The organism is Pseudomonas sp. P5_152 (assembly GCF_033989915.1).
Classification (GTDB): domain Bacteria; phylum Pseudomonadota; class Gammaproteobacteria; order Pseudomonadales; family Pseudomonadaceae; genus Aquipseudomonas.
This window is the reverse complement of sequence record NZ_JASFAH010000002.1, coordinates 4601005-4715335: the sequence shown is the minus strand read 5'-3', so window position 1 is coordinate 4715335 and position 114331 is coordinate 4601005. Positions and strand designations below refer to the sequence as shown.

Annotated in this window: 101 protein-coding genes (1 of these 101 cut by a window edge); 48 read left to right on the top strand and 53 right to left on the bottom strand. The window is 62.2% G+C overall.

The window, feature by feature from the left end:
* From QMK50_RS21360 to QMK50_RS21340, 5 genes are all read right to left on the bottom strand, one after another.
* Window positions 1-224, bottom strand: partial view of a nitrate reductase cytochrome c-type subunit gene (locus QMK50_RS21360; protein ID WP_095170004.1) — the 5' end (the start) only. The gene continues 268 nt to the left of window position 1, outside the view; only the first 224 of its 492 coding nucleotides appear in the window; its start codon is at window positions 222-224; its stop codon lies off the left edge, out of view.
* An 11-nt stretch (window positions 225-235) separates the two neighbouring features.
* Complete coding sequence (napA, locus tag QMK50_RS21355; protein ID WP_320333895.1) at window positions 236-2740, bottom strand: nitrate reductase catalytic subunit NapA; 2505 nt, start codon at window positions 2738-2740, stop codon at window positions 236-238.
* On the bottom strand, window positions 2731-2997 hold the full coding sequence (locus QMK50_RS21350) for a chaperone NapD (RefSeq protein ID WP_159994364.1): 267 nt from the start codon (window positions 2995-2997) through the stop codon (window positions 2731-2733). The genes napA and QMK50_RS21350 overlap by 10 nt, the downstream gene beginning before the upstream one ends.
* A gap of 40 nt (window positions 2998-3037) precedes the next feature.
* Window positions 3038-3205, bottom strand: coding sequence for a periplasmic nitrate reductase, NapE protein (locus QMK50_RS21345; RefSeq protein ID WP_095170007.1), 168 nt, complete (start codon window positions 3203-3205; stop codon window positions 3038-3040).
* A 168-nt stretch (window positions 3206-3373) separates the two neighbouring features.
* The gene (locus tag QMK50_RS21340; RefSeq protein ID WP_095170008.1) at window positions 3374-4933 is read right to left on the bottom strand and encodes a sigma-54-dependent transcriptional regulator; all 1560 of its coding nucleotides are present in this window, start codon (window positions 4931-4933) and stop codon (window positions 3374-3376) included.
* Between the two features lie 278 nt (window positions 4934-5211).
* Here QMK50_RS21340 and phhA point away from each other — a divergent pair, with 278 nt between their 5' ends.
* From phhA to QMK50_RS21310, 6 genes are all read left to right on the top strand, one after another.
* Window positions 5212-6003, top strand: a complete 792-nt coding sequence (phhA, locus tag QMK50_RS21335; protein ID WP_095170009.1) for a phenylalanine 4-monooxygenase — start codon at window positions 5212-5214, stop codon at window positions 6001-6003.
* Between the two features lie 69 nt (window positions 6004-6072).
* Complete coding sequence (locus tag QMK50_RS21330; RefSeq protein ID WP_095080175.1) at window positions 6073-6429, top strand: 4a-hydroxytetrahydrobiopterin dehydratase; 357 nt, start codon at window positions 6073-6075, stop codon at window positions 6427-6429.
* A complete protein-coding gene (locus QMK50_RS21325; RefSeq protein WP_320333894.1) occupies window positions 6429-7622 on the top strand; it encodes an amino acid aminotransferase in 1194 nt (397 codons plus the stop codon). The genes QMK50_RS21330 and QMK50_RS21325 overlap by 1 nt, the downstream gene beginning before the upstream one ends.
* Before the next feature lie 193 nt (window positions 7623-7815).
* Window positions 7816-7947 carry a hypothetical protein gene (locus QMK50_RS21320; protein WP_256585517.1) on the top strand — a complete coding sequence of 44 codons (132 nt, stop codon included), beginning with the start codon at window positions 7816-7818 and terminating at the stop codon, window positions 7945-7947.
* A 73-nt stretch (window positions 7948-8020) separates the two neighbouring features.
* Window positions 8021-8203 carry a hypothetical protein gene (locus QMK50_RS21315; RefSeq protein WP_095170011.1) on the top strand — a complete coding sequence of 61 codons (183 nt, stop codon included), beginning with the start codon at window positions 8021-8023 and terminating at the stop codon, window positions 8201-8203.
* Between the two features lie 101 nt (window positions 8204-8304).
* Complete coding sequence (locus tag QMK50_RS21310; RefSeq protein ID WP_320333893.1) at window positions 8305-9495, top strand: MFS transporter; 1191 nt, start codon at window positions 8305-8307, stop codon at window positions 9493-9495.
* On the opposite strand, the gene arfB is transcribed toward QMK50_RS21310, so the two are convergent.
* The 7 genes from arfB to QMK50_RS21275 form a co-directional block, all read right to left on the bottom strand.
* Window positions 9492-9905 carry an alternative ribosome rescue aminoacyl-tRNA hydrolase ArfB gene (arfB, locus tag QMK50_RS21305; protein ID WP_095170013.1) on the bottom strand — a complete coding sequence of 138 codons (414 nt, stop codon included), beginning with the start codon at window positions 9903-9905 and terminating at the stop codon, window positions 9492-9494. The two genes, QMK50_RS21310 and arfB, sit on opposite strands and share 4 nt — an antisense overlap.
* Window positions 9906-10286: 381 nt before the next feature.
* Window positions 10287-11705: an amino acid permease gene (locus tag QMK50_RS21300; RefSeq protein ID WP_095170014.1), complete on the bottom strand. Its 1419-nt coding sequence runs from the start codon at window positions 11703-11705 to the stop codon at window positions 10287-10289.
* 765 nt (window positions 11706-12470) lie between these two features.
* Window positions 12471-13706, bottom strand: a complete 1236-nt coding sequence (gene rluB, locus QMK50_RS21295; protein ID WP_095170015.1) for a 23S rRNA pseudouridine(2605) synthase RluB — start codon at window positions 13704-13706, stop codon at window positions 12471-12473.
* A 168-nt stretch (window positions 13707-13874) separates the two neighbouring features.
* Window positions 13875-14840, bottom strand: coding sequence for an SMC-Scp complex subunit ScpB (scpB, locus tag QMK50_RS21290; RefSeq protein ID WP_320333892.1), 966 nt, complete (start codon window positions 14838-14840; stop codon window positions 13875-13877).
* Window positions 14841-14852: 12 nt separating this feature from the next.
* The gene (locus QMK50_RS21285) at window positions 14853-15611 is read right to left on the bottom strand and encodes a segregation and condensation protein A (protein WP_174244613.1); all 759 of its coding nucleotides are present in this window, start codon (window positions 15609-15611) and stop codon (window positions 14853-14855) included.
* Window positions 15612-15671: 60 nt separating this feature from the next.
* Window positions 15672-16301, bottom strand: a complete 630-nt coding sequence (locus QMK50_RS21280; protein ID WP_159994348.1) for an L-threonylcarbamoyladenylate synthase — start codon at window positions 16299-16301, stop codon at window positions 15672-15674.
* A gap of 13 nt (window positions 16302-16314) precedes the next feature.
* The gene (locus QMK50_RS21275) at window positions 16315-17178 is read right to left on the bottom strand and encodes a PHP domain-containing protein (protein WP_095170018.1); all 864 of its coding nucleotides are present in this window, start codon (window positions 17176-17178) and stop codon (window positions 16315-16317) included.
* 86 nt (window positions 17179-17264) lie between these two features.
* Here QMK50_RS21275 and QMK50_RS21270 point away from each other — a divergent pair, with 86 nt between their 5' ends.
* From QMK50_RS21270 to QMK50_RS21250, 5 genes are all read left to right on the top strand, one after another.
* Window positions 17265-17861 (top strand): septation protein A, encoded by a 597-nt coding sequence (locus tag QMK50_RS21270; protein ID WP_095170019.1) that lies wholly within the window; start codon window positions 17265-17267, stop codon window positions 17859-17861.
* A gap of 1 nt (window position 17862) precedes the next feature.
* Complete coding sequence (locus QMK50_RS21265; protein ID WP_320333891.1) at window positions 17863-18162, top strand: YciI family protein; 300 nt, start codon at window positions 17863-17865, stop codon at window positions 18160-18162.
* A gap of 225 nt (window positions 18163-18387) precedes the next feature.
* A complete protein-coding gene (locus QMK50_RS21260) occupies window positions 18388-19065 on the top strand; it encodes a response regulator transcription factor (protein ID WP_320333890.1) in 678 nt (225 codons plus the stop codon).
* Between the two features lie 141 nt (window positions 19066-19206).
* Window positions 19207-19650: an LTXXQ domain protein gene (locus QMK50_RS21255; protein ID WP_159994342.1), complete on the top strand. Its 444-nt coding sequence runs from the start codon at window positions 19207-19209 to the stop codon at window positions 19648-19650.
* A gap of 67 nt (window positions 19651-19717) precedes the next feature.
* Window positions 19718-21055, top strand: a complete 1338-nt coding sequence (locus QMK50_RS21250) for a HAMP domain-containing sensor histidine kinase (protein WP_320333889.1) — start codon at window positions 19718-19720, stop codon at window positions 21053-21055.
* 817 nt (window positions 21056-21872) lie between these two features.
* Here QMK50_RS21250 and QMK50_RS21245 read toward each other — a convergent pair.
* A complete protein-coding gene (locus tag QMK50_RS21245; RefSeq protein WP_095170974.1) occupies window positions 21873-22439 on the bottom strand; it encodes an NAD(P)H nitroreductase in 567 nt (188 codons plus the stop codon).
* Between the two features lie 119 nt (window positions 22440-22558).
* Here QMK50_RS21245 and QMK50_RS21240 point away from each other — a divergent pair, with 119 nt between their 5' ends.
* Window positions 22559-24013, top strand: coding sequence for a TrkH family potassium uptake protein (locus tag QMK50_RS21240; protein WP_159994336.1), 1455 nt, complete (start codon window positions 22559-22561; stop codon window positions 24011-24013).
* Here the strand turns inward: QMK50_RS21240 and QMK50_RS21235 are convergent.
* The gene (locus QMK50_RS21235) at window positions 23970-25031 is read right to left on the bottom strand and encodes an AraC family transcriptional regulator (RefSeq protein ID WP_095170971.1); all 1062 of its coding nucleotides are present in this window, start codon (window positions 25029-25031) and stop codon (window positions 23970-23972) included. The two genes, QMK50_RS21240 and QMK50_RS21235, sit on opposite strands and share 44 nt — an antisense overlap.
* A gap of 161 nt (window positions 25032-25192) precedes the next feature.
* Between QMK50_RS21235 and QMK50_RS21230 the strand changes: the two genes are divergently transcribed.
* Window positions 25193-25504 (top strand): DUF962 domain-containing protein, encoded by a 312-nt coding sequence (locus tag QMK50_RS21230; protein WP_159994334.1) that lies wholly within the window; start codon window positions 25193-25195, stop codon window positions 25502-25504.
* Window positions 25505-25602: 98 nt separating this feature from the next.
* Entirely contained in the window at window positions 25603-26178 is a 576-nt protein-coding gene (locus QMK50_RS21225; protein WP_159994332.1) for an HD domain-containing protein, read from the top strand.
* Window positions 26179-26450: 272 nt separating this feature from the next.
* On the opposite strand, the gene QMK50_RS21220 is transcribed toward QMK50_RS21225, so the two are convergent.
* Window positions 26451-27266: a UDP-2,3-diacylglucosamine diphosphatase gene (locus tag QMK50_RS21220; RefSeq protein ID WP_095170967.1), complete on the bottom strand. Its 816-nt coding sequence runs from the start codon at window positions 27264-27266 to the stop codon at window positions 26451-26453.
* 134 nt (window positions 27267-27400) lie between these two features.
* On the opposite strand from QMK50_RS21220, the gene QMK50_RS21215 reads away from it, so the two are divergent.
* Together QMK50_RS21215 and QMK50_RS21210 are read left to right on the top strand one after the other, a co-directional pair.
* Entirely contained in the window at window positions 27401-28159 is a 759-nt protein-coding gene (locus QMK50_RS21215; protein ID WP_320333888.1) for an AraC family transcriptional regulator, read from the top strand.
* 92 nt (window positions 28160-28251) lie between these two features.
* Window positions 28252-29145, top strand: coding sequence for a DMT family transporter (locus QMK50_RS21210; RefSeq protein WP_320333887.1), 894 nt, complete (start codon window positions 28252-28254; stop codon window positions 29143-29145).
* Window positions 29146-29154: 9 nt separating this feature from the next.
* Here the strand turns inward: QMK50_RS21210 and QMK50_RS21205 are convergent, their stop codons facing one another.
* Window positions 29155-29439: a SelT/SelW/SelH family protein gene (locus tag QMK50_RS21205; RefSeq protein WP_095170962.1), complete on the bottom strand. Its 285-nt coding sequence runs from the start codon at window positions 29437-29439 to the stop codon at window positions 29155-29157.
* 70 nt (window positions 29440-29509) lie between these two features.
* On the opposite strand from QMK50_RS21205, the gene QMK50_RS21200 reads away from it, so the two are divergent.
* On the top strand, window positions 29510-31699 hold the full coding sequence (locus QMK50_RS21200; RefSeq protein ID WP_095170960.1) for a patatin-like phospholipase family protein: 2190 nt from the start codon (window positions 29510-29512) through the stop codon (window positions 31697-31699).
* Window positions 31700-31721: 22 nt separating this feature from the next.
* On the opposite strand, the gene QMK50_RS21195 is transcribed toward QMK50_RS21200, so the two are convergent.
* Both QMK50_RS21195 and recQ read right to left on the bottom strand, forming a co-directional pair.
* Complete coding sequence (locus QMK50_RS21195; protein WP_320333886.1) at window positions 31722-32156, bottom strand: MarR family transcriptional regulator; 435 nt, start codon at window positions 32154-32156, stop codon at window positions 31722-31724.
* Window positions 32157-32274: 118 nt separating this feature from the next.
* On the bottom strand, window positions 32275-34401 hold the full coding sequence (gene recQ, locus QMK50_RS21190) for a DNA helicase RecQ (protein ID WP_320333885.1): 2127 nt from the start codon (window positions 34399-34401) through the stop codon (window positions 32275-32277).
* 301 nt (window positions 34402-34702) lie between these two features.
* On the opposite strand from recQ, the gene QMK50_RS21185 reads away from it, so the two are divergent.
* Genes QMK50_RS21185 through lapD form a run of 4 tightly spaced genes read left to right on the top strand, consistent with a single transcriptional unit; the run spans window position 34703 to window position 38429 of the window.
* Window positions 34703-35290 (top strand): YecA family protein, encoded by a 588-nt coding sequence (locus QMK50_RS21185; RefSeq protein WP_095170955.1) that lies wholly within the window; start codon window positions 34703-34705, stop codon window positions 35288-35290.
* Between the two features lie 40 nt (window positions 35291-35330).
* Entirely contained in the window at window positions 35331-35696 is a 366-nt protein-coding gene (locus QMK50_RS21180; RefSeq protein WP_162530221.1) for a YbaN family protein, read from the top strand.
* Window positions 35697-35754: 58 nt separating this feature from the next.
* Window positions 35755-36462, top strand: a complete 708-nt coding sequence (lapG, locus tag QMK50_RS21175; RefSeq protein WP_320333884.1) for a cysteine protease LapG — start codon at window positions 35755-35757, stop codon at window positions 36460-36462.
* A gap of 26 nt (window positions 36463-36488) precedes the next feature.
* Entirely contained in the window at window positions 36489-38429 is a 1941-nt protein-coding gene (lapD, locus tag QMK50_RS21170; RefSeq protein ID WP_320333883.1) for a cyclic di-GMP receptor LapD, read from the top strand.
* A 48-nt stretch (window positions 38430-38477) separates the two neighbouring features.
* On the opposite strand, the gene QMK50_RS21165 is transcribed toward lapD, so the two are convergent.
* The gene (locus tag QMK50_RS21165; protein ID WP_320333882.1) at window positions 38478-46316 is read right to left on the bottom strand and encodes a retention module-containing protein; all 7839 of its coding nucleotides are present in this window, start codon (window positions 46314-46316) and stop codon (window positions 38478-38480) included.
* 581 nt (window positions 46317-46897) lie between these two features.
* On the opposite strand from QMK50_RS21165, the gene QMK50_RS21160 reads away from it, so the two are divergent.
* The 3 genes from QMK50_RS21160 to QMK50_RS21150 are packed head-to-tail and all read left to right on the top strand — an operon-like array spanning window position 46898 to window position 51799.
* A complete protein-coding gene (locus QMK50_RS21160) occupies window positions 46898-48256 on the top strand; it encodes a TolC family outer membrane protein (protein ID WP_095170947.1) in 1359 nt (452 codons plus the stop codon).
* 18 nt (window positions 48257-48274) lie between these two features.
* Complete coding sequence (locus QMK50_RS21155; protein WP_320333881.1) at window positions 48275-50434, top strand: type I secretion system permease/ATPase; 2160 nt, start codon at window positions 48275-48277, stop codon at window positions 50432-50434.
* A 9-nt stretch (window positions 50435-50443) separates the two neighbouring features.
* A complete protein-coding gene (locus tag QMK50_RS21150; RefSeq protein WP_159994322.1) occupies window positions 50444-51799 on the top strand; it encodes an HlyD family type I secretion periplasmic adaptor subunit in 1356 nt (451 codons plus the stop codon).
* A gap of 143 nt (window positions 51800-51942) precedes the next feature.
* Here the strand turns inward: QMK50_RS21150 and QMK50_RS21145 are convergent, their stop codons facing one another.
* Window positions 51943-52539, bottom strand: a complete 597-nt coding sequence (locus QMK50_RS21145) for a tRNA-uridine aminocarboxypropyltransferase (protein ID WP_320333880.1) — start codon at window positions 52537-52539, stop codon at window positions 51943-51945.
* Window positions 52540-52544: 5 nt separating this feature from the next.
* Entirely contained in the window at window positions 52545-53438 is an 894-nt protein-coding gene (locus tag QMK50_RS21140) for a LysR family transcriptional regulator (RefSeq protein WP_095170940.1), read from the bottom strand.
* A 236-nt stretch (window positions 53439-53674) separates the two neighbouring features.
* Here QMK50_RS21140 and speB point away from each other — a divergent pair, with 236 nt between their 5' ends.
* Together speB and QMK50_RS21130 are read left to right on the top strand one after the other, a co-directional pair.
* The gene (speB, locus tag QMK50_RS21135; protein ID WP_159994318.1) at window positions 53675-54625 is read left to right on the top strand and encodes an agmatinase; all 951 of its coding nucleotides are present in this window, start codon (window positions 53675-53677) and stop codon (window positions 54623-54625) included.
* A gap of 293 nt (window positions 54626-54918) precedes the next feature.
* Window positions 54919-56298 carry a sodium:solute symporter gene (locus tag QMK50_RS21130; protein ID WP_095170936.1) on the top strand — a complete coding sequence of 460 codons (1380 nt, stop codon included), beginning with the start codon at window positions 54919-54921 and terminating at the stop codon, window positions 56296-56298.
* Window positions 56299-56508: 210 nt separating this feature from the next.
* Here the strand turns inward: QMK50_RS21130 and QMK50_RS21125 are convergent, their stop codons facing one another.
* From QMK50_RS21125 to QMK50_RS21115, 3 genes are all read right to left on the bottom strand, one after another.
* Entirely contained in the window at window positions 56509-56637 is a 129-nt protein-coding gene (locus QMK50_RS21125) for a PA1414 family protein (protein ID WP_256562504.1), read from the bottom strand.
* Window positions 56638-56776: 139 nt separating this feature from the next.
* On the bottom strand, window positions 56777-57709 hold the full coding sequence (locus tag QMK50_RS21120; protein WP_320333879.1) for a DMT family transporter: 933 nt from the start codon (window positions 57707-57709) through the stop codon (window positions 56777-56779).
* 201 nt (window positions 57710-57910) lie between these two features.
* Window positions 57911-58747: a S1 RNA-binding domain-containing protein gene (locus tag QMK50_RS21115; protein WP_095170932.1), complete on the bottom strand. Its 837-nt coding sequence runs from the start codon at window positions 58745-58747 to the stop codon at window positions 57911-57913.
* Between the two features lie 351 nt (window positions 58748-59098).
* Here QMK50_RS21115 and QMK50_RS21110 point away from each other — a divergent pair, with 351 nt between their 5' ends.
* The 3 genes from QMK50_RS21110 (at window position 59099) to QMK50_RS21100 (ending at window position 61019) form a co-directional block, all read left to right on the top strand.
* On the top strand, window positions 59099-59287 hold the full coding sequence (locus QMK50_RS21110) for a hypothetical protein (RefSeq protein ID WP_030131898.1): 189 nt from the start codon (window positions 59099-59101) through the stop codon (window positions 59285-59287).
* Between the two features lie 91 nt (window positions 59288-59378).
* Entirely contained in the window at window positions 59379-60095 is a 717-nt protein-coding gene (locus QMK50_RS21105; RefSeq protein ID WP_320333878.1) for a TorF family putative porin, read from the top strand.
* Between the two features lie 66 nt (window positions 60096-60161).
* Window positions 60162-61019 carry a DUF6279 family lipoprotein gene (locus tag QMK50_RS21100; RefSeq protein ID WP_095170928.1) on the top strand — a complete coding sequence of 286 codons (858 nt, stop codon included), beginning with the start codon at window positions 60162-60164 and terminating at the stop codon, window positions 61017-61019.
* Window positions 61020-61050: 31 nt separating this feature from the next.
* Here QMK50_RS21100 and QMK50_RS21095 read toward each other — a convergent pair whose 3' ends face one another.
* Entirely contained in the window at window positions 61051-61443 is a 393-nt protein-coding gene (locus tag QMK50_RS21095; RefSeq protein WP_095170926.1) for a transcriptional regulator, read from the bottom strand.
* 201 nt (window positions 61444-61644) lie between these two features.
* Here QMK50_RS21095 and QMK50_RS21090 point away from each other — a divergent pair, with 201 nt between their 5' ends.
* Window positions 61645-62376 (top strand): thioredoxin family protein, encoded by a 732-nt coding sequence (locus tag QMK50_RS21090; protein ID WP_320333877.1) that lies wholly within the window; start codon window positions 61645-61647, stop codon window positions 62374-62376.
* A gap of 71 nt (window positions 62377-62447) precedes the next feature.
* On the top strand, window positions 62448-62723 hold the full coding sequence (locus tag QMK50_RS21085) for a hypothetical protein (RefSeq protein ID WP_095170923.1): 276 nt from the start codon (window positions 62448-62450) through the stop codon (window positions 62721-62723).
* 193 nt (window positions 62724-62916) lie between these two features.
* Here the strand turns inward: QMK50_RS21085 and QMK50_RS21080 are convergent, their stop codons facing one another.
* Complete coding sequence (locus QMK50_RS21080) at window positions 62917-64263, bottom strand: DEAD/DEAH box helicase (RefSeq protein ID WP_095080400.1); 1347 nt, start codon at window positions 64261-64263, stop codon at window positions 62917-62919.
* 194 nt (window positions 64264-64457) lie between these two features.
* On the opposite strand from QMK50_RS21080, the gene QMK50_RS21075 reads away from it, so the two are divergent.
* Window positions 64458-65756, top strand: coding sequence for a mechanosensitive ion channel family protein (locus QMK50_RS21075; RefSeq protein ID WP_095170920.1), 1299 nt, complete (start codon window positions 64458-64460; stop codon window positions 65754-65756).
* A gap of 10 nt (window positions 65757-65766) precedes the next feature.
* On the opposite strand, the gene QMK50_RS21070 is transcribed toward QMK50_RS21075, so the two are convergent.
* The 3 genes from QMK50_RS21070 to QMK50_RS21060 all read right to left on the bottom strand — a co-directional run bounded on the left by QMK50_RS21070 (window position 65767) and on the right by QMK50_RS21060 (window position 67983).
* Complete coding sequence (locus tag QMK50_RS21070; protein WP_320333876.1) at window positions 65767-66639, bottom strand: carboxylate/amino acid/amine transporter; 873 nt, start codon at window positions 66637-66639, stop codon at window positions 65767-65769.
* Window positions 66640-66919: 280 nt separating this feature from the next.
* Entirely contained in the window at window positions 66920-67519 is a 600-nt protein-coding gene (locus QMK50_RS21065; RefSeq protein WP_095170916.1) for an FMN-dependent NADH-azoreductase, read from the bottom strand.
* Between the two features lie 149 nt (window positions 67520-67668).
* Entirely contained in the window at window positions 67669-67983 is a 315-nt protein-coding gene (locus QMK50_RS21060; RefSeq protein ID WP_095170914.1) for a 3-phosphoglycerate kinase, read from the bottom strand.
* 49 nt (window positions 67984-68032) lie between these two features.
* Here QMK50_RS21060 and QMK50_RS21055 point away from each other — a divergent pair, with 49 nt between their 5' ends.
* The 5 genes from QMK50_RS21055 (at window position 68033) to aqpZ (ending at window position 74079) form a co-directional block, all read left to right on the top strand.
* Window positions 68033-68956, top strand: coding sequence for a LysR family transcriptional regulator (locus QMK50_RS21055; protein WP_095170913.1), 924 nt, complete (start codon window positions 68033-68035; stop codon window positions 68954-68956).
* Between the two features lie 14 nt (window positions 68957-68970).
* Complete coding sequence (locus QMK50_RS21050) at window positions 68971-69774, top strand: alpha/beta fold hydrolase (RefSeq protein ID WP_095170911.1); 804 nt, start codon at window positions 68971-68973, stop codon at window positions 69772-69774.
* Window positions 69775-69777: 3 nt separating this feature from the next.
* Entirely contained in the window at window positions 69778-70341 is a 564-nt protein-coding gene (locus QMK50_RS21045; protein WP_095170909.1) for a peptidylprolyl isomerase, read from the top strand.
* A gap of 88 nt (window positions 70342-70429) precedes the next feature.
* Complete coding sequence (locus QMK50_RS21040; protein WP_095170907.1) at window positions 70430-72262, top strand: ABC transporter ATP-binding protein; 1833 nt, start codon at window positions 70430-70432, stop codon at window positions 72260-72262.
* A gap of 1118 nt (window positions 72263-73380) precedes the next feature.
* Window positions 73381-74079 (top strand): aquaporin Z, encoded by a 699-nt coding sequence (aqpZ, locus tag QMK50_RS21035; protein ID WP_095170905.1) that lies wholly within the window; start codon window positions 73381-73383, stop codon window positions 74077-74079.
* A gap of 20 nt (window positions 74080-74099) precedes the next feature.
* On the opposite strand, the gene QMK50_RS21030 is transcribed toward aqpZ, so the two are convergent.
* From QMK50_RS21030 to aceK, 5 genes are all read right to left on the bottom strand, one after another.
* A complete protein-coding gene (locus QMK50_RS21030) occupies window positions 74100-75224 on the bottom strand; it encodes a GNAT family N-acetyltransferase (protein WP_320333875.1) in 1125 nt (374 codons plus the stop codon).
* 146 nt (window positions 75225-75370) lie between these two features.
* Window positions 75371-76714: an OprO/OprP family phosphate-selective porin gene (locus QMK50_RS21025; protein WP_095170900.1), complete on the bottom strand. Its 1344-nt coding sequence runs from the start codon at window positions 76712-76714 to the stop codon at window positions 75371-75373.
* Between the two features lie 272 nt (window positions 76715-76986).
* The gene (locus QMK50_RS21020) at window positions 76987-78108 is read right to left on the bottom strand and encodes a beta-ketoacyl-ACP synthase III (RefSeq protein ID WP_159994302.1); all 1122 of its coding nucleotides are present in this window, start codon (window positions 78106-78108) and stop codon (window positions 76987-76989) included.
* A 295-nt stretch (window positions 78109-78403) separates the two neighbouring features.
* On the bottom strand, window positions 78404-82315 hold the full coding sequence (gene hrpA, locus QMK50_RS21015; RefSeq protein ID WP_320333874.1) for an ATP-dependent RNA helicase HrpA: 3912 nt from the start codon (window positions 82313-82315) through the stop codon (window positions 78404-78406).
* A gap of 192 nt (window positions 82316-82507) precedes the next feature.
* Window positions 82508-84229, bottom strand: coding sequence for a bifunctional isocitrate dehydrogenase kinase/phosphatase (gene aceK / locus QMK50_RS21010; RefSeq protein WP_320333873.1), 1722 nt, complete (start codon window positions 84227-84229; stop codon window positions 82508-82510).
* Window positions 84230-84359: 130 nt separating this feature from the next.
* On the opposite strand from aceK, the gene QMK50_RS21005 reads away from it, so the two are divergent.
* Window positions 84360-85256, top strand: coding sequence for a DMT family transporter (locus tag QMK50_RS21005; protein WP_095171690.1), 897 nt, complete (start codon window positions 84360-84362; stop codon window positions 85254-85256).
* Window positions 85257-85287: 31 nt separating this feature from the next.
* Here QMK50_RS21005 and QMK50_RS21000 read toward each other — a convergent pair whose 3' ends face one another.
* The 3 genes from QMK50_RS21000 to cysK all read right to left on the bottom strand — a co-directional run bounded on the left by QMK50_RS21000 (window position 85288) and on the right by cysK (window position 88733).
* The gene (locus QMK50_RS21000) at window positions 85288-86151 is read right to left on the bottom strand and encodes a DMT family transporter (protein ID WP_095171688.1); all 864 of its coding nucleotides are present in this window, start codon (window positions 86149-86151) and stop codon (window positions 85288-85290) included.
* Between the two features lie 394 nt (window positions 86152-86545).
* Window positions 86546-87484, bottom strand: coding sequence for an aspartyl/asparaginyl beta-hydroxylase domain-containing protein (locus tag QMK50_RS20995; protein WP_320333872.1), 939 nt, complete (start codon window positions 87482-87484; stop codon window positions 86546-86548).
* 274 nt (window positions 87485-87758) lie between these two features.
* Complete coding sequence (cysK, locus tag QMK50_RS20990) at window positions 87759-88733, bottom strand: cysteine synthase A (RefSeq protein WP_095171684.1); 975 nt, start codon at window positions 88731-88733, stop codon at window positions 87759-87761.
* A 126-nt stretch (window positions 88734-88859) separates the two neighbouring features.
* Here cysK and QMK50_RS20985 point away from each other — a divergent pair, with 126 nt between their 5' ends.
* The 3 genes from QMK50_RS20985 to QMK50_RS20975 all read left to right on the top strand — a co-directional run bounded on the left by QMK50_RS20985 (window position 88860) and on the right by QMK50_RS20975 (window position 92112).
* Complete coding sequence (locus QMK50_RS20985; RefSeq protein ID WP_320333871.1) at window positions 88860-89933, top strand: DUF748 domain-containing protein; 1074 nt, start codon at window positions 88860-88862, stop codon at window positions 89931-89933.
* A gap of 142 nt (window positions 89934-90075) precedes the next feature.
* Window positions 90076-90921 (top strand): MoxR family ATPase, encoded by an 846-nt coding sequence (locus tag QMK50_RS20980; protein WP_320333870.1) that lies wholly within the window; start codon window positions 90076-90078, stop codon window positions 90919-90921.
* A gap of 12 nt (window positions 90922-90933) precedes the next feature.
* Window positions 90934-92112, top strand: coding sequence for a VWA domain-containing protein (locus QMK50_RS20975; RefSeq protein WP_320333869.1), 1179 nt, complete (start codon window positions 90934-90936; stop codon window positions 92110-92112).
* Window positions 92113-92254: 142 nt separating this feature from the next.
* Here QMK50_RS20975 and QMK50_RS20970 read toward each other — a convergent pair whose 3' ends face one another.
* The 4 genes from QMK50_RS20970 to QMK50_RS20955 form a co-directional block, all read right to left on the bottom strand.
* On the bottom strand, window positions 92255-93172 hold the full coding sequence (locus QMK50_RS20970; RefSeq protein WP_320333868.1) for a biotin-dependent carboxyltransferase family protein: 918 nt from the start codon (window positions 93170-93172) through the stop codon (window positions 92255-92257).
* Window positions 93169-93873 (bottom strand): 5-oxoprolinase subunit PxpB, encoded by a 705-nt coding sequence (pxpB, locus tag QMK50_RS20965; RefSeq protein WP_320333867.1) that lies wholly within the window; start codon window positions 93871-93873, stop codon window positions 93169-93171. The genes QMK50_RS20970 and pxpB overlap by 4 nt, the downstream gene beginning before the upstream one ends.
* Window positions 93870-94622, bottom strand: a complete 753-nt coding sequence (locus tag QMK50_RS20960; protein WP_320333866.1) for a 5-oxoprolinase subunit PxpA — start codon at window positions 94620-94622, stop codon at window positions 93870-93872. Before QMK50_RS20960 ends, pxpB begins: the two co-directional genes overlap by 4 nt.
* Before the next feature lie 67 nt (window positions 94623-94689).
* A complete protein-coding gene (locus QMK50_RS20955) occupies window positions 94690-95982 on the bottom strand; it encodes an MFS transporter (RefSeq protein ID WP_095171674.1) in 1293 nt (430 codons plus the stop codon).
* A 142-nt stretch (window positions 95983-96124) separates the two neighbouring features.
* Here QMK50_RS20955 and QMK50_RS20950 point away from each other — a divergent pair, with 142 nt between their 5' ends.
* Window positions 96125-97042, top strand: a complete 918-nt coding sequence (locus QMK50_RS20950) for a LysR family transcriptional regulator (RefSeq protein ID WP_320333865.1) — start codon at window positions 96125-96127, stop codon at window positions 97040-97042.
* Between the two features lie 885 nt (window positions 97043-97927).
* On the opposite strand, the gene QMK50_RS20945 is transcribed toward QMK50_RS20950, so the two are convergent.
* From QMK50_RS20945 to QMK50_RS20935, 3 genes are read right to left on the bottom strand one after another with little or no spacing between them, the layout of a single operon-like run.
* Window positions 97928-98470 carry a DUF2937 family protein gene (locus tag QMK50_RS20945; RefSeq protein ID WP_095171671.1) on the bottom strand — a complete coding sequence of 181 codons (543 nt, stop codon included), beginning with the start codon at window positions 98468-98470 and terminating at the stop codon, window positions 97928-97930.
* A 12-nt stretch (window positions 98471-98482) separates the two neighbouring features.
* Entirely contained in the window at window positions 98483-99259 is a 777-nt protein-coding gene (locus tag QMK50_RS20940; RefSeq protein ID WP_095171669.1) for a class II glutamine amidotransferase, read from the bottom strand.
* Window positions 99260-99288: 29 nt separating this feature from the next.
* Entirely contained in the window at window positions 99289-99786 is a 498-nt protein-coding gene (locus QMK50_RS20935) for an MFS transporter (protein ID WP_095171667.1), read from the bottom strand.
* A gap of 100 nt (window positions 99787-99886) precedes the next feature.
* Between QMK50_RS20935 and QMK50_RS20930 the strand changes: the two genes are divergently transcribed.
* Window positions 99887-101941 carry a S9 family peptidase gene (locus tag QMK50_RS20930; RefSeq protein ID WP_320333864.1) on the top strand — a complete coding sequence of 685 codons (2055 nt, stop codon included), beginning with the start codon at window positions 99887-99889 and terminating at the stop codon, window positions 101939-101941.
* A 17-nt stretch (window positions 101942-101958) separates the two neighbouring features.
* Here the strand turns inward: QMK50_RS20930 and QMK50_RS20925 are convergent, their stop codons facing one another.
* A complete protein-coding gene (locus tag QMK50_RS20925; RefSeq protein WP_320333863.1) occupies window positions 101959-102249 on the bottom strand; it encodes a hypothetical protein in 291 nt (96 codons plus the stop codon).
* Window positions 102250-102342: 93 nt separating this feature from the next.
* Here QMK50_RS20925 and QMK50_RS20920 point away from each other — a divergent pair, with 93 nt between their 5' ends.
* The 4 genes from QMK50_RS20920 to QMK50_RS20905 all read left to right on the top strand — a co-directional run bounded on the left by QMK50_RS20920 (window position 102343) and on the right by QMK50_RS20905 (window position 104509).
* Window positions 102343-103029 carry a spermidine synthase gene (locus tag QMK50_RS20920; protein ID WP_095171697.1) on the top strand — a complete coding sequence of 229 codons (687 nt, stop codon included), beginning with the start codon at window positions 102343-102345 and terminating at the stop codon, window positions 103027-103029.
* A 48-nt stretch (window positions 103030-103077) separates the two neighbouring features.
* Window positions 103078-103449 (top strand): YajD family HNH nuclease, encoded by a 372-nt coding sequence (locus tag QMK50_RS20915; protein ID WP_095171662.1) that lies wholly within the window; start codon window positions 103078-103080, stop codon window positions 103447-103449.
* Between the two features lie 133 nt (window positions 103450-103582).
* Window positions 103583-104053 carry an RNA methyltransferase gene (locus QMK50_RS20910; RefSeq protein ID WP_095171660.1) on the top strand — a complete coding sequence of 157 codons (471 nt, stop codon included), beginning with the start codon at window positions 103583-103585 and terminating at the stop codon, window positions 104051-104053.
* A gap of 78 nt (window positions 104054-104131) precedes the next feature.
* On the top strand, window positions 104132-104509 hold the full coding sequence (locus QMK50_RS20905) for a DUF2892 domain-containing protein (protein ID WP_095171658.1): 378 nt from the start codon (window positions 104132-104134) through the stop codon (window positions 104507-104509).
* A 24-nt stretch (window positions 104510-104533) separates the two neighbouring features.
* Here QMK50_RS20905 and QMK50_RS20900 read toward each other — a convergent pair whose 3' ends face one another.
* Both QMK50_RS20900 and QMK50_RS20895 read right to left on the bottom strand, forming a co-directional pair.
* Window positions 104534-105757 carry a hypothetical protein gene (locus tag QMK50_RS20900; RefSeq protein ID WP_320333862.1) on the bottom strand — a complete coding sequence of 408 codons (1224 nt, stop codon included), beginning with the start codon at window positions 105755-105757 and terminating at the stop codon, window positions 104534-104536.
* 39 nt (window positions 105758-105796) lie between these two features.
* Window positions 105797-106246 carry a YcgN family cysteine cluster protein gene (locus QMK50_RS20895; RefSeq protein WP_095171655.1) on the bottom strand — a complete coding sequence of 150 codons (450 nt, stop codon included), beginning with the start codon at window positions 106244-106246 and terminating at the stop codon, window positions 105797-105799.
* A 282-nt stretch (window positions 106247-106528) separates the two neighbouring features.
* On the opposite strand from QMK50_RS20895, the gene QMK50_RS20890 reads away from it, so the two are divergent.
* Complete coding sequence (locus QMK50_RS20890) at window positions 106529-107122, top strand: nitroreductase family protein (protein WP_320333861.1); 594 nt, start codon at window positions 106529-106531, stop codon at window positions 107120-107122.
* Window positions 107123-107208: 86 nt separating this feature from the next.
* Here the strand turns inward: QMK50_RS20890 and QMK50_RS20885 are convergent, their stop codons facing one another.
* The 6 genes from QMK50_RS20885 to QMK50_RS20860 form a co-directional block, all read right to left on the bottom strand.
* A complete protein-coding gene (locus QMK50_RS20885) occupies window positions 107209-108141 on the bottom strand; it encodes a D-2-hydroxyacid dehydrogenase (protein WP_095171652.1) in 933 nt (310 codons plus the stop codon).
* 92 nt (window positions 108142-108233) lie between these two features.
* Window positions 108234-108527 carry a YcgL domain-containing protein gene (locus tag QMK50_RS20880; protein WP_095171651.1) on the bottom strand — a complete coding sequence of 98 codons (294 nt, stop codon included), beginning with the start codon at window positions 108525-108527 and terminating at the stop codon, window positions 108234-108236.
* Window positions 108524-109657, bottom strand: a complete 1134-nt coding sequence (gene rnd, locus QMK50_RS20875) for a ribonuclease D (RefSeq protein ID WP_320333860.1) — start codon at window positions 109655-109657, stop codon at window positions 108524-108526. The genes QMK50_RS20880 and rnd overlap by 4 nt, the downstream gene beginning before the upstream one ends.
* 117 nt (window positions 109658-109774) lie before the next feature.
* Window positions 109775-110434 carry a class I SAM-dependent methyltransferase gene (locus QMK50_RS20870; RefSeq protein WP_320333859.1) on the bottom strand — a complete coding sequence of 220 codons (660 nt, stop codon included), beginning with the start codon at window positions 110432-110434 and terminating at the stop codon, window positions 109775-109777.
* A gap of 70 nt (window positions 110435-110504) precedes the next feature.
* Window positions 110505-112154 carry a phosphoethanolamine--lipid A transferase gene (locus QMK50_RS20865; RefSeq protein ID WP_320333858.1) on the bottom strand — a complete coding sequence of 550 codons (1650 nt, stop codon included), beginning with the start codon at window positions 112152-112154 and terminating at the stop codon, window positions 110505-110507.
* 171 nt (window positions 112155-112325) lie between these two features.
* The gene (locus QMK50_RS20860) at window positions 112326-113708 is read right to left on the bottom strand and encodes a glutamine synthetase family protein (protein WP_095171643.1); all 1383 of its coding nucleotides are present in this window, start codon (window positions 113706-113708) and stop codon (window positions 112326-112328) included.
* Window positions 113709-114331 lie beyond the last annotated feature (623 nt).

The window sequence follows — 114331 nt, the reverse complement described above, 5'->3', positions numbered from 1 at the left end:
CTGTGGGGAATGGTCGGCGGCTGTTCGGGATAATTGCGCTCGCGCTTGAGGTCCTTGTTCTCCTCCTCGGCGATGGGCGGCGCCGGCAGTTCCTGAGTCAGGGTACCGCCGACACGCCTGCCATCGGGGGCGGGCGCATCCAGCGGATACCCAGGCTCTGCGGCAAAGGCCGCGGGCATGCCAAGCAGCAGTGCAAACAGCAAGGACAGCGTACGAGCATTCATCACAGCTCTCCTCAGGCAGTCTTGATCAGCTCGATCCTGACCGCGCACTTTTTATAGTCCGTTTGCTTCGAGATCGGGTCCGTCGCATCGAGGGTGACCTTGTTGATCAAGCGGTTGGCGTCGAAGAACGGCACGAACACCAGCCCCTGGGGCGGCTTGTTGCGCCCACGGGTTTCGATGCGCGCGCGCATTTCCCCGCGTCGGCTGATGACCTTGACCTCACTGCCGCGCCTGGCATTGAGCGCCTTGGCATCGGCCGGGTGCATGTACACCAGGGCATCGGGTACCGCCTTGTAGAGCTCTTCAACGCGCTGGGTCATGGTCCCGGTGTGCCAGTGCTCAAGCACCCGCCCGGTGCTCAGCCAGAACGGGAACTCCTGGTCAGGGGATTCCGCCGGCGGCTCGTAGGGCAGCGCGAAGATGATCGCTTTCTTGTCGGGGTAGCCATAGAACTGCACGCCACTGCCCTTCTCCACGTAGGGATCATGGCCTTCGCGAAAGCGCCAGCGGGTTTCCTTGCCGTCCACCACAGGCCAGCGCAGACCGCGTTCGGTGTGATACCGATCGAACGGCGCCAGGTCATGACCGTGGCCCCGGCCGAACTGGGCGTACTCTTCGAACAGGCCTTTTTGCAGGTAGAACCCAAAGTCCTTGGCTTCGTCGTTTTCAAAGCCCGGCTCCATCTGCTCGATCGGGAACTGATCGACGTTGCCATTCTTGAACAGCACCTCGTACAGGGTCTTGCCTTTGTACTGCGGAGCACTGTCGAGCAACTGCGCGGACCAGGCCTCATCGGTGGTGAAGCGCTTGGAGAATTCCACCAGTTGCCAGAGATCGGACTTGGCATCCCCCGGGGCGGATACCAGTTGATGCCAGAACTGGGTACGCCGCTCGGCATTGCCATAGGCCCCCTCCTTTTCCACCCACATGGCCGTGGGCAGGATCAGGTCGGCGGCTTGCGCGGACACCGTGGGGTATACGTCGGAAACGATCACGAAGTTCTGCGGGTTACGCCAGCCCGGCAAGACTTCCTGCATGATGTTGGGCCCGGCCTGCATGTTGTTGCTGGCCATGGTCCAGTACACGTTGACCACGCTGTCCTTGAGCATGCGGCTCTGCTGCACCGCATGGAAACCGACCTTGGGATTGATGGTTCCGGCCGGCAGTTTCCAGATCTTCTCGGCGGTGGCGCGGTGTGCCGGATTGGTGACCAGCATGTCCGCCGGCAGGCGGTGGGAAAAGGTCCCCACTTCCCGCGCGGTGCCACAGGCCGAAGGCTGGCCGGTCAGGGAGAACGGACTATTGCCCGGCTCGCTGATCTTGCCGGTCAGCAAATGGATGTTGTAGATCAGGTTGTTGGCCCACACCCCGCGTGTGTGTTGGTTGAAACCCATGGTCCAGAATGACACCACCTTGCGTTTCGGGTCGGCATACAACTGCGCCAGCGCCTTGAGCCGTTCGGCCGGAACCCCGGTCTCCTTGGCGGTGCGTTCCAGGGTGTAGGGTTTGACAAAGGCGGCAAACTGCTCGAAGTCGATGTCGGTCCAGGTGTTCGCCTTGTCGGCATTCTTGGCCTGTTGTTCCAGCGGATGATCGCTGCGCAAGCCGTAGCCGATGTCGTCGACCCCCTTGGCAAACCGCGTGTGCCGGCTGACAAACTCCTGGTTCACCGAGCCACTTTCAATGATGTAGTTGGCGATGTAGTTGAGGATCAACAAGTCCGTCTGCGGTTTGAACACCATGGGGATATCGGCCAATTCAAAGCTGCGATGCTCGAAGGTCGACAGCACCACAACTTTGACATCGGGTTGGCTCAAGCGACGATCCGTGACCCGACTCCAGAGAATCGGGTGCATCTCCGCCATGTTCGAGCCCCATAACACAAACGCGTCGGTGACTTCGATGTCGTCATAGCAGCCCATGGGCTCATCGATACCGAAGGTGCGCATGAACCCCATGACCGCCGAGGCCATGCAATGCCGGGCATTGGGGTCGAGGTTGTTACTGCGAAACCCGGCCTTCATCAACTTGTTGGCGGCGTAGCCTTCCCACACCGTCCATTGTCCGGAACCGAACATGGCGATCGAGTCTGCGCCTTTGTTTTTCAGCGCCTCCTTGAACTTCAACTCCATCACATCAAACGCCTGTTTCCAGGACACCGGCTGGAATTCACCCTGCTTGTCGTATTGTCCGTTGGTCATACGTAACAGCGGTTGGGTCAGGCGGTCCACGCCATACATGATCTTGGACAGGAAGTAGCCCTTGACGCAGTTCAGGCCGCGATTGACCTCGGCTTTGACATCGCCGTGGGTCGCTACCACCCGGTTGTCCTTGGTCGCCACCATCACGCTGCAACCGGTGCCGCAAAACCGGCACGGCGCCTTGTTCCAGGTCAGGGCGACCATGTCCTGTTCGGTGATCAGGTTGCTGGCCGAGGTGAACACCGGCAGCCCGGCAGCCGCCGCAGCAATCCCGGCCGCCTGGGCCTTGACGAACTCACGACGGGTCATGGGCATGGGTGTTCTCCGCTCGGATCGAGGATCTCGTGGTAAACCAGGGAGGCGTTGAGCACGCCGGGCAGGCGGCCAATCTGTTCGATGCGCTGGAGGATCTGCGGTTCGCCGTGCATTTCCAGGACCACCACCAGTTTGCCCTCGGGGCTTTCCTGGTGCAGTTCAACACCCTGGAGCAGGCGCAGATTGGCTTTCACCGCGGCAAACATCTCGACACGGGCCTGCACGATCAAACTGGCGATATGTAGTTTTTGTTCCATGGCCAACACTCCCTGCCTGTTAACTCACCTGGACTGGCAATCAGTGTGGAGCCCCGGGAGGGCCGAGGAGCATTTGCAGGAACCAGACGAAAAAGCCGTAGCCGCCGACTATCACCACCGATAGCAGGGGAAAAAGAAACACGATCAGGAACAGCAACAGCCGCCTTTCCTTGCGCGCACGTAGAGCGGACTCATCAACCGTCGTCATGGCCAGGGCTCCTGCCAGAAAGTGCACTGAGCCTAGATGGCCGCCCTGTAATTTTCCATGATTCAGATCAGCGAAAGGTCAAACAGGATTAATCCTCATTCAATAATGATTAGTATTAACCAAGCAGCAATTCGCCAACTAAGGCCCACGCATTCAAGGGCGACTTAGTTAGCGCTCAAGTTTGCCGATTTCATACTCGCGCAACTTGTTGGCAATGGTGGTGTGGGAAACACCCAGGCGTTTACCGAGCAATCGACTGCTGCTGTGTTCTGAATACAAGCGTTCCAGCACGGCCTTTTCAAACCGCCCGACAATTTCATCCAACCCGCCGTCCAGGGAAAAATCCCCCAGCGGCTGGCGCACGCCGTAGTCCGGCAGGCGAATGTGTTCGGCCTTGACCGTGCCGCCTTCGCACAGTGACACCGCCTGGAACAGCACGTTCTCCAACTGCCGGACGTTGCCCGGCCAGTGGTAGTGGCTGAGCCGATCCATGGCCGCCGGCGCCAGTTTCGGCAAGGGACAGCCGATCTGCCGGCTGGCCTGATCGAGGAAGTGCTCGACCAGCGGCGTCAGGCCGTCGAGGCACTCGCGCAACGGCGGGATGTGCAGCGACAGCACATTCAAGCGGTGGTACAGGTCCTGGCGGAACTCACCGCTGGCACACAGCTCGGAGAGGTCGACCTGGGTCGCACAGATGACCCGCACATCGAGGTAGACCTCTTCATCGCTGCCGACACGGCGGAAGCAACCGTCTTGCAGGAACCGCAGCAATTTCACCTGCAAGCGCGGGCTCATTTCGCCGACGCCATCGAGAAACAGCGTACCGCCTGCGGTCAACTCCAGCAGCCCGAGCTTACCTTCGGCCCGCGCGCCTTCGAACGCGCCGGGGCCGTAGCCGAACAACTCGGTCTCGGCCATCGACTCCGGCAACCCTGCGCAGTTCAGCGCCATCAACGGCGACTGGCCGCGCGGGCTGGCCAGGTGGCAGGCGCGGGCCAGCAGTTCCTTGCCGGTGCCGGTCTCGCCCTCGATCAACAGCGGCGCATCCAGGGGCGCCATGCGTCGCGCTTCCCGGACCACCGCCGCCATCACCTTGGAGCTTTGGAAAATACTGTCAAAGCCGCGCAACTCCTGCTTGCGCACATTGTAGATGCGCTCGCCAACCCGGTCGGCCCGGTGCAGGGTCAGCACTGCGCCGGCCATGGCCTCGCTGTCGTCGTGTTCCGACTGCAGGGGGGCGATGTCGGCCAGGAACACGTCGCCCTTGACCTTGACCCGCAGGCCGTTGATCCGCGACTTGTTGGCGCGCACCAGTTCCGGCAGGTCGAAATCCTCGGCGTAGCGTGACAGCGGGATCCCCGGCACTTCGTCGACCCGCACCCCGAGCAATTGCGCCGCCGCACGGTTGGCCGCGACGATCGAGCCGCCCATGTCGATCGACAGCACCGGGAACTCCAGCGCCCCGAGCAGAGCATTGAGTTCCATGTGCCGGCGCTCGCTGGGCATCAGCCCTACCCGCTTGACCCCGAATACCCCGGCAATCGCCTCGAATTTCGCCCGCAGCGCCTGGAACTGGATGTTGATCAGGTTCGGGCAATGCAGGTAGATCGCGTTGCCGTGCTCACCGCCGACCTCCCCGCGAGCGACGTTGATCCCGTACTCCACCAGCAGGTTGAGGATGTCGCGCAGGATGCCGATGCGGTTCTGGCAATGGACTTTGATACGCATAAAAAGGCCCGGACTAGGAGATGGACAGCGGGTGGCGAGGATTTTTCTGCCGACACCCAAAGTTAGTCGTCAAGATTATGTGACAGCTTCAGGGCTTTTCAAACCGGGAAATCGCAATAGGTACGCCACAAGCCGCTTTGCGTAACGAAAACTTTACGAAAATTGGCGAATTTTCCTAGCCGCTCGTCCAGCACCCTGCTGCGCGGTCGCACGCTTCGGGGTATCTCTAGGTCCATAGCAAGACATAACAAGAACGTATCCCTTTGCAGGAGAGCAGCATGAAGCAGACGCAATACGTGGCCCGCGAGCCCGATGCGCAAGGGTTTATCCACTACACCGCTGAAGAACACGCGGTGTGGAACACGCTGATCACTCGCCAATTGAAAGTGCTCGAGGGTCGTGCGTGCCCGGAATACATGGAAGGCATCGACAAGCTCGGCTTGCCCCATGACCGCATTCCCCAGCTCGACGAAATCAACAAGGTCCTGGGTGAAACCACCGGCTGGCAAGTTGCCCGGGTTCCGGCGCTGATTCCGTTCCAGACCTTTTTCGAATTACTGGCCAGCAAGCAGTTTCCTGTCGCGACCTTTATTCGTACCCGCGAAGAACTGGATTACCTGCAAGAGCCGGACATTTTCCACGAGATTTTCGGCCACTGCCCACTGCTGACCAACCCGTGGTTCGCCGAATTCACCCACACCTACGGCAAGCTTGGCTTGCAGGCGACCAAGGAAGAGCGGGTGTACCTGGCGCGCCTGTACTGGATGACCATCGAGTTCGGCCTGGTCGACACCCCTGAAGGCCAGCGCATCTACGGCGGCGGCATTCTCTCCTCGCCGAAGGAAACCGTGTACAGCTTGTCCGGCGAGCCCGAGCACCAGGCCTTCGATCCGCTGGAAGCGATGCGCACGCCGTACCGCATCGACATCCTGCAGCCCCTGTACTTTGTCCTGCCCAACCTCAAGCGCCTGTTCGACCTGGCCCACGAGGACATCATGGGCATGGTCCAGCAGGGCATGCAGTTGGGTCTGCACGCGCCGAAATTTCCGCCAAAACCCAAGGCGGCCTGAGGACGCCGCAGTCGCGGCGCCCCACAAAAAATAGTAACGTCTAACAAGAATCGAAATCAGGAAACCACCATGACCGCTCTCAACCAAGCCCATTGCGAAGCCTGCCGCGCCGATGCCCCACAAGTCAGCGACGAAGAACTGCCGGTATTGATCAAGCAGATCCCTGACTGGAACATCGAAGTTCGCGACGGCGTCATGCAGCTGGAAAAAGTTTTCCTGTTCAAGAACTTCAAGTTCGCCCTGGCGTTCACCAACACCATGGGTGAAATCTCCGAAGCCGAAGGTCACCACCCAGGCCTGCTCACCGAGTGGGGCAAAGTCACCGTGACCTGGTGGAGCCACTCGATCAAGGGCCTGCACCGCAATGACTTCATCATGGCCGCGCGCACTGACGAAGTGGCCAAGGACGCCGAGGGCCGCAAGTAATGTTTTTCGACGCCATCGGCCGGGTGCCCGGCGACCCGATCCTCGGCCTGATGGAGGCCTATGCGCAGGACCCCAATGCGCGCAAATTCGACCTCGGCGTGGGTGTCTATAAAGACGCCCAGGGCCTGACGCCGATCCCGCAGTCGGTGAAACTCGCTGAACAGCGCCTGGTGGATGGCCAGGGCACCAAGACCTACATCGGTGGTCACGGTGACCCGGCGTTCGGCAAGGTGATCAACGAGCTGGTGCTGGGCGCCGACTCGGCGCTGATCGCCGAACAGCGGGCCGGCGCCACCCAGACCCCGGGAGGCACCGGGGCCTTGCGCCTGAGTGCCGACTTCATCGCGCACTGCCTGCCTGGCCGTGGCATCTGGCTGAGCAACCCGACCTGGCCGATCCACGAAACCATCTACGCGACCGCCGGCCTCAAGGTCAGCCACTACCCCTACGTGGGCAGTGACAACCGCCTCGATGTCGAGGCCATGCTGGCCACCCTGAACCTGATCCCCAAGGGCGATGTGGTGCTGTTGCACGCCTGCTGCCATAACCCGACCGGTTTCGACCTGTCCCAGGATGACTGGCGCCGGGTGCTGGACGTGGTGCGCAGCCGCGAATTGTTGCCGCTGATCGACTTCGCCTACCAGGGCTTTGGCGATGGCCTGGAGCAGGATGCCTGGGCCGTGCGCTTGTTCGCCGAGGAGCTGCCTGAGCTGTTGATCACCAGTTCCTGCTCGAAGAACTTCGGCCTGTACCGCGATCGCACCGGGGCGCTGATTGTCTGCGCCAAGGATCCCGAGAAGCTGACCGATGTACGCAGCCAACTGGCCCACATCGCCCGTAACCTGTGGTCGACGCCACCGGATCACGGCGCGGCCGTGGTGGCGACCATCCTCGGCGACCCAGAGTTGAAACAGCGCTGGGCCGACGAAGTGGAAGCCATGCGCCAGCGTATCGCCCAACTGCGTTCGGGCCTGGTGGAAGCGCTGGAACCCCACGGTCTGCGCGAGCGTTTCGCCCATATCGGTGTACAGCGCGGGATGTTTTCCTACACAGGTTTGACGCCAGAACAGGTGAAAAAACTGCGCGAGCAACACAGCGTGTACATGGTCAGCTCGGGACGCGCCAACGTGGCCGGGATCGACGCCACGCGCCTGGACCTGCTGGCCGAGGCGATCGCTGACGTCTGCAAGTAACCCGGTAGCCCGTTGTAGGCGCTGGCTTGCCAGCGCCTACAACGCTCGGCATTCGCCTGCGGTGCGGCCATCTGTCGCAGAAATCCGAGATAAAAGTCTATTTGTCATTTCTCCTGCTGTATCCTGCCAAGGCTTTTTGAAAGCGTGGTTCTACACAGCGATTTACAAACAGACTTTGCGAGGAGCAAGCAACATGCACGAGATTCCGAATCTCCCCTTCCCAAGCCTGCACGAAACTGAGCAGACAACCCCGCAACAAGCCGGTGCCCAACAGCCCGAGCCAAAGGAAGCCACTGGTAGCCGCAAGGCCGACAGCGAAGACTAAGCGCACTACCCAGACCGTGTGGAAAGCGCTAACTGATGCGCTTTCCACACAGCCTGAAACCCGAGCCCCCGCCATGACCGACACCTTCGACGAATCACAGGCCAGCGTGCTGATCGATGCCGCGCAACAGATGATCGACGTCTGGAACCGCCTGACGCCCGAGAAGCAAGCCCTGCTCCTGGACCGTTTCGGCAGCCAGGAAAACGCCCTCGCCGCTCTGGTCACCACCCAATTGGTCGCGCCCAGCAAAACCTGATCGAGCACCGCCGCCCAACCCGGCAAATTCTCCCCCTGCACTGCGCCAACCACCGGTATCATAAGCAGCCTATCTATCCTGCTGTCCCGTGGACTTTCCCCATGCCAGATCCCCAGCGCCCCATGGCGGTCACGCTGCAAGTCGTTTCCATCGTCCTGTTTACCTTCATCGGCTACCTGAACATCGGCATCCCCCTGGCCGTATTGCCCGGCTATGTGCACAGCGACCTGGGATTTGGCGCGGTCATCGCGGGCCTGGTGATCAGCGTGCAATACCTCGCCACCCTGCTCAGCCGCCCCTATGCCGGACGCATCATCGACAACAAGGGCAGCAAGCTGGCGGTGATGTATGGCTTGGCCGGCTGCGGCCTGAGCGGAGTGTTCATGCTGCTCTCGGCCTGGACCCAGAGCCTGCCGATGGTGAGCCTGATCAGCCTGTTGATCGGCCGCCTGGTCCTCGGCAGCGCGGAAAGCCTGGTGGGATCGGGCTCGATCGGCTGGGGCATCGGTCGAGTCGGCGCGCCGAACACCGCCAAGGTAATTTCCTGGAATGGCATCGCCAGCTACGGCGCGTTGGCGGTGGGTGCACCGCTCGGCGTCCTGCTGGTGCGCCAGTACGGGCTGTGGAGCATGGGCGTGAGCATCATTTTACTGGCGCTGGTCGGCTTGCTGCTGGCCTGGCCTAAGACCGCTGCGCCGATCGTCGCCGGCGAGCGCCTGCCCTTCCTGCATGTACTGGGACGGGTGCTGCCCCACGGGTGCGGGCTGGCGCTGGGGTCCATCGGGTTTGGCACCATCGCCACCTTCATTACCCTGTATTACGCCACCCAGCACTGGGATAACGCCGTGCTGTGCCTGAGCCTGTTCGGCGCCAGCTTCATTGGCGCGCGCCTGCTGTTCGGCAACCTGATCAACCGCCTGGGCGGGTTTCGGGTGGCGATTGTCTGCCTGTCGGTGGAAACCCTCGGCCTGCTGCTGTTGTGGCTGGCCCCGGACGCGAACTGGGCATTGGCCGGGGCAGCGTTGAGCGGCTTCGGTTTTTCGCTGGTGTTCCCGGCCTTGGGCGTGGAAGCGGTCAACCTGGTACCCGCTTCCAGCCGTGGCGCAGCCGTGGGTGCCTATTCGCTGTTCATCGACTTGTCCCTGGGCATTACCGGCCCCTTGGCCGGCGCAATCGCCGCAGGCTTCGGCTTCGCCTCGATCTTCCTGTTCGCCGCCCTCGCGGCCCTTAGCGGCCTGGCACTGAGCGTCTATCTATACCGCCAGGCACCGAGGCTGCGGGAAAACCGCTAGAAATCCACCTTGCCACGCCCGGCCTTGATCGAGCCCCGCTTGGTCTTGGACTCCAGCCGACGTTTCTTCGAGCCGAGGGTCGGCTTGGTCGGGCGGCGTTTCTTTTCGACCTTGGTGGCGGCCAGGATCAACTCAGTCAATCGCTCCAGGGCATCCGCCCGATTCTGCTCCTGGGTGCGGTATTGCTGGGCCTTGATGATGATCACGCCATCGCTGGTGATCCGGCTGTCGCGCAGCGCGAGCAGGCGTTCCTTGTAGAACTCGGGCAAGGACGAGGCCGGAATGTCGAAGCGCAGGTGCACGGCACTGGAGACCTTGTTGACGTTCTGCCCACCGGCGCCTTGCGCGCGAATGGCAGTCAACTCGATCTCGGCATCCGGCAGATGCACGTTGTTGGAAATCACCAGCATGGAAAGCGGTCCGTAATCAGGGGGGTCAGGATACGCGATCGCTGGGTTTGATTGGGGGCATATCCATTTCTGCGGTCAGGGCCGCTATGGGTTCCCGTGGGAGCGGGCTTGCCCGCGATGGGGCAGCACAGCCAACATCAATGGTGGCTGACATACCGCTATCGCTGGCAAGCCAGCTCCCACAAGTTCAGTGGGTGTATGCCGAATCTGCGAACAACCTGAATCCCCGTGGGAGCGAGCCTGCCGCGAAGGGATCGGCACAGCCAACATCAATGGAACCATAAGTAGCCACACCCCAAAAAACGGATATACACACAATCCCCCGCATTAAAAACAACAAACCCGGCACCAGGCCGGGTTTGCTGCAACATCAGCACCTACTTAATCAACAGCAGGCACCCCATTCAAAGCCCGTTGCGCACTGCGCTTGTTCTTGATGCCATAGCAGACCCACATGAACAGGATCCACACCGGAATCGCATACACCGAGATCTGAATGCCCGGGATCATCAACATGATACCGAGGATAAACACCACGAACGCCAGGCACACATAGTTCCCGTACGGGTACCACAAAGCCTTGAACAGCGGCGTCTGCCGGGTACGGTTCATGTGCTGGCGGAACTTGAAGTGCGAGAAGCTGATCATCGCCCAGTTGATCACCAGCGTGGCAACCACCAGCGACATCAGCAGTTCCAGCGCATGTTGCGGGATCAGATAGTTGAGCAGCACCGCCACCAGGGTCACCGCGGCCGAAGCGAGGATCGAACGCACCGGCACGCCGCGCTTGTCGATCTTGGCCAGGCCCTTGGGCGCATCGCCCTGCTCGGCCATGCCCAGCAACATGCGGCTGTTGCAGTAGGTACCGCTGTTGTACACCGACAAGGCCGCGGTCAGGACCACGAAGTTGAGGATGTGGGCGGCGGTGTTGCTGCCCAGCATCGAGAACACCTGGACAAACGGGCTACCGCTGTAGGAGTCGCCCGAGGCGTTCAGGGTGCTCAGCAGGCTGTCCCATGGAGTCAACGACAGCAGGATCACCAGGGCGCCGATGTAGAAAATCAGGATCCGGTAGATCACCTGGTTGATGGCCTTGGGGATCACGGTTTTTGGCTGGTCGGCTTCTGCGGCGGTGAAGCCGAGCATTTCCAGACCGCCAAAGGAGAACATGATGATCGCCATCGCCATCACCAGGCCGCTGACGCCGTTAGGGAAGAAACCACCGTGCTCCCACAGGTTGCTCACCGAGGCTTGCGGGCCGCCGGTGCCGCTGACCAGCAGATAGCTGCCCAGGGCAATCATGCCGACAATCGCCACCACCTTGATAATCGCAAACCAGAACTCGGCCTCGCCAAAGACTTTGACGTTGGCCAGGTTGATCGCGTTGATCATCAGGAAGAAGACGGCCGCCGAGGCCCAGGTCGGGATCTCCGGCCACCAGTAGTGCACGTATTTACCGACCGCGGTCAGCTCCGACATGCCCACCAGGATGTACAGGATCCAGCAGTTCCAGCCCGACAGGAAGCCGGCGAAGCCGCCCCAGTATTTGTGCGCGAAGTGACTGAAGGAACCGGCCACCGGCTCTTCGACGATCATCTCGCCCAGCTGGCGCATGATCATGAAGGCGATGAAGCCGCAGATGGCGTAGCCGAGGATCATCGATGGGCCGGCCGACTTCAGTACGCCGGCAGAGCCCAGGAACAATCCGGTACCAATCGCGCCACCGAGAGCGATCAGTTGAATATGGCGATTTTTCAGGCCGCGTTTCAGCTCGCCTGAATGCGAGGTTTGTCCACTCATGAAAGGGTCTCACGCAAGGTTTGATGATATTCGTTAAGACGTTGCCGTGCGGATCAGGATCCGGCAGCGCCGATCAAACCCCAGCGCAAGCACCAGGAGTTCAGCGTATTTACAACGGTCATGCGTCACCTGTTTGTTTTTATCTGTGACGAAATCGAACCCGACACGCTCGTGACGCGGCGGAGTGAACAAGGCGGGTAGCCTTGAAAATTGCGTGGTTACGCAGAGGGTCACAGGTAAAACGCGGCGCATTGTACACCGCTAACCCCCTGCTGCCAGACCTCGCTGGTTTAGCGTGTCGTTGGCCGGGATTGCCTGTGTCCGCCTCGAAGGTCGCGGGCGGCTGCAAAAATAGGTTCAGACCTTTGCGGGTCCGTGGCGGGGGTGACGGAAAAATCGCCCCACGAAGAGAGATGAAGATGACTCACGGCGTACATTGCGCCTCCTTCTTGTTATGCACCTGCACGACAGGCATGGGGCGCATGACACCGCGCTACGCCCCGTGAAACAAGCGGGCCAGAGCCTTGGGAGACAGTTGTGACGAGCGCTTGCGGAAAATTTTCCTTACAGCTTTGCGGGCGAGACGATTACACAGGGGCAATCCGGGGTTTTCGTCAGGTTTTCGTTACACGCCGTAACGCCGATTTTCCAGCCGGGACCCTCCCCCCACAGCACAGCAGTTTCAAGCGGGCAAAAAAAACGCCAACCCGAAGGTTGGCGTTTTCACGTGCGGCTTAGCGCTTGAAGCTCAGCGCTGCTTCAAGCTCACTCCGGCTTGCGACGGCCAAAGCCAGGACGCTGGCCGGAACCGGCCGGTGCGCCGCGACGCTTGCCCGATGGCGCGTCACGGTCGACCAGGACAATGCCTGGACGCTTTTTCGGCGCAGGCTTGGCCGGGCGGTTGGTGTCGGCCGGGCGGTCTGCCACTGGCGTACCACGACCTGCCGGAGCGCCACGGCCTTCGCCGCGCTCTGTGCGACCGTTGGCCGGACGTGGCGAACGCGGACCGCGCTCACCGTCCTGACGTCCTGCCGGCTTGCGGCTCGCACGCTCGCCTTCGATATGCGGCTCACGTGCTGGACGCGGAGCGGCAGCCGGGGCACCGGCGGCTGGACGCAAGGTGCGCACGCGCTCGGTCTTGCCCATCGGACGCGACGATTTACGCTGCATGCGATCGAGCTTGTCTTTGCTCTTGGCGTTCATCTGCGGCATGGCCACTGGGGTCAGGCCAACTTCAGCACTCAGAATGTCGACTTCGTACTGGCTCATTTCGCGCCAGCGGCCCATCGGCAGGTCGGAGTTGAGGAACACCGGACCAAAACGCACACGCTTCAGGCGGCTGACCACCAGGCCCTGGGATTCCCACAGGCGACGTACTTCGCGGTTGCGACCTTCCATCACCACGCAGTGGTACCAGTGGTTGAAACCTTCGCCACCTGGCGCCTGCTTGATGTCGGTGAACTTGGCCGGGCCGTCTTCGAGGACCACGCCCGCCTTCAGGCGCTCGATCATCTCGTCGTCGACTTCACCACGGACACGCACCGCGTATTCGCGGTCCATTTCGTAGGAAGGGTGCATCAGGCGGTTGGCCAGCTCACCGTCGGTGGTGAACATCAGCAGACCGGTGGTGTTGATGTCCAGGCGGCCGATGTTGATCCAGCGCCCTTCTTTGGGACGCGGCATCTTGTCGAACACGGTCGGACGGCCTTCCGGATCGACACGGGTGCAGATTTCGCCGTCGGGTTTGTTGTACATGATCACGCGGCGGACCGATTCGGCCGCTTCTTCACGCTTGATCACCTTGCCATCGATGGTGATGGCGTCGTGCATGTCGACACGCTGACCGAGCGTGGCGTCTTTGCCATTGACCTTGATTCGGCCGTGGCTGATCCAGGCTTCTACGTCACGGCGCGAGCCGACGCCGATACGGGCGAGGACTTTCTGCAGTTTTTCGCCTGCTGGGCCGATTTCCTGGTCGTCTTTCTGGTCGTTGATACTCATCTGGGCACCTCCCGGTGTGGTCTGTTCAGGCGTGGCCTGAAGTCGTAAAAGCGGGGCGTTTGGCGAAGGGATCGCCAAAGGGTCGCGAATCATACGCTCATGGCGCGGCTCGCGCATCAGAGACTAGCTGATAAACGGTCGACTATCGGTTTTTTCCGCTGATCGGTGTCAGTCGTCGAACTGACGGCGTTCGGCTTCGATGGCTTGGGCCAGCGCCAGGGCTTCGGCTTCCTCGTCGCTCAGTTCAGGCTGCGGCTGCGGCGACTCCAGGGCGGCAACCGCGGCCAGGAGTTTTTCCCGAGCCTGGGCGACACCCAGGATATCGGGTTCGGATTCCGGCTCAGGCTCTGGCTCGGCTTCAGACTCGACCTCGACCTCAGGCGCTACCTCGTCCGTCACCGACTGCTCACCGGGCTCACCATCGCGCAGCAGGTCGTCGAAGTCGGTCTTGATCCCCTCCTCCATCGAGTCCAGTTCCAGCAACAGGCTATGGAAACTGGTTTCATCCTTCGGCTCTTCCGGCTCGGCACTGGCGTCGGCCAGCGCTTGCAGGCTGGGCGGAACCGGGGCGTCGTCGAACTCGAGCATCGGCTCGGGCTCCAGCTCACGCAGCTCGGCCAGGGGCGGCAGGTCGTCGAGGTTCTGCAAATTGAAATGGTCGAGAAAGGCCTTGGTGGTGGCGAACATCGCCGGTCGCCCGGGAACTTCGCGGTAGCCGACGATCCTGATCCACTCGCGCTCCAGCAGGGTCTTGACGATGTTGCTGTTGACCGCCACGCCCCGCACATCCTCGATCTCGCCACGGGTGATCGGCTGGCGATAGGCAATCAGCGCCATGGTCTCCAGCATGGCCCGCGAGTAGCGCTGCGGGCGCTCTTCCCACAGGCGTCCGACCCAGGGCGAGAACTTTTCGCGAATTTGCAGGCGGTAGCCCGAGGCGACTTCCTTCAACTCAAAGGCGCGGCCCTCGCAGGACTTGCCCAGGATCGCCAGGGCCTTCTTGAAGACCGGCGGTTCCGGACGTTCGCCTTCTTCGAAGAGCTCGAACAGGCGCTCCATCGATTGCGGTTTTCCCGAGGCCAACAGAAAGGCTTCAAGCAGTGGCGCCAGCTCGCGGGGTTCACTCAGATTCATGGATTTTGCTCGTTATTCGGCTCGCGCCCGCACATGGATAGCCGCAAAGGGCTCATTCTGCACCAGCTCGACCAGGGATTCCTTGACCAGTTCGAGGATCGCCATAAAGGTCACGACCACACCTAGGCGTCCTTCTTCAGCGGTGAACAGCTCGACAAAGGGCACAAAACCGCCACCCTTGAGCCGCTCCAGCACATCGCTCATACGCTCGCGGGTAGACAGGGCCTCGCGGCTGACCTGATGGCTTTCAAACATGTCGCCACGGCGCAGTACTTCGGCCATGGACAGCAACAGCTCACTGAGCCGGACCTCCGGCAACAGCTTGCGCGCCCGCGCCTCGGGGGCGTCCAGCTTGGGCACCACGACATCGCGACCGACCCGGCTCAGGCCATCGATGCCTTCGGCGGCTGCCTTGAAGCGTTCGTATTCCTGCAGGCGGCGGATCAGTTCGGCGCGCGGGTCGTCTTCTTCCGCTTCGATCTCTGCCGACCGCGGGAGCAGCATGCGTGACTTGATCTCGGCCAGCATGGCCGCCATCACCAGGTATTCGGCAGCCAGCTCCAGGCGCACCGACTGCATCAACTCGACGTAGCCCATGTACTGGCGGGTGATTTCCGCCACCGGAATGTCGAGGATGTTGATGTTCTGTTTGCGGATCAAGTACAGCAACAGGTCGAGCGGACCTTCGAAGGCCTCGAGAAAAACCTCAAGGGCGTCCGGCGGAATGTACAGGTCCTGCGGCATTTCCATGACCGCCTGGCCATAGACCATGGCAAATGGCAGTTCCTGCTGCGCGCCCGCCTGGCTGTCGACGGTTTCCACCACCGACATTCAGGCCTCGGCCATGAACGGGGCCGGGTCGCCGCAGCCGACGCGGATCACTTCTGGCTCGCCATCGGCCAGGTTGATCACCGTGGAGGCCTTGATGCCGCCAAAGCCGCCGTCGATGATCAGGTCGACCTGATGCTCGAGCAACTGGCGCATTTCGTAGGGATCGCTCAAGGGATCGGTGTCGCCGGGCATGATCAGGGTCACGCTCATCAGCGGCTCGCCCAGCTGTTCGAGCAGGGCCAGGGCAATCGGATGACTCGGCACCCGCAGGCCGATGGTGCGTTTTTTCGGGTGCAGCAACAGGCGCGGCACCTCGCGGGTGGCGTTGAGAATAAAGGTGTACGGGCCTGGCAGGTGCGCCTTGAGGATGCGGAAGGTACCGGTGTCGATCTTGGCGAACACCCCCAATTGCGACAGGTCGCTGCAGATCAGTGCAAAGTTGTGCTTGTCGTCCAGCTGGCGCAGGCGCCGCACGCGTTCCACGGCGTTCTTGTCGCCGATCTGGCAGCCAATAGCGTAGGACGAGTCGGTGGGATAGATCACCACCCCGCCGGCGCGGATGATTTCGACAGCCTGTTTGATCAGGCGCGCTTGCGGGTTTTCCGGATGAATCTGGAAAAATTGACTCACATTTTCTACCTGTTCAGACGGCGGCAATAATTGGGTCATGTTTGAATCGACACCAAAGCGGTGGCAGATCCTCCGGGAGCGGGCGGTACTCGCCGATCTCGGACCAGCCTCCGGGGCCATGGAAATCACTGCCGGCACTGACCAGCAGACCGAACTCACGCGCCAGAATGGCCAGGCTGCCGACCTGCTCGGCCGGTTGGTGCCCGTTGACCACTTCGATAGCGTGACCACCCGCTTGAATATAGTCGCCAATCAGGCGCCGGCGTTTACTGCGGGTGAAATCGTAGTGCCATGGATGGGCCAGACTGACCCAGGCACCCGCGGCGCGCAGGGTAGCGACGGTTTCCTCCAGCGTCGGCCAGTGTTGCTTGACGTCCCCCAGCTTGCCCGCGCCCAGCCATTTGCGGAACGCTTCGGCGCGGTCCTTGACGTAGCCGGCGCGCACCAGATAGTCGGCGAAGTGCGGGCGGGCCGGGGCATTGCCACTGTCGCCGAGTTCCTGCTGGATCGCCCGCGCACCTTCCAGCGCCCCGGGCATGCCCTTGAGCTCCAGCTTGCGGCTGATTTCTTCCGAGCGCAGCCAGCGCCCGTCATGCAGCCGGGCGATGGCCTCGACCAGCGCCGGGGCATTGACGTCGAAGCCATAGCCCAGCACATGAATGGTGGCGCCGCCCCAGGTGCAGGACAACTCGACACCGTTGACCAGTTGCATGCCCAGCGCTTGTGCGGCAGCGCGGGCCTCGTCGAGGCCTTCGAGGGTATCGTGGTCGGTCAGGGCCAGGACTCGCACGCCTTTCTCGAACGCCCGCGCCACCAGTACCGCAGGCGCCAGGGCGCCATCGGAGGCCGTGCTATGGCAGTGCAAATCAACATTCACAGGATGTGTAACCTCAAATCAGCTGGCGCTATCGCGACCCAATATGTTTGTTATTATGCCGCCACATCCTGCTTCTGGCTGCCACTGTGAAACAATTCATCGACTTCATCCCGCTCCTGCTGTTTTTCATCGTCTTCAAAATCGACCCCCGGGTCGTCGACATTGCCGGCTATCCATTGACTGTAGGCGGTATTTACAGCGCCACCGCGATGCTCATCGTCAGTTCCCTGGTGGTCTATGGCACCTTGTTCATCACCCAGCGCAAACTGGAAAAAAGCCAGTGGCTGACCCTCGTCGCCTGCCTGGTGTTCGGTAGCCTGACCCTGGCCTTCCACAGTGAAACCTTCCTCAAGTGGAAGGCGCCGGTGGTCAACTGGTTGTTTGCCCTGGGGTTTATCGGCAGTCACTTCATCGGCGAGCAACTCCTGATCAAGCGCATCATGGGCCACGCACTGACCCTGCCGGATGCGGTGTGGACCCGCCTGAACATCGCCTGGATCGGCTTTTTCCTGTTCTGCGGGGCCGCCAACCTGTTCGTCGCGTTTACCTTCCAGAGCATCTGGGTCGACTTCAAGGTCTTCGGCAGCCTGGGCATGACCCTGCTGTTCCTGGTGGCGCAAGGTATCTACCTGTCCCGTCACCTGCACGACGCCGATCCCACTACGCCAAAAACCGAGGACTGACATGCTTTACGCAATTATTGCCACAGACGTCGCCAACTCCCTGGAAGCTCGCCTGGCCGCCCGCCCTGCGCACATTGAGCGTCTGCAACAACTCAAGGCCGAAGGCCGCGTGGTCCTGGCCGGTCCGCACCCGGCAGTGGACAGCAATGACCCAGGCGCCGCAGGTTTCACCGGCAGCCTGATCGTCGCCGAATTCGCCTCCCTCGAAGCTGCCCAGGCCTGGGCCGATGCCGACCCGTACATCGACGCCGGTGTCTACGCCAACGTCCTGGTCAAGCCGTTCAAGCAAGTCCTGCCTTAAGAAGCCTGGCGGCGCGGTGAACCTTGTGTTCATCGCGCACTCCATAGTGCTCGCAATGTTTGTTTCAACCCACCCGCCTCAGGTTTTTCACCCCGCCCTGTCCAGCTGACCACTCAGCCGCACGGGTTCGTCGTGGCAGGCCAGTCGCGCGCGCCGCCCTGCATTGCGATATCGTTGCCAGGAATGGACACCCCCCACATCGACAATGGCTAAATTGAGTAAGTCATGAGCGAGCTGTTACTGATTGATGATGACCAGGAGCTGTGCGAGCTCCTCGGTAGCTGGCTGAGCCAGGAAGGCTTTGTCGTGCGCGCCTGCCACGACGGACTGAGCGCCCGCCGCGCCCTGGCCGAGTTCGCGCCGGCGGCCGTGGTGCTGGACGTGATGCTACCCGACGGCAGCGGCCTGGAACTGCTCAAGCAATTGCGCAACGACCACCCCGAGCTGCCAGTGCTGATGCTTTCGGCCCGTGGCGAACCGCTGGACCGGATCCTCGGCCTGGAGCTGGGGGCCGACGATTACCTGGCCAAGCCCTGCGACCCTCGGGAATTGACCGCCCGCCTGCGCGCCGTACTGCGCCGCAGTCACCCGACGGCCGTGTCCAGCCAGGTGGAACTCGGCGACCTGTGCTTCAGCCCAGCGCGGGGCGTGGTCAGCATCGACCAGCAGGAATACACCCTGACCGTCTCCGAAAGCCGCCTGCTCGAAGCCCTCCTCAAGCAACCTGGCGAGCCGCTGGACAAGCAGGAGCTAGCGCAGATCGCCCTCGGCCGCAAGCTGACCCTCTACGACCGCAGCCTGGACATGCACGTCAGCAACCTGCGCAAGAAGATCGGCCCGCACCCCGATGGCCGCCCGCGCATCGTGGCCCTGCGCAGCCGCGGTTATTACTACAGCCTCTGAGTTCAGTAGGCCGGGGCCAATGTCAGGAGCCCCTGCGACCGTCTTTACCCAAGCTTTACGCTTCGCTGACCGCCGCTGACCTTGATCTGCGTAATCTGCACTCATCCGGAACACACCGGGAACGAGACAAGGAGATACACCATGCGCAAGACCCTTATCGCTGTGCTGTTCGCTGCCGCCCTGCCCACCGTTGCCATGGCCATGCCAGAAGGCCAGGGGCCGATGGGCCCGATGGACAGCCCACGCCACGGCGCTCAGATGCACGATCACGGCAAGGGCCCTTACAGCCAGCTGGACCTGAGCCGCGAACAACGCGAGCAGATCCGCAAGATCATGGGCGAGCAGATGCACGAGCGTAAGCAGCTGGTCGACAAATACCTGGAAAAACTGTCGCCAGCCGACCAGAAAGCCATGAAGGACGAAATCGCCGCCCGTCACCAGAAAGCCGAAACCGAGGTCCGGGCGCTGCTCAAGCCTGACCAGCAGCAGAAGTTCGACGCCATTCAGAAAAAGCGCGCCGAACGCAAGGCCGAATGGGCACAGTTCCAGGCGTGGAAAGCGCAACAACCGCAAAAAGCGCAATAATGCTCTAGCGTTACTCCCCCAGCCCAATGGTCCCCGCCATTGGGCTTTCCTTGTTTGAGGGTTTCCCGTGCGTTCATTGTTCTGGCGCATTCTCGCCAGTTTCTGGCTGGCCATCGCCCTGGTAGCAGGGCTATCGATACTGCTTGGGCACATGCTGAACCAGGACGCCTGGATTCTCAGTCGACATCCCGGTCTCAATACCCTGGCGCAGCAGTGGACCCAGTTGTACGAGGAAAACGGCGAGGACGCCGCACAAACGCTGCTGGAAAAACGTAAGCGGCGTTATCACATCGACGTCCAGGTGCTCAACGAAAGCGGTGACCCGGTGGTGCGCGGGACCTTCCCGCGTCGTGCGGCGGCCTTCGAGGCCCGGCAGAACGACAATAACGACCGGCACCTGCCGTGGCGGCGCCTGACCGCCGAGTACACCAGCCCAAAAACCGGTGAAACCTACCTGCTGATCTACCGCATACCCCACCCGGAACTCGATAGCTGGCATCGCGAAAGCCTGCTTTGGCCCTTGAGCGCGCTGGGTATTGCGCTGGTGGTGCTGACCCTCTTCAGCCTGCTGGTGACGCTGTCCATCACCCGCCCCCTGAGCCGCTTGCGCGGCGCGGTGCATGACCTGGGCCAGACCACGTACCAGCAGAACAGCCTGGCGCGCCTGGCCAACCGGCGCGATGAATTCGGCGTATTGGCCAATGACTTCAACCGCATGGGCGCACGCTTGCAGAGCCTGATCGGCAGCCAGCGGCAATTGCTGCGTGACGTGTCCCACGAACTGCGCTCGCCCCTGGCGCGCTTGCGCATCGCCCTGGCCCTGGCCGAACGAGCCGGCCCCGAAGAGCGGGAAAAACTCTGGCCGCGCCTGACGCGCGAATGCGACCGCCTGGAGGCCTTGATCAGTGAAATCCTGGTTTTGGCGCGGGTCGATGCCGATAACGCCAGCGCCGAGACAGTGGACCTCAACCTGTTGTTGGGCAGCGTGCAGCGCGATGCCAAGCTCGCTGCGCCGGACCAGCAGATCCGGGTCGAAGCCGAACCAAACCTGCAGCTCAAGGGCTGGCCGACCATGATTGAGCGGGCCCTGGACAACCTGTTGCGCAACGCCCAGCGCTTCAACCCGAGCGGACGGCCGATCGAAGTCCTGGCCCGGCACCAGGGTGAACGTATCGTGCTCAGCGTGCGCGACCACGGTCCCGGGGTCGACGCCGAGCATCTGGCGCAGTTGGGTGAACCCTTCTACCGCGCGCCCGGCCAGACTGCCCCCGGCCATGGCCTGGGCCTGGCCATCGCCCGCCGCGCCGCCGAGCGTCACGGTGGCAGCCTGACCCTGGCCAATCACCCAGAAGGCGGATTCATCGCCAGCCTGGAGTTGCCACTGGAGCCGAGGGCCAGCACCTGAGCCCGGCTCCGCCTTTTTGGGGAACTGACGCCCGCATTTGGCTCGCCAGCGATGGGCATAAGTATCTACACAACTGTAGTGCGACGTTGCACCTGCTTGCGTAGTGACCTCTGGGCCGACCAGGATGTTGGATCCTGGTCCGAGTACATATCCATTCTTCGGTAACGGCCTCCTATGGTTCCGCCTGACGGCGGCTCACTTTTGAACAGCCGGAATGCCGGCCCAGGCAAAAGTAAGCAAAACGCTCTTACCCCACCACTCGGTGCCTCGCTTAGGCTCGGCATGCCCGTACTCCGACATTGATTTGGGGGCCGCCGCAATGGGCCGTCCCTGGCCCAGTGCGGCTAAACCGGCGTCCTGCCGGTTTACCCCCCAAATCAATATCGAAGTACGGCCAGCGTGGTTAACGGGGCGCCCAGGATCAAAAACAAAGCGAGGCGGCCTTAGAGCCGACCTGATCGCTAGGGCATGCGCGGTGTGGCTTCTACTTCCTAAGACGCTGACGAAGTCAGCAATCTTTTGATCTGGCTCTGGCTCTGGCTCTGGCTTTTGATCCTGGGCGCCCCGTTAACCACGCTGGCCGAACGCAGGCTTGAAGCCGTGGGTACGGATTCAAGCCGGAGTGAGGGAACACCGAGCCCAAGCGAGGTGCCGAGTGGTGGGGCAAGAGCCTTTTGCTTACTTTTGGGCTCCTCCAAAAGTGAGCCGCTGTAAAAGCGGAACCATAGGAGGCCGTTACCGCAAAAATGGATATGTACTCGGCCTAATCCAACACCCCGACTGCCCGCTCCCACAGGGGCTTGGCTAGAGGCGTTGTTCAGCCCTGGACCGACCAGGCGCTGACAAACTGCGACAGGTCGACCTTCTCGGCAACCCGTGGTTCTTTCTGCGGGGTACCCAGGTACAGGAAGGCAATCACCTCCTCCCCCTCGGCCAGGCCCAGGCCCTTGGCCACGTGCGCCGAGTACGCCAGCTCGCCGGTGCGCCATACCGCGCCGATTCCCTGGGCGTAGGCCGCCAGCAGAATCCCGTGGGCCGCGCAGCCCGCTGCCAGCAACTGTTCGGATTTCGGATACTTGGGGTGATCCTGCAAGCGCGCGATCACCACGACCACCAATGGTGCTCGAAGCGGTCCGTTGCGGGCCTTGTCCACCACCGCCTGCGGGGCTTCGGCATCCTGCAACAGCGCGGCCTGGGCCAGGATCTCGCCCAATTGCTCGCGTGCCTCACCTTCGACCGTCAAGAAACGCCACGGCTGCAGATGCCCGTGATCCGGCGCGCGCATGGCGGCGCCAAACAGCACTTCGCGTTGTTCGGCAGTCGGTGCCGGATCAAGCAAACGCGGAACGGAAACACGGTTGAGCAAAGCGTCGAGAGCCTGCATCGGCCACCTCCTGAAAAAAAGTTTGGCTATTCTAGCGGTAAGTGCCCACCGGATGCCGGTTTACATGTCCCGCCCCGCAGGTAGAATGGCGCCCTCCCACATCAGCCCGAGCGGACTTCATGGCGTTGCCGACCTTACGGATCATTGGTTTCATCATCGGCATCTTCCTGATCACCCTGTCTATCAGCATGGTTGTGCCGATGGCGACGCTGGTGATCTACGAACGCACCAGCGACCTGCCCTCGTTCCTCTGGTCGAGCCTGATCACCTTTCTTGCCGGCCTGGCCCTGGTCATCCCCGGGCGCCCCGAGCATGTGCACCTGCGTCCGCGCGACATGTACCTGCTGACTGTCTCCAGCTGGGTAGTGGTGTGTATCTTTGCGGCGCTGCCGTTCCTGTTGACCCAGCACATCAGCTACACCGACTCGTTTTTCGAAAGCATGTCCGGCATCACCGCCACCGGCGCGACTGTACTCAGTGGCCTGGACAACATGTCTCCGGGCATCCTGATGTGGCGCTCGCTGTTGCACTGGCTGGGCGGGATCGGCTTTATCGGCATGGCGGTGGCGATTCTGCCGCTGCTGCGCATTGGTGGCATGCGGCTGTTCCAGACCGAATCCTCGGACCGCTCGGAAAAGGTCATGCCGCGCTCGCACATGGTGGCGCGCCTGATCGTTGCCGCCTATGTCGGGATCACCATTCTTGGCAGCCTGGCGTTCTGGTGGGCTGGGATGACGCCGTTCGATGCCATCAACCACGCGATGTCGGCGATTTCCACCGGTGGTTTCTCCACCTCCGACCAGTCCCTGGCGAAATGGACCGCACCGGCGGTGCACTGGGTCGCGGTGGTGATCATGATTCTCGGCAGCCTGCCGTTCACCCTGTATGTGGCGACCTTGCGCGGCAATCGCCGGGCGCTGATCAAGGACCAACAGGTCCAGGGGCTGCTGGGCATGCTGCTGGTTACCTGGCTGGTCCTGGGGACCTGGTATTGGTGGACCACCAACCTGCACTGGCTCGACGCCTTGCGCCACGTGGCGCTGAACGTCACGTCCGTGGTCACTACCACCGGCTTTGCGCTGGGGGACTACAGCCTGTGGGGCAACTTCTCGCTGATGTTGTTCTTCTACCTGGGTTTTGTCGGCGGGTGCTCGGGTTCAACCGCCGGCGGGATCAAGATCTTTCGTTTCCAGGTCGCCTATATCCTGCTCAAGGCCAACCTGAACCAATTGATTCACCCGCGTGCGGTGATCAAACAGAAGTACAACGGCCATCGCCTCGATGAAGAGATCGTGCGTTCGATCCTGACCTTCTCGTTCTTTTTCGCCATCACCATCTGCGTCATCGCCCTGCTGCTGTCGCTGCTCGGCGTGGACTGGATGACCGCCCTGACCGGCGCGGCCAGCACCGTTTCCGGGGTTGGCCCAGGCCTGGGCGAAACCATTGGCCCGGCCGGCAACTTCGCCACCCTGCCCGATGCCGCCAAGTGGATTCTCTCGGTGGGCATGCTGCTCGGGCGGCTGGAGATCATCACCGTGTTTGTGCTGTGTATTCCGGCGTTCTGGCGTCACTGAGGACTTTCGGCGAGTCGACCAGGCGCAGCCGGTATTCACCGGGTGTGCTGTCGAACCAACGGCGGAAAGCACGGAAGAAGTTGCTCGGATCGGCGAACCCCAGCAGGTAGGCAATTTCCAGCAGGGTCATGCTCGGTTGCGCCAGGTACTGCTCGGCCAGTTCGCGGCGGGTATCGTCGAGCAGCGTCTGAAAGCTCGTGCCCTCTTCCTGCAGGCGCCGCTGCAAGGTGCGCTGGGACAGATGCAGGGTTTGCGCCACGGTGTCGCGCTTGGGTTCGCCCTGGGGCAACAGGCGACAGAGCACCTGCCGGGCCTTGTGGGTCACCCGGCTTTCGGAAAATCGCGCCAGGTATTCACCGGCAAACCGGTCATGCAGCACCGCCATCGCCTCATTGGCGGTAGGCAGCGGGGCCTCCATGTCTGCCCGTTCGAAGATCAACGCATCGTAGGGCGCATCAAATTCCAGCGGGGCATGGAAGGCTTCCTTGTAGGGCGCGAGGTTCAGCGGCAGCGCGCCCTGGAATAGCACCTTGCGCGGTTGCAGGGTGCGTCCGGTCAGCCAGCCGCACAGGCCCAGGGCACAGGCCAGCGAGGCTTCGGCGCTTTGCCGGGTCGGTGGCAGATGGTCGCCGTGCACCGTCAGGATCAGTGCATAACCTTCGGGTAGCAGGCGAAAGCTCAGGTCAGCACTTTCGGCAATGATCCGCTGATAACGCACCAGGCGCTGAAATCCCTCGGCCAGGGTCTGGCTGGACATCAATGCATAGCCGGCGACATGAAAGGACGCCGGGCGCACCACCTTGCCCATGTTCAGGCCAATCGCCGGATTGCCGGACAGCTCAACCGCCAGCTGCCAGAGCCGGGTCATGGAGTCCTGTGGAAAACGCGCATCGGGATCGTCCAGCGCTGCAAAGTCCAGCCCCAGCTGCTGGAACAGGGCCCGGCAATCCAGGCCGTCCATTTCCAGTGCCTTGACAATCCCCATCGCCCAGCTTGCAGAAGTCGTTCGTTCGCTCATGGGATTTTCTTACTTGATAAGTCGCGTTTCACGGCCGATTTCCCAAGGATACTAATGTGGCGCCTATTGTCACTGGCCGATGCCAATGATCACTCTAGACTCAATTAAGCTGCCCGTTGCACATCCGCTTGGCCATACCGTCCTTCACAGAGATTGCAGTCGTGGAAAACGTCAGACGATTCAACAGCTTCGCCGAGTTTTACCCCTATTACCTCGACGAACACAGCAACAGCACTTGCCGACGACTGCACTTTATCGGGACCACCCTGGTGATTTTCATTTTTGCCCTGGCCATTGCCAAGGGCGCTTTCCTGTTATTGCTGGCGCTGCCACTGGCCGGCTACAGCTTCGCCTGGGCGGGGCATTTCTTCTATGAGAAGAACCGTCCAGCAACCTTCCAGCACCCGCTTTACAGCCTGCTCGGCGATTTTGTCATGTACCGCGACATGATCGTCGGCAAGGTGCCGTTCTAGGCCCGCCGGGTCATCAAGCCGTCCTGCGCGGCCACTGTGCGCCCGCAGCCAGGCCTTACACTCAGACTCATCCCGGCAAGAGAACAAGAGGATAGCCGATGAATGCCCACGCCCGTTTCACCCACATGAAAGACGGTACGCAGGAAGACTGGAGCATCATCGCGGCCGACTTCAGCGCCTACGCCAAGCAGTTGCCAGGCCGGATCGTGGCGCACCTGAAATTGCTCGAGGGTGATTTTGGCGGTTTTCCCGTGGACCGCTTGACCCACTCCCTGCAAACCGCCAGCCGGGCCTGGCGCGACGGACGTGACGAGGAGTACGTGCTGTGCGCGCTGCTGCACGACATTGGCGACACCCTCGGCAGCTACAACCACCCGGACATTGCCGCGGCCATCCTCAAGCCTTTTGTCAGTGCCGAGAACCTGTGGATGGTGGAACAGCACGGGATCTTCCAGGGTTACTACTTCTTCCATCACCTGGGCATGGACCGACACCTGCGCGAGCAGTTCAGCGAACACCCGCAGTACCGCCAGACTATCGAGTTCTGCGCCAAATACGACGCCGCGGCGTTTGACCCCAGCTATGACACCCTGCCCCTGAGCTTCTTCGAGCCGATGATGGAACGCCTGTTCGCCCGGCCGAAAAACTCCATCTACAGCGCGGCGATGGTGTAGGAGCGAGCTTGCTCCGGGCGGCGTTCCGACGATAGCGGTGTGTCAGGCCCCCCGGTGATGAATGTGCCGGCCTCATCGCGGGCAAGCCCGCTCCCACAGGGTTTTGGAGGCTCGCGGATTTTCCATACACCCAATCCCGTAGGAGCGAGCTTGCTCCGGGCGGCGTTCCGACGATAGCGGTGTGTCAGGCCCCCCGGTGATGAATGTGCCGGCCTCATCGCGGGCAAGCCCGCTCCCACGGTGACTGGGTTGTTTACAGACAATGAGCGGGATCAGGCCGGTTCGGCGACCTTGATGGCATTGAGTTGGGCCTCGCGCGCCTGGGCATCGGCCAGGCGGTACAGTTCGATCGTGCCGTCCCAGTGTTCGATCAGCGCGGTGCAGGACTCCACCCAATCGCCACAATTGAGGTAGTCCACCTCGCCCACCTTGCGAATCTCGGCGTGGTGGATATGCCCGCACACCACCCCGTGCAGCCCGCGCTTGACGCACTCGTGGGCAATCGCCTGTTCAAAATCGCTGATAAAGCTGACCGCCGTCTTGACCTTGTGCTTGAGGTACGCCGACAACGACCAGTAACCGTAGCCATAGCGGGCACGCCAGTGGTTGAGCCAGCGGTTGAGGGTCAGGGTGAGTTCGTAGGCCCAGTCCCCGAGGAACGCCAACCAGCGGTGATAACGGGTAATCACGTCGAACTGATCACCATGGATCACCAACAGATGCCGCCCATCGGCCGTGACGTGGATCGCCTCGTCCACCAACTGGATATTGCCCAGGATCAACCGGGAGTAGCGCCGCAGGAACTCGTCGTGATTGCCGGTGACATAGATCACCTCGGTCCCACGCTTGCTCATGGTCAGCAGGCGCCGGATTACGTTGGTGTGCGCCTGGGGCCAGTACATGCCGCTGCGCAGCTTCCAGCCATCGATGATGTCGCCGACCAGGTACACCTTGTCGGCGTGATAGCCCTTGAGAAACTGCGACAGATGCTCGGCCTGACAATCCCGGGTGCCCAGGTGCACATCGGAGATCCATAAGGTGCGCACGCGTTGTTTACGGCTGGGCTTGGCGAGTTCGGCACGGGTCATGGGCAACCTCTGCGAGAGTTTTCGCAAGCTTGCACCGCAGCGATTAATGACCCATGACACAAATACGCCAATCCGATGACAGCCCGGAACAGGACCCCGTCGGTGTAAACTGCGGTCCTGCCCAGGAGACCGTGATGAGACCGATCCTCACGCTACGCCAATACAGCCACGACCTGATCGTCCACAGCCACGACCACGCACAACTGGTGTTCGGCCTGTCGGGCGCACTCGATTTCGAGGTCGGCGGCCAGGGCAGCCAAGTGGTGCAGCAGAGTTTTGTGGTGATCCCCCAAGGCGCCCATCATGCCTGCGGCAGCCCGAAAGGCAGCCGCTGCCTGGTGCTCGACGTGCCAAGTGAACAATGGCTGGTGCAATCGTTGGGTGAGCACGCCGAGGCCAGTCGGCGCCTGCTCGACACCCCGGGCCGGCTGCCGCTGGACGCCGGACAGAGTCAGCTGGTGAGCTGGCTGGCCAGCAGTCCGGTGCAGGATCCGCTGATTGCCCAGCAAGGCGCGATTTTGCTGTTGGCCAGTCTCAACAGTGCGGCGCCACACCAGGTCGCCAGCAAACGCTTGCCCTACGCCGCCCTCAATGGGCACATCGACCAGTACGCCGCCTACCCGCTGCAAGTCGCTGACCTGGCCCGAATCGCAGGATTGTCCAGCGCCCGCCTGCATGCCCGGTTCGTCGCCGAGTGCGGGCAGACCCCGATGGACTATATCCGCAGTCGGCGCCTGCATATCGCGGTCAAGTTGCTGCGCGAAACCGCGCTGCCCATCGGTGAGGTCGCCTGCCGGGTCGGCTATGCCTCGCAAAGCGCGTTCGCCGCTGCGGTGCTGCGCGAATTCGGCTCATCCCCCGGCGCGTTGCGACGCACGGTGAACGAACGCTAGGCTGGCGCTAGAAAACGCGAGTCTGGCGACAGACAGCCCCGCACCTGGCGCGCTTCAATAGCAAGACTGCGTTCTTCTGTTTAAGGATTGAAATGACTCCCCGTTCCGCCCTTGGCGCCCTGCACATCGGTGCACTGATGTTTGGCCTGACCGGTGTCCTCGGCAAACTCGCCGCCGCCTCCCCCGCCATCATCGTCTTCGGCCGCGCGACCTTTGCCGTGCTCGCCCTGGCATTTTTTGCGCGGTTCGCCAGCAGCACCGGCTGGCGCCAACTGCAGGCCCGGGATCTGCGCCGCCTGTTGCTCAGCGGCCTATTGCTGGCCGGGCACTGGGTGAGTTTCTTCATTGCGGTCAAGGTTGCCGGCGTGGCGATTGCCACCCTGGGTTTCGCCAGCTTCCCGGCGTTTACCGTGATCCTCGAAGGGCTGATTTTCCGCGAACGGATTCGCCTCAACGAAATCCTCCTGGTGCTGCTGGTGAGCATCGGCCTGGTGTTGGTGACCCCGGATTTCGACCTGGCCAGCCAAGCCACCAGCGGCCTGCTCTGGTCGGTGGCATCCGGCTTGCTGTTCTCCTTGCTGTCGCTGACCAACCGCGCCGGCGCCGGGCGCATTCCGCCGGTGCAGGCGGCGCTGTGCCAGAACGTGGTGGTTGCGTTGTGCCTGTTGCCGGTGGCCGCGCCAGGACTGAGTGAAGTTCGCGCCCTCGACTGGCTGTGGATCGGCCTGCTCGGGGTGTTCTGCACCGGCCTGGCCCATAGCCTGTTCGTCGCCAGCCTGGCGGTGATCAAGGCACGCACGGCGGCGGTGGTGTTTGCCCTGGAGCCGGTCTACGGGATCAGCGTGGCCTGGCTGCTGTTCAACGAAAACCCCAGCCTGCGCATGCTCCTGGGAGGCGCGCTGATCATTATCGCCATCGTCGCCTCCAGCCTGCTGGGCAGCCGCAGCACCGGACCCAAGCCCCGCCAGGTGGCGAGTGCCCAGTGAGCGTCGCGCTCAACTGCGGTCGTTGTGGCCCAGGTCGCGCTGCGGATCGATCTGGTCGCGCAGCCGCTGCTTGAGCACCTTGGCTTCGGGGAAACCGCCGTCAGCCTTGCGCTCCCAGATCTGCACGTCGTCACAGGTAATCTGGAACACCCCGCCGGTGCCGGGCACCAATGACACTTTGCCCAGCTCGTCACTGAAGGTGCTGAGCAGTTCCTGAGCCAGCCAGGCGGCGCGCAGCAGCCATTGGCATTGCGTGCAATAGGTGATGACCACTTCCGGTTTACGGGCAGACATGGTGTGCGAGACTCCTGAGTTCGATGGCGTCGCTATAATAGCCGCCTTTACCGCTCACCCGAGATACCCGATGCGCCGCCTGCTGTCCTGCCTGCTTCTGTGTTTACTGCCCTTGTGCGTCGTGGCGGCTGAAAACCCACGACCGAAAATCGGCCTGGTCCTGTCCGGCGGCGCTGCCCGCGGGCTGGCCCACATTGGGGTGCTCAAGGCGCTGGAAGAACAAGGTATCCATATCGATGCCATCGCCGGCACCAGCATGGGCGCGGTGATCGGTGGGCTGTATGCCTCAGGGTACAAGGTCGATGAGCTGGAAAAGCTGGCGCTGGGGATTGACTGGCAACAGGCGCTGTCGGACGCCCCGCCGCGGGCCGACGTGCCGTTTCGACGCAAACAGGACGACCGTGATTTCCTGGTCAAACAGAAACTGAGTTTTCGCGACGACGGCAGCCTCGGCCTGCCTCTGGGCGTGATCCAGGGGCAGAACCTGGCACTGCTGCTGGAAAGCCTGCTGGCCCACGCCAGTGATACCCGTGACTTCGACAAGCTGCCGATTCCGTTCCGCGCCGTGGCCACCGACATTGCCAGTGGTGAAAAGGTGGTGTTCCGCAAGGGCCACCTGCCCCAGGTGATCCGCGCGAGCATGTCGATCCCGGCGGTGTTCGCCCCGGTCGAGCTCGACGGCCGGCTGCTGGTGGACGGCGGCATGACCGACAATATCCCGCTGGACGTGGCCCGCGAGATGGGCGTCGATATCGCCATCGTGGTCGACATCGGCACCCCGCTGCGCAGCCGTAAACAACTGACAACCGTGGTCGATGTGCTGAACCAGTCGATCACCCTGATGACCCGCAGCAACTCCGAAGAACAACTGGCGACCCTGCACCCCGATGATGTGCTGGTCCAGCCGGCCCTGGCCAGCTTCGGCGTGACCGACTTCGGCAAGGCCCAGGAAATGATCGACGCCGGTTACCGCGCCACGCGCATCCTCGATGCCCGCCTGGCCCGCCTGCGCCCCACTGACACGGTGGATGCCGAACTGACGGCCGCCCGCGCACCCGGTCAGCGCACCCCGATCATCACCGCGATCAAGGTCGAGAACGATTCGAAAGTCGGCGATGACGTGATCCGCTACTACATCCGCCAGCACATCGGCGAACCACTGGACATGGGCCGGCTGCAGACCGACATGGGCACCCTGTATGGCCTGGATTACTTCGAGCAGGTGCAGTACCGGGTGGTCCACAAGGGCGCGGACAACACCCTGGTGATCCGTGCGCGCGGCAAGCGCACCGGCACCGACTACCTGCGCCTGGGGCTGAACCTGTCCGACGACATGGAAGGCGACAGCGCCTTCAACATCGGCGCCAGTTACCGCATGAACGGCATCAACCGCCTCGGCGCCGAGTGGCTGACCCGGGTGCAGATCGGCGACCAGCAGGAGCTGTACAGTGAGTTCTACCAACCCCTGGACGTGGGCTCGCGCTACTTCATTGCGCCTTATGCGGCGATCGAGTCGCAGAACGTCGACGCCATCCTCGACAACGACCCGGTGGCCGAGTATCGCCTGGAGCGCTACGGCTTTGGCCTGAACGTGGGGCGGCAGATCGGCAACAGTGGCGAGATCCGCCTGGGGGTTGGCGAGGCCTGGGGCAAGGCGGACGTGCGTATCGGCGACCAGGACCTGCCCAGCGAAAGCTTCAATGAAGGGTTCTATGAGCTCAAGTACTCGTTCGACTCGCTGGATAATGTCTACTTCCCCCACGCGGGTGAAGACATCGGCCTGTCATTCCGTGAGTTCGAGCCGGAACTGGGCTCGGACCAGCGCTATCGCCAGTGGGAGTTCAAACTGGACAAGGCCTTGAGCTTCGGCCCGGACACCTACATCCTCGGCGGTCGCTACGGACGCACCCTGGACCAGGCCAATGTGGTGACTTCCAGCTTCCTGCTGGGCGGTGCGCGGCAACTCTCGGGCTTTCGCGAGGACTCGATCTCCGGCCAGAACGTCAGCCTGGCCCGGGCGGTCTATTACCGGCGCCTGACCCCGCGCGCCTACCTGCCACTGGACTTCCCGCTGTACGCCGGCGGCTCGCTGGAACGCGGCCGGGCGTGGAACAACGACAACGAGTTCGACAGCGGCTACATCAACGCCGTCAGCATATTCCTGGGGTTTGATACGCCACTGGGGCCGCTGAACTTCAGCTACGGGTTCAACGACGATGACGAACAGGCGATCTACATGAACCTGGGGCAGACCTTCTAATCAGGTGCGGGTGCCCCGGGCCTCAGGGTTTTTCCAGGTTTGCCAGGATGCGCCCGTGGACACGCATGCACAAAGCCAGATCGGCTTCGTCCACACCCTCGAACAGTTCCTGGCGCAGTGCGTTGGCGATGGTTTCGATTTGTTCGATCAACGGGCGGGCGGTGTCACACAGGACAATTTTTTTCGCCCGGCGGTCTTCCACCACTGCCTGGCGCTGCACCAGCCCCTGGCTTTCCAGGCTGTCGAGCAGTCGGGCCAGGGTGGGACCTTCAACACCCACGCTTTGTGCCAATTCCCGCTGGGTCGGCGCGTCTTCGAAACGAGCCAGGTGCAGCAGCACCAACCAGCGCGCCTGGGACAGACCGAGCCCGGCAAGGCGGCGATCCAGTTCGGCGCGCCAGCCACGAGACATTTGCGCCAACTGCATGCCAAAACGGTGTTGTTCGGTTAACGACATAAAGAACTCATGATTAGACTGAAATAGGGTGAAACTAATTATTAGTCAGCTAAGCATGACCCTTGATACGAAGCAAGGGTGACTCTGTACTGAATCGTTACATCTTGCGAAGTGCTGCTCAGATCTCGAATTCCGACTGCAAGGCCGCCCGGACGCAGTACAGGACACCCTCAGGCACCCGACCGACAAACAACGGTGCGATCTCTGCCACCGGCGGCAATTCGCCCTCGCCGTCGAGGAACGCGTCCTGGATTTCGCCCAACAGGTCTTCGGGCAGATCCAGTGCCTGCTCCAGGGACAGCTGCTGTTTGCCAATGGCTTCCGCCAGCAGGGTATAGACGTTTTTTTCCGAACATTGCAGTTGGCCGGCAATCTGCAGCGGGGTCATGCCCGCGCGTGCCAGGGTGATCAGTTCGTGGCGCAGGTCGGCCACCACTTTCGGCGCCTCCGCCTGGCCGCCGAGCACTTCGAGGAACGCCTCGCCATAACGCTCTAGCTTGCGGGCACCGACCCCGCTGACCCGGGCCATTTCCGCCAGGGTGCCGGGCTGGCTGCGAAGCATTTCCAGCAGGGTCGAGTCCGGGAAGATGACATAGGGCGGCACGCCATGCTCTTCGGCGAGTTTGCGCCGCAGGGCGCGCAAGGCTGCCCACTGTTCGCGCTCTTCGCCGCGTACCAGTTGGCTGGCATGGCTGGAGCTGCTCTTGGCGGTGGTTTGCGGTTTCAGGTCGCGGCGCAGCTCCAGGGTCACTTCGCCCTTGAGCAGCGGTCGGCAACTGTCGCTCAGGCGCAGGCCGCCGTAGCCTTCGAGGTCGATGTCGGCCAGGCCACGGGCCACCAGCTGGCGGAACAACGAGCGCCACTCGCCTTCCGCCCGCCCCTTGCCGACGCCAAACACCGACAGGTGTTGATGCCCGGCGCCGCGGACCTTCTCGTTGTCCTTGCCCAGCAGCACCTCCACCAGATGGCCGACGCCATAACGCTGGCCAGTCCGGTAGATGGCCGACAGCGCCTGGCGCGCCGGTTCGGTGGCGTCCCAGGTTTGCACGCCGTCGACGCAGTTGTCGCAGTGACCGCAGGGTTGCGGCATGTCTTCGTCGAAGTAGGCCAACAGGGTCTGCCGGCGGCAGCGGGTCTCTTCACACAGCGAGAGCATGGCATCGAGCTTGTGCTGTTCCAGGCGCTTGTGACGCTCGTCGCCCTCGGAGTTCTGCAGCATTTGCTTGAGCATCACCACGTCCTGCAGGCCGTAGGCCATCCAGGCATCTGCCGGCAGGCCATCACGGCCGCCACGACCGGTTTCCTGGTAGTACGCTTCAAGGGACTTGGGCAAGTCCAGGTGCGCGACGAACCGCACGTTGGGCTTGTCGATACCCATGCCGAACGCCACGGTCGCGACCATGATCAGGCCTTCCTCGTTGAGGAAGCGCTTCTGGTTATGGGCTCGGGTTTCGTTGGGCAGGCCGGCGTGATACGGCAGCGCCGGGAAGCCCTGCTCACTGAGGAACACCGCCACTTCGTCGACTTTCTTGCGCGACAGGCAGTAGACGATGCCGGCATCGCTGCGGCGTTCAGCGAGGAACGCCAGCAACTGCTTGCGTGGCTGCTCCTTGGGGACGATACGGTAGAAGATGTTCGGTCGGTCGAAGCTCGACAGGAATCGTTCGGCGTCCTGTAAATGCAGACGGTCGACGATTTCTTCGCGGGTGCGCTTGTCGGCGGTGGCCGTCAGGGCGATACGCGGGACGTTGGGGAACAGCTCGGCCAACTGGCCCAGCTGCAAGTACTCGCGGCGGAAGTCGTGGCCCCATTGCGACACACAGTGGGCTTCGTCGATGGCGAACAGGGCGATTTCCAGGCTCTGCAGGAAGGCCAGCATCCGCGGCTGGACCAGGCGCTCTGGCGCCAGGTACAGCATCTTCACTTCGCCACGCTTGATCCGCGTCGCCAGGTCACGCTGCTGCTCGGCGCTCAAGGTGGAGTTGAGTGACGCCGCGGCCACACCCAGCTCTTCCAGGGTGGCGACTTGATCGTCCATCAGGGCGATCAACGGCGAAACCACCACTGCCAACCCTTCGCGCAACAGGGCCGGGACCTGGAAACACAAGGACTTGCCGCCACCGGTAGGCATCAGGACCAGGGCGTCGCCACCGCTGGCCACGCGCTCAATAATGGCACCCTGGCGGCCACGGAAACTGTCGTAGCCGAAGATGTCCTTGAGGACGCGTTGAGCCTGTTCGAGCATGGAAAACTCCGATGGGTGCTGAATATCCCTGGATGCAGGCTGGATCAAAACACCGAGTAGTTCACGGACAGATCCGTTAGCGGATTTGTCCGCAGTGCGCGGGCATCTGCAGGGCATGCAAAACGCGCGAGTATACCCGAGCCCTGCCCGGCAATGGACACCACTGACGAATAGCCGCCTTTGATCGCCCCATATCCTTATCCAGCAGCTGCCGATTGTGGGCAAATCCGCCGCGCGGCTGGCCTGAGCGCTCAAGAACGCCTAGAATTGTTCATCGTATATTCCCAAGGTAGCCCCCCTAATGTCCTTCGCTGAGCAACTAACCCGCCTGCAAGCCTTCCTCGACGCCGACGAGCTGCATGACGAGGCGCTGGACTACGTGGCCGCCCACGGCTATCTGACCGCCCTGTCGATCTGTTCGGAAACCGTGCCGGACCGCGAATGGATCGACGCCCTGTTCGCCGAAGAACCGCACTACAGCAGCGACGCCCAGCGCGAAGAAATCGAAGCGACCTTGCTGGCCCTCAAGGCCCACATCGCTCGCCAGCTGGCGGCCGATGAAGAATTCGAGCTGCCGTGCGACCTCGACCTCGGCGAAGAGCCGGACGACTCCGACCTGCGTGGCTGGTGCATCGGCTTCATGGAAGGGGTGTTCCTGCGCGAAGAGGCCTGGTTCGAAACCGCCGAAGACGAAGTCAGCGAAATGCTCCTGCCGATCATGGTCGGTTCGGGTCTGTTCGACGAGCAGCCGGAGTTCTCCGACATCGCCGCCGACGCCAACCTGATGGACGACATGATCGTCCAGATCCCGGAAGCCCTGACCGCGCTGTACCTGCTGTGCAACGCCCCTGACGAAAAACCGGCGATCCTCAAGCCTCGTCACCACTGAGTCCCTGCCTGTGGCTGATCCCATAGGCAACCGCTCCCTGATGCTGCGCTACGTGCTCCTGGCCATCGGCTGGTTGAGCGTAGCGTTGGGAGTGATCGGCATCTTCCTGCCTGTCCTGCCCACCACCCCGTTCCTGCTGCTGGCGGCCGCCTGTTTTGCCCGCAGTTCGCCGCGTTTCTACCAGTGGCTGGTGCAGCACCCGCGCCTCGGCCCCTGGATCCGCGACTACCTGGACGGCAATGGTATTCCCCTCAAGGGCAAGGTCTACGCCATTGGCCTGATGTGGTTGAGCATCGGCCTGTCGTGCTACCTGGTGCCCCTGCCGTGGGCTCGCGGCTTCATGCTGACCAGCGCGGTGCTGGTGACGGTGTACATCCTGCGCCAGAAAACCCTGCCCAGGACCTGAGCCCGCCCCGCGGAAAATATCGCCTAGACTTCACCCATCTGCATTTGAGCAGCCAGACATGTCCCGCAGTCGGCGTCGCCCAGGATGGTCAACGCTCCGACTTTGGCTCGGCGGATGGCTGCTGTTGAGCGTTTTTTGGCTGACAGGGCCAGGCAATGTCCGGGCGAACTGGAATTTCACCCAGATCCTGCAAACGGCCGAGCAACGCTACGGCCCTCTGGGCAGCGCCCAGGGACGGATCGAGGCATGGAACCAGATGCTGCAAGGCGAAACCCGACAACCCGAACGCGAGCAGCTGACCGCCGTCAATCGCTTCTTCAACCAGCAATTGAGCTTTCGCGACGACACTCGCATCTGGCGCCAGACTGATTATTGGGCAACCCCCATCGAATCCCTGGTCAAGGGTGCCGGCGACTGCGAAGACTACGCTTTGGCCAAATATTTCAGCCTGCGCAACCTCGGCGTGCCCAGTGAAAAACTGCGCATTACCTACGTCAAGGCCCTGACCCGCAATCAGGCGCACATGGTGCTGACCTACTACGCCACCCCCAGCGCCGACCCGCTGGTGCTCGACAACCTGATCAGCGACATCCGTCCCGCCTCGAACCGCAAGGACCTGCTGCCGGTGTACGCCTTCAATGCCGAAGGCCTGTACATGCCGGGGGCGGACGGCGGCAAACGCAAAGGCGACGCCAAGCGCCTGTCACGCTGGCAGGATGTGCTGCAGAAGATGCAGGCCGAAGGTTTTGCCGTGGGCGACGGCTAACATCGCCGATCAACAAGGAGCGTCCTATGTCGCTACTCAAACAGTTGTTCCTGGCCATCTGCCTGTTCTTGCTGGTGGCCTTCAGCGGCAGTTTTTTTGTCAGCCTGGAGAGCTCGCGCGAGCAGATGCTCGGTCAATTGCGCTCCCACGCCCAGGACGCCGCCACGGCGCTCGGCCTGTCGCTGACCAGCCAGGTGGACGACCCGGCGATGATCGAGTTGATGGTCAGCTCGATTTTTGACAGCGGCTACTTCGCCAGTATCCGGGTGGTCAACATCGAGGACGAGCAACTGCTAGTCGAGCGCACCAGCGCGGCCACAACCCAAGGAGTGCCCCACTGGTTCGTCAGGCTGGTCGACCTGCGCCCCCAGGGCGGTGACGCGCTGATCATGCGCGGCTGGGAACAGGTAGCCCGGGTCGAAGTGCAGAGCAACCCGCAGTTTGCCTTGGCCAAACTCTGGGACAGCAGCCTCGGCAGCCTGCTCTGGTTGCTCCTGTGTGGCTTGCTCAGCGCGGTGTTCGGCGGCTGGCTGCTGCGCCGCCAATTGCGCCCGCTCGACACCCTGGTGACCCAGGCACAGGCCATCAGTAACCGGGAGTTCCTCAGTACTGCCAGACTGCCCAGGACCCCGGAGCTCAAGCGCGTCATGCTGGCGATGAACCAGATGGTCGAGAAACTCAAGGGCCTGTTTGCCGAAGAAGCGGCGCGCAGTGAAAAACTGCGCGCCGAGTCCTACCAGGACAACCTCACCGGGCTGGCCAACCGACGCTTGCTCGACGAGCAACTGGCCGAGCGCCTGCTGGTCACCGAGCAAAGCAGCGCCGGTCACCTGCTTATGTTCCGGATCAATGACCTGGCCGGTCTCAACCAACGCCTGGGCGGGCAGCACACCGATGCGCTGATCACCACCATCGGCCAACTGCTCAAACGCCTGACCCAGTCACCCGAACGGCGGGCCTGGTTGGCCGCGCGCAACCGTGGCGGCGAGTTCAGCCTGCTGACCCCGGGGCTGGACAGCCAGGAGGCGACACGCCTGGCCGGGGAAATCAGTGCCACCCTGGAAAACCTGCGCCTCACGGGTGCCAGCGATTGCATGCCCGTCGCGCACCTGGGCGTGGTGCCCTTTGTCCCCGGCGAGCGCACCAACAGCGTGCTGATGCGCCTTGATCAGGCGCTGACCCAGGCGCAACTGCAACCGGAGCGGCCGTGGGTGTACCTGGCACAGTCCAGCGCCCCGCAGCACCAGACCCAGCACGACTGGCGCAGCTGGATCGACGACGCCCTGAGCCACGGCAAGCTGCAACTGTACTTTCAACCGGTGGTGCAATGCGCCGACACCCGCCAGGTGTTGCATCACAAAGTCCTCGCACGCCTGCTCGACCCGCAAGGCGAAGCCATTGCCGCCGGGCACTTCCTGCCCTGGATCGAACGCCTGGGCTGGGCCGCACGCTTTGACCTGGCGATGCTCGAACACACCCTCGAACACCTCGCCGAACATCGCCAACCGCTGGCCCTGAGTCTGTCCGGCAGCACCCTGCGCGACCCCGCACAGTTGCGCATCATCCAGGACACCCTCAATGCCCTGCCGGACCTGGCGCCGTTGCTGACCCTGGAAATCGACGAACACCAACTGCCACCGCCCGACGCCCTGCGCCAGTTGTGCCTGAGCCTGCGCGACACGGGTTATCGCATCGGCCTGCAGCACTTCGGCGGCAGCTTCAGCCAGATCGGCAACCTGACTCAACTGGGCCTGGCTTACTTGAAGATCGACGGCAGCTACATCCGCGCCATCGATGAGCAAAGCGACAAGCGCCTGTTCATCGAAGCCATCTACCGCGCCACCCACAGCATCGACCTGCCGCTGATTGCCGAACGGGTCGAGACCCAAGGCGAACTGCAAGCGCTCAAGGAACTAGGGCTGTTTGGCGCGATGGGCCGATTGATCGGGCACCCGCAACCGTTGTGAGGGGGATCGAGAGCCCAGGAGTGCTCACTCCTGGACCCTCGCTTGCGCTCAGACCGTATCGACCTTCAACGAATGGTCGTTGAGCATGCCGTTGATGATGGTCGCCGTATCATGCCCACTGGCGATCACCCCGCCGGCCCCCGGCGTGACGCCATAATGCTCGGCCAGGTTGACGCCCGCCAGGTCGATGGTCTGGGTCGAAGGCGCACCGATCGTGGCCTTGACGTCGATGCTGGTGAGCAGTGACGCACCGCTGCCGGTGACGCTGAAGTGCAGGTAATCATCCAGCGAGGACGCGCTGGCGGCTTCACCTTGCAGCAGTTGCGACAGGTCGAGCTTGTCGGTGCCCAGGGTGAAGTCGGTGACCACGTCGTGCCCGCTGTTGCCGTGTAACCACTGGAAGGTATCGGCCCCTCCGCCGCCAGTCAGGGTGTTGTTGCCCAGGCCGCCGGTCAGGGTATTGGCGTTGCTGTTACCGATCAGGGTGTCGTCGAACGTCGAACCGATCAGGTTCTCGATCCCCGTCAGGGTATCCAGGCCCGCCCCGCCCGTGTTCTGCGCCCCGAGCAAGCCGAGGTTGACCACCGCCCCGGCGCTGGCATGGGCGTAGCTGGCGGTGTCGATGCCATCACCGCCGTCCAGCAGGTCGCTGCCCAGGCCACTGAACAACAGGTCGTTGCCGGCCCCGCCATGCAACTGGTTATTGCCGTTGCCGGCGGTGAGCACATCATTGCCGTCGCCGGCATTCAGCAAGTTGTCGCCGCCACCGGCCAGCAGCACGTCGTCGCCGGCGGTGCCGGTCAGGGTATGCCCTGCCTGGTAGGAGATGCCGACGGAGGCCGAGTCGCTACCGCCGTGGTTGTCGCTGGCGGTATAGCTACCGACAAAGTCCGGCGAACTTTCATGGGCGCCGGCGTAGTTGACCGTCAGGTCCAACTGATAGTTTTCCGCGGCATTGACGTGGCTGCCGCTGCTATTGCTGAGGTTGCTCACGTGGATGCGGTAGGTGCCGTCCTCGGCGGCACTGAGGGTGCTGTGATTGTCGATGCCGAGGAACCCGCCACCATTGAGCGAGTACTCCAGACTGATGTGCCCCGCCGCCAGGTTGTGGTCCAGGTTGAGGGTCTCGCCCTTTTTCAGGGTGACGGTGATGAAGTCCTCATCGTTGGCATTGCCGTTGCTGACCTGGCCCAGGTAACCACTGATCACCAGCAGTGCGGTCATCGCGGCGGTGTCCGCCGCGAAGGCACTGCGCACATCCGCCAGGTTCCGGTTGCCGAAGTTGTTCTGGTGGCCAGCGAAGTTGATCGCGCCGCTGCCGGTAAAGTCCTCGCCCTTGGCAATCCAGCCCGTATTGAACGTGGTGGGCGTGGCGCTCAGGCGGTCGCCATTGGCGTCCGTGTCATTGGCCAGCAAGCCTTCAACCGGTACCGCAAGGTGTTTCGACAGGACGTTGGTGATCACCTGGTCATCAACCGCCACCGGCGCCGCGTTCGGCAGGATGTTGATGGTCAGGGTGCGGCTGGCCAGGTCGCCTTCGTAGTCACTGGCGGTGAAGGCAATCTGCTCGGTGAGCACCACTGAGGTGGTGGTCTGCGAGGTGTAGGTGAACTCGCCCGTGTCGAGGTTGATCACCAGGGTGCCGCCCTTGGTGGTGGCAATGCTCAGGCTGTTGTCCAGGGTGTTGAAGGTGCCGCGATTGAAGCCTTCGAGCACCGTCAGCGCGCCCTTGTGGTTGTCGCCGGTGGGATCGAAGCTGTAGGTGGTGCCCTCGATGATGATGGTCTTGATAAAGCCGCCATCGGCGCCAAAACTACCGCCCTCGCCCATCAGCAAGCCGCTGATCGGCGCACCACCCACGGTGCCGGACAGCACCGCGTTGAGCTGGTTGAGGTCAGTGACTACTTGCGCATTGGTGTTGACATGGTTGCTGCCGTCATAGGCCAGCGGGTTGAGGTTGCCACTGCTGACACCGTCGCCCAGGCCGATCGCATAGTTCTTGATCCCGTTGGCCTCGAGAAAAGCCTTCCAGGCGGCCTCGTCCGACGGGCCGGTTTCCCAGCCATCGTTGGGTTTACCGTCGGAGAAGAAGTAGCCGACGTTTTGTGCCCCGGCCAGTTTGCCTTCGGTGATGAACGCCAGCTTGGCCGCAGCCAGGGCGTCGTCGTAGTTGGTCCCGCCGTCGGCATGCAGGGTGGAAATGATCCATTTGGCGGTGGCCACGTCGACCCAGATCGAAGTCTGCTCGGTGGCGCTGCTGCTGAAGGTGACGATCTGCACTTTCACGTCACCCATGGCATCGTACTTGTCGAGCAAGGCGCTGATGGCCTGCTTGGCCAGGTCCATGCGCGACAGCCCCGAGACACCGGAGTGGTCGGCCATGCTGCCAGACACATCGATCACCAGCAGCAGGTTGGAGTCGATCCCCACCGCCGTAACCGAACGCTCGGAGTGCTGGGCCCGGGGCACGTCATCGACGATGTTGACCACCACGCTGCTGGTGGCGGTATTGCCCAGGGCATCGGTGACCTTGTAGGTGAAGCTTTCGGTGAGGTTGTTCGGCCCGTCGTTGCCCCCGGCGGTTTTCGGAGCCGAAGTCAGGGTGTAGGTGTAGGTGCCATCGGGGTTGAGCAGGATTTGCCCATAGGTGCCGGTGGCGCTGCCCACCAGGGTGTAGGTGAGTGTCCCGCTGCCTCCGCTGACCGAGCCGACCAACGAACCGTGGGCGGTTTCGCCAGTGGACGTCGGGTCGCTGCCGATGACCAGGCCGGGGGCCAGGTCCTGGCCGTCCTGGCTGAGGTCCAGGGCTTTTTCGTAGACCGTCAGGCAGGCGTCGACGCAAGCGATCAACCCACTGTCGGTGACATTGATGGTGATCGTGGTGGTGCTTTCGTCGCCATCGCCATCGCGGATGGTGTAAGTGAACACGTCCGTTGCCCCGGGCGGGCAGACCCCGTTCGCGGTGCTGTGGTAGACCGCATTGCCGGCGGCATCCAGCGTCAAGTAGCCATAGGCACCCTGGATCTGATCGCCCAGGCCACCGAGAGCCGAGGTCGCCGTATTGCCACCCGCCCGCACACCGATCACCGCACCGCCCGTGGCAGCTCCGTCGGCGCCATTGACGTCGTTGCCGAGCACCGAAATGTTCACTGTCGCGCCCTCGCCCACCGTGGCGCTATCGGGGCTGGCGGTTGGCAGGTCATCGACGATGTTGACGTCCAGCGTATCGCTGGCGGTGGTGCCATTGCTGTCGGTCACGGTCACCGTGAAGTGTTCGCTGAGGCTGTTGGCACCGTTGGCTGTCGGGTGGTCCTCATTGTCGTTGAGGGTATAGCTGTAGCTCACCACCCCACTCGCCGCGTCATAGCCGGTGATGGTCAAGGTGTTGCCCAACAGGCTGGTGAAGGTTTGCGGGAAGTCGGCGGTGACGCCGGCGGTCACCACGTTGATCCCGCCCACGGTGAGGGTCAGCACGCCGTCCAGCGCGGTGACGGTAAAGGTGCCACTTTGGGTCAGCGCCGGTGTTCCTGGGGTCGAGCCGTCGCTGAGGGCTTTTTCATAGACCGTGAGTTCTCCGCCGCACACGTTCAGGCCGTCGATCACGACCGGGTCGTCGTTGTTGTGCACAGTCAGGGTCAAGGTCGCAGTGCTAGTGTCGCCATCCGCGTCGGTGAGGGTGTAGGTGAAGGTTTCGTGGGCATCGGCCTTGAGCGCCAGGAATGCCGGGCTGGTCGGGTCGACGGTGTAGGTATAGGAACCGTCCGCCGCCAAGACAAATTGGCCATAGGCGCCAGCCAACGTGCCAGCCGTCACCGGACCAGCGATCACTCGGTCGGCGCCTTGCACGTCGTTGTCCAGCACATTGCCGGTGAGGACCGTGTGCAGTTCCGTGGCGGTCACGGCGTTGCCGTCATCCTGGGCCTGCGGCACGTCGTCGACGATGTTGACGTCCAATGAGTCGCTGGCGGTGGTGCCATTGCTGTCGGTGACCGTGACGGTGAACGACTCGCTGAGGCTGTTGGTGCCGTTGGCGGTGGGATGAGCTTCGTTGTCGTTGAGGGTGTAGCTGTAGCTCACCACCCCGCTCGCCGCGTCATAGCCGGTGATGGTCAGGGTGTTGCCCAGCGCAGTGGTGAAGGTTTGTGGGAAGCCGACGGTGACGCCCGCGGTCACCACATTGATCCCGCCCACGGTGAGGGTCTGCACGCCGTCTAGCGCGGTGATGGTGAAGGTGCCGCTTTGGGTCAGTGCCGGTGTTCCTGGGGTCGAGCCGTCGCTGAGGGCTTTTTCATAGACCGTCAGCTCCCCGCCCAGGACCTTGAGGCCGTCGATCAATACTGGGTCGTCGTTGTTGTGCACAGTCAGGGTCAAGGTCGCAGTGCTAGTGTCGCCATCCGCGTCGGTGAGGGTGTAGGTGAAGGTCTCGTGGGCATCGGCCTTGAGCGCCAGGAATGCCTGGCTGGTCGGGTCGACGGTGTAGGTATAGGAACCGTCCGCCGCCAAGACCAATTGGCCATAGGCGCCTGCCAACGTGCCAGCCGTCACCGGACCAGTGATCACTCGGTCGGCGCCCTGCACATCGTTGTCCAGCACATTGCCGGAGAGGACCGTGTGCAGTTCCGTGGCGGTCACGGCGTTGCCGTCATCCTTGGCCTGCGGCACGTCGTCGACGATGTTGACGTCCAGCGAGTCGCTGGCAGTGGTGCCATTGCTGTCGGTGACCGTGACGGTGAACGACTCGCTGAGGCTGTTGGTGCCGTTGGCGGTGGGATGAGCTTCGTTGTCGTTGAGGGTATAGCTGTAGCTCACCACCCCGCTCGCCGCGTCATAGCCGGTGATGGTCAGGGTGTTGCCCAGCGCAGTGGTGAAGGTTTGTGGGAAGCCGACGGTGACGCCCGCGGTCACCACATTGATCCCGCCCACGGTGAGGGTCTGCACGCCGTCCAGCGCGGTGACGGTGAAAGTGCCGCTTTGGGTCAGTGCCGGTGTGCCTGGGGTCGAGCCGTCGCTGAGGGCTTTTTCATAGACCGTCAGCTCCCCGCCCAGGACCTTGAGGCCGTCGATCAATACCGGGTCGTCGTTGTTGTGCACGGTCAGGGTCAAGGTCGCGGTGCTGGTGTCGCCATCCGCGTCGGTCAGGGTGTAGGTGAAGGTTTCGTGGGCATCGGCCTTGAGCGCCAGGAATGCCGGGCTGGTCGGGTCGACGGTGTAGGTATAGGAACCGTCCGCCGCCAAGACCAATTGGCCATAGGCGCCTGCCAACGTGCCAGCCGTCACCGGACCAGTGATCACTCGGTCGGCGCCCTGCACATCGTTGTCCAGCACATTGCCGGAGAGGACCGTGTGCAGTTCAGTGGCGGTCACGGCGTTGCCGTCATCCTTGGCCTGCGGCACGTCGTCGACGATGTTGACGTCCAATGAGTCGCTGGCGGTGGTGCCATTGCTGTCGGTGACCGTGACGGTGAACGACTCGCTGAGGCTGTTGATGCCGTTGGCGGTGGGATGAGCTTCGTTGTCGTTGAGGGTATAGCTGTAGCTCACCACCCCGCTCGCCGCGTCATAGCCGGTGATGGTCAGGGTGTTGCCCAGCGCAGTGGTGAAGGTTTGTGGGAAGCCGACGGTGACGCCCGCGGTCACCACATTGATCCCGCCCACGGTGAGGGTCTGCACGCCGTCCAGCGCGGTGACGGTGAAAGTGCCGCTTTGGGTCAGTGCCGGTGTGCCTGGGGTCGAGCCGTCGCTGAGGGCTTTTTCATAGACCGTCAGCTCCCCGCCCAGGACCTTGAGGCCGTCGATCAATACCGGGTCGTCGTTGTTGTGCACGGTCAGGGTCAAGGTCGCGGTGCTGGTGTCGCCATCCGCGTCGGTCAGGGTGTAGGTGAAGGTTTCGTGGGCATCGGCCTTGAGCGCCAGGAATGCCGGGCTGGTCGGGTCGACGGTGTAGGTATAGGAACCGTCCGCCGCCAAGACCAATTGGCCATAGGCGCCTGCCAACGTGCCAGCCGTCACCGGACCAGTGATCACTCGGTCGGCGCCCTGCACATCGTTGTCCAGCACATTGCCGGAGAGGACCGTGTGCAGTTCAGTGGCGGTCACGGCGTTGCCGTCATCCTTGGCCTGCGGCACGTCGTCGACGATGTTGACGTCCAATGAGTCGCTGGCGGTGGTGCCATTGCTGTCGGTGACCGTGACGGTGAACGACTCGCTGAGGCTGTTGGTGCCGTTGGCGGTGGGATGAGCTTCGTTGTCGTTGAGGGTGTAGCTGTAGCTCACCACCCCGCTCGCCGCGTCATAGCCGGTGATGGTCAGGGTGTTGCCCAGCGCAGTGGTGAAGGTTTGTGGGAAGCCGGCGGTGACGCCCGCGGTCACCACATTGATCCCGCCCACGGTGAGGGTCTGCACGCCGTCCAGCGCGGTGACGGTGAAAGTGCCGCTTTGGGTCAGTGCCGGTGTGCCTGGGGTCGAGCCATCGCTGAGGGCTTTTTCATAGACCGTCAGCTCCCCGCCCAGGACATTGAGGCCGTCGATCAATACTGGGTCGTCGTTGTTGTGAACGTTGAGCACCAGGTTGGCGCTGCTGCTGTCGCCATCAGCGTCGGTCAGGGTGTAGTTGAAGGTCTCGGTGACGTCGCCCTTGAGCGCGAGAAAGGCCGGATCGCTGCTGTGCAGGGTGTAGCTGTAGCTGCCGTCGGCGGCCAGCACCAGGGTGCCGTAAGTGCCGGTGAAGGTCCCAGGGGTGATCGGCCCAGTCACGACCCGGTCGGCCCCTTGCACATCGTTGTCGAGTACGTTGCCGGTCAGGATCAAATGCGCTTCGGACGCGGCAACGCCATTGCCGTCGTCAAACGCGTGGGGCACATCGTCGGTGATATTGATGTCCAGGGTGTTGCTGGCCGTATCGCCATTGACGTCGCTGGCGACCACGGTGAAATGCTCACTGAGGTTGTTGCTGCCATCCCCGGCCGAGTGGGTTTCATTCCCCACCAGGGTGTAGCTGTAACTGACCACGCCGGTGGCCGGGTCATAACCGATGATCGTCAGGGTGTTGCCCAGGGCCGAGGTGATCGTCTGTGGGAAACCCACCGCCACGCCGCCACTGATGATGCTGACTCCACCGATGCTCAGGCTCTGCAAGCCATCCGGCGCGGAAATGCTGAAGGTCCCGTTCTGGGTCAAGGCCCCCGGGTTGCTGGCCGAGCCCTTGGCCAGGTTGGCTTCAAACAAGGTCAGCTCACCGCCCGCCACCGACAGGCCGGACAAGGTCACCGGCTGGTTCTCCGGCAACTGCGGGGTCACCGGTAATTCGGGGTTGATGGGCGTCACGGGAGTCAACGGGTTGATCGAAGGCCCAGTGCCCGTGTCGTCGCCACCGTCCTCAGGCGAACCCGCCACACGCTCCGGGACAAACTCGGGAATGCCGTTGAAACCGGCGGTCGGGAAACCGATGACCGGGTCGACTCGACCCGCCACTTCTTCAAGCAGGACAAACGAGTGACCGCCGCCGGCAGTTCCGGGCGCCCCTGTACTGCCCGGCCCGGCAGCAGTGGCTTCAGCGACCTGGGTCGGGTCGGCACCGGCAGCGATGGCTTGCTGCACTTGCTCGACATCGCTCAATTGCGCCTGGCTGGGCGTCAGCGCTTCGGCGGAGTCGACATGTGCCGGTTGATTGGCCAGCAGTTGCGGGCTCAGAAGCATGCTACTGCCGCGTCCCAGCGTCAGTTCCTGGCCGTTTTGCAGGTGCGCCGCGACGGCGCCCTCGGCACCTGTCACCAGTTGTTCACCGGCAAACAGCCGATCCCCTTCGACCAGGGCGCGTCGGGTTCCATCACCCGCTACAGCGAACACCTGACCTACGACCTTGCTGACGGTTGCGATGAGCGTTGCCATGAGCCTTCCTCCGCTGCCGACGTCCATCGGCATCTGGGTTGTGCAGAGAAAGCATGCAGGGCCTTGCCGGGTTGCGGGACGGACCTTCTGCCCGGCAGCACTCGCACTTCAAGGTGCAAGCCCTTGCCTGACGTTGATCTCGCCTCGCGTGCCTACGCAGGCGGGCTGATGATCGCGGGACAAAACTGAATGAAATCATTCACTCAGCGCCGCCTAGCCGTTCTACGAGGGTGGCTGACGATGGATCTTCGGCAACATGCCAATATTTTGTCGCCTAAAAACCGTTCAGCCTCCATCCCCTCCAGCGCTTCTCCACCCTATGTTGCAAAAGTGTTGGAACCTTTTCCAGCCTCGCCAAGCTCCCTAGAGCTCATAAATACAAGGCTTGTGCAGGGAACAATGTGCCGGTTTTTTCGAGGCGCATAAGTTTTTTTCGACATATGCGTTATGAGAAATCCTTCTTAGCTTCTGCCTAGGATGTTCTTAGCTCTGTTGTTACATGCTTGATACGGTTTTTGCCGAAAATAACGCCAAATTATTGGCGACAGTCAAGCACCATTAGTCACAGGGAGAGGCACCCCATGCGCGTATTTACCCCGCTCTGCAGTGCGATTCTGATCGCCATGGCCTGCGCACAACAGGCCCAGGCCATGTCGCTGACCGAGGCGATTCAAAGCACCCTGGACAACCACCCGGAGCTGCACGCCAGTGAGAACAATCGTCTGTCTGCGGATGAAGACGTAAAAGTCGCCAAGGGCGGTTTTTATCCTTCACTCGATCTGAACGCCGGTTATGGCCGTGGCTACAGCGACAACACCAACACCCGCGCGCAGGGCAATCACCACACAGAAATCGATTGGTACACCCAGTCGGAGCTACGCTTGCGGCAAATGCTGTTTGACGGGTTCAACACCGCCAACGAAGTCGGGCGCACCCAGGCCATCGTCAACTCCCGGGCCTACTACACCCGCGGCACCGCCGAGAGCCTGGCCCTGCGCACCATCGAGGTGTACCTGGAAGTACTCAAGCGCCGGGAACTGGTGACCCTGGCCACCAACAACCTGCAGGCGCACTTGCGGGTCAACGACCAGATCGGCCTGCGCACCGAGCGCGGCGTCGGCAGCAATGCCGACCTCGATCAATCCAAGGCGCGTCGCGCCCTGGCGGAAAACAACCTGGACACCGCCCAGGTCGATCTCGCCGATGCCGAAGCCAACTTCTTCAGCGCCGTGGGGCGCATGCCCGACGAACTGGAAAGCCTGCCCTCGATTCGCGGCGAGGTTCCGCAGAGCCTGCCGGATGCCCGTCAGGCAATGATGGAAAACAACCCCTACCTCAAGTCCGCCCAGGCCGACGTGAACTCCGCCGAGAGCCAGTACGAAGTCGCCAAGTCGCCGTTCTACCCGCGCTTCGATGCAGAGGCGGCGGTGGGTGCCAACAACAACATCCAGGGAGACCAGGGCCACGACAACGAGTGGCGCGTCGGTGTGATCATGAACTACAACCTGTTCCGCGGCGGCAGTGACAAAGCCCGCCTGCAATCGGATGCGCACAAGATCAACCAGGCCATGGACATCCGCAACAACGCCCTGCGCATGCTCAACGAGAACATCACCCTGGCCTGGAACGCCATGGTCAACGCCAAGAAACAAACCCCCACCGCCCGCGAATACGCCGATACCACCATGCGCGTGCGCGCCGCCTACCAGGATCAGTTCGGCCTCGGCCAGCGCACCCTGCTCGACCTGCTGGACAGTGAAAACGAGCTGTACAACGCCAATCGCCGCTACACCGAAGTGCGCTACACCGAGGAGTTCTCCATGTACCGGATCCTGGCGAACATGGGCGAGCTGTTGAGCAAAGCCAAGGTGGTGGTGCCGGCCGAGGCGATTGCGCAAAGCGAAGTGAAAAGCCAGGCCCGTCTGCCAGAGATGCGCTAGCGAACGGGGGTACCCGAATTGACCAGCATGCAACCCGGCAACACTGGCGCCGACCCACGCCTGAGCTTTGATGATCCGTTGCTCGATGGCTTGCTGATCCTGTGCAAGCTGCACGGCTGCAATGTCAGCCGGGCCAGCCTGAGCGCCGGACTGCCGCTGGACAAGCAACGCCTGAGCCTCGACCTGCTGCCCCGCGCCGCCGCCCGGGCCAGCCTGCAAGCGCGCTTGCTGCGCCGTGAACTGGGGTCGCTGTCGGCGCTCAACCTGCCGGTCCTGCTGATTCTCAAGGACCGCCGCTGCGCGGTCCTGCGCCGCTGGGCCGAGGATGGCCAGGCCCTGATCCTGCCCAGCGAGGCCGAAGGTGGCGAACAATGGGTCAGCCGCGAAGAACTGGCCGAGGCCTACAGTGGCCAGGCGCTGTTCGCCCGCCCCCGGCATGAACTCGAAGAGCTGCGTTCACCCCTGGTGCCACGGGTCGACGCCTGGTTTCGCGACACCCTCCAGCTGTCCCGCTGGCTGTACAGCGACGCGATCCTGGCGAGTTTCCTGATCAACCTGCTGGGCTTGATGGTGCCGCTGTTCGTCATGCAGACCTACGACCGGGTGGTGCCGAACCAGGCCACCTCGACCCTGTGGGTGTTGGCCATCGGCCTGTTGATCGGCACTGGTTTCGAACTGGTGCTGCGGGTGGTGCGCGCGCACTTGCTGGACACCGCAGGGCGCAAGACCGACGTGATCCTGTCCGCGACCCTGTTCGAGCGCATCACCGGCATGGCGATGAAAGCCCGGCCAGCGACCATCGGCGGCTTTGCCCAGAGCATCCACGACTTCCAGGGCCTGCGTGAATTTCTCACGGCGGTGACCCTCACCAGCCTGATCGACCTGCCGTTCGCCGTGCTGATGCTGGTGGTGATCGGCCTGCTCGGCGGCTGGCTGGTGGTGATCCCGATGCTCGCGTTTCCCATCACCATCATCTTCGCCCTGCTGATCCAGTCCCGCCTGCGCGACACCGTGCACAAGAGCCTGGCCTTGGGCGCCGAACGCCAGGCGCTACTGATCGAAACCCTCGGCGGCCTGGAAACCCTCAAGGCCTGCAGCGCCGAGAGCGAACGCCAGCACCGCTGGGAAAGCACCCACGGCGCCCTGACCCGCCTCGACAGCCACGCGCGCAACCTCGCGGCGCTGGCCACCAATGGCACCCTGTTCATCCAGCAGTTCTCCGGCATGGCGACCATCGTCGCCGGGGTCTACAGCATCATCGCCGGCAACCTCAGCGTCGGCGCACTGGTGGCGACCTACATGCTCGGCAGCCGGGTGCTCGCGCCGCTCGGCCAGATTGCCGGGTTGATCACCCGCTACCAGCAAGCCCAACTGACGATGAAGAGCACCGATGCGCTGATGTCCCTGCCCCAGGAACGCGACGCCGGCCAGCGGCCCCTGGAGCGTACGCAACTGCAAGGGGCGCTGGACGTCAGCGGCGTGACCTTCCACTACCAGGGACAAAGCGCCCCGGCGCTGGCCACGGTCAGTTTCAGCCTCAAGCCTGGCGAGCGGATCGGCATCATCGGTCGCAGCGGATCGGGCAAAAGCACCCTGGCGCGCCTGGTGATGGGCTTCTATGCCCCGGACGAAGGCCAGTTGCTGCTCGATGGCCTGGACCTGCGGCAACTGGATGTCGCCGACCTGCGCCAGCAGATCGGCTATGTCGCGCACGACCTGCCGCTGCTGGCCGGCAGCCTGCGCGATAACCTGACCCTCGGCGCACGCTACATCAGCGATGCGCGCATGCTCGAGGTCGCCGAACTGACCGGCGTCACCGACCTGGCCCGCCAGCATCCCCAAGGCTTTGACCGCCCCGTGGGCGAACGCGGCCAACTGCTGTCCGGCGGTCAGCGCCAGGCGGTCCTGCTGGCCCGGGCCCTGCTGCTCGACCCGCCGATCCTGGTGCTCGACGAACCCACCAGCGCCATGGACAACAGCAGCGAAGACGTCCTGCGCCAGAAACTGCAGACCTGGGTCCAGGGCAAGACCTTGCTGCTGGTGACCCACCGCACCTCGATGCTCAGCCTGGTGGACCGGCTGCTGGTGCTGGACAACGGCCGCATCGTCGCCGACGGTCCGAAAGAAGCGGTTATCGATGCACTGCGCAAGGGCCGTGTCGGCTCTGCGGCCGTCTAGGAGTGGCACATGTCCGGGCCTACAGGTGATCGCGGCTACTTTGGCAGTTTTGGCAAAAGTGCCGAAAGCGAGTTCATGCCGGAAACCGCCAGCGCCTCGCTGCAGGATTCGCCGCGCTGGTCGCGGGTCACCGTGTGGCTCGCCGCCGCGCTGATCATCAGCGCCGTGGTCTGGGCCAGGTTCGCGGTGCTGCAGGAAGTCACCATGGGCGAAGGCAAGGCGATTCCCTCGAGCAAAGTGCAGGTGATCCAGAACCTCGAAGGCGGGATTGTCACCGAGATCTTCGTGCGTGAAGGCCAAATGGTGAACAAGGGCGACACGTTGCTACGCCTCGATGACACGCGGTTCCTGTCGAACAAGGGCGAAAGCGAGGCCGATCGGTATGCCTTGACCGCCCAGGTCGAACGTCTGTCCGCCGAAGCCGAGGGGCGGCCGTTCAAACTCTCCCCCGAGGTGATCGCCAAGGCCCCGCAAGTCGCCGAAGACGAACGCTCGCTGTTCGAACAACGGCAACGGCGCCTGGCCAGCGAACAGCGGACCCTCAGCGAGCAACTTCGGCAAAAAACCCAGGAGCTGGCGGAGTTTCGCTCCAAGCAGGGGCAATACAGTTCGAGCCTGGCACTGCTCAACCAGGAAATGAATATGTCTGCGCCGCTGGTCGGCACCGGCGCGGTGTCGCCGGTGGAGATCCTGCGGCTCAAACGCAGCGCAGTGGAAATTCGTGGCTCGCTGAACGCCACCACCCTGGCCATTCCCCGCGCCGAGTCAGCCATCGACGAGATCAAGAGCAAGCTCGACGAATCGGTACAGAGCTTTCGCTCGGACGCGGCCAAGGAGCTCAACGAGAAGCGCACCGAGCTGTCGAAAATCACCGCCACCAGCATCGCCATCGACGATCGGGTCACCCGCACCACCGTGGTCTCGCCGGTGCACGGGATCATCAAGGTGCTCAAGGTCAACACCATCGGCGGCGTGGTCCAGCCCGGCAGCGACATGCTGGAAATCGTGCCCCTGGAAGACAACCTGCTGATCGAGGCCAAGGTCCGCCCGCAGGACGTGGCCTTCCTGCATCCAGGACAGAAAGCCATGGTCAAGTTCAGCGCCTACGACTACACCATCTACGGCGGGCTGAGCGCCAAGCTAGAACTGATCGGCGCCGACACCATCACCGACGACAAGGGCAACAGCTTCTACCTGATCCAGGTGCGCACCGACAAAAACCATTTGGGCGGGGACGTTAAACCACTGCTGATCATCCCGGGGATGGTGGCGACGGTGGACATCATTACCGGGGAGAAAACGGTGCTGGATTACTTGCTTAAACCGGTGTTGAAAGCGCGGACCGAGGCGATGCGGGAAAGGTAGCGGCGACTGACCCGACGCCATCGCGAGCAAGCTCGCTCCCACAGTGTCCGTTGTGTACACAAAATCTGCGAACACCACTGAACCTGTGGGGGCGGCGGTGCGACGATTCGACTTGCCCGCGATGGGGCCCGCACAAACAACAACTATTTCGGCCCATGGTTGCGTTGAAAAACCTCCTCCCCCATCGCCGCAATCTGCCCCTCGATCAATGCTTCAAACGGCTTCAACAACGGCGCAAACGTCGCCGGCGCTTCGAGGGTTTCCAGCGCCTGCACAATCGCCTCCACCGTCGACAACGCCCCCGGTCCCGGCGCCTTGCGCAGCCGATAGCGAGACACACCGCCCTCGGCCAGCGTCACCCTCGGCAACGCCGCCAGCAGCGGATTGAGGTGCAGCATCTTGCGCGCCTTGCGCCAGGTGCCGTCCGGGACGACCAGCAGCAACGGTTCGTCTGTCGTGGCATAAGCCTGCATCGGCTGCGCATCGTCACCGGGGAACAGCAACCGCGCCCGATACCCCGGCTGATTCAACAGCGCCGGCAAATCCTCGAACACCTCACCGACCACCAATTGCGCATTGTTCAAGCCCAACGCCGCCAGCCGCGCGGTGTTCAAGGCGTGGTTGACCTCGCTGGGATGCTGCAGCAGCAGCACCCGGGTGCGGCTGTCGAGGCTGGGGATCAGCGGGCACAGGCAATGGGTTTGCGGGCGCAGGCAGCGCGGACATTGAATTCTGGACATGGTCTTCAGGCCTGATTCAGTTGGGCTTTAAGCAAGTCACGGAAGGTCTGGATCAGCGGTTCGCGACTGCGGCCACGCCGCACAATCATCGAAAACGGCGCCTGGTAGCCGAAGGTGGCCGGCAGCAACACCCGCAGATCGCCCTTGTCGGCCCAGGCCTGGGCGTAGTGCTCGGGCAGGTAGCCGATGTAGGCGCCGGACAGCACCAGAATCAACTGCGCCTCCATACTGTCCACGGTCGCGGCGCTGTGCTTGAAGCCGTGGCGGGCCAGCTCGGCCTGGCTCCAGTAGCCACGTCCGACCATGCGTTGCTGGGTAATCAACTGTTCGGGTATGCGCCGCTCGGTGAACAACGGGTGGCGGTTGCTGCAATACAACCAGTGCTGCTCACGATAGAGCGGCATGTAGACCAGGCCGCTCATGCGGGTCGAGAACGCGCCGATGGCCAGGTCCAGGCGGTTGTCCTGCACCCCGAGTTGCAATTCGTAGGGGCTCATTACCGACAGGTGCAAATGCACCGCCGGGTGCTCCAGGGTGTAGGCGCCGATGGCTTCGGCGAACGGCAAGGCCTTGTCGCTGACGGTGGAGTCGATCACCCCCAGGTTGAGCGTACCGCGCAACTCGCCCTTGAGCGCGGCGGCGTATTGCTCGAAGCCTTCGAGCTCGCCGAGCAGGCGCAAGGTCTCCTGGTGAAACAGCTCGCCCTTGCTGGTCAGGCTGAACCCGCCCCGCCCACGATGGCAGAGCACCAGGCCCAACGCGGCTTCGAGCTGGCTCATGTAGGTGCTGATGGCCGAGGTCGACAGGTTGAGCTCGTGCTGGGCATTGGCGAACCCCTGATGACGGACCACGCTGACGAAGATGCGCAATAGTTTCAGGTCGGGTAAAGCGTTGGCCATGGCAGAGCTCCGAGTGACGTCGCGACACAGTCCCTGTAGCAGCTGGTGCAGCCTGCGTTCGGCTGCGAAGTCTATCGCCCCCGTCAGCATTAGTTTAGAAAAATCTGAACTAAGTATTTGCCGGTAGCGATTCTTCTACGCAACTACATTTCGCAGAATCCGCCCAACAGGTGCCCGTGCATTCCCGATGCGCTGCGCAACCCCATAAATAAAACAAAGACGATGAGGCCATACCCGTGGACAAAATTCTTCACCAACCACTGGGCGGCAACGAAATGCCGCGCTTCGGCGGCATCGCCACCATGATGCGACTCCCCCACTTGCAAACCGCTGCCGGCCTGGACGCTGCCTTCATTGGCATCCCGCTGGACATCGGCACCTCGCTGCGCGCCGGCACCCGCTTCGGGCCCCGGGAGATCCGCGCTGAATCGGTGATGATCCGCCCGTACAACATGGCCACCGGTGCCGCGCCGTTCGACTCGCTGTCGGTTGCCGACATCGGTGACGTGGCGATCAACACCTTCAACCTGCTGGATGCCGTGCGCATCATCGAAGAGTCCTACGACGAGATCCTCGAACACGACGTGATCCCGCTGACCCTCGGTGGCGACCACACCATCACCCTGCCGATCCTGCGGGCCATCCACAAGAAGCACGGCAAGGTCGGCCTGGTGCACATCGATGCCCACGCCGATGTCAACGATCACATGTTCGGCGAGAAGATCGCCCATGGCACCACCTTCCGCCGCGCCGTCGAAGAAGGCCTGCTGGACTGCGACCGTGTGGTGCAGATCGGCCTGCGCGCCCAGGGCTATACCGCGGAAGACTTCAACTGGAGCCGCAAACAGGGGTTCCGTGTGGTCCAGGCCGAAGAGTGCTGGCACAAATCCCTGGCGCCGCTGATGGCTGAAGTGCGCGAGAAAGTCGGCGGTGGCCCGGTGTACCTGAGCTTCGACATCGATGGCATCGATCCGGCCTGGGCCCCTGGCACCGGCACCCCGGAAATCGGTGGCCTGACCACCATCCAGGCGATTGAAATCGTCCGTGGCTGCCAGGGTCTCGACCTGATTGGCTGCGACCTGGTAGAAGTCTCGCCGCCGTACGACACCACCGGCAACACCTCGCTGCTGGGCGCCAACCTGCTGTACGAAATGCTCTGCGTACTGCCGGGTGTGACCCACCGCTGAGGGTCCCCACAGGATCAGTTGCTCAAGGCTGGCGCCGACCGGATGACAGCCTTGGCCTGAACCGGTCGCGGGGCCTGGAGCAACGCATTAGCCAGGCGGGCGAAACCATCGTGTTTCGCCAGCAACCAAAGGCCATTGGCTGGCCTGCAACGAACACTTATCCGCCATGCCGCAAGGGCATGGCGTTGCGGGTTACACCGGTCATGCGCCAAACCGCCTGGCTAACGCACTCCCTTGCGCCGACAGATTGATTATTGCCTCACCATAAAAAAGACAATCGGAGACACGCCATCATGGCTTTAGATTTATTCGTCGTACTCATCTACGCCGCCGCGATGCTGATACTCGGCTACTACGGCATGCGCAAAGCCAAGACCAACGAGGACTTCCTGGTCGCCGGCCGCAACCTCGGCCCGAGCCTGTACATGGGCACCATGGCCGCCACCGTCCTGGGCGGCGCGTCCACCGTGGGCACCGTGCGCCTGGGCTACGTGCATGGCATCTCCGGTTTCTGGCTGTGCGCCGCACTGGGCTGCGGGATCGTGGCGCTGAACCTGTTCCTCGCCAAACCGCTGCTCAAGCTGAAGATCTACACCGTGACCCAGGTCCTGGAAAAACGCTACAACCCGATGGCCCGCTCCGCGAGCGCGATCATCATGCTGGCGTATGCGCTGATGATCGGCGTGACCTCGATCCTGGCGATCGGCACTGTGCTGCAAGTGCTGTTCGGCCTGCCGTTCTGGATCTCGGTACTGCTGGGTGGTGGCGTGGTGGTGATTTACTCGGCCATCGGCGGCATGTGGTCGCTGACCCTGACCGACATCGTCCAGTTCGTGATCAAGACCGTGGGCCTGATGTTCATCCTGCTGCCGATCTGCCTGTACCGCGTCGGCGGCTGGGACGAACTGGTGTTGAAACTGCCGGCGTCGAACTTCAGCTTCACGACCATCGGTTGGGACACCATCATCACCTACTTCATGATCTACTTCTTCGGCATCCTGATCGGCCAGGATATCTGGCAACGGGTGTTCACCGTGCGCACCGCCAAAGTGGCTCAGTACGCCGGTACATTCGCCGGGTTCTATTGCATTCTCTACGGCCTGGCCTGCGCCCTGATCGGCATGGCGGCACACGTGCTGATTCCGGACCTGGACAACGTCAACAACGCCTTCGCCGCCATCGTCAAACTGTCGCTGCCTGACGGTATCCGTGGCCTGGTGATTGCCGCAGCCCTGGCTGCCATGATGTCCACCGCCAGCGCCGGCCTGCTTGCCGCCGCCACGACCCTGACCGAAGACCTGCTGCCGAAACTGCGTGGTGGCAAACAGTCGAGCCTGAGAATCAACCGCCTGTTCACCGCACTGACCGGGATTGCCGTACTGGGCATCGCCCTGGTGGTGAACGACGTGATCAGCGCCCTGACCCTGGCCTACAACCTGTTGGTGGGCGGCATGCTGGTACCGCTGATCGGGGCAATTTTCTGGAAACGCGCGACCACCGCCGGTGCCATCGCCAGCATGGGCCTGGGCTTCGTCACCGCCCTGGTGTTCATGTTCAAGGATGGCCTGGATGCCAATACGCCGATCTACTACAGCCTGGCGGTCGGCCTGGTGAGCTTCATCGTGGTCAGCCTGGCGTCCCGTCGCCCGGCCTCCCTGGCCAACGCGATCTGACCCCAGGCCAGACGCCGTACACCTTTCTTCGGCGGGTGCAGCGTCGGTCGCTGCATCCGTTTTTTTTCGTCTGGGGAAAAGTAAATCAGAAGAAAGTGGAGGTTTTCGAGCGGCGGAAAATGGGCCGCAGATGGAGGATCTGCGACATAGTGATTACGCCCGCTGCGCAGGCGGACGCAGCCTGCGGCAGCTGCTACGACAACATGCGCTTTACCGGCGGCGCGGTTGGCGGCGGCGTTGTTCGTCGTCAGTGCGAATAGGCACGGGTTGCAGAGGTGGTTCGATCAAACCTAGCGCGACACCGAGGTCATGGAGCCAGTTTTGCAATTTCTCTTTCATGGTGCCCCCCTTCAGGGTAATGCCCAGCGACCGGGTTCTGTAAACGCTTCATACAGATAGTAGTCCGAACTCCTACGCAATGCTCGCCTCAGTACGCAAAGATCTGTTACCGAATTGATCCAAATCAACTTGCGCCCGGTCAGTGTTGCCCAAGGGCTTTGCGCAAACGACGGCGAACCCACTGTTCGGCGCTGACAAAGGTGATGCCCAGCAACACCAGCACTGCGCCGATGACAAAGTTGAGGGTTAGTTGTTCGCCGAGCAACAGCACGCCGAACGTGACACCGAACAGCGGCGTCATGAACGAAAACACCGCCAGGTTGGCGGCCAGATAGCGGCGCAACAACCAGAACCAGATCAGGTAACTGCAGAACGACACCACCAACCCCTGGAACAGCACGCTGGTGACCGCCACGGCGCTCAGGTGTACGTGGGTCACCTGGCCGCTGAGTATGGCGATCAGCAACAGGCCGACAAAGCCGACGATCAACTGATAGAACAGGGTCAGGGTCACTGGCGCTTCCGACAGGCGCGAAGCCCGCACCACCACCGTGGTCGCCCCCCAGGCGGCACCGGCCAATACGCCCAGCGCATCGCCCAGCAGCATGCGCCGGTCCAGGTTGTCCCAGGACACGCCTGCGGCAAACGCCACGCCGATCCCGATGAAGGCCAGCAGGATCCCCAGCCATTGCACCGCCCGCAAGCGCTCGCTGGGCAATAGCCAGTGCACGCCCAGCGCGGTGAAGATCGGCGCGGTGTAGAGGAACACCGACATGTGCGCCGCGGTGGTCAGTTGCAGGCCTTCGGAAATGAACAGGAACTCCAGGCCGAACAGGCTGCCGGCCAGCAAGCCGCCACGCCAGGTCGCACTGACCTGATTCCAGCCGCCTTTCCAGCAGATCAGCAACCCCACCAGCAACGCCGAGATCCCCGAGCGACCGGCCGCCTGCATCACCGGCGCGATGTCCGCCGCCGCCCACTTGATCATCACCTGCTGGATGCCCCACACCAGGCACAGGCCAAACATCACTTGCAGGGCAAAGCCATCGACGCTGCGCCGAGTGACAATCATCAGGCAACCTCACACAGGGTCGAGGACATGGCAGTTACTCAAAAACCAATGGTGCGATGAACCCATGGAGACATGTAGGAGCGAGCTTGCTCGCGATGGTCGTCAACGAATACGCAATACTTCCTGAAACTTCGCGCAATATTTGAGTTCATCGCGAGCGAGCTCGCTCCTACATCATCAAGCCATCACCCAGCTTGAGGGTCAGCTCAGTTCAATGCGGTCCGGGTGAATGACGATCTGGCCGTTCTTGTAGAGCGCGCCGATGGCCTTCTTGAAGTTGCCCTTGCTGACACCGAACAGGCTGCTGATCAGTGCCGGGTCGCTCTTGTCGCTGACCGGCAAGGTGCCGTTGTTGTCACGCAACTTGGCGAGGATCTTCGAGTTCAGGCTGGTGGCGGCCTCTTCTCCGACCGGCTGCAGGCTCAGGCTGATCTTGCCGTCGGCCCGCACTTCCTTGATGAAACCCTTCTCTTCCTTGCCGGCGCGCATGAACTTGAAGATTTCGTTCTTGTGGATCAGGCCCCAGTGCTTGTTGTTGATGATCGCCTTGAAGCCCATGTCGGTCGCTTCGGCCACCAGCAGGTCAACTTCCTGGCCGGGCGTGTAGTTGGCCGGGGTTTTGTCCAGGTAGCGGTCCAGGCGCGCGGTCGCGGTGATACGACGGGTGTGCTTGTCAAGATAGACATGCACCACGCAGTATTCACCGGCGGTCATCTGGCGTTTTTCTTCGGAATACGGCAGCAGCAGGTCCTTGGGCAGGCCCCAGTCGAGAAACACGCCGATGCTGTTGACCTCAACCACTTTCAGGCTGGCAAATTCACCGACCTGAACTTTCGGTTTTTCTGTGGTGGCAATGAGTTTGTCATCGCTGTCCAGATAAACAAATACGTTGAGCCAGTCTTCATCTTCGCTGGGAATATCTTTTGGAATATAACGATTGGGCAACAGGATTTCGCCATCCGCGCCGCCGTCCAGATATAAACCGAAGTTAGTGTGTTTAACCACTTGCAAACTGTTGTAGCGCCCGACTAAAGCCATTTCCAATACCCTCATTGCGTGGGCGGCATTCTACCCGTTTTTGCCGCCGCCGTTGGGTGGCCGCAGGACCGGCTGTGAATTTTCCGCTGCAAGGTGCGATTTTCCTGGGTTTGGCCTGGCCGCTCGACCCCGCTCGTCAGGCCAGTTAACCCTCCGTCACGCCTGACAAGGTGCCAGACTGACCTTCTTGCACACCCAGGTTGTTATTTAAAACAGTGGCTTAGGGGAATATTTACAACTGCAACTTGGTATTGACCAAGCTTTCCCCCTGGTTATTCCAGAGGATATTTACCAAGCAATTGTCAAGTATTTCCTGTACGATGCCTGGCCAAGTTAATTTTCTACAGGTTAATGGCCGCCATGCGCGTAAAAGCATCCAACAGCAAAGCAAAGCCAGCTCCAGCCGTTGAAACCAGCGAATCGATCAACGACCAGATTGCTGCTTTCCTCAAGTCCGGTGGCGAGATCCAGCAAATTGCCAAAGGCGTCAGCGGCCAGACATTCGGCCCATCCAAGCAGATCACCCTGGGCAAAAAGTAATACCCCCGCGCGTTACCCTGGTCCCTAAGCGCTTTGGCTATCGAAGCGCTAGGACTGGAACACTCCCCGCAGTACCCGTAACCTCCCACGTATGTTCAAACCGACGATTTTCCTGATCAGCCTGCTGGCTTGCATGCACGCCGACGCGCAGATATTCCAGCGCGAACTCGGTGACTACGACCTCAAGCTAGGCACCAGCCCGAGCCGCAGCATGGCCCAGGGCCTGGTCAAGCCGTCCAGCAGCGGGTCCTTCCATGGCGGCCTGGACCTGAGCCATGACAGCGGCTGGTATGTCGGCCAGTGGGCGCCGAGTATGGGCCTGTCGCCATCCAGCAACCTGGAGGTCGACTCCTACCTGGGCTTCAAACACCCCTTCGACGAGACTCTGGGCTATGAAGTGGGCATGATCCACTACAGCTACCCGCAACTGGACACCCTCGACAGCCAGGAGTTTTTCGGCGGCCTGACCCTGCTCGGCAGCCGCTTCGGCGCCGCCTTCAGCAACGATCCCGACCGACGCAATAGCACGCTGTTCGCCAATCTCAGTGGTAACGAACCCTTCGGCATCGGGCTCAGCCTCAAGTACACCAGCCACCGGCTAAACAGCCCGGTGTCGATCGCCGACGGCGGTTACATCTCCACCTTCAACGACTGGTCGGTCAAGCTTTCGCGACCGTGGTTGGGCATCGACCTGAACCTGATCTACAGTGATTCAAACCTCAATGGCAACGGGTGCAGCGCCTATTCCGGGCACAACAGCCAATGCGACGGCCTGCTCACCTTCAAGGCTGAACGCTCGTTCTATTGAAGGGCTGAACTGCCACCCGGTTTACGCGTTCAGATACCAGGACAACACCTTCGCAAGGATTGGCCCATGACGCGCTGGTTGCACCACCTGAGTCTGCTCCTGAGCCTGTGCCTGGCACTGACGGCCTGCAACCGTGTGGACCTGGCCTATCGCAACCTCGACGTGCTGATTCCCTGGACGCTCGACGACTACCTGGACATGAACAGCCAGCAGAAGGACTGGCTCGGCACACGCCTCAAGCAAACGCTAAGCTGGCACTGCTCGACCCAGATGCCGGGTTACCTCGAATGGCTGGGCCAGCTGCAGCAGATGGTCGCCAGCAACCAGGTCAGCGACAGCGCGTTGCAAAGCCGCACCCTGGAAGCCAGGCAGGCAATCGCCCTGACCGCCCGGCAAATCACCCCCTCGGCGGTTGAGCTGTTGCAGGGCATGAGTGATCAACAGGTCAAGGAGATGAACCAGGCCTTCGCCAAAGACTTGCGTGAACGCCAGGACAAATACCTCAAGCCACCGCTGGCCCAGCAAATCCGTCAACGCGGCGCACGCATGGACAAGCGCCTGAGCGACTGGCTAGGGCCTCTCAATCAAGCGCAGAAAGCACGCGTGGTGGCCTGGTCCACCGCGCTCGGTGAGCAGAACCAGCAATGGATCGCCAACCGCGCCCATTGGCAAGCGCAGTTCAGCGCCGCCATGGCGCAACGCCAGAGCGCCGATTTTGCCCCGCGGATCGAAACCCTGCTGGTGGACCGCGAAAGCCTGTGGACCCCCGCCTACCGCCAGGCCTTCAGCGACACCGAAGCCCAGGCCCGCAGCCTGCTCGTCGACCTCATGGACCAAAGCACAGCCGAGCAACGCCAGCACCTGGTGCAAAAGATTGAAAAGCTGCGCAGCGACTTGAAAGCCCTGAAATGCCTCAAAGCCTGAGCGCAGCCATGACCCTGTGACCGCTAGCCGGTCAGGCGATCTGCGCCTTGCCCGCCACTTCATCAAAGGTCAGCGGATCCAGCCCATCAGCCTGCTCATCCAGCACTTGGCGAGGGTGCTCGTTGCCCGGGATGCTACTGTCGAGCAGGCTCAGCAAGCTTGAACCGCGGGGTGTCAGGATGAAGTTTTCACCATTACCACCCTGATCCTCAGGGCGCGATTCGATGAAGCCACGGTCCAGCAGCAGCTTTTCATACTCGGTGGCCGTCACCTTCAACTCGTCCAGATTGCCGGTCGACTCACCTTCGGCTGCCTTGGCTGCGGCGTGCTGTTCGGCGTAGGGGCGCGGGGTAAAGCTGTGGCCAGCGCTATTCTGCACTTCGTGCAACAGCCGTTCGATCAAGTCCCAGTTATAAGTCGTCATCCTGATTCAACCTCCAAAACTGCAAGTGAGAGGGTCTGCATAGGTTGTGACCGGTGCGATCGGTAGCCGTTCAGCCGGGATTTTTGCCACTCCCGACCGACGGTATGTCGAATCTTGCGCGACCAGACGACTAGATGATGCAGGACGGTGCAACCGCGCAGCGCGGATCGACTTTCACCTCAGCAGGCAGGAGAACACAGCATGCACATTCACGATCACCCGGTGGTGTCCCGGGAGCAATGGCTGGCTGCCCGCCGCCAACACCTGGCACACGAAAAAGCCTTCACCCGCGAACGGGACAAGCTCAGCGCCGAGCGCCGCGCCCTGCCCTGGGTGAAAATCGACAAGGGTTATCGCTTCCAGGGCGCAACGGGGGAACTGGGCCTGGCCGACCTGTTTGGCGGTCGCAGCCAACTGCTCATCTACCACTTCATGTATGGCGACGGCTGGGACGAAGGTTGCCCGGGCTGCTCCTTCCTCGCGGACCACATTGACGGCGCCAACCAGCACCTGTCTCACCATGACGTGGCCCTGGTGGCGGTGTCCCACGCACCGCTGGCGCAGTTGCAGGCCTTCAAACAGCGCATGGACTGGAAGTTCGACTGGCTGTCGTCAGAAGGTTGCGATTTCAACTACGACTTCGGCGTCTCGGCCCGCGCGGAAGAGCTGGCGGCCGGCACTGCGACCTACAACTACGAAAAGTCCGACAGCGCCGAAGAAGAACTCCCCGGCCTCAGTGTGTTTTATCGCAACGAAACCGGCGAGATTTTCCATACCTACTCCACCTACGCCCGCGGCCTGGACTTGCTGGTGGGTGCCTACAACTACCTGGACCTGACGCCCAAGGGACGTAATGAAGAGCAGATCATGGAATGGGTGCGCCATCACGACCGCTACGAGGAGACGGCTGGCGCCAGTTGCTGCCACTCATGACAACCGGCTGAACTTTTCCCCGAGGCCGGCCCTCAACCGGGTACCCAAGAACGGCACCGGAGGCCCACCCGATGAACAGCCTGCTGAAATTGACCCTTGTCGCCACACTGTGCAGCGCCCTGCCCGCCTGGGCCTGCACCCCGGAAGAAGCCACGGCCAAGCGTGAGCAACTGGCCCAGCGCGTGGCCACGCTCACCGAGCAGAACCCGACCAAGGCCAAGGAAATCAACGACGAGTTGCAGAAAATGGACCTGGGCACCGCTGCCGCGGACCTACCGGACAAGTGCCAGTTGATTGACCAGCGGCTCAAGGAACTGGATAGCGCAGAGAAGAAGGCCGACGGTTGATCGCGGGGCAGATTCTGAGGCTGATCAGTCAGGGAGATACGGCCAGCCCCTGTGGGAGCGAGCCTGCTCGCGATGGACGTGAACGATAACGCGGGGTTTCAGTCACCACGCGGCGCTCTCAAGTTCATCGCGAGCAGGCTCGCTCCTACACCAGAGCGCCCGGTCCGGGTTTTTATCGTCTCAGCGCAGCACGTTATTCCGCCGCTGGAGCTTCTGGCTTGCGGCGCTTGAGCGGGGCCATGCCGTCCTTGCTGACCAGCGACAGGGCGTCGGTCTTCGGTCGGTTGGCGATCTTGCGCTTGGTTGGTGCCTTGGCGGCTGACTTCTTCTTGTCACCCTTGGCGTCAGTCTTTTTCTTCTTCACGCCAACGGCCTTGCCCGAAGCCTTGACCTTTTTCGGTCCGCCGTAGGTGCCTTTGACTTCCTTGATGGTGCGGCGCTCGAAGCTCTGCTTGAGGTAGCGCTCAATGCTCGACATCAGGTTCCAGTCGCCGTGGCAGATCAGCGAGATCGCCAGGCCATCGTTACCGGCACGCCCGGTACGACCGATACGGTGCACGTATTCGTCGCCGCTGCGTGGCATGTCGAAGTTGATCACCAGGTCCAGGCCGTCCACGTCCAGGCCGCGAGCGGCTACGTCGGTAGCCACCAGGATCTTCACCCCGCCCTGCTTCAGACGGTCGATCGCCAGCTTGCGGTCCTTCTGGTCTTTCTCACCGTGCAAGACAAACGCCTTGTACTCCTGCGCCACCAGGCGGCCGTAGATACGGTCGGCCATTGCCCGGGTGTTGGTGAAGACGATGGCCTTCTGGTAGGTCTCGTTGGCCAGCAGCCAGTTGACGATCTGTTCTTTGTGCTGGTTGTGGTCAGCGGTGATGATTTGCTGGCGAGTGGTCGCATTCAGCTGGCTGACCGCATTGAGCTGCAGGTGCTCAGGGTTGTTCAGCACCTTGGCGATCATCTCGCGCAGACCCGAACCGCCGGTGGTGGCGGAGAACAGCATGGTCTGCTGACGGTTGGTGCACTCGTCGACCAGGCGCTGGACGTCTTCGGAGAAACCCATGTCGAGCATACGGTCGGCTTCGTCGAGCACCAGCACTTCAACTTCTTTCAAGTCGAGGTTGCCGGCGTTCAGTTGCTCGATCATCCGCCCCGGCGTACCGATCAGGATGTCCGGCACCTTGCGCAGCATGGCGGCCTGGACCTTGAAGTCTTCACCGCCGGTGATCAGGCCGGACTTGATGAAGGTGAACTGCGAAAAGCGTTCCACTTCCTTCAGGGTCTGCTGGGCCAGCTCACGGGTCGGCAACAGGATCAGAGTCTTGATGCTGACACGGACTTTCGCCGGGCCGATCAAGCGGTTGAGGATCGGCAGGACAAATGCAGCGGTCTTGCCGCTACCGGTTTGCGCCGTCACCCGCAGGTCACGCCCTTGCAGCGCGAGCGGGATAGCCGCTGCCTGCACAGGCGTTGGCTCGACAAATTTAAGCTCGGCCACGGCTTTGAGCAGGCGTTCGTGCAGGGCGAATTGGGAAAACACGGGTGCTACCTCGAAGAAATACAAAAAATCAGCTGCATAGGGTAACGGTTTCGAGCGCTCAGGCCGAGTTTCTTTATGCAAACGGTCGCAAACAGTGGGTATTTTATTAGCTGATTTGTCGTAAAACCGAACCCGACTCCGCTTAAATGCTCTAATCGACCCCGTCCTGACCTACAGAAGAATCGTTTTAGCTTATGGATCTCAAACAGCTCTGGCTCAATACCCAAGAACTCTGGACCGCGCTGGAGCAACACCCGCGCGTGTACTCCGGCCTGGCATTGCTGATGTTGCTGGCGGTGGCGCTGGTCGTCGGACGAGTGGCGCGCTACCTGATCCTGCACGCCGTCAAGTTGCTCGGCCGGCAGCCGGCCATGCATTGGCTCAATGACTTGCTCAACAACAAGGTGTTCCACCGCCTGGCCCAGATGACCCCGTCGCTGGTGGTTCAGTTCGGCCTCAACCTGATCCCCGAACTGAACAAGATCACCCGCAATTTTCTCGACAACGTGGCCCTGGCGTTCACCATCCTGTTCCTGGTGCTGGCCATCAGCGCCCTGCTAAACGCCCTGCTGGACATCTACGCGCGCACCGAGCACGCCCGGACCCGCTCGATCAAAGGGTATGTGCAACTGGCGAAGATGGTGCTGTTCGTGTTCGGTGCGATCATCATCGTCGCGACCCTGATCGACCGCTCGCCATTACTCCTGCTGTCGGGCCTGGGCGCCATGTCGGCGGTGATCTTGTTGGTCTACAAGGACACCCTGCTGTCGTTCGTCGCCAGCGTGCAACTGACCAGCAACGACATGCTGCGGGTCGGCGACTGGATCGAAATGCCCCAGGTGGGCGCCGATGGCGATGTGGTGGACATCACCCTGCACACGGTCAAGGTGCAGAACTTCGACAAGACCATCGTCTCGATCCCGACCTGGCGCCTGATGTCCGAGTCATTCAAGAACTGGCGCGGCATGCAGGCCTCCGGGGGGCGGCGGATCAAGCGCAGCCTGTTCATCGATGCCAGCGGTGTGCGTTTCATTACCGATGATGAAGAACAGCGCTTGACCCGTATCCACCTACTCACCGACTACATGACGCGCAAACAGGCCGAACTCAAGGCCTGGAACGAGGCCCAGGGCAACGTCGCGGCGATGTCCGCCAACCGCCGACGGATGACCAACATCGGCACTTTCCGCGCCTACGCGCTGGCCTATCTGAAGAGCCATGCGCAGATCCAGCCGAACATGACCTGCATGGTCCGCCAGATGCAGACCACTGCCCAGGGCGTGCCGCTGGAAATCTATTGCTTTACCAGCACCACCGCCTGGGCCGACTACGAGCGCATCCAAGGCGACATCTTCGACTACCTGTTGGCGGTGCTGCCGGAGTTTGGCCTGAGCCTGTACCAGCAACCGAGCGGCAACGACCTGCGGGCCGGGATCTTGCCGGCGGTGCTGGGGGCCAGTCACATCACGCCGCAGGAACAACAGCGCGGGTAAATGCCCAACCTCAGGTGGCGGTGGCGGTGGCCGGTTGGCGAATGCCCAACCGGCTGATCCACACCGCCGCCAGTATCACCAACCCGCCCAACAGCAGCCGTCCCAGTTCTTCGTGCTGGTTCCAGATCAGCAGGTTGAGCAGCAAGCCCACCGGCACGTGCAGGTTGTTCATTACCGCCAGGGTCCCGCCGTTGACCAGGCAGGCGCCCTTGTTCCACCAGTACAGGCCCAGCGCCGTCGACACCAGCCCAAGAAACAGCAGCACGGCCCATTGCAGCGGGGCTTCGGGCAGGAAGTTGCTTTTGCCGAACATCAGGAACGCGGGCAACACCACCAGCAAGGCGCCCAGGTAGAAATAGCCAAAACGTCGGTAATGCGGCAGGTCACTGGGGTGCCGCGCCACCAGGTGCTTGTACATCACCTGCCCCGCGGCGTAGGTGAAGTTGGCCAGTTGCAGCAGCAGGAAGCCCATGAGGAAGTCCGGGCTGATGCGGTCGTAGCGGATCACCGCGGCACCCAGCACCGCCACCAGCGCTGCCACCAGCGCCCAGGGGTTGAAGCGGCGGTTCAGCGCGTCTTCGATCAAGGTCACGTGCAGGGGAGTAAGGATAGTGAACAGAAGCACTTCCGGCACCGTCAGCACACGAAAGCTCAGGTACAGGCAGACGTAGGTCACGCCGAACTGCAAGGCGCCGATCACCAGCATCCCGCGCATGAACGCCGGTTCCACCGAGCGCCAGCGGGTCAGCGGAATGAACACCAGCCCGGCCAGGACCACCCGCACCAGCACCGCAAAGTAGCTGTCGACGTGACCGGCCAGGTATTCGCCGATCAAGCTGAAGGAAAACGCCTGGATCAGCGTGACAAAAAGTAGATAGCCCATGTTCGCCTCATTTTTCAATGGCGGCGACGATAACGGGTTTTGGACCTGATCGCGAACACCCAACCAACACAAACCTTGTGGGACAAACCGGCTTGCACAGCTGGTACACGCTGGCCAGCCGGCAAATTCCAGGCAAAAAAAAGCCCGATCTCGCTAAAGCGTGCAATCGGGCGGGAGCACTCAGGAGCAACAAGTGCAAAGGGAGGTTCGATGCGCATGCAACCTTGAAGGGGTACGCCAGCTCACTAGACCATCCAGCGATTATCTGGCGATTAACATATCAAGCCACTTTGGCCAGCTTGGCGTTAGCCTGGTCCAGGCCCTTGGCCTGGAAGTCGCCACCCAGGTTCATGCCTTCGGCATGAATAAAAGTGACGTCGTGGATACCGATGAAGGCCATGACCTGACGCAGGTAGGGTTCCTGGTGATCGCTGTTGCTGCCAGCGTAGATCCCGCCGCGAGCGGTCAGCACATAGGCGCGCTTGCCGCTGAGCAAGCCTTGCGGGCCGGTGGCGGTGTACTTGAAGGTAACCCCGGCACGCAGCACGTGGTCGAGCCAGGCCTTGAGGGTGCTGGGGATCGCGAAGTTGTACATCGGCGCGGCCATTACCAGGACATCGGCGGCCAACAGTTCGTCGGTCAGCAGGTTGGAGCGTTCCAGCGAAGCCTGTTCGCTGTCAGTGCGCTGCTCGGCAGGTTTCATCCAGCCACCCAGCAGGTTGGCATCCAGGTGCGGGACCGGCTGGCTCGCCAAGTCGCGGACGCTGATCGAGTCGGCCGGATGTGCGGCCTGCCACTGCTCGATGAAGGTCTGGGTCAGTTGACGGGATACCGAGTCTTGCTGGCGGGCACTGCTTTCGATGATCAGAACGCGGGACATGGGATGTAGCCTCCATCGGTGAATGCTGTAAGTCGATGGAGTGGAGATTAAACAGAGTCATATCGATGAAAAAGCGCAAATAACTGCTATAACCCATCAATAAATTCGTTTATAAGCACGTATGCTCAACCACAGCGTCCCGCTGCCCATCATTTCGGGGTACAGGTCACCGTGAGGTAGAGCTTGATGATCTTGCGGCTGAACTTGGCCGACAGCTCGGCGCTGCGCCCCGGCTCGACACTGACTCGGCGGGTGCGTGGAGACTCCGGGCCATTGCGGAAGATCACCTTGCAGTCGGCAGCTTTATCGCCGTAGTTGTTCAGGGTAATGGAGCCCATGTCGTAGTCGGTGGCGTAGGTGGTGTAGTCAATCTTCAGATCATTGAGGTGTTTTTCAACATCGATGGGATAGGCAAACGCACTCAACGGCAACATCGCCAGCAGCACACAACAGATTTTTTTCATTCGGCAGCCTCCAATGGAAGCCGCCAGCTTAGGACAAGAGGAGCCCATCATGAAAGCGCCCCGCGTGACCCTTGATCAATGGCGCACGCTGCAGGCCGTGGTCGACCACGGCGGATTCGCTCAGGCGGCCGAAGTGCTGCACCGCTCGCAATCGTCCGTCAGCTATACCGTAGCGCGCATGCAGGATCAGCTCGGCGTGCCGCTGCTGCGCATCGACGGGCGCAAAGCGGTGCTGACAGAGGCCGGTGGCGTGCTGTTGCGGCGTTCGCGGCAACTGGTCAAGCAGGCCAGCCAGCTGGAAGACCTGGCCCACCACATGGAGCAAGGCTGGGAGGCTGAGGTGCGGCTGGTGGTCGACGCTGCCTACCCCAGTGCCCGGCTGGTCCGCGCGCTCACCGCGTTCATGCCGCAAAGCCGAGGTTGCCGCGTGCGCTTGCGCGAAGAAGTGCTGTCCGGGGTCGAAGAGGTGCTGCTCGAAGGCGTGGCCGACCTGGCCATCTGTGGGTTCAGCATTCCCGGCTACCTCGGGGCAGAGCTGAGCGATGTCGAATTTGTCGCCGTGGCCCACCCCGAGCACTCCTTGCACCGACTCAATCGCGAGTTGAACTTCCAGGACCTGGAAAGCCAGTTGCAAGTGGTGATCCGCGACTCCGGCCGGCAGCAGCCACGCGACGTCGGCTGGCTGGGTGCCGAGCAGCGCTGGACCGTCGGCAGCCTGGCCACCGCAGCCACCTTCGTCAGCAGCGGCCTGGGGTTTGCCTGGCTGCCGCGACACATGATCGAGCGTGAACTCAAGGAAGGCGTGCTCAAGCTGCTACCGTTGGACCAGGGTGGCAGCCGCAACCCCAGTTTCTATCTCTACTCAAACAAGGACAAACCCTTGGGTCCGGCCACGCAGATCCTCATCGAACTGCTGCGCACCTTCGACACCGCGCCGCTGGATGCCCCGTTCGCCGCCCCAGAACAAGCCTGACAAGGAGTTGCGCCATGGCCTATTTCGAGCATGAAGGTTGCACCCTGCACTACGAGGAGTATGGCCACGGCACACCGTTGCTGCTGGTGCACGGACTGGGCTCGAGCACCCTGGACTGGGAGCAGCAGATTCCCCAGCTCGCGGCACACTATCGGGTGATCGTCCCCGATGTGCGCGGCCATGGCCGTTCCGACAAACCCCGCGAGCGCTACAGCATTGCCGGCTTCAGCGCCGACCTGGTGGCCTTGATCGAGCACCTCAACCTTGGCCCGGCCCACCTGGTGGGACTGTCCATGGGCGGGATGATCGGTTTTCAGTTGGCGGTAGATCAACCGGCGTTGCTCAAGAGCCTGTCTATCGTCAACAGCGCACCCCAGGTCAAGCTGCGCAGTGCCGATGATTACTGGCAATGGTTCAAGCGCTGGAGCCTGATGCACGTGCTGAGCCTGGGCACCATCGGCAAAGCCCTGGGCGCCAAGCTGTTCCCCAAGCCAGAACAGGCTGGGCTGCGGCAAAAGATGGCCGAGCGCTGGGCAAAAAACGACAAACGTGCTTATCTCGCCAGCTTCAACGCCATTGTTGGCTGGGGGGTTGAGGAACGACTGTCACGAGTGACCTGTCCAACCCTGGTCATCAGCGCCGACCGCGACTACACCCCGGTGGCGCTCAAGGCGGCCTATGTCAAACTGCTGCCCGATGCACGCCTGGTGGTGATCGACGATTCCCGCCACGCCACCCCGCTGGATCAGCCACACCGCTTCAACCAAACCCTGCTTGAGTTTTTAACCACAGTCGACACCACTACCCAGGATCACTGACCCATGCTGAAAAAAATCGCCCTCGTGGCCGGCTCCGTACTGTTCGCCGCCAACCTGATGGCCGCCGAAGCAGCCAAGGCTCCCCATGTACTGCTGGAGACCACCAACGGTCAGATCGAAATCGAACTGGACCCGGTCAAGGCGCCGATCAGTACCAAGAACTTCCTTGAGTACGTCGACAGCGGCTTCTACACCAACACCATTTTCCACCGGGTGATCCCGGGCTTCATGGTCCAGGGCGGTGGCTTCACCCCACAGATGGCGCAGAAAGACACCAAGGCACCAATCAAGAACGAAGCCAGCAACGGCCTGCACAACGTGCGTGGCACCCTGTCGATGGCCCGTACGTCCAATCCGGACTCGGCCACCAGCCAGTTCTTCATCAACGTCGCCGACAATGATTTCCTCAATCCGGGCCGCGATGCCGGCTACGCGGTCTTCGCCAAAGTGGTCAAGGGCATGGACGTCGTCGACATCATCGTCAACTCGCAAACCACCACCAAACAAGGCATGCAGAACGTGCCGATCGACCCGGTGCTGATCAAGTCGGCCAAGCGCATCGACTAAGCTGTACAGGGCGTCCTGAGCGGCAGCGGATGGTTGATCGCGCCGCTCGCATCAAAAAAAGGAGAGCCCGTACGCGGGCGTTTGACTGATGCTCTATCGCCGCTTCGAAAAACTCATCGATATCTTCCGTGAAGCCCCGACGGCGGCCCCGCCCGACCAGGTGCTGCCCTTCTATACCTACTACCTGCGCCAGGTCTGGCCCAGCTTCGTCGCGCTGCTGGTGGTGGGCCTGTTTGCCGCGTTGGTCGAAGTGGCGCTGTTCAGCTACCTGAGCCGGATCATCGACCTCGCCCAGGGCACACCGAATGCCGACTTCTTCAAGGTGCACGGTGCCGAGCTGGCCTGGATGGCCGTGGTTGCCCTGATTCTGCGGCCAGTGTTTGTCGGCCTGCACGACCTGCTGGTGCACCAGACCCTGAGCCCCGGCATGACCAGCATGATCCGCTGGCAGAACCACAGCTACGTGCTCAAGCAGAGCCTGAATTTCTTCCAGAACGACTTCGCCGGGCGCATCGCCCAGCGCATCATGCAAACCGGCAACTCGCTGCGCGACTCCGCGGTGCAAGCCGTGGATGCGTTGTGGCACGTGCTGATCTATGCCATCAGCTCGCTGGTGCTGTTCGCCGAGGCCGACTGGCGCCTGATGATCCCGCTGCTGACCTGGATCGCCGCCTACATCGCCGCCCTTTGCTACTTCGTGCCCCGGGTCAAGGAGCGCTCGGTGGTGTCGTCCGATGCCCGCTCCAAACTCATGGGGCGGATCGTCGACGGCTACACCAACATCACCACCCTCAAACTGTTCGCCCACACCAATTTCGAACAGCAGTACGCCCGCGAGGCAATCGCGGAACAGACCGAAAAATCCCAGTTGGCCGGCCGTGTGGTCACCAGCATGGACGTGGTCATCACCACCATGAACGGCTTGTTGATCGTCGGCACCACCGGCCTGGCGTTGTGGCTGTGGACCCAGTCGCTGATCTCGGTGGGGGCGATTGCCCTGGCCACCGGCCTGGTGATCCGCATCGTCAATATGTCGGGCTGGATCATGTGGGTGGTCAACGGCATTTTCGAAAACATCGGCATGGTCCAGGACGGCCTGCAGACCATCGCCCAGCCGATCAGCGTGACCGACCGCGAACCGGCGCCCCGCCTGGAAGTGACCCGTGGCGAGGTGCGCTTCGAGCACGTGGCGTTCCACTATGGCAAAAAAAGCGGAATCATCAGCGACCTCAACCTGGTCATCAAGCCCGGTGAGAAGATCGGCTTGATCGGCCCATCGGGCGCTGGCAAATCGACCCTGGTCAACCTGCTGCTGCGCCTGTACGACGTGCAGGCCGGGCAGATCCTGATCGACGGCCAGAACATCGCCCACGTCGCCCAGGAAAGCCTGCGCGAGCGGATTGGCATGATCACCCAGGACACCTCGCTGCTGCACCGCTCGATCCGCGACAACTTGCTGTACGGCAAACCTGACGCCAGCGACGCCGAACTCTGGGAGGCGGCGCACAAGGCCCGCGCCGATGAATTCATCCCGCTGCTGTCGGACGCCGAAGGGCGGAGCGGCTTCGACGCTCACGTCGGTGAGCGCGGGGTGAAACTGTCCGGCGGCCAACGCCAACGGATCGCCATCGCCCGGGTGCTACTCAAGGATGCGCCGATCCTGATCATGGACGAAGCGACCTCGGCCCTCGACTCGGAAGTCGAAGCAGCAATCCAGGAAAGCCTGGAGACCCTGATGCAGGGCAAGACGGTGATCGCCATCGCCCACCGCCTCTCCACCATCGCCCGCATGGACCGCCTGGTGGTCCTGGAAAACGGCCAGATCGCCGAAAGCGGCACCCACGCCGAACTGCTCGCCCACGGCGGCTTGTATGCACGGCTGTGGCAGCACCAGACCGGAGGATTTGTCGGCATCGATTGAAATCGTAGCGAGCTGGCTTGCCCGCGACGGCCATAGGTATCTACACAACTTTGTAGCGGCCTGTGGGCTGGCCGGGATGTTGGATTAGGTCGAGTACTTATCCATTTCTTCGGTAACGGCCTCCTATGGTTCCGCCCAACGGCGGCTCACTTTTGAACAGCGCAAAAGTAAGCAAAACGCTCATGCCCCACCACTTGGCACCTCGCTTGGGCTCGGTGTGCCCTCACTCCGGCTTGAATCCGTGGGCCGCCGCCACGCGCCATCCATGGCGCGGGGCGGCTAACCCGGCGTCCTGCCGGGTTACCCACGGCTTCAAGCCTGCGTTCGGCCAGCGTGGTTAACGGGGCGCCCAGGATCAAAAGCCAGAGCCAGAGCCAGAGCCAGAGCCAGAGCCAAAGCCAGTGCCAGTGCCAGTGCCAGTGCCAGTGCCAGATCAAAAGATGGCTGACTTCGTCAGCGTCTTGGGAAGTAGAAGCTACACCGCGCATGCCCTAGCGATCAGGTCGGCTTTCAGGCCGCCTCGCTTTGTTTTTGATCCTGGGCGTCCCGTTAACCACGCTGGCCGGAGTCCGATATTGATTTGGGGGGTAAACCGGCAGGACGCCGGTTTAGCCGCACTGGGCCAGGGAGGGCCCATTGCGGCGGCCCCCAAATCAATGTCGGAGTACGGGCATGCCGAGCCTAAGCGAGGCACCGAGTGGTGGGGAAAGAGCGTTTTGCTTACTTTTGCGCTGTTCAAAAGTGAGCCGCCGTCAGGCGGAACCATAGGAGGCCGTTACCGCAAAAATGGATATGTACTCGGTCTAATCCAACACCCTGGCCGGCCCACAGATGCAACGTCGCACCACAGTTGTGTAGATACCTATGCCGCGATGGCGCCAGCACAGCCAACATCAATGACGCCTGACACACTGCCATCGCGAGCAGGCTCGCTCCCACAAACGCTGCTCGATATGCCCCTCACAAACCGCCAAAGCCCCTTGCTCAGAGCCTCTGGGGTTTTGCGTGGCACTGGCATTCCAGAAAAACCCTGCTTCACTCAGCAAAGGTTCTGGAGATGGTTCTGTAGTCCATCTGCGGAGGCACAAGGCAGCGTTAACTCGAAAGGGCACACTCTCATGTCTCTGTTAAAACGTTCGGCTACAGAGTTGGTAGGTACGTTCTGGCTGGTTTTGGGTGGTTGCGGCAGTGCGGTGCTGGCGGCGGGTTTTCCCGAGGTGGGCATCGGCCTGCTGGGGGTGTCGCTGGCGTTTGGCCTGACGGTGCTGACCATGGCCTTTGCCATCGGCCATATCTCCGGTTGCCACCTCAACCCGGCGGTCTCCCTCGGGCTGGTGGTCGGCGGACGCTTCCCGGCCAAGGAACTGCCGGCCTACGTCATCGCCCAGGTGCTCGGCGGGATCATCGCTGCCGCCCTGCTCTACTTCATCGCCAGCGGCAAACCCGGCTTCGAGCTGGCCAGCGGCCTGGCTTCCAACGGCTACGGTGAGCACTCCCCCGGCGGCTACTCGATGGCCGCAGGTTTTGTCACTGAGCTGGTGATGACCGCGATGTTCATCTTGATCATCCTCGGTGCCACCGACAAGCGTGCACCCGCAGGCTTTGCCCCGATCGCCATCGGCCTGGCACTGACCCTGATTCACCTGATCTCGATCCCGGTCACCAACACCTCGGTCAACCCGGCACGCAGCACCGGACCGGCGCTGATTGTCGGCGGCTGGGCGATCCAGCAACTGTGGCTGTTCTGGCTGGCACCACTGCTAGGCGCGGTGATTGGCGGCGTGGTCTATCGCTGGCTGGGCAAAGAGGACAACTGAGCGGCGCGCTGACGCGAGGATCAGCCTTGTCGATAAGGCAAGGCGCTCCTCGCTTCCTCGGCATACCCCAGCACCCCGACGCGCTCACGCGCCAGGAAGTCCTGCACCGCCGACTTGAGTCCAGGGTGACGCAAGTAATGCCAGGAATGGGTGATCACCGGTTCAAAACCACGAATCAGCTTGTGCTCGCCCTGGGCACCGGCATCAAAGCGCTGGAACCCATTGGCAATCGCATAGTCCATGCCCTGATAAAAGCAGGTCTCGAAGTGCAGGCGATCGAACTCCGCCAGGCAGCCCCAGTAACGACCATAAAAACTATCGCCGCCCACCAGGCTGAAAGCCATGGCCACCGGCCGTGAACCTTGCTTGGCCAACACCACACGAATCGCTTGCGGCATACGCTCGGCCAGCAGGCTGAAAAACTCCCGGGTCAGGTAGGGTGTCTGCCGGCGCACGGCGTAGGTATTGGCGTAGCAGGCATAGACAAAATCCCACTGCACCTCATCAAGTTGTCTCCCCTCCAGCCATTCAAACTCGATGCCCTGCCCCGCCACCTGCTCACGCTCCTTGCGCATCTGCTTGCGCTTGCGCGAACTGAGCACATCGAGAAAGTCCTGGAAGTCCCGGTAGCCGCGATTCTGCCAGTGATACTGGCAGCCGATGCGCTGCAACCAGCCCGGTTGCTGGGCCAGGGCGGCGTCGGTAAAGGCATCGGTGAAATTGATATGGGCGCTGGAGAGTTCTTCGATCTCCAGATACCCCGGCAAGCTCTTGAGTAACTCGACACCATCCTGCCCATCGGCCGCGAGCAAGCGCGGGCCACTGACCGGACTGAACGGCACGGCGCTCAGCAGCTTGGGGTAATAGGCGATTCCCGCACGCTCACAGGCATCGGCCCAGGCGTGGTCGAACACGTACTCGCCATAGGAGTGCCATTTGCGGTAACTGGGCAACGCTGCCAGCAAGCGACCGTCTTCGATGTGCAGCAGGTGTTCCGGCTGCCAGCCCGAGTGCGGGCCGAGGCTGGCACTGTCTTCCAGGCTGCTGAGAAAAGCATGCCGCAGAAACGGCTGAGTGTCGGGTACCAGGGCGTCCCACTCTGTCGGCGCAATGGCGGACAGACTGTCCAAAACATGTAACGGCATTCTGTTCCCCGCAGGCACAACTCCAAGACCTGCCGAGTATCGCCCATCCCTGAGGCTTGCCGAAATAAAAAAAACCCCGCCGAGGCGGGGGAAACGAAAGGAGCTTTAACGGATGAAGTAAGAGCTCGTGCTGCGGGTGCTGCGATTTAGAACACGTATTGCGCGCGGACCACGAAACCGTCGCCGTTGTCATCGCCAGTACGTTGCGCCGGGGTCGTACCGCTGGCTGCGGTGGCGTTGGTGACCTTCTCAGTCTTGGCGTTGAGGTAGGCCGCGGAGATCTTCACTGCTTCGTTGGCGTACCAGTTGACACCCAAGGTGTGCACCTTGGCTTCGGCATCGCCGACGTCACGGGTCAAGGTGGCGGTGGTGATGTTGTCGTCTTCGACGGTCAGGCTGTCGTAGCGATAGAACACTTCCCAGGCACCAATCGACTTGTTGGCCGGCTTGATTGCGTCGAACTTGCCGACTTTATAACCACGCGATTCGCCAGTCAGGGTGTAGGCGCCCTGTACGTAGAAGCCGTGGCCCTTGATGTCTTCATAGGCGCTGTCGTCGGCCTTGGTCTTGCGGGTAACGTATTCACCCTGGATCGAGGCTGGGCCCATGGCGAAGGCCGCTTCCAGACCCAATGCGTCGTCGCGGTCGAAAGAGCCGGCTGGCGACGAGGAGCTGCCACCCAGCACCGGACGGTTGCCGTTGCTGCCCGCATCGTTGCCGCCCAGGGTTTCCACGCCACGCATGCCCATCCGGGTGCGATAACGGGAGTCGAAGGCCGTATCCGAGACATCGCGCGACGCCAGGTTCAGACCGAAGTGCAGGACATTGCCGGCATCGTGCATCGGGGCGAAGACAAAACGCCCGTTGACCTGCTTGACGCTGTTGCCGTCGGTGTCGTCGGTGTCCTTGCTGAACACGCCGGCGGAGGCATAGAACGACTCGGCAAAAGTGCTCGAGGCTTGCAGGCCCAGGCCATTCTGGTGACCGTTGGCCCAGTCGACCATGTCATAGGCCATGTTGCGCTCTGGCGCGGTGACCCACTTGGAGCTGGTGGCTTTTTCCAGGCCGAAGTCCGGGTCAAAACGGCCGACCTTGATCGACACCGGCTTGAAGCCGTTGTAGGCCAGGGACGCTTCGTCGAAGTAGCCGTTGTCGGAGTCGCCGCTGTTGTGGGAGAAGTCGTAGCTGACGGTGTAGGCCCAGTCGGTGTAGAGCACACCGGACAGTTCCAGGAACGCGCGACGCAGGTAGGCCGCATCCGCAGTGTCACCATTCTTGGTGTAGATGCCGTCGAACTGGCTGTAGTCCGCCTGCACGCGGCCGCCCAGTTTGAAGCTGAATTCTTTATCGGTGGTTGCGACCTCGAGGCCGCCCTTGGTCTTGACTACGATATCGGCGCCGTCAGAGGTGACGGTGCCAGCGAAAGCCTGGGCGGTCACTGCCATGGCCAGTGCGCTGGCAGCAAAACCGGCGAAGTGCTTACGGATCATCGAAGAGTTCCCCTAATTGGTGGTCTAAAGCTGGAAACACGCGGTTCAGGCCCGCTTGTGTTGGGAGGGAATCTTGGCGAGGACGTATTGCAGGCAAGTTGCCATTAGATAAAGATTTGATGACAACGGAACTTTTTTACTTCGAATCGAAATAAATCTGCTACGCGTCGTCGAGCGGGCTGAAAGCCGTGAGATAGGGCGATTACGAGGGAGGCAAAGCGACAGCCTGCGGTGCGACCGCAGGCTGTGGGGGGCGTTTTGCTAACGCAGGATCAGCGTTTGCGCAGAATCACGCTGCCGATCGAGTAACCGGCGCCAAACGAGCTGAGCACCGCCAGGGAGCCGGCAGGCAGATCATCCTGATGCTTGTGAAAAGCAATCACCGAACCGGCCGAGCTGGTGTTGGCGTAAGTGTCGAGGATCACCGGTGCCTCCTCTTCCGTGGCTTCACGGCCCAGCAGCTTCTTGACGATCAGGTGGTTCATGCTGAGGTTGGCCTGGTGCAGCCAGAAACGCTTGACGTCACTGACGTTCAGGTTGTTCTCCTGCAGGTGGCTGCCCACCAGCTCCGCGACCATCGGGCAAACGTCACGGAACACCTTGCGGCCTTCCTGGACGAACAACTTGTCACGGGCACCGATGCCCTCTTCTGCTGCGCGGTTGAGGAAGCCGAAGTTGTTGCGGATGTTGTTGGAGAACTTGGTCAACAGCTTGGTGCTGACCACATCGAACTGGTACGGGGAGGTCGCCAGGTCCGCACGTTCGATGATCACCGCCGTGGCGGCATCGCCGAAGATGAAGTGGCTGTCGCGGTCACGGAAGTTCAGGTGACCGGTGCAGACTTCCGGGTTGACCATCAGGATGGCCCGGGCCTGGCCCAGTTGCACGCTGTTGGCGGCGGCCTGGATGCCGAAGGTGGCCGAGGAGCAGGCCACGTTCATATCAAACCCGAACCCCTGGATGCCCAAGGCTTCCTGAACTTCGATGGCAATGGCCGGATAGGCGCGCTGCAGGTTGGAACAGGCGACGATCACCCCATCGATGTCCGCGGCGGTCTTGCCGGCACGTTGCAGGGCTTGTTCGGCAGCGCCGATGGCCATCTGGCAGAGCACCGACCATTCGTCGTTGGAGCGCTCAGGCAGGCGTGGCGCCATGCGCGCGGGGTCGAGAATGCCTTCCTTGTCCATGACAAAGCGGCTCTTGATCCCGGAAGCTTTTTCGATAAAGGCAGCGCTGGACTCGGTCAGTGCCTCAACTTCGCCACGCTCGATGGCCTGGGCGTTTTCGGCGTTGAACTGGGCGACGTAAGTATTGAAAGACTGCACCAGCTCTTCGTTGGAGATGCTGTTGGCCGGGGTATACAGGCCGGTGCCGCTGATGACGACGTTATGCATGCTCGTTTCTCTAATCTGTTCAGGCAGAAAGCATTGGCACCGACGTACCAATACATAAAGGGTCTATTCCCATCCGGGGGACGCAAACCTGGCATCGCTTTATTGGACCTGCCCACAGCGCGAAGGCTCAAAACCGCGGGGCCGGTGTTTATAGCGGCGAAGTTTGCCATAAACCCAGGGTTTTGGCCCATTTTTGCTGGATAACGCACCTACAACAGGCACCACAGTAACCTGTGGGAGCGAGCGCCCGCTTGCGGCTTACTCGCTCCCACAGGTTTTGGCACAAGCCTGGGGTCTACGGTTCGACCTGGGTCCACTGCTTGTTCAGGCGCTTGTCGGAAATCGGTACCTTGGTCCCCAGTTGCTGGGCAAACAACGACACCCGGTATTCTTCCAGCCACCAGCGATACAACTCCAACTGCGGATCGCGCTTGCCTTCCTGGGCATGTTTGTTGGCGCGGGCCTGGTATTGCGCCCAGAGCGCCGACAATTCGCCGCTCCAGACCCGATCCTTCTGCACCTGGGCGCCGAGTTTCTCGAAGCGTTGTTCGACGGCCTTGAGGTAGCGCGGCAGCTCCTTGAGCCACACCATCGGGGTTTCGCGGACAAACCCTGGGTACACCAGGTGACTCAACTGTTGCTTGATGTCATTCAAGGCCACCGCTTGCGCCAGGTCGATCTTGCCCTTGAAGCGTTTTTGCAGGCCGTGCCAGAGCTTGAGAATCTCCAGCGTCAGCTTCGCCAGGCGCTCGGCATGCTCGGTCCAGCCGCCGCGCTTGCGTTCGGCCAGCGCTGCCAGCCCGGCGCCGTCGCGGGGCAGGTTCGGCTCACCGTCGAGAATGCAGCTGTCCAGGCTCGCCAGCAGGATGTCTTCCACCAGCGCGTCGATCCGCCCCAACTCGCGATACATCAAGCCCAGTTCGGTGAGCCCCGGCAATTTGCCCCGCAGGAACTTCGCCGGCTCCGCCAGTTGCTGCATCAGCAGGCGCTGCAAGGCGCGGCGGTGCTGGAACTCGGCCTCGGCCGGGGTCGAGAAACGCCCCTCCTTGACCGTGCCCGCCTCCTCCACCAACGCCGGATAGACCGTCATCGACAGCCCGGCGATCTTCTGTTGGGTTTGCTGCGCCACGGCGGCGAAGACCTTGGCCTCCACCGGCTGCTGACTTTTCGCAGTCTGTGGCACCGCCAATGCTGCCTGGCTGGCTTCGGCAAACCGCGCCGTCAGCTCGGCCAGGTCACGGCCTTCGCCGAGGAACTTGCCTTGGCCGTCGACAATTTCCAGGTTCATCCGCAAGTGGCTTTCCACCTGCTGCGCGGCTTCGGCCCAGGCCTCGTCGCTGACCCGCGCGCCGGTCATGCGCAACAACTCCCGACCCAGGGCCAGGGGCAGCGAGCCGTCGCCGAAGGTGATCCGTTGCAGGGCCGCCTTGACGAAATCCGGCACCGGCACGAAGTTCTTGCGCAAGGCTTTCGACAAGTTGCGCACCAGGGCGATGCACTTGGCCTCGATCACCCCTGGCACCAGCCACTCCAGGCGCTCCGGTGGCAGCATCGGCAACAGCGGGGCCGGTACGCGCAGGGTCACGCCATCACGCGGATGGTTGGGTTCGAAGTGATAACTCAACGCCAGGGTCAGGTCGCCCACACGCAGGGTGTCCGGGTAATGCGCTGCAGTGATTTCGTTGGCCTCGCGCGCCAGCACGTCTTCCTCGCGCATGATCAGCAACTGCGGGTCTTTCTGGCTGTTGACCTTGTACCAACTGTCGAAGGTCGCGGTCTGGTGAATCTCTGCCGGCAAGCGCGCGTCATAGAACGCGAATAAGGTTTCTTCGTCCGCCAGGATGTCGCGCCGGCGCGCCTTGGCTTCCAGTTCATCGAGCTGTTCGAGCAACTGCGCGTTAGCCGTCAGGCACTTGGCCTTGGACTGGATCTCGCCACGCACCAGGGCTTCGCGGATGAATAGCTCACGCGACACCAGCGGATCGATCGGCCCGTAATGCACCGGACGGCGACCGACGATAATCAGCCCGAACAAGGTGATCTGCTCGTATGCCACCACCTGCCCACGCTTCTTCTCCCAATGGGGTTCGAAGTGGTTTTTCTTGATCAGGTGCCCGGCCAGCGGTTCGATCCAGTCGGCATCGATCTTGGCCACCATGCGCGCGTAGAGCTTGGTGGTCTCCACCAGTTCGGCGGCCATCAGCCATTGCGGGCGCTTCTTGCCCAGGCCCGATGAGGGGTGAATCCAGAACCGCCGCTGACGGGCACCGAGGTAGTCGCCCTCCTCGGTTTTCTGGCCAATCTGGCTGAGCAAGCCGGACAGCACCGCCTTGTGCAGCTTGGGATAATCCGCCGGTTCCTTGTTCAGCGACAACTGCATGTCGCGGCAGATCAGGCTCAACTGGCGATGCGAGTCACGCCACTCGCGCAGACGCAGGTAGTTGAGGAAATTCTTGCGGCACCAGTTGCGCAACGGGCTAGCGGTCAGCGCCTGGCGCTGCTCTTCAAAGCCGCGCCACAGATTGACCAGTCCGGCGAAGTCCGAGTCGACGTCCTTCCATTGCGCGTGGGCCTGGTCGGCAGCCTGCTGACGCTCCGGCGGCCGCTCGCGCGGGTCCTGGATCGACATGGCACTGGCGACGATCAACACTTCCTGGAGGCTGCCCAACCTCGCCGCTTCCAGCAGCATGCGTCCCATGCGCGGGTCGACCGGCAGGCGCGCCAGTTGCCGGCCCAGAGGCGTCAGCTGACTGTTGCGGTCCACCGCCGAGAGTTCCTGCAGCAGGTTGAAGCCGTCGCTGATGGCCTTGCCATCGGGCGGTTCGATGAACGGGAAATCGGTGATCTCACCCAGGCGCAGATGGAGCATCTGCAGGATCACCGCCGCCAGGTTGGTACGCAGGATTTCCGGGTCGGTAAATTCCGGCCGACCGATAAAGTCTTCTTCACTGTACAGGCGAATACAGATGCCCGGCTCGACCCGCCCGCAGCGCCCTTTACGCTGGTTGGCGCTGGCCTGGGAGATGGCCTCGATCGGCAGGCGCTGGACCTTGGCTCGATAGCTGTAGCGGCTGATGCGCGCGGTGCCGCTGTCGATCACGTAGCGAATGCCCGGCACCGTCAGCGAGGTTTCCGCGACGTTGGTCGCCAGGACCACACGCCGCCCCGGGTGCGACTGGAAGATCCGCTGCTGCTCGGCCGGTGACAGACGGGCATACAGCGGCAGGATTTCGGTGTGTTTGAGCTGGGCCTTGCGCAGCATGTCGGCGGCGTCGCGAATCTCCCGCTCGCCCGGCAGGAACACCAGCACATCACCCGGGCTGCGGCGCTCGCTGCGTTCATGGGCGGCGATTTCATCGAGGGTGGCGAGGATCGCCTGGTCCACCGTCAGGTCGTCTTCGACCCGGTTGCCCTCCTCGTCCTGCTCAAGCGTCAGCGGCCGGTACCAGGTGTCCACCGGGAAGGTACGCCCCGAGACTTCGACGATCGGCGCGTCGTCGAAGTGCTTGGAGAAGCGCTCCAGGTCGATGGTCGCCGAAGTGATGATGACTTTCAGGTCGGGACGGCGCGGCAGCAGGGTTTTCAGGTAACCGAGCAGGAAGTCGATGTTCAGGCTGCGTTCGTGGGCTTCGTCGACGATGATCGTGTCGTAGCGCTCGAGGTAGCGGTCGTTCTGGGTTTCCGCCAGCAGGATGCCGTCGGTCATCAGCTTGATCAGGGTGTTGGAGTCGCTCTGATCCTCGAACCGCACCTGATAGCCGACCAGCGCACCCAGCGGCGTAGCCAGTTCTTCGGCGACCCGGCTGGCGACGCTGCGCGCGGCAATCCGCCGTGGCTGGGTGTGCCCGATCAGGCCATGCTGGCCGCGGCCGATTTCCAGGCAGATCTTCGGCAACTGGGTGGTTTTACCCGAACCGGTTTCCCCGGCGATGATCAGCACCTGGTGCTTTTGCAGGGCGGCCTTGATTTCGTCGCGCTTGGCGGCAATCGGCAAACTGTCGTCGTAACGAATCACCGGCAGGCTGGCACGCCGCGCCAGCACCTGGTCGCAGGACGCTTGCAAACGCGTCACCCACTGGGCCAGCTTGGCCTCGTCGGGCTTCTTGCGCAGCTCGAGCAACTGGCGCCGCAGCCGGTGGCGGTCGGCGAGCATGGCGTGATCGAGGTTGTTCAGCAGTTTGTCGATGGAAGGCGATTCGTCAGTCATCAGGTACGCAAAGGTCGTCTAGTGGCGCAGGGGGGCGATTGTCGCAGATTTGGCGGGATAAATAATGGTGCGGTGCATGACCCCACCGTGTGTGGCCTTTTCGCGGGCAAGCCCGCTCCCACAGGGATCGCGTAAAACAAGTGGAAGCGGGTCGGGCGGCGCTCCGCTTGCCCGCGAAGGCGTAAATAGGCGCTACTCGTTATCCAGGCCCTTGCGCCGATACGGGAATACGTCGATCACCTTGCCCGCGCGAATCGCCTCTTGCAGGCTTTTCCAATAGTCGGCGTTGTACAGTTCGCCGTGCAATTGGTCGAACAGCTTGCGCTGCCCCCCATCGGCGAACAGGAACGGCGGGAACTCTTCGGGGAACACGTCCAGCGGGCCGATGGAGTACCAGGGTTCGGAGGCCATTTCGTCTTCCGGGGTGCGCGGCTGCGGGATATGGCGGAAGTTGGCTTCGGTCAGGTAGCAGATTTCGTCGTAGTCATAGAACACCACGCGGCCGTGGCGGGTGACGCCGAAGTTCTTCAGCAGCATGTCCCCGGGGAAGATATTCGCTGCCGCCAGTTGCTTGATCGCCAGCCCGTAGTCTTCCAGCGCTTCGCGCACCTGGGCGGGATTGGCGTTTTCCAGGTACAGGTTCAGTGGCGTCATGCGCCGCTCGGTCCAGCAGTGGCGGATCAGCACCGTGTCGCCTTCCACGGCCACGGTCGAGGCCGCGACCTCGAGCAACTCTTCCAGGCACGCCGGATCAAACTTGCTCAACGGAAAACGGAAGTCGGCGAACTCCTGGGTATCGGCCATGCGCCCGACCCGGTCGACACTTTTCACCAGCCGGTATTTCTCGATCACCGTGGCCCGGTCGACGTTTTTCGACGGTGAGAAACGGTCCTTGATGATCTTGAACACCGTGTTGAAGCCCGGCAGGGTGAACACGCTCATCACCATCCCGCGCACCCCTGGCGCCATGATGAACTGGTCATCGGTGTTGGCCAGGTGGTTGATCAGCGCCCGGTAGAACTCCGACTTGCCGTGTTTGTAGAAGCCGATCGAGGTGTACAGCTCGGCGATGTGCTTGCCCGGCAGGATGCGCTTGAGAAAGCCGATGAACTCCGCCGGCACCGGTACGTCGACCATGAAGTAGGAGCGGGTGAAGGAGAAGATGATCGACACGTCGGCTTCGTCGGTGATCAAGGCATCGATCTGGATCCCCCGGCCCTCGCGGTGCAGCAACGGGATCACCAGCGGCCATTGCTCATCGGCGGTGTAGATGCGCCCCACCAGGTAGGCACCCTTGTTGCGGTACAGCACCGAGGAAAACAGCTCGACCGCAAGATTGGGGTCCTTGCACACCCAGTCGGGCAGGTTATCGCGCAGTTGTGCTTCGAGCCGGCGCAGGTCACCGGCGAGGTCGGCGTAGTCTTCGCTGAAGCGGTAGTCGCTGAAGATACTCGCCAGCATGCCCGACAATTGCCCCTGGGGCTTGTAGGTGCGGGTTTGCGCCGCACGGGCGCGGCGCAGGCTCGGGCGGGTGGTGTGGATAAACATGCTGCCGTCGCTGATCAGGTCGTGGCTGAACAGCCCGCAGAAGGTCGAGTTGTACCAGGTCTCCGACAGTTCATCGTCGAATCGCAGATCGATCAGGCTGATGTAGGCGCTCTTGACCAGTGGCCAGCAACTGACCTCCAGCAAGGTCTCGGCGGCAAAGGCTGCGTGCAGGCGCCCCACCACTTCGTTGACCTTTTCTTCGTAGAGGTTGATCCGCGCCGCCGAGGCGACCTGCGCCTCCTGCCATGCCGCCTGCTCGAAACGTGTACGGGCGCCATCGGTGATCTGGCGAAAATGCTCGCGGTAATCGTCAAAGCCGTCGAGGATCATCTGGGCAATATCGGCGGCGGGCCATGGCTGCGGCATGTGAAGACCTCTGCGAGATGGTGCTTATCGTTGGAGGCTGAGCTTAGAGGCCAATTGTCAGGCAACGCAACCATTGCCTTGCCCCCGGCAGGCAGCGACACTGGCGCGCTGATTAATCAAGGAACGCGCTGTGAACCCCGTCGATATTCTGCGTTTGTTGGCCCTGGCTGCCATTTGGGGTGCGAGCTTTCTGTTCATGCGCATCATCGCCCCGGTGATCGGCACTGTCCCCACGGCCTTTTTCCGGGTGTCGATTGCCGCCACCGGATTGTTGCTGATCCTGGCGCTGATGCGCACCCACTGGGATTTCCGCGGTAAGTTCAAGACCGTATTACTGTTGGGGGTGATCAACTCGGGCATCCCGGCGACCATGTATTCGGTGGCCGCACAGGTGTTGCCCGCCGGCTACTCGGCGATTTTCAACGCCACCACGCCGTTGATGGGGGTGCTGATCGGCGGCCTGTTTTTCAGCGAACGCCTGAGCCTGTCGAAAATGGCCGGGGTGGCCCTGGGCTTGTTTGGCGTGGCCATCCTGACTCGCGCCGGCCCCGTGGCCTTTGACCTGGAACTGCTGATGGGCGCGCTCGCCTGCCTGGTGGCGACCACCTGCTATGGCTTTGCCGGTTTTCTCGCACGGCGCTGGCTCGACCAGCAAGGCGGCCTCGACAGCCGCCTCTCGGCCCTGGGCAGCATGCTCGGGGCCAGCCTGTTCCTGCTGCCGTTGTTCGGCTACAGCGTGATCAGCCAGCCGCCCGAGAGCTGGGGTGGCTGGAGCGTGTGGTTGTCGTTGCTGGGCCTGGGCCTGGGTTGCACCGCCTTCGCCTACATCCTGTACTTCCGCCTGCTGACGTCCATCGGCCCGGTCAAGTCGATGACCGTGACCTTCATGATCCCGCCGTTCGGCGTGCTCTGGGGCGCGCTGTTTCTCGACGAGCCGCTGTCGATGGCGCACGTGTATGGCGGCCTGCTGATCACGGCGGCGTTGTGGATGGTGCTGCGCCCGGCCAGGCGGGCGATTCGTCCTTGAATCGCCGCACCAGCCACTGACTACTGAAGCATCACCTCGACTGGCGGAACACAAACACCAGGCCCACGATGATCAACGCCATGCCCAGCAGGCTGAGCATCGCCAGTCGATTACCAAAAATCAGGTAATCCATCACCGCCGTCACCGCCGGCACCAGGTAAAACAGGCTGGTGACATTGACCAGGTTGCCCCGGGCAATCAGGCGGTACAGCAACAGGGTCGCCAGCAGCGACACCACCAGCCCCATCCACAGCACCGGCACGATGAACCCGCTGCTGTGTTCGAAGTGGAACGGCTGGAACGGCACAAACACCGCGCACAACAACAGCCCCGCCAGGTATTGCACCGGCAGCGTGCCGAGCGGGTCCTGGGTGATGTGCTTTTGCATGATGGAGCCGAGCGTCATGCTCACCAGCGCCAGCAGGCCAAAAAACATCCCGGCCAGTGACATCCCGGCCAGGCCAATCCCCTGGTACACCACCATGATCAGCCCCGCCAGGCCCAGCGCCAGGCCAAACATCCGGCGCCCACTACGCTGGCGCTCCATCAGGACCACGGTGAGGATCGGCTGCACCCCCATGATCGTCGCCATCACCCCCGGGGTGACCTTCAAGTCCAGCGCCAGCAGATAAAAGATCTGATAGGCCCCCAACAGCACCAGCCCAGTGGCCGCGGCATACCAGGTCGCTTTGCCCCGCCGGGGCAACTTGAGCTTGAGCAGCGGCACCAACAGCACCAGCCCGCACAAGGCAATGGCAAAGCGGATCAGGAGAAAGGCAAAGGGCGAGGCATGGGCCAGCCCCCACTTGGAGAAAATCGCCCCGCTACTCCAAAGCAGGACGAACAGGCTCGTGGAAGCCGCCGCGAGCGCGGTATTTTTTGAAATGAGCAACATCTGGACCACCTGTCATCAGGCAATAAGCCAATTCAGCCAAGGCTGAAATTCAGTTTTTTGTGTTCAGGTACGACGCAGGGCGCAGCAGCGAATGCTGATCAGCCCGAGCAACCGACACCTGGCGGCGAGACCACCGCGCACACTGGCGTGCGACAGACAGGAGGGGGGTAGTGACTGATCTGCGCAGGCTGCAGATTCCCGCACGGCACGACGTCAGCGTTGACTGCTGAATCGACTACCGCGTTGATGTGGGATGCAGGCATGGGCGGATCTTTTTTCAGGAGAGGAAAGCGCCGGGCTTCAAACCCGGCGAGCGCTGACTATAACCAGCGCTCGACATGGATTGCAACAACCTGCTGCAGGTGGACCGGATATCGGTGTTGCAGGTTGCTGATCAACCGAACAGCCAGTAACCGAGCAGCGTCAACACCAGCACCGCCAACACCGGGCGCAGGATGCGGTACAGCTTGGGGTTGCGACGTTTCCATTGCTTGAACACGGCACTGAACCGGTCGCTGGAGTTCTTGCTCCAGGCATACATCTGGTTGATCCCACCTACCCGCTCGTCATCCAGATTCTGCGGTGCGGTGGCGCGGCCGAGCAGGCCACTGACCCAGCGGTTGAGGCGGGTCATCAAGCGGTTGCTCAACGGCCGCTCAATGTCACAGAACAGAATGACCCGGGTCTGCTCGGTTTCGTTCTTGACCCAGTGCACGTAGGTTTCATCGAACATCACGTCTTCGCCATCGCGCCAGGCATAGGGCTGGCCATCGACAAAAATCCGGCAGTCATCGGAGTTCGGCGTGGACAGGCCCAGGTGATATCGCAGAGAGCCGGCAAACGGATCGCGATGGGGGTTGAGGTGACTGCCACCGGGCAACAGGGCGAACATCGCGCCCTTGACGTTGGGAATGCTATTGACCAGCGCGACGGTCCTGGGGCACAGGGCCTCGGCCGAAGGCAGCGCCTTGTCGTACCACTTGAGGTAAAAACGCTTCCAGCCTTTCTTGAAGAACGAACCGAACCCGGCATCGTTATTGTGCTCGGCGGCGCGGATGTAGCCCTCGTCGAACAGATGCATGGCCTCGTCGCGAATCACTTGCCAGTTGTCCCTGAGCACATCCAGTTCGGCAAACTTGCTGCGGTCCAGGTACGGCTTGGAAGGCACCGCGGAGAACAGGTACATCAAGGCGTTGTAGGGGGCGAACAAGGCCGAATGGTTGACGAACTGCCGCAAAACCGGCAATCGCGCCTTGCCGCGCAAGTGCACATAGAGGGTGCTGCCGATAAACAGCAACAACAGCGAAGCCTTGGCGGCGAAAGAAAAACTCATGCAACAACTCCTTGAAAAATAACGTCACTGCGCAGCGCCATTTACCCGACGTGGCAGGCGGCCATGATACTCATTGCCGACCTTGCAAAAAACCGCACTTCCTAACATTCAGTATTGAGGTTTGCGCAACAAACCTAAGTAACACAAGCTTGCTGAACCCTGACTGACCGGGATCAAACCCAGCGCCCTCCATTCCTCTGCTATAGGAGCGGTTGCCCGCTTGCGGCACCTGCTTGCGGCGCCCGCTTGCGGCACTCGCCCCTACCTCTACGCCTTACTGCTGATTCTCCTGCTCGGTGAACAGATCACTGAACAGCATGCTCGACAGATAACGCTCACCGGAGTCAGGCAGGATCACCACAATCGTCTTGCCCTGCATTTCCGGGGTCTCGGCCAGGCGCACGGCCACTGCCATCGCCGCGCCACAGGAAATACCGCACAGGATCCCCTCCTCCTGCATCAAGCGCAGGGCCATGGCCTTGGACTCCTCGTCACTGACCAACTCGACCCGATCGACGATCGACAGATCAAGATTCTTCGGCACAAAACCAGCCCCGATCCCCTGGATCTTGTGCGGGCTCGGCTTGATTTCTTCACCGGCCATCAATTGAGTGATCACTGGCGAGACCACAGGTTCCACCGCCACCGAAAGAATCGGCTTGCCCTGGGTGTGCTTGATGTAACGCGAGATGCCAGTAATGGTGCCACCGGTGCCAACGCCGGCGACCAGCACATCCACTGCGCCATCAGTGTCGTTCCAGATTTCCGGACCGGTGGTCTTTTCGTGGATCGCCGGGTTGGCCGGGTTATCGAACTGCTGCGGCATGAAGTATTGGGTCGGATCGCTGGCGAGGATTTCTGCGGCTTTTTCAATCGCGCCCTTCATGCCCTTGGCCGGTTCGGTCAAGACCAGTTCGGCTCCCAGGGCCTTGAGCACCTTGCGTCGCTCGATGCTCATCGAGGCCGGCATGGTCAGCATCAGCTTGTAGCCACGCGCGGCCGCGACGAACGCCAGGCCGATGCCGGTATTGCCCGAGGTCGGCTCGACGATGGTCATGCCCGGCTTGAGTTTGCCGGTGCTTTCAGCGTCCCAGATCATGTTCGCGCCGATCCGGCACTTGACCGAATAACCCGGGTTTCGCCCTTCGATCTTGGCCAGGATGGTGACACCACGCGGCGCGATACGGTTGATCTGCACCAGCGGCGTATTGCCGATGGAGTGGGCGTTGTCAGCAAAAATGCGGCTCATGGCTGGGTCCTTGTACAGCATTGAAGAAGCCTTCAAGGGTATGCCTCGCACCCTTGGGCGTCCAGTCGAGACGAACGTCTGCGCGCCCGCGCAGTCCATCGTTTTATACAACCTGAGCGAGACGCCATGAAACGTCGATACCGTTGGCCCCTCTGGTCGCTGGCCGGCATAACGTTGCTGCTGGTGGCCCTGCACGTCGCCCTGCCCTACCTGGTGCGCGACTACCTGAACGACAAGCTGGCCGAGATGGGTGACTACCGCGGGCAGATCAGCGACGTCGACCTGGCCTTGTGGCGCGGCGCCTACCGGATCAACGGGCTGCAGATCGTCAAGGTCCAGGGCAAGGTACCGGTACCGTTCGTCAAGGCGCCGCTGATCGACCTGTCCGTCAGTTGGCATTCACTGTGGTACGACCACGCCGTGGTGGCCAAGGTGCTGTTCGTCAAACCCGAACTGAATTTCGTCGACGGCGGCAACAAGCAAGCCTCCCAGACCGGTCGTGGCACCGACTGGCGGGCACAGCTGGGCAAACTGCTACCCATCACCCTGGACGAAGTACGCATCGATAACGGGCGGATTACCTTTCACAACTTCACTTCCAAGCCGCCGGTCGACATGCAGGCCACTCAGGTCGATGCCAGCGTGTTCAACCTGACCAACGTGGTGGACGTCAAGGGCCGACGCGACGCACGTTTCGAGGGCAAGGCCCTGCTGCTGGGGCACGCCCCGCTGGAAACCACCGCCACCTTCGACCCCCTGAGCAATTTCGAGGAGTTCGAGTTCCGCCTGCGGGTCAAGGACATCGAACTCAAGCGCATGAACGACTTCGCCGCGGCCTACGGCAAGTTCGACTTCAATGCCGGCCACGGTGACGTGGTCATCGAAGCCCAGGCCAACAAGGGCCAGCTCAAGGGCTACATCAAGCCCCTGCTGCGTGATGTCGATGTGTTCAACTGGCAGCAGGATGTAGCCAACGAAAAGAAAGGCATCTTCCGTTCGGTCTGGGAGGCATTGGTGGGCACCACTGAAACCGTGCTCAAAAATCAACCGAAAAACCAGTTCGCTACCCGGATCGAACTCAGTGGCAGCGTGCATAAACAGGACATCAGCGCCTTCCAGGCCTTCCTGCAGATTCTGCGTAACGGCTTCATCAAGGCTTTTAATGCCCGATACGAGCAGCCAAAGCCGTCAGCTGACTGAGTCACCATGTGACGCCCCATTCAGAGACTGAATAAGCCGTCTGCGTTCACAGTCGACCGGGCGCCGCGTTATAGTCGGGCATGTGATCTCTTTCCCCCGCCCTGCCCGGCGCAGGTCGGCGCTACTGTTCGAGGAATTACCGATGAAGTTCGAAGGCACCCGCGCATACGTCGCCACCGATGACCTGAAGCTGGCGGTCAGCGCCGCCATTACCCTGGAGCGGCCACTGCTGGTCAAGGGTGAGCCGGGCACCGGCAAGACCATGCTTGCCGAGCAACTGGCCGAGTCCTTCGGTGCGCGCCTGATCACCTGGCACATCAAGTCCACCACCAAGGCTCACCAGGGACTGTATGAGTACGACGCGGTCAGCCGCCTGCGCGATTCGCAACTGGGCGTGGACAAGGTCCATGACATCCGCAACTACCTGAAGAAGGGCAAGCTGTGGGAAGCCTTCGAGTCGGAGGAGCGGGTGATCCTGCTGATCGACGAAATCGACAAGGCCGACATCGAGTTCCCCAACGACCTGCTGCAAGAACTCGACAAGATGGAGTTCTACGTCTACGAAATCGACGAGACCATCAAGGCCAAGCAACGTCCGATCATCATCATTACCTCCAACAACGAGAAAGAGCTGCCGGACGCTTTCCTGCGCCGCTGCTTCTTCCACTACATCGCCTTCCCGGACCGCACCACCCTGCAGAAGATCGTCGACGTGCACTACCCGGACATCAAGAAAGACCTGGTCAGCGAAGCGCTGGACGTGTTCTTCGACGTGCGCAAGGTGCCGGGCCTGAAGAAAAAGCCATCGACCTCGGAACTGGTGGACTGGCTCAAGCTGCTGATGGCCGACAACATCGGCGAAGCGGTGCTGCGCGAGCGCGATCCGACCAAGGCCATTCCGCCACTGGCCGGAGCCCTGGTGAAGAACGAGCAGGACGTGCAGTTGCTCGAGCGCCTGGCGTTCATGAGCCGTCGCGGCACCCGCTAAGAGGCTGCTGCCATGCTGCTCAACCTGTTCAATGAAATGCGCGCGGCCAAGGTTCCGGTCTCGGTGCGCGAACTGCTGGACCTGATCAACGCGCTGAAACAGCGCGTGACCTTCGCCGACATGGACGAGTTCTACTACCTGGCGCGGGCGATCCTGGTCAAGGACGAACGGCATTTCGACAAGTTCGATCGGGCGTTCGGTGCCTACTTCAATGGCCTGGAAAAACTCGACGAGCACCTTCAGGCGCTGATTCCCGAAGACTGGTTGCGCAAGGAATTCGAGCGCTCGCTCAGCGATGAGGAGCGCGCGCAGATCCAGTCCCTGGGTGGCCTGGACAAGCTGATCGAAGAGTTCAAGAAACGCCTCGAAGAACAAAAGGAACGCCACGCCGGCGGCAACAAATGGATCGGCACCGGCGGCACCAGCCCTTTCGGCTCCGGCGGCTTCAACCCGGAAGGGATCCGGGTCGGCGATGCCGGCAAGCGCCAGGGCAAAGCAGTCAAAGTCTGGGATCAGCGCGAGTACAAGAACCTCGACGACTCGGTGGAACTGGGCACACGCAACATCAAGGTGGCCTTGCGCCGGTTGCGCAAGTTTGCGCGCCAGGGTGCGGCGGAAGAGCTGGACATCGATGGCACCATCGACCACACCGCGCGCGATGCCGGGCTGCTGAATATCCAGATGCGGCCAGAGCGACGCAACACGGTCAAGCTGTTGCTGCTGTTCGACATCGGCGGCTCGATGGACGCCCACGTGAAGACTTGCGAGGAGCTGTTCTCGGCCTGCAAGACCGAGTTCAAGCACCTGGAGTACTACTACTTCCACAACTTCGTTTATGAGTCAGTGTGGAAGAACAACATGCGCCGCACCTCCGAACGCACCTCGACCCAGGACCTGCTACACAAGTACGGCGCTGACTACAAAGTGATCTTCATCGGTGACGCCGCAATGGCCCCCTATGAAATTACCCAGGCTGGCGGCAGTGTCGAACACTGGAACGAAGAACCGGGTTACGTGTGGATGCAGCGCTTCATGGAGAAGTACAAGAAGCTCATCTGGATCAACCCCTATCCGAAAGATACGTGGGGCTACACCTCTTCGACCAAGATCGTGCGCGATTTGATCGAGGACCAGATGTATCCCCTGACCTTGCGTGGGCTGGAAGAAGGGATGCGGTTTCTCTCCAAATGACCGGTTGACGGTCGGGCACACCCAAGGCCCGCTCCCACAAAGGTTGTGGGTGTATGCAAAACCTGCTCGCGATGGCAAAGGGGCTGTGCAGGCCTCTTCGCGAGCAAGCTCGCTCCTACAATGTCCCTAGCTAAGCCTGCGATCACCTGAACCGCTGCAGCAATTCCCGGTGCTGACGATGCGCGGTCTCCTGCACCACCGGCGCCAGCCGTACCTGCTGACCCGGCAGGCACTGCGCCAGACGGGCCAGGGCCAGTGGCGTCAGCGCCCCCAACCGTGGATAACCGCCAATGGTCTGCCGGTCGTTGAGCAACACGATCGGCTGCCCGTCTGGCGGCACCTGCACCGCGCCCAGCGGAATACCTTCGGAGATCATCGGCCGGCCTTGATACTGCAAGGCCGGGCCCAGCAAGCGCATGCCCATGCGGTCGGCGCGGGTGTCCAGGGTCCAGGCGCTGTTGAAGGCATCGAACAGGCTTTGCCCACTGAACTCACCATGTTGCGCACCCAGCACCAGATCCAGCACCGGCGCACGGCCGAAGTCCGGGCGCTGCTCGACCGGCACTTCGCGCACTGTCGCTGCAGGCCCGACGTAACTCAGTTCCGTGCCCTTGGCCAGCGGGCGACCGAAGCCGTCCAGTCCGCCCAGCTCCTCCCGCACTACAGTGGCGCAACTGCCCAACACCTGCGGCGCAACGAAGCCGCCGGGCGCCGCCAGGTAAGCCCGTGCGCCCAGCCGCGGTTGGGTGAACTGCAAGCGCTGGCCCTGGCGCAGGATAAAACTGCGCCACGGTGCCAGGGGCTGGCCATCCAGCAACGCGCCGAGGTCGGCCCCCGCCAGCGCCAGGCAACAATCGTCCTGCGCCTGCAGGGTCAAGCCGCCGAGCGTCACCTCGATCACCGCCGCCTCCAGCGAATTGCCCAGCAGGCGGTTGGCCCAGGACATCGACAACCAGTCCGCCGCCCCGCCCTGGGTCACGCCCAGGTGGCGCACGCCGAAGCGTCCGGCATCCTGCAACAGGCACAGCGGCGTGCTGGCCTCAATGCTCAAGCGGCTCATGCCGATACCTCCAGCGGGGTGTCATCGCCACCCAGGTTGACGAACTCGGCGTGGCTGACCGCGGCGAAACGCACGGTATCGCCCGGCTGCATCAGGCTGTAGCCATCCCGGCCACGGTCGAACAGTCTGGCCGGGGTGCGGCCAATCAGGTTCCAGCCACCCGGCGACACCACCGGATAGGCCGCCGTCTGGCGCTCGGCAATCCCGACGCTGCCGGCCGCCACCCGCTTGCGCGGGGTATTGAGGCGCGGCGCGGCCAGCACTTCTTCCACCAGGCCCATGAAGGCAAAACCCGGGGCAAACCCGAGGGCGAACACCTGGTACTCGCGCTCACTGTGCCGGCGGATCACCTCATCCACTGCCAAGCCACTGCGCTGCGCCAGCAGGCTCAGCTCCGGGCCGACACTTGGGTGGTACCAGACCGGCAGCACATGACATTGACCACTGGCCTGGGCATCCGGCGTCAGACCGTTCAGGGCCTGGGCAATCAGCTCCCGAGCCTGGGCCGGGCTCAGGGCGAGCAGGTCGTAATGCACCATCAAGGTGGTGTAGGACGGCACCAGGTCGATCAGGTGCCCGGCGAAATTTTCCCGTAGCCGCACGCAGGCAGCGAGCATCCACGGCATGTTGCTTTCGGCGATCTCATCGAACAGACGGACCATCAGGCAATCGATCGCTACCACTTCAACCCGTGGCTTCATGATGGACTCTGCTGATTCAAGGCCTCGCGGATACGCTGCACGGCTGCCACGGAACTGGCGTTGTCACCGTGCACACACAGGGTGTTGGCCTGCAGCAACAGAGGGCTGCCGTCGCTGGCGAGCAACTCACCGCCACGGGCAATGATCAGCGCCTGCTCGATGATTTTCTCGGCAGCGTGATGCACCGCGCCCGGCAACTGCCGCGACACCAGGTGCCCGGCGCTGTCGTAGGCACGATCGGCGAAGGCTTCGAACCACAGCGTCACACCGTACTCATCGCCCAAAGCCTGGGCCGCGCGGTTGTCACGGGTGGCCATCAGCATCAGCGGCAGTTGCCGGTCGTAGGCCGCGACGGCCTGGATCACGGCGCGCAACTGCGCCGGGTTGGCCATCATGTCGTTGTACATCGCGCCGTGGGGTTTGACGTAGCTCACGCGTGCACCCTGGGCGCGGCAGATGCCGTCCAGCGCGCCGACCTGATAGTGCAGCAGGTCCTGGATTTCCTGGGCGCTGTAGGCCATGGACCGGCGGCCAAACCCTTGCAGGTCCTGATAGGCCGGATGGGCGCCGACCCGCACGCCATGGCTCAGGGCCAGGCTGACGGTCTGGCGCATGATGCTGGGATCACCGGCATGGAAACCGCAGGCGATGTTGGCGCAATCAATGAACGGCATCACCTCGGCATCCAGACCCATGGTCCAGTTGCCAAAGCTTTCGCCGATATCGCAGTTCAGTAACAGGCGGCTCACGGTGAGTGCTCCTGTGAATTTTTATCGTTTTGACCACGGGGCTTCGAGCAGCCTCGCAGATTAGCAGTTACTGCGCGTCGAGTTGCTTGCCACGGGTTTCCGGCAGGCTCAGGGCCGCCAGGATCACCACACCGTAGGACACCGCCGCGAACGCCCCAATCCCCACACTGAGCGGCACGGTCTGGCTGAGCAGGCCGATCAGCAGCGGGAACAGCGCCGCCAGCGCGCGGCCGACGTTGTAGCAAAAACCCTGGCCCGAGCCCCGGATGCGAGTCGGAAACAGCTCGGTGAGGAAGGCGCCCATGCCGCTGAAGATGCCCGAGGCAAAAAAGCCCAGGGGAAAGCCCAGCCACAACATCACGCCATTGCTGACCGGCAACTGGGTGTAGAGCAGGACAATGGTGAACGAACCGACCGCGAACAGAATGAAGTTCTTCTTGCGCCCCAGAATATCGGTCAGATACGCGCTGATCACGTAGCCGACGTAGGAGCCGACAATCACCATGGCCAGGTAACCGCCAGTGCCGAGCACGCTCAAGCCACGCTCGTTTTTCAGGAAAGTCGGCAGCCAGGAAGTGATTGCGTAGTACCCGCCGAGGGCGCCGGTGGTCAGCAGCGAGGCGCGAATCGTGGTGCTGAGCATGCCGGGGGCGAAGATCTCGTAGAACTTCGACGGGTTGCTCGGCTCCTGGCGGGCCTTGGCTTCACGATAGATTTCCGGGTCCTTGACCAGACGACGGACGAAGATCACAAACACGGCAGGCACGATGCCCAACAGGAACAGCGCGCGCCAGGCATCTTCGGGCGGCAGCAGGGAAAACAGCACGGCGTAGAGGATCGCCGTCAGCCCCCAACCCAGGGCCCAACCCGATTGCACCATGCCCACGGCCTTGCCGCGGTCCTTGGCGCGAATCACTTCGCCGATCAGTACCGCGCCAGCGGTCCATTCACCACCAAAGCCGAAGCCCATCAGGGTCCTGGCGATCAGCAGTTGCTCGTAGTTTTGCGCGAAGCCGCAGAGGAAGGTGAAGAAAGCGAACCAGAGCACGGTGAGTTGCAAGGTGCGCACCCGGCCGATGCGGTCGGAGAGGATCCCGGCGACCCAGCCACCGATGGCCGAGGCGATCAGGGTGCTGGTGTGGATCAAGCCGGCTTCGCCGGTGGTGATGCCCCACATCGCGATGAGCGTCGGCACCACGAAGCTGAGCATCTGGGTGTCCATGCCATCCAGGCCATAACCGATCTTGCAGCTCCAGAAGGTACGGCGCTCTTGCTGGTTGATGTTGCGATACCAGTCAAAGGGACCGGGGCGGCTGCCGACCGGGGTCTGGACGGCGTCGGTCGTGTCGGGCGCACTCATGGCGAATCTCCGCGTAATTTTTATTGGTATTGTTCTGAGCCGCTACGACGCATATCGTGGGCTCTGGCGCATTTTTCGACGACGGCGCCCTGCCCGTCCAACTAATAAAACCCCTGCCAAGACATAAGAAAAAGTTGATCTCATGAACCTCAAGTTCCTCGAAACCTTTGTCTGGGTCGCCCGGCTGAAAAGTTTTCGTCTCACCGCCGATAAGCTGTTCACCACCCAGGCCTCGATTTCCAGCCGCATCGCAGTGCTCGAAGGCGAGCTGGGGGTGAAGCTGTTCCTGCGCGATTCGCGGGGCGTGAAGCTGACGCCCGAAGGCTTGAAGGTGCTCGACTATGCCGAGCAGATGATCGACACCATGCAGGCGCTCAAGCAGTCCCTGGAAACCCGCTCGAGCAAGGCCGGTCGGGTGCGCATCGGGGTGATGGACACGGTGATCCACACTTGGCTCAGTCCGCTGGTGGCGCAAATCACCGATCACTATCCGTTACTGGAAATCGAGCTGGTCGCCGATACCTCGCTCAACCTCTGCGATCAACTGCAAAAAGGCTTTCTCGACCTGATCCTGCAAACCGACCTGCTGCGCCAGGAAAGCGTGCGCAGCCTGGAGCTGGCCAGCCACCCGATCGGCTGGATCGTCGCCAGCAACTCGATCTACAACCGCGAGTACGCGAGCATCGCCGAACTGGCCCGCGAGCGGATCATCACCTACTCGAAAAACTCCCACCCGCACCAGGAAGTGCTCAGTTTGATGCAGGCCAACGGCGTGCTCGCGCCGCGCCTGAACTGTGTGAACTCGGTGTCGGCGATCACCCGCCTGCTGCGTGACGGCTTCGGCATTGGCGCCTTGCCGCCGGTACTGGTGAGCGAAGAACTGGCGCGCGGCGAATTGACCCTGCTGGCCATCGACCAGCGCCCGCCCAACCTGCAGGTGGTGGTGTCGTGGCGAGTGGGGGCGGAATGGGTCGAGGAGATTGTCGCGCTGTGCCAGCAGGTGGTGGAAGACTATGGGCGCAAGGTGGGTGAGGACTACATCGTGCTGGCGCCTACCTGATACGCGTCATCGTTGACGTCCGTCTTCTCGCGATGAGGCCAGTACCTGCGACATCGATGGGGCCTGACACACTGCTATCGCGGGCAAGCCCGCTCCCACACGGTCCTTGGTGTATGCAGGATCTGCGAGCAGCCAAATTCACATTGTGGGAGCGGGCTTGCCCGCGATGGGGCCTGCACAGTAGACATCGACGGGGCCTGACACACTGCTATCGCGGGCAAGCCCGCTCCCACACGGTCCTTGGTGTATGCAGGATCTGCGAGCAGCCAAATTCACATTGTGGGAGCGGGCTTGCCCGCGATGGGGCCTGCACAGTCGGCATCGACGGTGACTGACACACTGCTATCGCGGTCAAGCCCGCTCCCACACGGTCCTTGGTGTATGCAGGATCTGCGAGCAGCCAAATTCACATTGTGGGAGCGGGCTTGCCCGCGATGGGGCCTGCACAGTCGACATCGACGGTGACTGACACACTGCTATCGCGGGCAAGCCCGCTCCCACACTGCCCTTTGGTGTATGCAGGATCTGCGAGCAGCCAAATTCACATTGTGGGAGCGGGCTTGCCCGCGATGGGGCCTGCACAGTCGACATCGACGGTGACTGACACACTGCTATCGCGGGCAAGCCCCCCACACGGTCCTTGGTGTATGCAGGATCTGCGAGCAGCCAAATTCACATTGTGGGAGCGGGCTTGCCCGCGATGGGGCCTGCACAGTCGGCATCGACGGTGACTGACACACTGCTATCGCGGGCAAGCCCGCTCCCACACGGTCCTTGGTGTATGCAGGATCTGCGAGCAGCCAAATTCACATTGTGGGAGCGGGCTTGCCCGCGATGGGGCCTGCACAGTCGGCATCGACGGTGACTGACACACCGTCATCGCAGTTACAACCCGCGCAAATCCCGCTCTTCAATCGGCCGGCTCTGGCGCAGGCGCTTGCCGCCCAGCACCACCCAGTCGATCAGGCGGAACAGGCATTCCAGACCGAACGACAGCAGCATCGCCCCGCCCAGACCCCAGGCCATGGCTTCGGGGGTCAGCAGGATCTGGTAGCTGTAGCCGTTCCAGGTTTCCTGGCGAATGTCCGGATCGGCCGCCAACGCCACTTGCAGGACGCGGATGTACCACGGGCCTTGCATGGCCTGGAACTGCTTGTCCAACGCCACCTGGCGGGTGAGCAAGGTGTTCAGGCTGTCGGCGTCGCTGCGAAAGATCGGGTCTTCGCTGGCGCGGTAGTGGGCCACCAGCGCTTGCAGGTCACCCTTGAAAAACTGCTCGGCGGTGTTCTGGAAACCTTGCAGGCCGGTCTGCGACTCGATCAGGTGGGCTTCGACCCGCTTGGCGTAGTCATTGATGAAACCAGGCACCTGGACGCCCACCAACAGGCCGATGGCAAACAACACCAGACGCACATAACTGAGCAACATAGCGGCGGATCCCTATTCGGTCTGGCCGTGGCTGACGCATTCGCCGCGCCGCCACAGGCTCCATTGGCCCGGTTCGTAGCGAGTCCAGGTTTCGTTTTCGGTCAACGGCTCGGTGGCGATCACGGTCACCACATCGTTGGGAGTGGTCTCGGCCTGGAAGTCGACAATCACGTCCACGTCCTTCAGGCGCGCCGGGCCAAAGGGGGCGCGGCGGGTGATCTGCGCCAGCTTGGTCGAGCAATAGCAGAACAGCCAGTCGCCGTCGCTCAGCAGGCAGTTGAACACGCCCTTGCTGCGGTATTCGGCGCAGGCGGCCACCAGGCTCGGCAGCAATTGCTCGACCTCCACCGGCTCGGGGAAGGCGGCACGCACTCGGTTGAGCAAATCGCAGAACGCCGCTTCGCTGTCGGTATCGCCCACCGGCCGGTAAAAACTGGCCGTCGGCTGGAACCCGGCGAGCTGGCCGTTATGCGCGAAACACCAGTTGCGTCCCCACAACTCACGCACGAAGGGATGGGTGTTGGACAGGCAGACCTTGCCGACGTTGGCCTGGCGGATATGGCCGATCACCACTTCGCTCTTGATCGGATAACGCTGCACCAGTTGCGCGACTTCTGAATCGCAACTCGCCGCCGGGTCCTGGAACAAGCGCAGGCCACGACCTTCGTAAAAGGCGATGCCCCAGCCATCGCGGTGCGGACCGGTGCGCCCGCCGCGCTGCATCAGCCCGGTAAAGCTGAACACGATATCGGTCGGGACATTGGCGCTCATGCCCAATAACTCACACATGCCGGGACTCTCGCTTCAATGCAGGGCTATCAGAGACGGGGTTCGACTCGCGAACGCTGGGGGTTGCTCGGCACAGGGGGGCGACCATAACGATCATCACCGGCCCCGCCGAAGGGTTGGTCGTCCTCGGGATCAGCCGCCTGGGCCGCGGCCTGGGCGGCAGCGGACTGCTGCTTGCGCGCCTTGGCGGCACGCTCGATTGGCAGACGGATCAGCACGAACACCAGGTACAGCGCGAGGGCGATGATGCCGTACATGAACAGGTCGGAGATGGCGCGCCAGGCGTTGTTGCCGACCTTGAACAGCAGGTCGAGGGCGGTAATGGCGATGGCCGGGGCGAATTTTTCCTTCACCGGGTCGATGATGGTCGGGCTGAACAACAGCACCGCCATGATCAGGCGCAGCGGCTCACGCAAGTAGCGCCACATCCAGCGGGTCATGCGCATCCACACCAACAGGCAGCCCAAAGCGGCAAAGGCGTAGAGGCCCCAAGCGATCAGATAGTCGTTCTCGGTCATGGTGTCCATGGCATGGCAGGCAAAGAGGCGCTTATGATAACGGCTTTTCACTGATCAGGCTGCACCGCTGTCCGTGAAGCCCTTTTTGCACACTTGCCGAGAGCCACCCATGCCCCATTGTGCCCACGCCAGTAGCGCCCCGATTGCCCACAAGGCCGACGGGGATGACCCGTACGCCTGGCTGCAGGAACGGGACACGGCGCCCGTGCTCGACTACCTCAAGGCCGAAAACGCCTATCAGCAAGCCATGCTGGCCGACCAGGCCGAGCTGCGTGAAAGCCTGTTCAACGAAATCAAGGGGCGGATTCTCGAGACCGACCTGTCGCTGCCCTCCCCTTGGGGTCCGTACCTGTACTACACCCGCACCACCGCCGGTGACGAGTACGCCCGGCATTACCGCTGCCCACGCCCGGCCGATGACGGTTTGCAGGTCGATGAAAGCGCCGAAGAATTGCTGCTGGACCCCAACGTGCTGGCCAACGGCGGCTTTTTCTCCCTGGGCGCCTTCAGCATCAGTCCCGACCACCGGCGCCTGGCCTACAGCCTCGACACCACCGGCGAGGAGATTTACACCCTGTTCGTCAAGGAACTGGCCAGCGGCAAGGTCAGCGAGCTTGCGTTCGAGGATTGCGACGGCAGCATGACCTGGGCCAACGACAGCCTGACGCTGTTCTTCGCCGAGCTCGACGACACCCATCGCCCGCACAAGCTGTACCGCTACCGCCTGGACGGCACGGTGGCCGAAGAAGTGTTCCATGAGCCCGACGGGCGGTTTTTCCTGCATTGTTATCGCGCCAGCTCCGAGCGCCAGTTGCTGCTGTCGCTGGGCAGCAAGACCACCAGCGAAGTCTGGGCACTCGATGCCTCCCAGCCGCAGCAGGCCTTCAGTTGCCTGGCGCCGCGGGTCGAAGACCATGAGTACGACGTCGATCACGGCCTGCTCGACGGGCAATGGAGCTGGCTGATCCGCACCAACCGCGATGGCATCAACTTCGCCCTGTACCAGGCCCCGGACACGGGACGGGTGCCGAGCGAGGACCAGTGGCAGAACCTGATCCCCCACAGTGACGAGGTCATGCTCGAAGGCCTGAGCCTGAACGCCAGCGCCATGACCCTGAGCCTGCGGATCGGCGGCTTGCCGATAATCGAAGTTCACCCACAGGGCCTGCCGACGTATCGCGTGCAACTGCCGGACGCGGCCTACAGCCTGTATGTACAGAACAGCCTGGAGTTTGTCAGCGACCGAATTCGCTTGCGTTATGAAGCGCTGAATCGCCCGGCCCAGGTACGCCAGCTGGAACTGGCCAACGGCGCGCAGCACGTCCTCAAGGAAACCCCGGTGCTCGGCCCGTTCGATGCAGATGCCTATGTCAGCCAGCGCCTGTGGGCGACGGCCCCGGATGGCACCCAGGTGCCGATCAGCCTGGTGGTCAAGCGCGAAATGCTCGGCCAGCCGACCCCGCTCTACCTCTATGGCTACGGCGCCTATGGTGAAAGCCTCGACCCGTGGTTCTCCCATGCGCGCCTGAGCCTGCTGGACCGTGGCGTGGCTTTTGCTATCGCCCATGTCCGCGGTGGCGGTGAGCTGGGCGAAGCCTGGTACCGCGCCGGCAAACAGCAACACAAGCAGAACAGCTTCGACGATTTCATCGCCTGCGCCGAACACCTGATCGCCAACGGTTTCACCAGCGCTGCGCAACTGGTGATCAGCGGTGGCAGCGCCGGAGGCCTGTTGATCGGCGCGGTGCTCAACCAACGCCCGGAGCTGTTCGCCGCAGCCATTGCCGAAGTGCCCTTTGTCGACGTGCTCAACACCATGCTCGACCCGGACCTGCCGCTGACCGTCACCGAATACGACGAGTGGGGCAACCCGCAAGAGCCCGAGGTCCATGCACGCATCAAGGCCTACGCCCCTTACGAAAACGTCCGCGCGCAAGCGTACCCGGCGACCCTGGTGATCGCAGGCTACAACGACAGCCGCGTGCAGTACTGGGAAGCCGCCAAGTGGGTGGCGAAACTGCGGGTGACCAAGACCGACGACAACCTATTGCTGCTCAAGACCGAACTGGGTGCCGGGCACGGCGGCATGAGCGGGCGTTACCAGGGCCTGCGCGACGTGGCCCTGGAATACGCCTTTGTGTTCAAGGTATTGGGGATCGCCTGAGGCGCCCTATCGGCGTTTCAACCGCCCGAGGTCTTGCTCTTTGCCGGGGTTGGTTCCAGCCCCGGCAAGGTCTGGTCCTTGGGCGGACTGGGCTTTTCGATAGGCGGCAACAGCAGCTCACGGCTGCTGCCACTGCCGGCCTTGGGCACTGGCGTGGGGGTGATCTGCGGATAAGGCGTGGGGGTTGCGGTGCCGGGAGAGCCGGGGGCCGCCGAAGGTGTGACCGGGATTGCCTGCAACTCTTGCGCGTGACCCGCACTAATCGAGAGCGCGGCCAACACAATGACCGTTAGAATGGTGCGCTTCATCAATGGCTCCGTTGCCCTTGCTTGATGCTTCAAGGCTACTCCCAACCGCGCAAGAATGCCCTGATCAATGCCAGTTTTCCCAATGAGATTCCCATGAAACGTTTCGTTCTGCTCGACACCACCCCAATCCCCGAAAACGGCGGAGCCCTGTGCCTGTTCGAGTACGGCGAGGATTTCGTCATCAAGATCCAGGGCGGCGATGGCGGGCAACTGATGAACACCCGCATGCACGGCTCCGAAGACGCCCTGGCGGAGATTCCCTGCCGCAAGGTGGCTGGCCGGCCGAACTCGCGGGTGCTGATCGGCGGCCTGGGCATGGGCTTCACCCTCGCCTCGGCGCTCAAGCACCTGGGCAAGAGCGCTGAAGTGGTGGTCGCCGAGCTGGTGCCGGGGGTGGTGGAGTGGAACCGCGGCCCTCTGGGCGAGAAAGCCGGCAAGCCGTTACTGGATCCGCGCACGGTGATCCGCATGGAAGACGTGGCCAAGGTCCTGCAAGCCGAACCCCAGGGCTTCGACGCGATCATGCTCGACGTCGACAACGGCCCCGAAGGCCTGACCCAGAAAGCCAACAGCTGGCTGTACTCCGCCGGTGGCCTGGCCGCCTGCGCCAAGGCCCTGCGCCCCAAGGGCGTGCTGGCCGTGTGGTCGGCCAGTGCCGACCGGCAGTTTTCCGACAAACTGAAAAAAGCCGGCTTCAAGGCCGAAGAGGTGCAGGTGTTCGCCCATGGCAACAAGGGCACTCGCCACACCATCTGGATTGCCGAGAAGCTCAAGGGCTGAGCTAAACTCTGTTGATAACCGTCATTCGTCTTCTACAAAGGTGAACCCATGAGTTCGTCCACCCCAACCAACACCTCGAAACTGGACCGAATCCTCGCTGACAACCAGCGCGACAAGGAAATGGGTTACCGCGACAAGGCCCTGAAGATGTATCCGCACGTCTGCGGGCGCTGCACCCGTGAGTTCTCCGGCAAGCGCCTGAGCGAGTTGACCGTGCACCACCGCGACCACAACCACGACAACAACCCGCAGGACGGTTCCAACTGGGAGCTGTTGTGCCTGTATTGCCACGACAACGAACACTCGCGCTACACCGACCAGCAGTACTTCAGCGAAGGCTCCCTGAGCACCCCGAAAATCGCCAAGGCAACCCACAACCCGTTTGCCGCGTTGGCCGGGCTGATGAAAAAAGACGATTGAAAAGGTTGCTTCATCGCGAGCAGCGCTCCGTCTGCTCGCGATGGTGAGGCCGCAAACACCAGCAATCCGCAAATCAGACACCCTCCCCCATTCCCCGTATAATCGCGCTCTTTTTCCCGAAGGCACCCCGCTCGTGGCAGACAAACGGTACAGCTGCATTGGTTTGTATAACCCCAAATCACCGGAGAACGTTGGCTCGGTGATGCGCGCCGCTGGCTGTTATGGCGTGGCCTCGGTGTTCTACACCGGCAAGCGCTATGAACGCGCCGCCGACTTCGTCACCGACACCAAGCGGGTGCACTACGACATTCCGCTGATCGGCATCGACGACCTGAAGAAAATCCTCCCGCTGGGCTGCGTCCCGGTCGCGGTCGAACTGGTGGAAGGCGCCCGCTCGCTGCCCGAGTACACCCACCCGGACCGCGCGCTGTACATCTTCGGCCCCGAAGATGGTTCGCTGGACAAAGAGATCCGCGACTGGTGCGAAGACGTGGTCTACATTCCCACCACCGGCTGCATGAACCTGGCCGCCACCGTCAACGTGGTGCTGTACGACCGCATGGCCAAGGGCCTGAATACCCGTTCCGGGCCTAAATTCCGCTGATCGGCCCCACGCCCGATGGAACGACTCGCGCACTGGCGCAGTCAGTTTTATATCCATTGCCCCTTGAGGAGAAAGATGATGAACGAACTCAAACGCGTAGAACGTATCGACTCCACTCCCTTTCAGACCCAACCCACCCAGAACGTGCACGGCTGGGAACGCATCGGCTCGCTGGCGGGTGGCGTGGTGATGGTGGGCAAGGGCCTGCGCCGTGGCGGCGTGTTCGGCCTGATCCAGGTGGCGCTCGGTGGCGTCGCCCTGGCGCGGGGTATCACCGGCCATAGCTCGGCAAAAAGCTTCCTGGAAAAGAGCCGCCAGGACCTGGACAACGTCCGCGCGAAAATCGAACGGGCCGGCGAGGACCTGAAAATCCTCAAGGCCAATGCCGAGGCCGCGACCCACACCGCGCCAGTGGCCAGAAACGATTCGTTGAACTCACCCAAGTCTGGGGTGTAATCCGCGCGACGCGCGACGCACGCGCTAGTGCAGCAACTCGCTGCCCAGGACCTTCGATGGCTCGCCGATGATGCTTTCGGCCAATGCCACGAACTCCTGGGTGCTGATCCGTTCCAGGTGCATGGCACCGCGGAGCATGTCGTCGAGTGAGCGCTTGTTGCGGGTCTTCAGGCGAATCTCGCGATCCAACTCCTGCATCAGCAATACCGCCCTGGCCACCTGGGCCGGATTGGCCTGCTCGCCGCGCAGGCTACTGACTCCATGGCCGGTCTTGGCCAGGCTGTTTTCCAGCACCTGATAGCGCTCATCGCTCATGCCGCCGGCCCGGCGCAGCAGTTCAATGGCGTAGTACTCGGCAAACCCTTCGCTGATCCAGTCACTGCGCTCTTCGTCGCTGATCCGCGCGAACATCTGCGCCAGTTCACGCAACAACGGGCTGTTGCCGCTTTCGCTGATCAGCGGCAGACGGCTGTGCAGGTAGATCGATTCATGCCCGGCCGTGCTGCCGCGCCACATCGGGTCGGCGGCGCCGACGATCAGCAACTTGCCCGGATGGCGAGGATACAGCGCCTGCACCTGCGGCCAGACGAATGTCAGCAGGGTCAGCACGTCCATGCGGCGCATACCCTGCCCGCGCGGCGAGGCAACCGTGACTTCGCTCTCGCCCAGACGAGTGCGGCGCGTGCCCAGGTTGCCGGCGAGCATCCAGCCGGTGGGTCGGTCAAACAGTCGGGAGACGTTATCGATACGAAAGCGGTTCTTGCCAATGCGCGGCCAGGCCGTCTCGATGCTTTTCCAGCCCGCTGGCAATTCGAACACCAGGCGCGCCACCAACTCGATGCCATCTTGTTGATCCAGGCGCGCTGCCGGCACCAGGTCATCCCCGCGCATCAAGGCCCAGTTCGGCGTCATGCGGGTCTCGAAGGTGGTGTTCTTGCGTGGCTGGCTGATACGCACCCGATAGGTCAGGCTGGCCTTGTCGGGGGCAGGTCGCCAGACGCCGCGCACGGCCTTGCCTGGGGTCAGTTGCCACTGGCCGTCGGCCTTGAAATCGCTGTAGCGGCTGCCGTCCGCCAGGTCAAAATCGAGGCTGCGCACCGCCGAGCCCTGAGCCAGGGTCACGCGCACTTCGGCCTGGTCGCTTTGCGGCAACAGGCGCACGTGGTAATCCAGATCGACCTTCTTGGCCGCCCACACCGATGAACTCAGCACCAGCAGCGACAATGCCAATGACAAGCGCACAGCCATACACACTCCTTCGTGATTCACTTGGACAACGCGCGGCGCTTAACCTGCGCGAAAAATCAGATGATCTTCCCAATCATCCTCGGCCACACTGCCCTCGGCGAGCATGCGCCCGGACTGAGAGATTCGCTCATGGTGCACCGCGTCGCGATCGCCGCACACCAGGTGATGCCAGAGCGGCAAGTCCTTGCCTTCACTGACCAGGCGATAACCGCAGGTCGGCGGCAACCACTTGAACTCATCGGCCTTGCCCGGCGTCAGCTGGATGCAGTCCGGCACCGACTCGCGGCGGTTCGGGTAGTCACTGCACTGACAGGTCTTGAGGTCCAGCAGTTTGCAGGCGATGCGCGTGTAGTAGACGCTGTTGTCGTCTTCATCCTCGAGCTTTTGCAGGCAGCACAGACCACAGCCATCGCACAACGACTCCCACTCCTGCTGGTCGAGTTGGGCGAGGGTCTTGCGTATCCAGAACGGTTCAACTTTGGCGGCCATGGTTCAAGCATCTGCATCAGCGGTGGAAAAGGCCGCCAGTCTAGTGCCCAAGCCCCCGCGGGCCAAGCGCTGGCGACTGCCGGTACGCCGGCACTTGTCAGTTTTCCCGCGGCGCAGTAGCTTTGCAGGTCACAACGACCCCGGCCCAGGGAGTCATCAACGCCCACCGCGTTGCACCCGGGCGAGCTGCCAGGGGTCGCAAAAACCCCACTGCCCAGCCAACTGTGCGCCCCCGGTTTTTATTGCTGTGTACCCTCATCGACCTTGCCAGGAATCTCTTTCATGAGCGCCAATCCCCGCGTTGCCGAATATGCCATCCACCCGCAGTTCACCGATCGCTGGTCGCCACGGGCCTTTACCGGTGAAGCGATCCCGGAAGAAACCCTGCTGAGCTTTTTCGAAGCCGCCCGCTGGGCACCTTCGGCCTACAACTCGCAACCTTGGCGGTTTCTCTACGCGCGCCGGGACACGCCGAACTGGGAGCGCTTCCTTGGCCTGCTGAATGAGTTCAACCGTGGCTGGGCCCAGCACGCGTCGGCGCTGGTGATCGTGATCTCGAAAACCACCTTCACCGCGCCTGGTGCCGAGGCCGAAACCCCGGCCTTGTGGCACACCTTCGACACCGGCTCGGCCTGGGGCCACCTGGCCCTGCAAGCCTCCATCAGCGGCTGGCACACCCACGGCATGGCCGGCTTCGATCAGGAGCTGACCCGCAAGGAGCTGAATATTCCAGAAGGCTACGCGCTGCACGCCGCCGTGGCGATCGGCAAGCTGGGCGACAAGGGCACCCTGGCCGAGTACCTGCAAGCCCGAGAAGTACCAAGCCCACGCCGGCCGCTGAGCGAACTGGCGGCCGAGGGCGATTTCACCCTGTAAGCACAGTAATTCCTGGGGGGTTGCTAATCCCCCACATACCCACAGTGATTCTGGGTGTTCGCTGATCCCGCGTAGCTGGGGTTGTCTCAATAGCCGCGGTTGAAATCCACTTCGCCGCGCAGCGCTTCCCCGGCCTGATAGGCCCGCAGGTTTTCGACAAACAGCTGCGTCATCAGCGCCGGTGAAGTCGGTGCCGAGCTGTGGCCGGTCAACAGCAAGCCCCAGGCGGTCCAGAATGGGTGCCGCTGGGGCAGCGGTTCCTGGCGGCAAACATCGATGACCGCGCCAGCCAGGTGCCCTTCCTTCAAGGCTTCCACCAGGTCGGCATCGACCACCGCCACACCGCGCCCGGCGTTGATCAGCAGGCCCGTAGGCTTGAACTGCTTGAACAGCGCGGCATCGTACAGGTCATGGGTGCTCGGAGTGTTGGGCAGCAGGTTGACCACATAATCGACCTCACCCACCAGGCGCCCGAGGTCCTGCAACCCGGCTACTTCGATGAACGGTGCCTGTTCACGAGGCGTGCTGGCGATGCCGTACAACTGCACACCAAATGGCTTGAGGAACTCGGCAACGCTCTGGCCAATGTCCCCGGTGCCGACGATCAGCACCTTGCGCCCGACCAGGCTCTGGCCCTGGCGGCTGTCCCACTTGCGCTCGACCTGGCTGACCAGGCGCGGCAGCACTTCGCGCTCATGTCCGAGCATGTAGGTGAGCACGTACTCGGCCATCACCTGGCCAAAAATCCCCACGGCGCGGGTCAGGCGGTAATGCCGTGGAAGCCCTTCTACCAGCAGCGGCGTGATGCCGGCCCAGGTCGACTGCAGCCACTGGGGCTGGTGGCCTTGGCGCAATAGCGTTGCCAGCAAGTCGGGCTGCCCCAGCCACACCGGGCAGTCGGCAGCCAGGTTGGCCAGTTCCGCGGAGTCGCCGCTGGTCATGACCTGCAGCTCGGGTGCCAGCTGTCCCAGGAGTTGGGCATACACAGCGTGGTCGTGTTCGGCAATCAGAACGCGCATGGTTCAAACCTTAAAAAACAGTGCACAAGGCCGCCGAGGGAGTGCGCTCCCCCGTTTGCGGCCACCGCCAGAAAATCCAGTGCCGGTCGCCGTCAGATCGGATCGTTACGTCGCAACAACTCTTCGGGCAAGTGCTCGATGTACTCGTCTTCGGCTGGCGGCATTTGCAGGTGGTAGCCCTGCTTGTCGAGGTTTTCCAGGACCTGGGTAATGTCCTCACGCGAAAGCTTGCGCTCCGGAGTCAGCACCAGGTCGAAGGCGTGATGGGGTTTGCCGAAGGCCAGCAGCAGGCTTTCCGGTACGCGCTCCAGAGCATCGCTCTTGAGCACGTAGAGGTACATTTCGTTTTTCTTCAGGCTTCGGTAAATCGAGCAGATACGTTTCAAGGCTGTTCTCCGGCAGTGGCCAGGCTGTCGAGCAAGGCCTGGCCCATCAGTTCGCGGCGCCAGCCACGCAGCGATTCAGGCAATTGGTAGGGACCGTCCGGGAAGCCGCTCTTGAGCAAGGCCTCCAGGGTCTTCTTGCGCAACATCAGTTCGGGCGCGATGTTCAAGCGCTCCGCTTCGGCCTGGCCCAGCGCGCGCAGGCGCTTGACCAGGGCGGCGGCTTCGATCGGCAACGGCTCGGGCACAGCGGCTGGCCATTGCTCGGAGGGCACGCTGCCGGCCCGTTTGATCAGGTCCAGCAGGAACTCGCCGTCCTGGCGCACGGTGCGCGGGTGCATGTCTTCGATTTTTGCCAGCGCCGCGAGGTTGTCCGGCTGGGTCCGGGCCAACGGCCACAACGAATGCTCACGCACGATGCGGTTGCGCGGCAGGTCACGGGCCCGGGCTTCAAGCTCGCGCCAGGCACACAGCTCGCGCAGCACGACCAGTTGGGCGCGGGACAGTTTCCAGGCCAGCTTGGCCTCGCGGTAGACCTCGTACGGGTCGGTTTCGCGGCGTAGGTTAGCCACCAGTTCGGCGCCATCCTCCAGGACCCAGGCAAACTTGTCATCCGACAACTTCGGCCGCAGGCGCACGAACACTTCTGCCAGGTGCAGGGCGTCTTCGGCGGCGTAGCTGATCTGGGTCTCCGACAGCGGGCGTTGCAGCCAGTCCGAGCGGGTTTCACCCTTGGGCAGGTCGATGTCCAGCACTTGCGAGACCAGGCGCGAGTAGCCCATGGAGAAGCCCAGGTTCAGGTAGGCGGCAGCCAGCTGGGTATCGAACAGCGGCGCCGGCAGGCTGCCGGTCAGGCGCAGCAGGACTTCGAGGTCTTCACTGCAGGCATGCAGCACCTTGAGCACAGCCGGGTTTTCCAGCAATGCCGCCAGGGGCTGCCAATCGTCGATGGTCAAAGGGTCAATCAGGTAAGCGCGCACGCCGTCGCCGATCTGCAGCAAGCCTGCAATCGGATAGAAGGTGTCGACCCGCATGAATTCTGTGTCGAGGGCGACGAACGGCAACTGCTGCCATTGGGCGCAAAACTGACCGAGGCTATCGTTGTCGCGAATCCAGTGAATATCGATGGCCACACGGCTCTCCCTTGAAGAATGGCGCGCAGTATATATCGCCCCCGGCGATTTCCGCGCATCCACTGAGCAAGAGCGTAGGCGAAATGATCTACGGCACGCGCTCAAGCGCTCGCCGGATCAGTCCTGGCTGAGTTTGCGCAGGACGTACACCCGGGTCGCAGCAATGCCCGGCAACACATCCTGGTGCATGAGGATCTTGAAGCCGGCCGCCTTGAACTCGGCCTCCAACTGGTTTTTTCCGACCCCGGGCGCCTGCGTCGCCAGGCCGGCGACCCAATTGCAGCGACCCGCCAGCCGCACCACCACAATCAAAGTGTCCCGGCTCACCCGCTGGAACTCCTGGAGCAAGGCCATGCGGTGTTCGGCGCAGGCCAGGTGCTGGAACAACGTCGAACAGACGATGCAATCCACCGCATTGGCCGACAGGCCGATGGAGAAGGCCGAACTCTGCAAGGTCCGGATGCGTGTCAGCAGGCTCGTCGAGTGGTGCGTACGGGCATGCTTGAGCGTGTCTGGGGAGGGGTCGGCCGCCAGGATCACCCGGTTGCCGTGCTCCCCCAATACCGGCCAGTACCGTCCGACGCCACAGGCCACATCCAGCACCAGGCCAGGCTCCCCTGCTTCGTTGAGCGCATTGCGCAGTAACTGCTCGCGGCGCCACTGCGCCAAACGCTGGCGCCAACCCGGTGGTTGGGGCTCGACGCAGGCACAGGCGTGCTGCTGGCCATGGCGTTCAGCAGATTCGCGCTCGATGGAAGATGGCGGGTGGGCGGACATGAGGGCGACTCTTATAAGGTGTCTGCTGGGGCCAGCCTGGGGGCTGGCGTAGAGATAAGGTGGCTGGCGTTCAATCCTTGGCCAGGACGCCATCGACCACGGCACCTCGGCAGCCGGCGAACAGGTCCAGGTCGGGGTTGTAGACCTTGCTGTTGACCTCCAGCAGCCCCAGCATCGAATGAAACAGGTTGTCCTGGCTCAGGGGCTTTTCCCGGCTCAGTTGCAAGCAGTGGGTGTCGACCGAGAACGCCTTCTGATAACTGTCGGAGAACCAGGCGAGCATCGCGACATGCTTCTGCTGGTCGGGGGCGAGCATGTAGGGCGTGCCATGCAGGTACAGGTTGTACTCGCCCAGGGATTCGCCGTGGTCCGACAGGTACAACATGGCCGTGTCGACTTTTTCCTGGTTGTTGCGCAACAGGTCGATCAGCGTCGACAGCACATGGTCGGTGTAGACCAGAGTGTTGTCGTAGCCATTAACGATGCTTTCCCGACTGCAATTGTTCAGCGCGTTGCTCTCGCACACGGGGGTGAAACGCTCGTACTCCTTGGGATAGCGCTTGAAGTACTCGGGACCGTGGCTGCCCATCTGGTGCAGGACCAGCACGGTGTCCTTGTCCAGGGTGTCGATGAAGTGCTGCAGGCCCTGCAGCAGGATTTCATCGCGGCATTCACTGTTGGCGCAGAGCACCGGGTCCTTGAAGTTGCTGACATCTTCCAGGGTCACCCGGTCGCAGGTGCCCTTGCAACCCGACTGGTTGTCCCGCCAGATTACGTCCAGCCCCGCATGTTTGAGCACATCCAGCAGGCCTTCCTCATTCTTCGCCTTGCTGGCGTCATAGTCCTTGCGCCCCATGTTGGAGAACATGCAGGGCACCGAGACCGCGGTTTCCGTGCCGCAGGAGTGCACGTCGGTAAAGGCGATCAGCCCCACTTCCTGGTTCAGTTTCGGCGTGGTGTCACGCCCGTAGCCAAGAATCCCGAAGTTCTCGGCGCGGGCACTTTCGCCCACCACCAGTACGGTCAGCGATTTGCGCCCGTGGGTCTGCCAGGTCGGATTGCGCTGGGCGTCTTCGCCGAGTTTGACGAACGGTTGCTGTGCGGACTTCACTTGCTCGCGCAAATAACCGATGGAAGCGCCGATGTAATTGCTCGGCACTACCATCAAGCGCAACTCGTGGTGATTGCGAAACAACGAAGACAACCCTTGATAGTTAACCAGTGCCACGCCACCGATGACCACGGCCGAGGCGCCGGCGACCAACACTTTACTGAGCAACTCACGGTGCCAGCGACGATAACTAATCGGGGTTTTCCACAGAATAAATGACGGCAGCACACCCAATAACAAGTTGTACGCCAGCAACTTTAGCGACAACAGGTCGCGAACTTCGCTGGCATTGGTCTCGGCAAAGTTACGCAACATCCCGGCATCGACCAGCACGCCGTATTGACTCATGAAATACGCCACGCCGGCACTGGCCATGAACATCAGAGTCAGCACTGGCTTGAACACTGGACGGAAGGCCAGCAGGGTCAGGATCAGGTTGAACGCACAGAGAATCATGACGCCGAACGCCACCCGCATACCGATACCTTGGGCATCGCTGGCGATAATGTCGAACAGGTGTTGCCAGAGGACAGCGTTGTAGCCAGCCAATAGAAACGCACTGGCAATCAACGTCACCCATTCCGGGCGCACGGCTTTTATTTTAAACATGGGAGGTCTGCTTGTTCCTGAAGTAGGTGCCGCCAACAAAGAACGAACTATTCTTTCCTGACCACGGCACAAACTTTAAGCAGCCTTGCATCAATATTTCGTGAAAAAGACGCCAACAAATAGTGGGTTAACCGCTATTTGTTGGCGTCCTGTTTGTTAACTATTCCTATCTCACGCCTGATGCAAGTACCAGCGCCAGTCCTGCTCGCCGACTTCGCCCATGAACTGGCGGTACTCGGCACGCTTGACTGCCAGGTAGACCCCAAGGAACGGCGCACCAAAGGCATCCCGGGCCCAGGCCGAACTTTCCAGTGCACGCAGGGTGGTCAGCCAGTCCGTGGGCAGCAATTCCTTGGCCTGGGCGTAACCGTTGCCCTCGACCGGCGCTCCCGGGTCGCGCTGCTCGCGAATGCCGCGATGAATGCCGGCCAGGATCGCCGCGGCTGCCAGGTAAGGGTTGGCATCGGCGCCGCAGATGCGGTGCTCGATATGCCGCGAAAACGCCGGCCCGCCGGGCACTCGCAGGCTCACGGTGCGGTTGTCGACGCCCCAGGTGGCGGCCAGCGGCGCGTAGCTGTTGGTCTGGAAACGGCGATAGGAGTTGGCGTTGGGGCAGAACAACAGCAAGGAGTCGAGCAAGGTGCTGAGCATGCCACCGACCGCCTGGCGCAGCAGCGGCGTGCCATCGGGGGCGTCGCTGGCAAACAGGTTGTTGCCGTCCTTGTCGGCGATGCTGACGTGCATGTGCATGCCGGTACCGGCCAGGTCATCGAACGGCTTGGCCATGAAACAGGCACTCATCCCATGCTTGTGGGCCACGCCCTTGACCAGGCGTTTATAGCGCACCGCCTCGTCCATGGCCTGCAGGGCATCTTCGCGGTGCTCGAGGGTGATCTCGACCTGGCCCGGAGCGTATTCGGAAATCGCCGTGCGCGCCGGAATCCCCTGTAGCTTGCAGGCGGCATAGAGGTCGGCGAGAAACGGCTCGATCTGCTCCAGTTCACGCAAACCGTAGACCTGGGTCGAGCGCGGCCGCCCACCGTCGACGTCCCGCGCCGGTTGCGGGCGACCCTGGCTGTCACGCTGCTGATCGAGCAGGTAGAACTCCAGCTCCGCGGCCATCACCGGGTAATAACCATCGGCCTTGAGCCCATCGATCACCTTGGCCAGCAAATGCCGAGGATCGGCCACGGTCGCCGGCATGCCTTCTTGCGGGTGCATGCTGACCTGCACCGCCGCCGTCGGAATCTGCCGCCATGGCATGCGCTGCAAACTGCCGCTGACCGGGTAGGCGCGGCAATCGATGTCGCCGACCTCCCAGACCAGCCCGGAGTTTTCCACGTCGTCGCCATTGATGGTCAGGCCCAGGATGGTGCTGGGCAGCGGCCGCCCGCTCTGGTAGACCGCCAACAACTCATCGCGGTGCAACAACTTGCCCCGGGGCACGCCGTTGTTATCGACAATGAACAGCTCGAACATCTCGATATCCGGGTTGGCTTGCAGAAAATCGTTGGCTTCTTGCAGGGAGGCAAAGGGGCTCGTGGCAACACTCATGGGAACGCTCGTATATCCGGGTCAGGCAGGCGCACAGGCACCGCCAGTCAGGCCCCGGAGCAACACCGGGGCCGTTGAAGTGATTCAACGGGAAATACGCACATCCGGTGGGCGCGCATGGCGGCAGTGCCATAGCGCCCAAAAGGCCAGTTCCGAAGGCAGGGCAGACAGGTTCAATGCACTGGCGGGCAAGAACCGACGCCGAGGCTGACGGCATGACGCACTAGCGCCAGGCACCGCTGCGGGGTGAGTGTCGATCGAGCAACCGTCCATAGGGTAAACCACAGAACATAGAGGGCGAACAGCGTCACACGGGACAGTTAGTCGTTAAATCCACAGATCAAGAACCTTGGGTGCAGACTTGCTAAACATTTCCTCACTGCAATCCTGCGAGGACTGCGTCCTCGAACGCAGCCTCGCAGGCTCGACAGCTGCTACGGGGGATTGGGGTATTGCTGAGATCTGTGGTGTGGCTCAGATCGCCATCGCGGGCAAGCCCGCTCCCACAGAGAAATGCGTTCCCCCAGAAAAAACAGGCCAGCCCCTCACCCCCAACAAATTTAATTTCTAAATCCCCCCGCAGACTTTCTGATTTGCCGCCCCCCACCCCCAACCCGCCTAAT

Excerpts from the sequence above, each read along its gene's own strand:
- napA (WP_320333895.1), bottom strand. The coding sequence starts at position 2,740 with ATGCCCATGACCCGTCGTGAGTTCGTCAAGGCCCAGGCGGCCGGGATT.
- QMK50_RS21350 (WP_159994364.1), bottom strand. The coding sequence starts at position 2,997 with ATGGAACAAAAACTACATATCGCCAGTTTGATCGTGCAGGCCCGTGTC.
- QMK50_RS21345 (WP_095170007.1), bottom strand. The coding sequence starts at position 3,205 with ATGACGACGGTTGATGAGTCCGCTCTACGTGCGCGCAAGGAAAGGCGG.
- QMK50_RS21340 (WP_095170008.1), bottom strand. The coding sequence starts at position 4,933 with ATGCGTATCAAAGTCCATTGCCAGAACCGCATCGGCATCCTGCGCGAC.
- phhA (WP_095170009.1), top strand. The coding sequence starts at position 5,212 with ATGAAGCAGACGCAATACGTGGCCCGCGAGCCCGATGCGCAAGGGTTT.
- QMK50_RS21330 (WP_095080175.1), top strand. The coding sequence starts at position 6,073 with ATGACCGCTCTCAACCAAGCCCATTGCGAAGCCTGCCGCGCCGATGCC.
- QMK50_RS21325 (WP_320333894.1), top strand. The coding sequence starts at position 6,429 with ATGTTTTTCGACGCCATCGGCCGGGTGCCCGGCGACCCGATCCTCGGC.
- QMK50_RS21320 (WP_256585517.1), top strand. The coding sequence starts at position 7,816 with ATGCACGAGATTCCGAATCTCCCCTTCCCAAGCCTGCACGAAACTGAG.
- QMK50_RS21315 (WP_095170011.1), top strand. The coding sequence starts at position 8,021 with ATGACCGACACCTTCGACGAATCACAGGCCAGCGTGCTGATCGATGCC.
- QMK50_RS21310 (WP_320333893.1), top strand. The coding sequence starts at position 8,305 with ATGCCAGATCCCCAGCGCCCCATGGCGGTCACGCTGCAAGTCGTTTCC.
- arfB (WP_095170013.1), bottom strand. The coding sequence starts at position 9,905 with ATGCTGGTGATTTCCAACAACGTGCATCTGCCGGATGCCGAGATCGAG.
- QMK50_RS21300 (WP_095170014.1), bottom strand. The coding sequence starts at position 11,705 with ATGAGTGGACAAACCTCGCATTCAGGCGAGCTGAAACGCGGCCTGAAA.
- rluB (WP_095170015.1), bottom strand. The coding sequence starts at position 13,706 with ATGAGTATCAACGACCAGAAAGACGACCAGGAAATCGGCCCAGCAGGC.
- scpB (WP_320333892.1), bottom strand. The coding sequence starts at position 14,840 with ATGAATCTGAGTGAACCCCGCGAGCTGGCGCCACTGCTTGAAGCCTTT.
- QMK50_RS21285 (WP_174244613.1), bottom strand. The coding sequence starts at position 15,611 with ATGGTCTATGGCCAGGCGGTCATGGAAATGCCGCAGGACCTGTACATT.
- QMK50_RS21265 (WP_320333891.1), top strand. The coding sequence starts at position 17,863 with ATGCTTTACGCAATTATTGCCACAGACGTCGCCAACTCCCTGGAAGCT.
- QMK50_RS21260 (WP_320333890.1), top strand. The coding sequence starts at position 18,388 with ATGAGCGAGCTGTTACTGATTGATGATGACCAGGAGCTGTGCGAGCTC.
- QMK50_RS21255 (WP_159994342.1), top strand. The coding sequence starts at position 19,207 with ATGCGCAAGACCCTTATCGCTGTGCTGTTCGCTGCCGCCCTGCCCACC.
- QMK50_RS21245 (WP_095170974.1), bottom strand. The coding sequence starts at position 22,439 with ATGCAGGCTCTCGACGCTTTGCTCAACCGTGTTTCCGTTCCGCGTTTG.
- QMK50_RS21240 (WP_159994336.1), top strand. The coding sequence starts at position 22,559 with ATGGCGTTGCCGACCTTACGGATCATTGGTTTCATCATCGGCATCTTC.
- QMK50_RS21235 (WP_095170971.1), bottom strand. The coding sequence starts at position 25,031 with ATGAGCGAACGAACGACTTCTGCAAGCTGGGCGATGGGGATTGTCAAG.
- QMK50_RS21225 (WP_159994332.1), top strand. The coding sequence starts at position 25,603 with ATGAATGCCCACGCCCGTTTCACCCACATGAAAGACGGTACGCAGGAA.
- QMK50_RS21220 (WP_095170967.1), bottom strand. The coding sequence starts at position 27,266 with ATGACCCGTGCCGAACTCGCCAAGCCCAGCCGTAAACAACGCGTGCGC.
- QMK50_RS21215 (WP_320333888.1), top strand. The coding sequence starts at position 27,401 with ATGAGACCGATCCTCACGCTACGCCAATACAGCCACGACCTGATCGTC.
- QMK50_RS21210 (WP_320333887.1), top strand. The coding sequence starts at position 28,252 with ATGACTCCCCGTTCCGCCCTTGGCGCCCTGCACATCGGTGCACTGATG.
- QMK50_RS21205 (WP_095170962.1), bottom strand. The coding sequence starts at position 29,439 with ATGTCTGCCCGTAAACCGGAAGTGGTCATCACCTATTGCACGCAATGC.
- QMK50_RS21200 (WP_095170960.1), top strand. The coding sequence starts at position 29,510 with ATGCGCCGCCTGCTGTCCTGCCTGCTTCTGTGTTTACTGCCCTTGTGC.
- QMK50_RS21195 (WP_320333886.1), bottom strand. The coding sequence starts at position 32,156 with ATGTCGTTAACCGAACAACACCGTTTTGGCATGCAGTTGGCGCAAATG.
- recQ (WP_320333885.1), bottom strand. The coding sequence starts at position 34,401 with ATGCTCGAACAGGCTCAACGCGTCCTCAAGGACATCTTCGGCTACGAC.
- QMK50_RS21185 (WP_095170955.1), top strand. The coding sequence starts at position 34,703 with ATGTCCTTCGCTGAGCAACTAACCCGCCTGCAAGCCTTCCTCGACGCC.
- QMK50_RS21180 (WP_162530221.1), top strand. The coding sequence starts at position 35,331 with ATGCTGCGCTACGTGCTCCTGGCCATCGGCTGGTTGAGCGTAGCGTTG.
- lapG (WP_320333884.1), top strand. The coding sequence starts at position 35,755 with ATGTCCCGCAGTCGGCGTCGCCCAGGATGGTCAACGCTCCGACTTTGG.
- lapD (WP_320333883.1), top strand. The coding sequence starts at position 36,489 with ATGTCGCTACTCAAACAGTTGTTCCTGGCCATCTGCCTGTTCTTGCTG.
- QMK50_RS21165 (WP_320333882.1), bottom strand. The coding sequence starts at position 46,316 with ATGGCAACGCTCATCGCAACCGTCAGCAAGGTCGTAGGTCAGGTGTTC.
- QMK50_RS21160 (WP_095170947.1), top strand. The coding sequence starts at position 46,898 with ATGCGCGTATTTACCCCGCTCTGCAGTGCGATTCTGATCGCCATGGCC.
- QMK50_RS21150 (WP_159994322.1), top strand. The coding sequence starts at position 50,444 with ATGTCCGGGCCTACAGGTGATCGCGGCTACTTTGGCAGTTTTGGCAAA.
- QMK50_RS21145 (WP_320333880.1), bottom strand. The coding sequence starts at position 52,539 with ATGTCCAGAATTCAATGTCCGCGCTGCCTGCGCCCGCAAACCCATTGC.
- QMK50_RS21140 (WP_095170940.1), bottom strand. The coding sequence starts at position 53,438 with ATGGCCAACGCTTTACCCGACCTGAAACTATTGCGCATCTTCGTCAGC.
- QMK50_RS21130 (WP_095170936.1), top strand. The coding sequence starts at position 54,919 with ATGGCTTTAGATTTATTCGTCGTACTCATCTACGCCGCCGCGATGCTG.
- QMK50_RS21125 (WP_256562504.1), bottom strand. The coding sequence starts at position 56,637 with ATGAAAGAGAAATTGCAAAACTGGCTCCATGACCTCGGTGTCGCGCTA.
- QMK50_RS21120 (WP_320333879.1), bottom strand. The coding sequence starts at position 57,709 with ATGATTGTCACTCGGCGCAGCGTCGATGGCTTTGCCCTGCAAGTGATG.
- QMK50_RS21115 (WP_095170932.1), bottom strand. The coding sequence starts at position 58,747 with ATGGCTTTAGTCGGGCGCTACAACAGTTTGCAAGTGGTTAAACACACT.
- QMK50_RS21110 (WP_030131898.1), top strand. The coding sequence starts at position 59,099 with ATGGCCGCCATGCGCGTAAAAGCATCCAACAGCAAAGCAAAGCCAGCT.
- QMK50_RS21105 (WP_320333878.1), top strand. The coding sequence starts at position 59,379 with ATGTTCAAACCGACGATTTTCCTGATCAGCCTGCTGGCTTGCATGCAC.
- QMK50_RS21100 (WP_095170928.1), top strand. The coding sequence starts at position 60,162 with ATGACGCGCTGGTTGCACCACCTGAGTCTGCTCCTGAGCCTGTGCCTG.
- QMK50_RS21095 (WP_095170926.1), bottom strand. The coding sequence starts at position 61,443 with ATGACGACTTATAACTGGGACTTGATCGAACGGCTGTTGCACGAAGTG.
- QMK50_RS21090 (WP_320333877.1), top strand. The coding sequence starts at position 61,645 with ATGCACATTCACGATCACCCGGTGGTGTCCCGGGAGCAATGGCTGGCT.
- QMK50_RS21085 (WP_095170923.1), top strand. The coding sequence starts at position 62,448 with ATGAACAGCCTGCTGAAATTGACCCTTGTCGCCACACTGTGCAGCGCC.
- QMK50_RS21075 (WP_095170920.1), top strand. The coding sequence starts at position 64,458 with ATGGATCTCAAACAGCTCTGGCTCAATACCCAAGAACTCTGGACCGCG.
- QMK50_RS21070 (WP_320333876.1), bottom strand. The coding sequence starts at position 66,639 with ATGGGCTATCTACTTTTTGTCACGCTGATCCAGGCGTTTTCCTTCAGC.
- QMK50_RS21065 (WP_095170916.1), bottom strand. The coding sequence starts at position 67,519 with ATGTCCCGCGTTCTGATCATCGAAAGCAGTGCCCGCCAGCAAGACTCG.
- QMK50_RS21060 (WP_095170914.1), bottom strand. The coding sequence starts at position 67,983 with ATGAAAAAAATCTGTTGTGTGCTGCTGGCGATGTTGCCGTTGAGTGCG.
- QMK50_RS21055 (WP_095170913.1), top strand. The coding sequence starts at position 68,033 with ATGAAAGCGCCCCGCGTGACCCTTGATCAATGGCGCACGCTGCAGGCC.
- QMK50_RS21050 (WP_095170911.1), top strand. The coding sequence starts at position 68,971 with ATGGCCTATTTCGAGCATGAAGGTTGCACCCTGCACTACGAGGAGTAT.
- QMK50_RS21045 (WP_095170909.1), top strand. The coding sequence starts at position 69,778 with ATGCTGAAAAAAATCGCCCTCGTGGCCGGCTCCGTACTGTTCGCCGCC.
- QMK50_RS21040 (WP_095170907.1), top strand. The coding sequence starts at position 70,430 with ATGCTCTATCGCCGCTTCGAAAAACTCATCGATATCTTCCGTGAAGCC.
- aqpZ (WP_095170905.1), top strand. The coding sequence starts at position 73,381 with ATGTCTCTGTTAAAACGTTCGGCTACAGAGTTGGTAGGTACGTTCTGG.
- QMK50_RS21030 (WP_320333875.1), bottom strand. The coding sequence starts at position 75,224 with ATGCCGTTACATGTTTTGGACAGTCTGTCCGCCATTGCGCCGACAGAG.
- QMK50_RS21025 (WP_095170900.1), bottom strand. The coding sequence starts at position 76,714 with ATGATCCGTAAGCACTTCGCCGGTTTTGCTGCCAGCGCACTGGCCATG.
- QMK50_RS21020 (WP_159994302.1), bottom strand. The coding sequence starts at position 78,108 with ATGCATAACGTCGTCATCAGCGGCACCGGCCTGTATACCCCGGCCAAC.
- hrpA (WP_320333874.1), bottom strand. The coding sequence starts at position 82,315 with ATGACTGACGAATCGCCTTCCATCGACAAACTGCTGAACAACCTCGAT.
- aceK (WP_320333873.1), bottom strand. The coding sequence starts at position 84,229 with ATGCCGCAGCCATGGCCCGCCGCCGATATTGCCCAGATGATCCTCGAC.
- QMK50_RS21000 (WP_095171688.1), bottom strand. The coding sequence starts at position 86,151 with ATGTTGCTCATTTCAAAAAATACCGCGCTCGCGGCGGCTTCCACGAGC.
- QMK50_RS20995 (WP_320333872.1), bottom strand. The coding sequence starts at position 87,484 with ATGAGTTTTTCTTTCGCCGCCAAGGCTTCGCTGTTGTTGCTGTTTATC.
- cysK (WP_095171684.1), bottom strand. The coding sequence starts at position 88,733 with ATGAGCCGCATTTTTGCTGACAACGCCCACTCCATCGGCAATACGCCG.
- QMK50_RS20985 (WP_320333871.1), top strand. The coding sequence starts at position 88,860 with ATGAAACGTCGATACCGTTGGCCCCTCTGGTCGCTGGCCGGCATAACG.
- QMK50_RS20980 (WP_320333870.1), top strand. The coding sequence starts at position 90,076 with ATGAAGTTCGAAGGCACCCGCGCATACGTCGCCACCGATGACCTGAAG.
- QMK50_RS20975 (WP_320333869.1), top strand. The coding sequence starts at position 90,934 with ATGCTGCTCAACCTGTTCAATGAAATGCGCGCGGCCAAGGTTCCGGTC.
- QMK50_RS20970 (WP_320333868.1), bottom strand. The coding sequence starts at position 93,172 with ATGAGCCGCTTGAGCATTGAGGCCAGCACGCCGCTGTGCCTGTTGCAG.
- pxpB (WP_320333867.1), bottom strand. The coding sequence starts at position 93,873 with ATGAAGCCACGGGTTGAAGTGGTAGCGATCGATTGCCTGATGGTCCGT.
- QMK50_RS20955 (WP_095171674.1), bottom strand. The coding sequence starts at position 95,982 with ATGAGTGCGCCCGACACGACCGACGCCGTCCAGACCCCGGTCGGCAGC.
- QMK50_RS20950 (WP_320333865.1), top strand. The coding sequence starts at position 96,125 with ATGAACCTCAAGTTCCTCGAAACCTTTGTCTGGGTCGCCCGGCTGAAA.
- QMK50_RS20945 (WP_095171671.1), bottom strand. The coding sequence starts at position 98,470 with ATGTTGCTCAGTTATGTGCGTCTGGTGTTGTTTGCCATCGGCCTGTTG.
- QMK50_RS20940 (WP_095171669.1), bottom strand. The coding sequence starts at position 99,259 with ATGTGTGAGTTATTGGGCATGAGCGCCAATGTCCCGACCGATATCGTG.
- QMK50_RS20935 (WP_095171667.1), bottom strand. The coding sequence starts at position 99,786 with ATGGACACCATGACCGAGAACGACTATCTGATCGCTTGGGGCCTCTAC.
- QMK50_RS20930 (WP_320333864.1), top strand. The coding sequence starts at position 99,887 with ATGCCCCATTGTGCCCACGCCAGTAGCGCCCCGATTGCCCACAAGGCC.
- QMK50_RS20925 (WP_320333863.1), bottom strand. The coding sequence starts at position 102,249 with ATGAAGCGCACCATTCTAACGGTCATTGTGTTGGCCGCGCTCTCGATT.
- QMK50_RS20920 (WP_095171697.1), top strand. The coding sequence starts at position 102,343 with ATGAAACGTTTCGTTCTGCTCGACACCACCCCAATCCCCGAAAACGGC.
- QMK50_RS20915 (WP_095171662.1), top strand. The coding sequence starts at position 103,078 with ATGAGTTCGTCCACCCCAACCAACACCTCGAAACTGGACCGAATCCTC.
- QMK50_RS20905 (WP_095171658.1), top strand. The coding sequence starts at position 104,132 with ATGAACGAACTCAAACGCGTAGAACGTATCGACTCCACTCCCTTTCAG.
- QMK50_RS20900 (WP_320333862.1), bottom strand. The coding sequence starts at position 105,757 with ATGGCTGTGCGCTTGTCATTGGCATTGTCGCTGCTGGTGCTGAGTTCA.
- QMK50_RS20895 (WP_095171655.1), bottom strand. The coding sequence starts at position 106,246 with ATGGCCGCCAAAGTTGAACCGTTCTGGATACGCAAGACCCTCGCCCAA.
- QMK50_RS20890 (WP_320333861.1), top strand. The coding sequence starts at position 106,529 with ATGAGCGCCAATCCCCGCGTTGCCGAATATGCCATCCACCCGCAGTTC.
- QMK50_RS20885 (WP_095171652.1), bottom strand. The coding sequence starts at position 108,141 with ATGCGCGTTCTGATTGCCGAACACGACCACGCTGTGTATGCCCAACTC.
- QMK50_RS20870 (WP_320333859.1), bottom strand. The coding sequence starts at position 110,434 with ATGTCCGCCCACCCGCCATCTTCCATCGAGCGCGAATCTGCTGAACGC.
- QMK50_RS20865 (WP_320333858.1), bottom strand. The coding sequence starts at position 112,154 with ATGTTTAAAATAAAAGCCGTGCGCCCGGAATGGGTGACGTTGATTGCC.
- QMK50_RS20860 (WP_095171643.1), bottom strand. The coding sequence starts at position 113,708 with ATGAGTGTTGCCACGAGCCCCTTTGCCTCCCTGCAAGAAGCCAACGAT.